80 protein-coding genes, 2 pseudogenes and 1 riboswitch (1 of these 83 only partly in view) are annotated in these 80747 nt (G+C 70.8%); of the genes and pseudogenes, 19 read left to right on the top strand and 63 right to left on the bottom strand.

Annotation, left to right across the window (positions count from 1 at the left end; genetic code table 11):
- From G5C66_RS17985 to G5C66_RS17935, 11 genes and pseudogenes are all read right to left on the bottom strand, one after another.
- A pseudogene (locus G5C66_RS17985) lies at positions 1–258 on the bottom strand (threonine--tRNA ligase); the annotation flags it as partial.
- A 199-nt stretch (positions 259–457) separates the two neighbouring features.
- Positions 458–1225, bottom strand: coding sequence for a pseudouridine synthase (locus tag G5C66_RS17980; protein ID WP_165112322.1), 768 nt, complete (start codon positions 1223–1225; stop codon positions 458–460).
- On the bottom strand, positions 1222–1887 hold the full coding sequence (gene scpB, locus G5C66_RS17975; RefSeq protein WP_165112321.1) for an SMC-Scp complex subunit ScpB: 666 nt from the start codon (positions 1885–1887) through the stop codon (positions 1222–1224). Before scpB ends, G5C66_RS17980 begins: the two co-directional genes overlap by 4 nt.
- Positions 1880–2785, bottom strand: coding sequence for a segregation and condensation protein A (locus tag G5C66_RS17970; protein WP_165112320.1), 906 nt, complete (start codon positions 2783–2785; stop codon positions 1880–1882). The genes scpB and G5C66_RS17970 overlap by 8 nt, the downstream gene beginning before the upstream one ends.
- An 11-nt stretch (positions 2786–2796) precedes the next feature.
- Positions 2797–3162, bottom strand: a complete 366-nt coding sequence (locus tag G5C66_RS25600; protein ID WP_206444244.1) for a hypothetical protein — start codon at positions 3160–3162, stop codon at positions 2797–2799.
- A complete protein-coding gene (locus G5C66_RS17960) occupies positions 3144–4088 on the bottom strand; it encodes a ParA family protein (RefSeq protein ID WP_478354322.1) in 945 nt (314 codons plus the stop codon). Before G5C66_RS17960 ends, G5C66_RS25600 begins: the two co-directional genes overlap by 19 nt.
- 303 nt (positions 4089–4391) lie before the next feature.
- On the bottom strand, positions 4392–4538 hold the full coding sequence (locus G5C66_RS17955; protein WP_165112214.1) for a hypothetical protein: 147 nt from the start codon (positions 4536–4538) through the stop codon (positions 4392–4394).
- A gap of 30 nt (positions 4539–4568) precedes the next feature.
- A complete protein-coding gene (locus tag G5C66_RS17950) occupies positions 4569–7175 on the bottom strand; it encodes a DUF3516 domain-containing protein (RefSeq protein WP_165112318.1) in 2607 nt (868 codons plus the stop codon).
- Positions 7172–8068: a site-specific tyrosine recombinase XerD gene (xerD, locus tag G5C66_RS17945; RefSeq protein ID WP_165112340.1), complete on the bottom strand. Its 897-nt coding sequence runs from the start codon at positions 8066–8068 to the stop codon at positions 7172–7174. The genes G5C66_RS17950 and xerD overlap by 4 nt, the downstream gene beginning before the upstream one ends.
- Positions 8069–8258: 190 nt before the next feature.
- Positions 8259–9374 (bottom strand): alanine dehydrogenase, encoded by a 1116-nt coding sequence (gene ald / locus G5C66_RS17940; protein ID WP_165112317.1) that lies wholly within the window; start codon positions 9372–9374, stop codon positions 8259–8261.
- A 151-nt stretch (positions 9375–9525) separates the two neighbouring features.
- Positions 9526–10167 (bottom strand): NUDIX domain-containing protein, encoded by a 642-nt coding sequence (locus G5C66_RS17935; protein ID WP_165112316.1) that lies wholly within the window; start codon positions 10165–10167, stop codon positions 9526–9528.
- Between the two features lie 22 nt (positions 10168–10189).
- Between G5C66_RS17935 and pepN the strand changes: the two genes are divergently transcribed.
- A complete protein-coding gene (gene pepN / locus G5C66_RS17930; RefSeq protein ID WP_165112315.1) occupies positions 10190–12628 on the top strand; it encodes an aminopeptidase N in 2439 nt (812 codons plus the stop codon).
- A gap of 92 nt (positions 12629–12720) precedes the next feature.
- Entirely contained in the window at positions 12721–13194 is a 474-nt protein-coding gene (locus tag G5C66_RS17925; protein ID WP_165112314.1) for an SRPBCC family protein, read from the top strand.
- A gap of 67 nt (positions 13195–13261) precedes the next feature.
- Here the strand turns inward: G5C66_RS17925 and G5C66_RS17920 are convergent, their stop codons facing one another.
- The 7 genes from G5C66_RS17920 to G5C66_RS17890 form a co-directional block, all read right to left on the bottom strand.
- A complete protein-coding gene (locus G5C66_RS17920) occupies positions 13262–14974 on the bottom strand; it encodes a CTP synthase (protein WP_165112313.1) in 1713 nt (570 codons plus the stop codon).
- 14 nt (positions 14975–14988) lie between these two features.
- A complete protein-coding gene (steA, locus tag G5C66_RS17915; protein ID WP_165112312.1) occupies positions 14989–16920 on the bottom strand; it encodes a putative cytokinetic ring protein SteA in 1932 nt (643 codons plus the stop codon).
- A gap of 168 nt (positions 16921–17088) precedes the next feature.
- Positions 17089–18852: a DNA repair protein RecN gene (recN, locus tag G5C66_RS17910; RefSeq protein ID WP_165112311.1), complete on the bottom strand. Its 1764-nt coding sequence runs from the start codon at positions 18850–18852 to the stop codon at positions 17089–17091.
- A complete protein-coding gene (locus tag G5C66_RS17905) occupies positions 18845–19816 on the bottom strand; it encodes an NAD kinase (protein WP_165112339.1) in 972 nt (323 codons plus the stop codon). The genes recN and G5C66_RS17905 overlap by 8 nt, the downstream gene beginning before the upstream one ends.
- 103 nt (positions 19817–19919) lie before the next feature.
- Positions 19920–20783, bottom strand: coding sequence for a TlyA family RNA methyltransferase (locus G5C66_RS17900; RefSeq protein WP_165112310.1), 864 nt, complete (start codon positions 20781–20783; stop codon positions 19920–19922).
- 11 nt (positions 20784–20794) lie between these two features.
- Positions 20795–21061: a hypothetical protein gene (locus G5C66_RS17895; RefSeq protein WP_165112309.1), complete on the bottom strand. Its 267-nt coding sequence runs from the start codon at positions 21059–21061 to the stop codon at positions 20795–20797.
- Positions 21058–22107, bottom strand: coding sequence for an HAD-IIA family hydrolase (locus tag G5C66_RS17890; RefSeq protein WP_338144217.1), 1050 nt, complete (start codon positions 22105–22107; stop codon positions 21058–21060). The genes G5C66_RS17895 and G5C66_RS17890 overlap by 4 nt, the downstream gene beginning before the upstream one ends.
- A 64-nt stretch (positions 22108–22171) precedes the next feature.
- Here G5C66_RS17890 and G5C66_RS17885 point away from each other — a divergent pair, with 64 nt between their 5' ends.
- Positions 22172–23332, top strand: coding sequence for a DUF1015 family protein (locus tag G5C66_RS17885; RefSeq protein WP_165112308.1), 1161 nt, complete (start codon positions 22172–22174; stop codon positions 23330–23332).
- On the opposite strand, the gene G5C66_RS17880 is transcribed toward G5C66_RS17885, so the two are convergent.
- The 9 genes from G5C66_RS17880 to argC form a co-directional block, all read right to left on the bottom strand.
- A complete protein-coding gene (locus G5C66_RS17880; RefSeq protein ID WP_165112307.1) occupies positions 23329–23751 on the bottom strand; it encodes a single-stranded DNA-binding protein in 423 nt (140 codons plus the stop codon). The two genes, G5C66_RS17885 and G5C66_RS17880, sit on opposite strands and share 4 nt — an antisense overlap.
- Before the next feature lie 134 nt (positions 23752–23885).
- On the bottom strand, positions 23886–24455 hold the full coding sequence (locus G5C66_RS17875) for a DNA-3-methyladenine glycosylase (RefSeq protein ID WP_165112306.1): 570 nt from the start codon (positions 24453–24455) through the stop codon (positions 23886–23888).
- A complete protein-coding gene (argH, locus tag G5C66_RS17870) occupies positions 24455–25879 on the bottom strand; it encodes an argininosuccinate lyase (protein WP_165112305.1) in 1425 nt (474 codons plus the stop codon). The genes G5C66_RS17875 and argH overlap by 1 nt, the downstream gene beginning before the upstream one ends.
- Positions 25879–27336, bottom strand: coding sequence for an argininosuccinate synthase (gene argG / locus G5C66_RS17865; protein ID WP_165112304.1), 1458 nt, complete (start codon positions 27334–27336; stop codon positions 25879–25881). The genes argH and argG overlap by 1 nt, the downstream gene beginning before the upstream one ends.
- Positions 27337–27363: 27 nt before the next feature.
- Positions 27364–27891, bottom strand: coding sequence for an arginine repressor (locus G5C66_RS17860; protein ID WP_165112303.1), 528 nt, complete (start codon positions 27889–27891; stop codon positions 27364–27366).
- Positions 27888–28811, bottom strand: coding sequence for an ornithine carbamoyltransferase (argF, locus tag G5C66_RS17855; protein WP_165112302.1), 924 nt, complete (start codon positions 28809–28811; stop codon positions 27888–27890). Before argF ends, G5C66_RS17860 begins: the two co-directional genes overlap by 4 nt.
- Positions 28808–29983: an acetylornithine transaminase gene (locus G5C66_RS17850; RefSeq protein ID WP_165112301.1), complete on the bottom strand. Its 1176-nt coding sequence runs from the start codon at positions 29981–29983 to the stop codon at positions 28808–28810. Before G5C66_RS17850 ends, argF begins: the two co-directional genes overlap by 4 nt.
- On the bottom strand, positions 29980–30921 hold the full coding sequence (gene argB, locus G5C66_RS17845) for an acetylglutamate kinase (RefSeq protein WP_420901745.1): 942 nt from the start codon (positions 30919–30921) through the stop codon (positions 29980–29982). The genes G5C66_RS17850 and argB overlap by 4 nt, the downstream gene beginning before the upstream one ends.
- On the bottom strand, positions 30918–31955 hold the full coding sequence (argC, locus tag G5C66_RS17840) for an N-acetyl-gamma-glutamyl-phosphate reductase (protein ID WP_165112300.1): 1038 nt from the start codon (positions 31953–31955) through the stop codon (positions 30918–30920). Before argC ends, argB begins: the two co-directional genes overlap by 4 nt.
- 109 nt (positions 31956–32064) lie before the next feature.
- Between argC and G5C66_RS17835 the strand changes: the two genes are divergently transcribed.
- The 4 genes from G5C66_RS17835 (at position 32065) to G5C66_RS17820 (ending at position 35357) form a co-directional block, all read left to right on the top strand.
- Positions 32065–32892 carry a maleylpyruvate isomerase family mycothiol-dependent enzyme gene (locus G5C66_RS17835; RefSeq protein ID WP_165112299.1) on the top strand — a complete coding sequence of 276 codons (828 nt, stop codon included), beginning with the start codon at positions 32065–32067 and terminating at the stop codon, positions 32890–32892.
- Between the two features lie 9 nt (positions 32893–32901).
- Positions 32902–33456, top strand: a complete 555-nt coding sequence (locus G5C66_RS17830) for an LOG family protein (RefSeq protein WP_165112298.1) — start codon at positions 32902–32904, stop codon at positions 33454–33456.
- A 67-nt stretch (positions 33457–33523) separates the two neighbouring features.
- Positions 33524–34537, top strand: a complete 1014-nt coding sequence (locus tag G5C66_RS17825; protein ID WP_165112297.1) for an ATP-binding cassette domain-containing protein — start codon at positions 33524–33526, stop codon at positions 34535–34537.
- Position 34538: 1 nt separating this feature from the next.
- Entirely contained in the window at positions 34539–35357 is an 819-nt protein-coding gene (locus G5C66_RS17820) for an ABC transporter permease (RefSeq protein WP_165112296.1), read from the top strand.
- On the opposite strand, the gene G5C66_RS17815 is transcribed toward G5C66_RS17820, so the two are convergent.
- A complete protein-coding gene (locus G5C66_RS17815) occupies positions 35339–38338 on the bottom strand; it encodes a BTAD domain-containing putative transcriptional regulator (RefSeq protein ID WP_206444241.1) in 3000 nt (999 codons plus the stop codon). The genes G5C66_RS17820 and G5C66_RS17815 overlap by 19 nt on opposite strands.
- A 91-nt stretch (positions 38339–38429) precedes the next feature.
- Here G5C66_RS17815 and G5C66_RS17810 point away from each other — a divergent pair, with 91 nt between their 5' ends.
- Together G5C66_RS17810 and G5C66_RS17805 are read left to right on the top strand one after the other, a co-directional pair.
- Positions 38430–39452 (top strand): beta-eliminating lyase-related protein, encoded by a 1023-nt coding sequence (locus G5C66_RS17810; protein ID WP_165112294.1) that lies wholly within the window; start codon positions 38430–38432, stop codon positions 39450–39452.
- 51 nt (positions 39453–39503) lie between these two features.
- Positions 39504–41696 (top strand): acyltransferase family protein, encoded by a 2193-nt coding sequence (locus G5C66_RS17805; RefSeq protein WP_165112293.1) that lies wholly within the window; start codon positions 39504–39506, stop codon positions 41694–41696.
- An 80-nt stretch (positions 41697–41776) separates the two neighbouring features.
- Here the strand turns inward: G5C66_RS17805 and pheT are convergent, their stop codons facing one another.
- Both pheT and pheS read right to left on the bottom strand, forming a co-directional pair.
- Complete coding sequence (pheT, locus tag G5C66_RS17800) at positions 41777–44272, bottom strand: phenylalanine--tRNA ligase subunit beta (RefSeq protein WP_165112292.1); 2496 nt, start codon at positions 44270–44272, stop codon at positions 41777–41779.
- Positions 44269–45375, bottom strand: coding sequence for a phenylalanine--tRNA ligase subunit alpha (gene pheS, locus G5C66_RS17795; RefSeq protein WP_165112291.1), 1107 nt, complete (start codon positions 45373–45375; stop codon positions 44269–44271). Before pheS ends, pheT begins: the two co-directional genes overlap by 4 nt.
- A 119-nt stretch (positions 45376–45494) precedes the next feature.
- Between pheS and G5C66_RS17790 the strand changes: the two genes are divergently transcribed.
- Genes G5C66_RS17790 through G5C66_RS17780 form a run of 3 tightly spaced genes read left to right on the top strand, consistent with a single transcriptional unit; the run spans position 45495 to position 49433 of the window.
- On the top strand, positions 45495–46292 hold the full coding sequence (locus tag G5C66_RS17790) for an ABC transporter ATP-binding protein (protein ID WP_165112290.1): 798 nt from the start codon (positions 45495–45497) through the stop codon (positions 46290–46292).
- Positions 46293–46317: 25 nt separating this feature from the next.
- Positions 46318–47337, top strand: a complete 1020-nt coding sequence (locus G5C66_RS17785; protein ID WP_165112289.1) for an iron-siderophore ABC transporter substrate-binding protein — start codon at positions 46318–46320, stop codon at positions 47335–47337.
- Positions 47334–49433: a Fe(3+)-hydroxamate ABC transporter permease FhuB gene (locus tag G5C66_RS17780; RefSeq protein WP_165112288.1), complete on the top strand. Its 2100-nt coding sequence runs from the start codon at positions 47334–47336 to the stop codon at positions 49431–49433. Before G5C66_RS17785 ends, G5C66_RS17780 begins: the two co-directional genes overlap by 4 nt.
- A 14-nt stretch (positions 49434–49447) precedes the next feature.
- On the opposite strand, the gene G5C66_RS26910 is transcribed toward G5C66_RS17780, so the two are convergent.
- The 9 genes from G5C66_RS26910 to G5C66_RS17735 form a co-directional block, all read right to left on the bottom strand.
- A complete protein-coding gene (locus G5C66_RS26910) occupies positions 49448–50491 on the bottom strand; it encodes an ATP-binding protein (protein WP_165112287.1) in 1044 nt (347 codons plus the stop codon).
- 38 nt (positions 50492–50529) lie between these two features.
- A complete protein-coding gene (locus G5C66_RS17770) occupies positions 50530–51732 on the bottom strand; it encodes an oxygenase MpaB family protein (protein ID WP_165112286.1) in 1203 nt (400 codons plus the stop codon).
- A 33-nt stretch (positions 51733–51765) separates the two neighbouring features.
- Positions 51766–52953 (bottom strand): MFS transporter, encoded by a 1188-nt coding sequence (locus G5C66_RS17765; protein ID WP_165112285.1) that lies wholly within the window; start codon positions 52951–52953, stop codon positions 51766–51768.
- Positions 52954–52955: 2 nt separating this feature from the next.
- Complete coding sequence (locus G5C66_RS17760) at positions 52956–53999, bottom strand: MerR family transcriptional regulator (protein WP_165112284.1); 1044 nt, start codon at positions 53997–53999, stop codon at positions 52956–52958.
- Positions 54000–54082: 83 nt separating this feature from the next.
- Positions 54083–54856 (bottom strand): TrmH family RNA methyltransferase, encoded by a 774-nt coding sequence (locus G5C66_RS17755; protein ID WP_165112283.1) that lies wholly within the window; start codon positions 54854–54856, stop codon positions 54083–54085.
- Between the two features lie 5 nt (positions 54857–54861).
- Positions 54862–55245, bottom strand: coding sequence for a 50S ribosomal protein L20 (gene rplT / locus G5C66_RS17750; protein ID WP_008359372.1), 384 nt, complete (start codon positions 55243–55245; stop codon positions 54862–54864).
- A 45-nt stretch (positions 55246–55290) separates the two neighbouring features.
- Positions 55291–55503 carry a large ribosomal subunit protein bL35 gene (locus G5C66_RS17745; protein ID WP_008359371.1) on the bottom strand — a complete coding sequence of 71 codons (213 nt, stop codon included), beginning with the start codon at positions 55501–55503 and terminating at the stop codon, positions 55291–55293.
- Positions 55504–55573: 70 nt separating this feature from the next.
- Positions 55574–56239 carry a translation initiation factor IF-3 gene (infC, locus tag G5C66_RS17740; protein ID WP_338144219.1) on the bottom strand — a complete coding sequence of 222 codons (666 nt, stop codon included), beginning with the start codon at positions 56237–56239 and terminating at the stop codon, positions 55574–55576.
- A gap of 372 nt (positions 56240–56611) precedes the next feature.
- A complete protein-coding gene (locus G5C66_RS17735; protein ID WP_165112282.1) occupies positions 56612–57106 on the bottom strand; it encodes an SseB family protein in 495 nt (164 codons plus the stop codon).
- A gap of 100 nt (positions 57107–57206) precedes the next feature.
- Between G5C66_RS17735 and G5C66_RS17730 the strand changes: the two genes are divergently transcribed.
- On the top strand, positions 57207–57656 hold the full coding sequence (locus G5C66_RS17730) for a cellulose synthase (protein WP_165112281.1): 450 nt from the start codon (positions 57207–57209) through the stop codon (positions 57654–57656).
- 1 nt (position 57657) lies between these two features.
- The gene (locus tag G5C66_RS17725; protein WP_241248627.1) at positions 57658–58206 is read left to right on the top strand and encodes a nucleoside/nucleotide kinase family protein; all 549 of its coding nucleotides are present in this window, start codon (positions 57658–57660) and stop codon (positions 58204–58206) included.
- 133 nt (positions 58207–58339) lie between these two features.
- Here the strand turns inward: G5C66_RS17725 and G5C66_RS17720 are convergent, their stop codons facing one another.
- The 5 genes and pseudogenes from G5C66_RS17720 to G5C66_RS17700 all read right to left on the bottom strand — a co-directional run bounded on the left by G5C66_RS17720 (position 58340) and on the right by G5C66_RS17700 (position 63119).
- A complete protein-coding gene (locus tag G5C66_RS17720) occupies positions 58340–59287 on the bottom strand; it encodes a TauD/TfdA dioxygenase family protein (protein WP_338144216.1) in 948 nt (315 codons plus the stop codon).
- A 26-nt stretch (positions 59288–59313) separates the two neighbouring features.
- A pseudogene (locus G5C66_RS17715) lies at positions 59314–60217 on the bottom strand (ABC transporter permease).
- Complete coding sequence (locus tag G5C66_RS17710; RefSeq protein WP_165112280.1) at positions 60210–61439, bottom strand: quaternary amine ABC transporter ATP-binding protein; 1230 nt, start codon at positions 61437–61439, stop codon at positions 60210–60212. Before G5C66_RS17710 ends, G5C66_RS17715 begins: the two are co-directional and overlap by 8 nt.
- A complete protein-coding gene (locus tag G5C66_RS17705; RefSeq protein ID WP_165112279.1) occupies positions 61439–62026 on the bottom strand; it encodes a glycine betaine ABC transporter substrate-binding protein in 588 nt (195 codons plus the stop codon). The genes G5C66_RS17710 and G5C66_RS17705 overlap by 1 nt, the downstream gene beginning before the upstream one ends.
- Positions 62027–62255: 229 nt before the next feature.
- Positions 62256–63119 (bottom strand): LysR family transcriptional regulator, encoded by an 864-nt coding sequence (locus G5C66_RS17700; RefSeq protein WP_165112278.1) that lies wholly within the window; start codon positions 63117–63119, stop codon positions 62256–62258.
- A 60-nt stretch (positions 63120–63179) separates the two neighbouring features.
- Between G5C66_RS17700 and G5C66_RS17695 the strand changes: the two genes are divergently transcribed.
- Positions 63180–64082: an aldose epimerase family protein gene (locus G5C66_RS17695; protein ID WP_165112277.1), complete on the top strand. Its 903-nt coding sequence runs from the start codon at positions 63180–63182 to the stop codon at positions 64080–64082.
- 24 nt (positions 64083–64106) lie between these two features.
- Here G5C66_RS17695 and G5C66_RS17690 read toward each other — a convergent pair whose 3' ends face one another.
- The 4 genes from G5C66_RS17690 to G5C66_RS17675 all read right to left on the bottom strand — a co-directional run bounded on the left by G5C66_RS17690 (position 64107) and on the right by G5C66_RS17675 (position 66991).
- Positions 64107–65321, bottom strand: coding sequence for a GDSL-type esterase/lipase family protein (locus tag G5C66_RS17690; RefSeq protein WP_165112276.1), 1215 nt, complete (start codon positions 65319–65321; stop codon positions 64107–64109).
- A gap of 91 nt (positions 65322–65412) precedes the next feature.
- On the bottom strand, positions 65413–65865 hold the full coding sequence (locus tag G5C66_RS17685; RefSeq protein WP_165112275.1) for a PH domain-containing protein: 453 nt from the start codon (positions 65863–65865) through the stop codon (positions 65413–65415).
- Entirely contained in the window at positions 65849–66694 is an 846-nt protein-coding gene (gene hisG, locus G5C66_RS17680; protein ID WP_165112333.1) for an ATP phosphoribosyltransferase, read from the bottom strand. The genes G5C66_RS17685 and hisG overlap by 17 nt, the downstream gene beginning before the upstream one ends.
- Positions 66695–66727: 33 nt before the next feature.
- Positions 66728–66991, bottom strand: a complete 264-nt coding sequence (locus G5C66_RS17675) for a phosphoribosyl-ATP diphosphatase (protein WP_008359350.1) — start codon at positions 66989–66991, stop codon at positions 66728–66730.
- Between the two features lie 107 nt (positions 66992–67098).
- Between G5C66_RS17675 and G5C66_RS17670 the strand changes: the two genes are divergently transcribed.
- A complete protein-coding gene (locus G5C66_RS17670) occupies positions 67099–67353 on the top strand; it encodes a helix-turn-helix domain-containing protein (RefSeq protein ID WP_165112274.1) in 255 nt (84 codons plus the stop codon).
- A complete protein-coding gene (locus G5C66_RS17665) occupies positions 67350–67970 on the top strand; it encodes a hypothetical protein (RefSeq protein WP_165112273.1) in 621 nt (206 codons plus the stop codon). Before G5C66_RS17670 ends, G5C66_RS17665 begins: the two co-directional genes overlap by 4 nt.
- A gap of 15 nt (positions 67971–67985) precedes the next feature.
- On the opposite strand, the gene G5C66_RS17660 is transcribed toward G5C66_RS17665, so the two are convergent.
- The 4 genes from G5C66_RS17660 to G5C66_RS17645 all read right to left on the bottom strand — a co-directional run bounded on the left by G5C66_RS17660 (position 67986) and on the right by G5C66_RS17645 (position 71453).
- On the bottom strand, positions 67986–68519 hold the full coding sequence (locus G5C66_RS17660; RefSeq protein WP_165112272.1) for a gamma carbonic anhydrase family protein: 534 nt from the start codon (positions 68517–68519) through the stop codon (positions 67986–67988).
- Between the two features lie 24 nt (positions 68520–68543).
- Positions 68544–69581, bottom strand: a complete 1038-nt coding sequence (locus tag G5C66_RS17655) for a cation diffusion facilitator family transporter (protein WP_165112271.1) — start codon at positions 69579–69581, stop codon at positions 68544–68546.
- Entirely contained in the window at positions 69578–69934 is a 357-nt protein-coding gene (locus G5C66_RS17650) for an ArsR/SmtB family transcription factor (protein ID WP_165112270.1), read from the bottom strand. The genes G5C66_RS17655 and G5C66_RS17650 overlap by 4 nt, the downstream gene beginning before the upstream one ends.
- A gap of 277 nt (positions 69935–70211) precedes the next feature.
- Entirely contained in the window at positions 70212–71453 is a 1242-nt protein-coding gene (locus G5C66_RS17645) for an HNH endonuclease signature motif containing protein (protein ID WP_165112269.1), read from the bottom strand.
- 466 nt (positions 71454–71919) lie between these two features.
- On the opposite strand from G5C66_RS17645, the gene G5C66_RS17640 reads away from it, so the two are divergent.
- The gene (locus G5C66_RS17640) at positions 71920–72528 is read left to right on the top strand and encodes a class I SAM-dependent methyltransferase (RefSeq protein ID WP_165112268.1); all 609 of its coding nucleotides are present in this window, start codon (positions 71920–71922) and stop codon (positions 72526–72528) included.
- A gap of 130 nt (positions 72529–72658) precedes the next feature.
- Positions 72659–73015 (top strand): hypothetical protein, encoded by a 357-nt coding sequence (locus G5C66_RS17635; RefSeq protein ID WP_165112267.1) that lies wholly within the window; start codon positions 72659–72661, stop codon positions 73013–73015.
- 23 nt (positions 73016–73038) lie between these two features.
- On the opposite strand, the gene ribH is transcribed toward G5C66_RS17635, so the two are convergent.
- The 11 genes from ribH to G5C66_RS17580 all read right to left on the bottom strand — a co-directional run.
- Positions 73039–73521, bottom strand: coding sequence for a 6,7-dimethyl-8-ribityllumazine synthase (gene ribH, locus G5C66_RS17630; protein ID WP_165112266.1), 483 nt, complete (start codon positions 73519–73521; stop codon positions 73039–73041).
- Entirely contained in the window at positions 73518–74783 is a 1266-nt protein-coding gene (locus tag G5C66_RS17625) for a bifunctional 3,4-dihydroxy-2-butanone-4-phosphate synthase/GTP cyclohydrolase II (RefSeq protein ID WP_338144218.1), read from the bottom strand. Before G5C66_RS17625 ends, ribH begins: the two co-directional genes overlap by 4 nt.
- A 2-nt stretch (positions 74784–74785) precedes the next feature.
- The gene (locus G5C66_RS17620; protein ID WP_165112265.1) at positions 74786–75382 is read right to left on the bottom strand and encodes a riboflavin synthase; all 597 of its coding nucleotides are present in this window, start codon (positions 75380–75382) and stop codon (positions 74786–74788) included.
- On the bottom strand, positions 75382–76455 hold the full coding sequence (gene ribD / locus G5C66_RS17615) for a bifunctional diaminohydroxyphosphoribosylaminopyrimidine deaminase/5-amino-6-(5-phosphoribosylamino)uracil reductase RibD (protein WP_420901746.1): 1074 nt from the start codon (positions 76453–76455) through the stop codon (positions 75382–75384). Before ribD ends, G5C66_RS17620 begins: the two co-directional genes overlap by 1 nt.
- Positions 76456–76555: 100 nt before the next feature.
- Positions 76556–76702, bottom strand: a riboswitch (FMN riboswitch).
- Positions 76703–76752: 50 nt separating this feature from the next.
- Positions 76753–77421 (bottom strand): ribulose-phosphate 3-epimerase, encoded by a 669-nt coding sequence (gene rpe, locus G5C66_RS17610; protein ID WP_338144215.1) that lies wholly within the window; start codon positions 77419–77421, stop codon positions 76753–76755.
- A gap of 28 nt (positions 77422–77449) precedes the next feature.
- Positions 77450–78106, bottom strand: coding sequence for an HAD family hydrolase (locus tag G5C66_RS17605; protein WP_165112264.1), 657 nt, complete (start codon positions 78104–78106; stop codon positions 77450–77452).
- A gap of 18 nt (positions 78107–78124) precedes the next feature.
- Positions 78125–78730 carry a cytochrome b/b6 domain-containing protein gene (locus tag G5C66_RS17600; RefSeq protein WP_165112263.1) on the bottom strand — a complete coding sequence of 202 codons (606 nt, stop codon included), beginning with the start codon at positions 78728–78730 and terminating at the stop codon, positions 78125–78127.
- Positions 78723–79436, bottom strand: a complete 714-nt coding sequence (locus G5C66_RS17595) for a molybdopterin-dependent oxidoreductase (protein WP_165112262.1) — start codon at positions 79434–79436, stop codon at positions 78723–78725. Before G5C66_RS17595 ends, G5C66_RS17600 begins: the two co-directional genes overlap by 8 nt.
- A gap of 7 nt (positions 79437–79443) precedes the next feature.
- Positions 79444–80475 carry an alpha/beta fold hydrolase gene (locus G5C66_RS17590; RefSeq protein ID WP_206444239.1) on the bottom strand — a complete coding sequence of 344 codons (1032 nt, stop codon included), beginning with the start codon at positions 80473–80475 and terminating at the stop codon, positions 79444–79446.
- Positions 80476–80510: 35 nt separating this feature from the next.
- Complete coding sequence (locus tag G5C66_RS17585) at positions 80511–80660, bottom strand: hypothetical protein (protein ID WP_165112260.1); 150 nt, start codon at positions 80658–80660, stop codon at positions 80511–80513.
- On the bottom strand, positions 80626–80747 hold the final stretch of the coding sequence (locus G5C66_RS17580; RefSeq protein WP_165112259.1) for an Ohr family peroxiredoxin. 313 nt of this gene lie beyond the right edge of the window; the window shows 122 of its 435 coding nt (coding positions 314–435); its start codon lies beyond the right edge, outside the window — the gene reads right to left on this strand; the stop codon is at positions 80626–80628. The genes G5C66_RS17585 and G5C66_RS17580 overlap by 35 nt, the downstream gene beginning before the upstream one ends.

Here is an 80747-nt window from a genome sequence, read left to right as displayed (position 1 = left end):
CCCCACAGCCATCGGCGGGAACATGTCGTCGGCGAACTTCGCCCAGTGCCCCGAGCGCTCGAAGAGCGCGCGCTTGCCGAGGACGGGGGTCTTGACCGGTACGCAGCCGTCGGCCGCGGCCAGCTCGGCGGCCAACCGCTCCAGCTCGGCGAAGACCACAGCGCCGTCGGGCAGCCACAGCGGCAGGCCAGGCCCGGCCAGCGGGTCGGTGGCGAAGATGTCGAGGTCGCGGTTGAGGTCTCGATGATCGAGGTTCATTGTGTGCTCCTGGGGTGATACCCGGAGCACCGCCGCCAGAGACGCGAGACCGCCCCGGAGCACTGCTCCGGGGCGGTCTGCGAAGGGTTGGACAGCAGGTCAGCGCCGGAGTGGGTCCGGCGTCGTCGTGCTCATCGCGCGCTGCTGCATGCCTTCACGATAGCGGGCCGCGATCGCGTACGCATCAGGGATTCGAGCCTCAGAGCTCGGTCGTGTCGAGGAGCTCGCCGAGCTCCTCGCGGGAGAGGTCGCGCATGTCGCCGGGCTTCATCGTGCCGAGGCGTACCGGGCCGATCCGGGTGCGGGTCAGCCGGGTGACCGGGTGGCCGACGTGGTCGAGGAGGCGGCGCACGATGCGGTTGCGGCCCTCGTGGATGACCACCTCGATGATCGACTTGTCCTTGCGGGTCTCCATGATCCGGGCCTTGGTCACCGTGACCGGGCCGTCGTCGAGGGTGACACCGGCGAGGAGCCGCTTGCGTACGTTGGGGAAGACCTCGCCCTTGACCTCGGCGACATAGGTCTTGTCGACCTCGTAGCTGGGGTGGGCCAGCCGATGGGCGAAGTCACCGTCGTTGGTGAGGATGATCAGGCCCTCGGTGTCGGTGTCGAGACGGCCGACGTGGAAGAGCCGCTCCGGCCGGTCGGCGACCAGGTCGGACAGGTTGCGCCGGCCCTCGGGGTCGCTCATCGTCGAGACCACGCCGCGCGGCTTGTTGAGGACGAGGTAGACCTTGCCGGAGATCGGCGGGAGGCGCTTGCCGTCGACGCGTACGACGTCCTTGCTGGGGTCGACCTTGGTGCCGAGGCGGGTGACGACCTCGCCGTTGACCTCGACGTCGCCGTTGAGCATCAGGATCTCGCTGCCGCGGCGCGACGCGACGCCCGCCAGGGCCAGCAGCTTCTGGAGCCGGATCAGGCCCTCGTCGTCCAGCGGCAGATCGTCTCGCTCAGGAAGGTCGCTCACGGTGTCGATTCTCCCGCATCCTCAGAGCCGGACCCATTCGCCGCAGCCTCCTCGGGCTGCGCGGCCAGCGCCTCCTGGCTGACCTGCTCGGTCAGCTCCTCCTCCATGTCGGCGAGGTCGGGCAGGTAGGGAGCCAGCTCGGGCAGCTCGCCGAGGTCGGTGATGCCGATCCGCTCGAGGAAGTAGCCGGTGGTGCGGTAGAGGTTGGCGCCGGTCTCGTGGTCCTGGCCGGCCTCCTCGACGAGACCGCGGGTGAGCAGGGTGCGCATCACGCCGTCGACGTTGACGCCACGGATCGCGGAGACCCGGGCACGCGAGACGGGCTGCTTGTAGGCCACCACGGCCAGCGTCTCCAGGGCCGCCTGGGTGAGCCGGGCCTGCTGGCCTTCGAGCACGAAGCCCTCGACGACGCCGGCGTACTCCTCGCGGGTGTAGAACCGCCAGCCGCCGGCGACGTTGCGCAGGTCGAAGCCGCGGCCCTGATCGGTGTATTCGGCCGACAGGCCCTCCAGTGCCTCGACGACGGCAGCGGTCGGGTGGGCCACGGCCGATGCCAGGGCGGCCGCCTCGAGCGGCTCGTCGGCGACCATCAGCACCGCCTCGAGCGCCGGGCGCAGGTCGGCAAGCTCGATCGCCAGCGTCTCCTCGGAGGCCTCAGTCATCGTCCTTCTCCCCATCTTCGGCGCCGCCCTCGGCGGGCGGCTGCCCCTCGAACTCATCCTGGATCAGCTCGTCGACGTCGAGCGCCTCGTCGCCGGTCCACCGTACGGTCAGCTCGCCCAGCGCGGTGACCTGGTCGAAGGCGACAGCACCCTCACGGAACAGCTCCAGCAGCGAGAGGAACCGGGCCACCGTGGTCAGCGTGTCGGGCGAGTCCGAGCACAGTCCCCGGAACGTCACCTGCCCCGCCGCACGCAGCCGCTCGATGACCAGCGCTGCCTGCTCCTTGACCGACACCTTGGAGCCGTGGATGTGGGCGAGCCCGATCTCGGGCGGCCCCGGCTTCGGCGCCATCGCGGCCGCGGCGAGCTGGGCGAACTGCTCCAGGCCGATCCCGATGAGCACCTCGGGCAGCAGACCGGCGTAGCGCGGCTCGAGCTGCACCGAGCGCGGGTGTCGCTTGGACTCCTTGGCCAGCCGCTCCTCGAAGACGCCGGCGACCTGCTTGAACGCCTTGTACTGCAGCAGCCGCGCGAAGAGCAGGTCGCGCGCCTCCAGCAGCGCCAGATCCTCCTCGTCCTCGACGTCGCCCTGCGGCAGCAGCCGGGCCGCCTTCAGGTCGAGCAGGGTGCTCGCGACCAGCAGGAAGTTGGAGGTCTGGTCGAGATCCCAGGCGCCTTTGCCCCCGCCCTCAGAGGACCTGTCTGCGGCGCCCTTCTTGACGTACGCGATGAACTCGTCGGTCACCGTGGCCAGGGAGACCTCGGTGATGTCGAGCTTGTGCTTGGCGATCAGGCTGAGCAGCAGGTCGAAGGGACCCTCGAAGTTCTCGAGGCGCACCTCGAAACCCCCGGCGCCGCTCGACTCCTGCTCCTCGGCCCCCGCAGGGGCGTCTGGCATCTGTGTGACCGTCACTCGGCGAGGCGGTGCACGAGGGCGCTGTCGTCCCCGTACTCCTCCAGGTCGGCCAGCACGATCGCGAGCGCCTCACGCACCAGCCGGCCGCGGTCGACAGCGATGCTGTGCTTGGCCCGCAGGTTGAGCCGGGCGTGCTCGAGGTCGAGCAGCTCCTCGGAGGTGATGTAGACTGTCATCTTCTCGTCATGACGTACGCGGCCGCTGGACCGCTTCTTCGCGGCCGGAGCCTCCGTGGCCGGCTCGGGCACGGCGTGCACCGGGCGGGCCTTCGCCTCGGCGCCCGCCGGCGTGGCAGCAGTGTCTGCCGTACGCCGGAAGAGGTCGTCAGCGGCGGGAACCCTCACGCGTCGCGTTGCCATCGGGCGAGCACCTCCTTGGCGAGCATCCGGTAGGAGTCGGCGCCGGTGGAGCTGGACGCGTACTCGGTGATCGGCTCGCCGACGACGGTGGAGTCGGCGAACTTGACGGTGCGCCGGATGACGCTGTGGAAGACGCGGTCGCCCCAGCCGTTGACCAGGGTCTCCATGACCTCGCGGCTGTGCATCGTGCGGCTGTCGTACATCGTGCCCAGTATTCCGTCGATCTGCAGGCGCGGGTTGAGCCGCTCCTGCACCTTGTCGATGGTGTCCTTGAGCAGGGCGACGCCACGCAGCGCGAAGTATTCGCACTCAAGCGGCACGACCACCGAGTCGGAGGCGGTCAGCGCGTTGACGGTCAGCAGGCCGAGGCTCGGCTGGCAGTCGATCAGGATCACGTCGTAGTTCGCGACCGCCGGGGCCAGCGCACGGGCCAGCGTCTGCTCGCGGGCGACCTCCTGGACGAGCTGCACCTCGGCGGCGGAGAGGTCGATGTTGGCCGGGAGCAGGTCGACGTTGTCGATGCCGGAGGGGACGACGACGTCCTGGAGCGTGATGTCGCGCTCCATCAGCAGGTTGTAGACGGTCAGCTCGATCTCGTTGGGCTGCAGCCCCAGGCCCACGGAGAGCGACCCCTGCGGATCGAAGTCGACGAGGAGGACCTTGCGACCGTGCTCGGCCAGCGCCGCACCCAGGTTGATCGTCGTGGTGGTCTTGCCGACGCCACCCTTCTGGTTGACCATCGCGACCGTACGCGCCGGGCCGCCGGTGGCAGGGCCGGGCTCGGGGAGGTTGGGCCAGGGACGACCGGTCGGACCCATCTTGTTCTTGCCCGGGGCGTCGTCGGAGCCCGCGTCGGGCTCAGGGGCGTTGGCGCGCAGCCGGGCAGAGGGCGGATAGGCCGGCGGTGCCGGCGTCTGCGGAGGCATCTGCGGCGCTGTCGCGCCACCTGCTCCGAAATAGCTGTCTTCCATTCCTCCACCCCCGGTTCAGTTGCCGCGGCCCTGGGACGATCACGGCGAGCGGGTCAATATGTCGACACGGCGACTCTAAGACCCAGATCTGCGCGACTCTAGGAGCCGCGCCGGGCGTGTCACAAGGCAAATCCGGCTGATTCTGCTACGTGATCCGAATCTGTTGATGACCTGTGCACTTGGCGCCCCGCCAGTCCCACAAGCAGGGCCTGCGATGTGGAGAAACCTGTGGACGGATCTCCGTTCGAGCGGCCGTTCTCAGTGCGACCGACGGCGCTTCTGGAACTGGTCGTACGCCTTGCTCGCCGCGTCCTTGATCTTCTTCTGGTTCTCGGGCTTGCGAGCCTCGTTGGCGATCTTGGCGATGGCCGCGGCGACGACAGGGTTCTTCAGTAGCTTGCGCACGACGCAACGCTATCGGACGCCCACAACCGGTCACAGCCGGCGCATCGCCACCGTCGCCAGGACCAGCTCACCGGCCTCGTCGCTCGCGTCCAGGTCGGCCACCGCCTCGATGACCCAGTCGTGGTCGCCTGCGGGGTCGTCGATGGTCTGGGTGATCCGCCAGACCCGGGTGTCGTCGTAGGCCTCGTCCTCCTCGTCGACCCCCGCCGGGGCGCCCCGCTCCGCAGTCCAGGTGAGCAGCTTGGGGGACCGCGAGTCGGCGGAGATGCCGACGTCGTCGTGCTCGGCGAAGTAGGCCTCCAGGGCGTCGTCCCAGCAGGACCGGGTCATCACCACCTCTCGCGGAGGCTCGAATCGGTCGGCGGCCGCCCGTTCGAGGCGCATCAGGCCGTCGAGGTCGTCGCGGGAGACCGCGTCGACCCGGGCCCACATCGCGTTGCGGACCATGATCTCGAACGCGCGGGTCTGCTGCGACAAGGACCGCGGCGGCGGTGGCGCCTCGTGGTGGGCGACCGCTGCCGGGATGTGCTCTGGATCTGAGAGCGCCTCCCACTCGTCGAGCAGGCTCGAGTCGGTCTGCCGGATGGTCTCCCCCAGCCACTCGATCAGGTCCTCGATCTCGGGGCTCTTGTGGGTCTCGGGGACGGTGTGGCGGAAGGTGCGGTAGGCGTCGGTCAGGTAGCGCAGCACCAGGCCCTCGGAGCGGGCGAGCTGGTAGCGGCGTACGACGTCGGTGAAGGTCATCCCCTGCTCGTACATCTCACGCAGGATCGACTTCGGGTCGAGCGCGTCCTCGGGCAGCCACGGGTGGGTGCCGCGGTAGACCTCGAAGAGCGCCTCGAGCCGCTCGGCCATCGGCTTGGGCCAGGTGATCTCCTCGATGAGCGCCATCCGCTCGTCGTACTCGACGCCGTCGGCCTTCAGGTTCTCGATCGCCTTGCCGCGGGCCTCGTGCTGCTGGGCGAAGAGGATCTGGCGCGGGGGCTCGAGGACGGACTCGATCACCGAGACGATCTCGAGGGTGTGCTCCGGAGACTCGGGGTCGAGGGTGTCCAGGGCCGCCAGGGCGAAGTGGGCCAGCGGCTGGTTGAGCGCGAAGTCGGCCGGAAGGTCCTCGGTGAGGACGTACCGGCGCCCGTACGCATCGGGTGTCTCCAGCCGGGCGAGGACCCCGCTGTGGACCAGGGAGCGGGTCAGTCGCAGTGCCCGCCTGGCGAGCTTGAGCTGGGTGCGGCGGTCCTCGTGGTTGTCCATGGTGATCCGGCGCATCACCGCGAACGCGTCCTCGTCGCGGGCGACGACGTTGAGGATCATCGAGTTGTCGACCTTCATCCGGCTCTGCAGCGGCTCGGGGGCGCCGTCGACGAGCTTGGTGAAGGTGGCCTCGGTCCACACGACCGTGCCCTCGGGCGGCTTCTTGAGCTGGGCCTTGGAGTTCTTCTTGCCGGCCTTGCGGCGCTCCTCCGACTTCGCCTTGGCCTTCTCGTTCTCGATGATGTGCTCGGGGGCCTGGACGACGACGTACCCCTGGGTGTCGAAGCCGGCCCGGCCGGCCCGCCCGGCGATCTGCAGGAACTCGCGGGTGCGCAGGATGCGCTGGCGGCGGCCGTCGAACTTGGCCAGGCCGGTGAACAGCACGGTGCGGATCGGGACGTTGATGCCGACGCCGAGGGTGTCGGTGCCGGCGATGACCTTGAGCAGCCCGGCCTGGGCCAACTGCTCCACGAGCCGCCGGTAACGGGGCAGCATGCCGGCGTGGTGGACGCCGATGCCCTTCCTGAGGAGCTTCGCCAGGGTCTTGCCGAAACCGGCGGCGAACCGGACCGGCTCGAGCCGCCTGGCGATCTGGTCCTTCTCCTCGGTGGTGAGCTTGAGCCAGCCGGCGTTGAGCAGCGAGGTGCCGTGGGTGACGGCGTCCTTCTGGGTGAAGTGGACGACGTAGACGGGCGCCTGCCCGGTGGTGACGAGCTCCTCGAGGGTCTCCTGGAGCGGTGTCAGGCGCCAGTCGAAGGTGAGCGGAACGGGTCGTTCCGCCTGGTCCACGAGGACGGTGTCGCGGCCGTTGCGCCTGGTCAGGTCCTTGGCGAGGGCGCTGGTGTCGCCCAGGGTCGCGCTCAGCAGCAGGAACTGAGCCTGCGGGAGCTCGAGCAGCGGCACCTGCCAGGCCCAGCCGCGGTCGGGCTCGCCGTAGTAGTGGAACTCGTCCATGATCACGAGCCCGACGTCGGCGTGGCTGCCTTCCCGGAGCGCGAGGTTGGCGAGCACCTCGGCGGTGCAGCAGATGATCGGGGCGTCGGCGTTGACCGACGCGTCACCGGTGAGCATGCCGACGTTCTCGGCACCGAAGGTCTCGACGAGGTCGAAGAACTTCTCGCTCACCAGCGCCTTGATCGGCGCGGTGTAGAACGAGACCTTGTCCTCGGCCAGTGCGGCCGCGTGGGCACCCGCCGCGACCAGCGACTTACCCGAGCCGGTCGGCGTCGCCAGGATGACGTTGTCACCGGCGAGGAGGGACATGATCGCCTCGTCCTGGTGGGGGTAGAGGCTGCGGCCACTCCCCTCCGCCCACGTCACGACCGCCTCGTAGACCTCGTCGGGGCTCGCGCCGACCTTGGGGATCCAGCTGGTGTCGGTCACAGGGCCCTCGGGTGTGCGGTCGCGAAGACCTCTCGGAGATTGTCCACGGTGACAAGAGTGTAGATCTGCGTCGTCGTCACCGATGCATGGCCCAGCAGCTCCTGCACGACACGTACGTCGGCACCACCGTCCAGCAGGTGGGTGGCGAAGGAGTGGCGCAGGGTGTGCGGCGAGACGTCCTTGTCGATCCCCGCGCGCTCGGCCGCGCGGGTCAGCACCGTCCAGGCCGACTGGCGGGAGAGCCGGCCGCCGCGGGCATTGAGGAAGAGCGCGCCTCCGGAGCGGGCGGCGACGAGATCGGGACGGGCCCGGGTGAGATAGGCCTCGACGGCCTCGATCGCGTAGGAGCCGACCGGGACGATCCGCTCCTTGCCGCCCTTCCCCCTCAGCAGAGCGACATGGTCGACCCGGTCGAGGTCGTCGACGTCGAGGCCGACGGCCTCGGAGATACGGGCACCGGTGCCGTACAGCACCTCGAGGAGCGCACGGTCGCGCAATGCCAGCGGGGTGCCGGGTGCGCCGGCCGCCTCCAGGATCGCCTCGACGTCGGCCAGCGGGAGCGCCTTCGGCAGCCGCTTCTCCGCACGCGGCGGCTTCACGTGGCCGGCCGGGTTGGCCTCGACCATGCCGTCGGCCACCGCGAACTTGTGGAACCCGCGCACCGCCACGACCGTCCGCGCCGCCGAGGTCGCGCTGAGCGCTGGATGGTCCTCGCTGCCTTCGCGCAGGTGTGCCAGGAACGCCGACACCGTCGCCTCCGAGACGCCGGAGAGGCTGTCCACGTCGTTCTGCGCCAGGAACTCGGCGTACCGTCTCAGGTCGCGCCGGTAGGACGAGAGCGTGTTCGCCGCGAGGCCTCGCTCGACCGTGAGGTGGTCGAGGTAGGTGCGCATCGCGTGCTCCACTGCCGTGGAGGCCGAGGCGTTCGGTGCGGCGGTCACGGGTCCATCCAACCAGGGGTGGTGGATGCCGACGGGTAGGAATACCCGGTTAACCGGGTATTCCTGCACTTCTCGGGCATTGCAACACCCGAGAAGTGCAGGAAACACCTGAGCGCTGTGACTCCTGTGACCCCTGAGGCGATCAGCCGAGAACCGTCTCCAGCGCGACCGAGTCGATGCCGACGGCCTCGCCGACGGGAGCGTTGGTCAGCTCACCGGCGTGGGTGTTCAGGCCCTTGGCGAGCGCGGCGTCGTCACGCAGCGCCTGCTGCCAGCCCTTGTTGGCCAGCGCGACGGCGTACGGCATCGTCGCGTTGGTGAGCGCGTAGGTCGAGGTGTTGGGGACCGCGCCGGGCATGTTGGCCACGCAGTAGAACGTCGAGTTGTGGACCTGGTAGGTCGGGTCGGCGTGGGTGGTGGCGTGGGAGTCCTCGAAGCAGCCGCCCTGGTCGATGGCGATGTCGACGAGCACCGAGCCGGGCTTCATCCGGGAGACCAGGTCGTTGGAGACCAGCTTCGGCGCTGCCGCGCCCGGGATCAGCACGGCGCCGATGACGAGGTCTGCCTGGAGCACCTGCTCCTCGAGCACGAGCTTGTTGGAGGCGAGGCCGTGGACCTGGTTGGAGTAGCGCCAGAAGGACATTCGCAGCTTCTCCAGGTCGGTGTCGAGCAGGGTGACGTCAGCCCCCATGCCGAGCGCGATGTTGGCAGCGTTCTGCCCGGAGACGCCAGCGCCGATGATCACGACCTTGGCGTTGGCGACACCACCGACACCGCCCATCAGCACACCGCGACCGCCCTGGGCCTTCATCAGGTTGTACGCCCCCACCTGCGGCGCCAGACAGCCGGCGACCTCCGACATCGGGTAGAGCAGCGGGAGCGCCCGGTTGGGCAGCTCGACCGTCTCGTACGCGATCGCGGTGACCTTCTTCGCCAGCAGCTCCTCGGTCAGCGGCTTGTCGGCGGCCAGGTGAAGGTAGGTGAACAGGGTCAGGCCCTCGCGCAGGCGGTGGTACTCCTCCGCGACCGGCTCCTTGACCTTCAGGACCATGTCGGCGTTGCCCCAGGTCTCGTCGGCGTCACCGAGGATCTTGGCGCCGACCGCGGCGTACTCGCCGTCAGGGATCGAGGAGCCGACACCGGCACCGGCCTGGACGAAGACCTCGTGACCGTTGGCCACCAGCTCGTGGACGCCCGAGGGGGTGATCGCCACCCGGTACTCGTGGTTCTTGACTTCCTTGGGTACGCCGATTCTCATTGCCCTGCCTTCATGTCATGGCCCCAGAATGTGGTGGTCCGTGGGTTTGGGTTTGGGTCAGCCGGATGTTCGCCGCCTGATGCGGCATGTCTAACCCCGTGTGGCGCAAGTCACCAAAACCACGTCCTTCGGTCCTCGACCAGGCGCCTGATCAGACTCTGCCACGCGACTTGAGCGCTGCGTACGCAAGCACGGCCTGGACGAGCGGCGAGTCGGTCGCCTTGCCGGTGAGCACGGCCTCCAGGAGCTCGTCGAACGGCACCCAGTGGATGCTCATCTCGGCCTCCTCGTGCTCGAGCTCGAAGCCGTCGCGGTCGGTGGCGGTCAGGCCGCGGGCGAGGAAGAAGTGGTGGATCTCCTCGGAGATCCCGGGCGAGGTGTAGGTCGAGAGCAGCGGCGTCCACTCGGCGGCCTCGTGGGCCACCTCCTCGCGCAGCTCGCGCACGGCCACGTCGAGCGGGTCCTCGCCGGGATAGTCGATCAGGCCGGCCGGGAGCTCGATGAAGCGACGCTTGGCGGGGTGGCGGTACTGGCTGATGACCAGGGCACGCTCGTCCTCGTCGAGGGCCAGCGCCACCGCTGCCCCGGGGTGCTCGACGACGAGGCGCCGGAACGGCTCCTCGTCCTCGTGACCTGGCCGGTTGATCCGGTCCGCACGCAGCGCGACGACCCAGGCGTCGCGGTGGAGATCCTCGCTGGAGGCGACCGGCCAGCTCTCGGGGGCATCCCACTCGGTGAGGGGCCTCGGGTCCAGCGGCGCGGCCGCGTCGGAAATTCGTGCGTCCGAAGTCATGGCCCGAGGCTACCCTCGGCGCATGTCTGACAACTCCCCCGCCGCCCCTGCCTCGCTCACCCAGGAGGAGGCGGCCGCGCGGGCCGCCGCCGTCACCGTCGAGCGCTACGACATCACGCTCGACCTGACCGGCCTGCTGGAGGGCGAGACGCTCGCCAGCGTCTCCACGATCACCTTCACCGCCAGCCCCGGGTCGAGCACCTTCGTCGACTGCGTCGCCGAGGTGTCGACCGCCACCCTGAACGGGACCGAGATCGACCTCGCGACGATCAGTGCTGGCCGCATCCCGCTCGAGGGTCTCGCCGAGACCAACACCCTCGTCGTCAGCGCCTCCCAGTCCAACACCGCCTCCTCCGAGGGCGTGCTCCGCACCGTCGACCCCTCCGACGGCAACGTCTACGTGTGGACCTCCTTCGAGCCCGACGACGCCCGCCGGCTGTGGGCCTGCTTCGACCAGCCCGACCTCAAGGCGGTGCACGCGTTCACCGTGACCGCGCCCGAGCAGTGGACCGTGCTGTCCAACTCGGCACCTGCCGATGTCTCGGACCCTGCGGCCGGCGCGAGGACCTGGGTCTTCGAGGACACTCCCCCGCTCTCGACGTACGTCGTGGTGGTCAACGCCGGCCCGTTCGTCGAGGTCCGTGCCGAGCGCGGCGGCTACGACCTGGGGCTCTATGCCCGTCAGTCGCTGGCGAGCCAGCTGGAGCGGGACCGTGAGGAGATCCTCGACATCACCGAGCACGGCTTGGCCTGGTTCGGTGCCAAGTTCGCGATGCCGTTCCCGCAGCGGCGCTACGACCAGATCTTCGTGCCCGACATGGGCGGCGCGATGGAGAACTGGGGCGCGGTCACGCACAGCGACGTCTTCCTCTTCCGTACGCCGCCGGCCCAGGCCGACCGCACCGAGCGCACCAACGTGATCCTGCACGAGATGGCTCACATGTGGTTCGGCGACCTGGTCACGATGCGCTGGTGGGACGACCTGTGGCTCAACGAGGCCTTCGCCTCGTGGGCGGCCGTGTGGGCCTCTGCCGCGCTCCCCGGCTACGCCGACGTATGGGCCTCGATCGCGCTGACCGAGAAGAAGACGGCGTACGACACCGACCTGACCCCCGCCACCCACCCGATCCGCGGCGTGGTGCCGAGCGTGGAGGTCGCGATGGCCAACTTCGACGCGATCACCTATATGAAGGGCCAGGCCGTGCTGCAGCAGCTGTACGCCTACATCGGCGAGGAGGCCTACCTCGCCGGGCTGCAGGCCTACTTCGCCGAGCACGCCTACGGCAACACCGTCCTCGACGACCTGATGAGCGCCTTCGGGGCAGCCGCGGGCAAGGACCTCTCCGCCTGGACCACCGCCTGGCTCGACCACGCCGGCACCGACGTGATCACCCTCTCCGACGGCAAGGTCTCCGTGACCAGCGCCGACGGGACCGTACGTCCCCACCGGCTCGACATCGCCTCGTACGACGACTCCGGGGCGCTGCTCGCCACCACCCCGGTCACCGTCGAGGGCGAGCCGGTCGCGGTAACGCTCCCGGAGGCCGCCGCGCACCTCGTGAACGCGACCGATGTGACCTTCGCGGCCGTACGTTCCGACGAGGCCAGCGAGGTCTGGCTCGGCCGGAACGCCGGTGTCCTGCCCGACGCGGTCGCGCGGGCGGTCGCGGTCAACAGCGCCTGGTCGGCGCTGTTCCGCGGCGAGATCGGTGGCCCCGAGGTCGTCTCCCGGGTCGTCTCGGTGCTCGAGCGCGAGCGGAACCCGCAGGTCACCGGCGAGTTCTTGCGCATGGCCGTGACCGCCGCCGAGCTCTGGACGGCGCCCGATCGGGTCGCCGAGCAGCGCGCCCTGGTGGCCGGTGCCGCGGCGGCTGTCGCCGAGGACCCGGCCAACCGCGACACCGCGCTTCGTGTCGTCGCCTCGCACGCCTCCACCCCCGAGCAGGTCGCGCTGGCCGAGGCGGGCGCCGCCGAGGACATCCAGGTCGCCTGGCGTCTGCTCGGGCGGCGCGCCGAGCTCGGAGACTACGACGCGGAGGCGGTGGCCGCTCTGGAGGCGCGTGACCCGGATCCTGAGTCCTGGGTCAGCGCCCTGGCCGTACGCACCGCCCAGCCTCTCACCGAGGCCAAGGAGGAGGCCTGGCAGGTGACCATGGTCGAGCGCCGGCTGCCGCGCACCGACAGCGCCTACACGCTGAGCTCGGCGTTCTGGCGGCCCGGCCAGGACGAGGTGCTGGCGCCGTACGCCCAGCGCTATCTCGACGCCGTCGCCGCCATCCGGGGCGGCGGGCTGCTCGCCTTCGGGCTCCAGCTCCGGTTCTACCCTGCCCAGGCCGGGGAGGACGTCGCCGCGGCCGCGCGGACCGCCTGCGAGGGCGACACGCTGGTCCCGTTCGTACGCCAGACGGTCATCCGTCTCGCCGACGTGCACTCCCGGCAGGTGGCGGCTCGGGCGCTGTGACCCCGGCCTGATCGAGCCAGATCGAGAAGGTATGGCTCGCCGGGCCGTCGGGTACCCGCTGTGTCGTACGCAATCGAGAGGAGACGCGAGACATGAGCACCATCCAGAAGAGCGTGCAGGTCGGCGTTCCGGTCAGCACAGCGTATGACCAGTGGACCCAGTTCGAGTCGTTCCCTCAGTTCATGGAGGGCGTCGAGTCGGTACGACAGGTCGACGACAAGCATCTGCACTGGAAGGCCGAGATCGGCGGTGTCACGCGTGAGTGGGACGCCGAGATCGTCGACCAGGTTCCCGACGACCGCATCACCTGGCGTGCCGTGGAGGGCGCGAAGAACCAGGGCACCGTGTCGTTCACCGAGGATCAGATGAGCAAGACGACGAACGTCACCCTGCGCCTCGAGTACGAGCCCGAGGGCGTGGTCGAGAAGGCCGGTGACCTTCTCAAGATCGTCGACAAGCGGGCCGAGGGCGACCTGGAGCGGTTCAAGGAGTTCATCGAGCACCGCGGCACCGAGACCGGCGCGTGGCGCGGCGAGGTCAAGCCGACCGGCGAGGTACGCGAGTAGCGCACACAGACCCGAGCCCCCTGGGTCCGGCATCAGCCGGCCCCAGGGGGCTCGTCATGTCAGCTGCTCAGGCCTCGGCGGGCTCGGGGAGCTCGACCTCGCTGACCTCGCGGCGCAGGTTGGTCTCGTCGATCGGGAACCGCTGCTCCTTCTGCCGGTCGAGGGCCGCCTTCACCAGCCCGGCGAAGAGCGGGTGGGGGCGGGTCGGCCGCGAGCGGAGCTCGGGGTGGGCCTGGGTGGAGACGTAGTAGGGGTGTACGTCACGGGGCAGCTCGACGAACTCGACGAGCTGGTTGTCGGGCGAGAGGCCGGAGAAGACCAGGCCGGCGTCCTCGAGCTGGTCGCGGTAGGCGTTGTTGACCTCGTAGCGGTGGCGGTGGCGCTCCTCGATGGAGGTCTCGCCGTAGACCTCGGCCGCGATCGAGCCCTTCTTGAGCTCGGCCGGGTAGAGGCCGAGGCGCATGGTGCCGCCCAGGTCGCCGGCGCCCTCGACGTACGCCTTCTGCTCCTCCATCGTCGCGATGACGGGCTCGGGGGTCTCGGCGTCGAACTCGGTGGAGTCGGCCTTCTCCAGGCCGAGCACGTTGCGGGCGTACTCGATGACCATGCACTGCAGGCCCAGACACAGGCCGAGCGTCGGGATCTGGTGGGTGCGGGTGTAGGTCAGCGCGCCGAGCTTGCCCTCGAGGCCACGGATGCCGAAGCCGCCGGGGACGCAGACGGCGTCGACGTCGTGGAGGTTCTTGGCGGCGCCCTCGGGGGTCTCGCACTCGTCGGAGGGGATCCAGCGGATGTTGACCTTCGCCTCGTTGGCGAAGCCGCCGGCGCGCAGCGCCTCGCCGACGCTGAGGTAGGCGTCGGGGAGGTCGATGTACTTGCCGACCAGGCCGATGGTGAGCTCTTCCTTCGGGTGGTGGACCCGGCGGAGCAGGTCCTCCCACAGCGCCCAGTCGACGTCGCGGAAGGGCAGGTCGAGCTTGCGGACGACGTAGGCGTCCAAGCCCTCGCGGTGGAGCACCTTCGGGATGTCGTAGATGCTCGGGGCGTCGGCGGCGGTCACCACGGCGTCCTCGTCGACGTCGCACATGAGCGCGATCTTGCGCTTGATGCCCTCGGGCAGCTCGCGGTCGGCGCGGCACACGATGGCGTCGGGCTGGATGCCGATCTGGCGCAGCGCCATCACCGAGTGCTGGGTCGGCTTCGTCTTGAGCTCCTTGGACGGGCCGATGTAGGGCACCAGAGAGACGTGGACGAAGAAGACGTTGTCGCGGCCGAGGCGCTGGCGCACCTGGCGGGCGGCCTCGAGGAACGGCAGCGACTCGATGTCGCCGACGGTGCCGCCGATCTCGGTGATCACCACGTCGACGTCGGGGCCGTGCATGGCCAGGATCCGCTCGGAGATCTCGTCGGTGATGTGCGGGATCACCTGGACGGTCTCGCCGAGGTAGTCGCCGCGGCGCTCCTTGGCGATCACGTTGGAGTAGACCTGCCCGGTGGTCACGTTGGCGTGGCCGACCAGGTCGGTGTCGAGGAACCGCTCGTAGTGGCCGATGTCGAGGTCCGTCTCGGCACCGTCGTTGGTCACGAAGACCTCACCGTGCTGGAACGGGTTCATCGTGCCGGGATCCACGTTGAGGTACGGGTCCAGCTTCTGCATGGTCACGCTCAGACCACGCGACCGGAGAAGGCGGCCGAGGCTGGAGGCGCTCAGGCCCTTTCCCAATGAGGAGGCGACGCCCCCGGTGACAAAAATGTGCTTGGTCAAGCTCGCCGACTTCATGGACCTCAATCCTATCAATCGTTGAGCAGGCCACCGAAACCTGACGCTCCGAAATCGCCACCTTGTCGGCTGGTCTGTCGCGCCAGCACCAGCGGCGCGGCCACCTGGCCGGTGGCGGTGTCGATGCCGTCGACCGATGCGAACCAGCCGGGCCAGTCGTTGGCGCGGAGCGTCTCGAGGTCATGGGAGTCGGCGGTCGCGCCTACGACCAGGCCTTTCGTCGTCGCCCCGAGCCCCTCGACCAGCCCCTCCACCGCCGTGGTGTCGTCGCTGTCCTCGCCGAGGACGACCAGGACGAGGTCGGCCGGACCGGTCGGCCGTCCTTGGGCCTTGACCAGGTCGCCGGTGAGCAACGCCACAGCGGCGGTCTTGGCGGGCTGGTCGAACTCGGCCGGCGGCTTCGCGCCCGCGTAGGTCTCGCCGATCACCTGCCCCATCCGCTGGTAGGTGGCCTGGCCGGCGTCGCCCCGGCCGAGCTGCTTGACCAGCTGGGTGGCCAGGCTGTCCACATACTGCTTGCGGTCCGGGTCCAGCAGGTTCGGTCGTACGTCGAGCACCCCTGTCGTCGCACCGCCGGCCTTCTCGATGTTGCCGGTGAGCGCGTCGACCGTCTTCGGGTCCGCGCCGGGAAGGGTCAGGACCGCGACCTTCTGCCCGGTGAGCTTGCCCGGCAGGAGCGTGTCGCCGGCCTCGGCGACGAACTTCGCCTCGGCCGACTGTCTTGGCTTCGTCGCCTTCGTGGAGCCGCTCTGGCTGGTGGTGGCGCTCGCGGCCGCTTCGTCGCCGGCCTGACGTCCCACTCCCCAGCCGATCTCGGGGAGGTCGTGGTCGGCGGCCCAGAAGCCGGCAGGTACGCCGATCGCCAGCGCGGTCACCGCGGCGAGGACCGGCAGCACCATCCGCCGGCTCCGCCGCTCCTTGCGGCGCACCGCCGGGACGGCGGAGGCGTCCACCAGCGTCGGGCCGAGGGCGAGCCTGGTCAGGTAGGTGCCGGCCAGGCCCGGGCGCTGGTCCTCGAGGAAGTCGGTCAGCGTGGTGCTCAGTCCGGCGCCGACGACCAGCGACGGGTGCTGGGTGTAGGCGACCAGGAGGGCCGCGTCCTCCGGGGCGAGCGAGGACTCGAACCGCTTCGGCTGCACCCCGACCCGGTCGAGGAGCTCGGCGGCGTTCTCGCTCGCGGAGCCTCCGGGGGCGAGCACGACCTCGGCGGCGCTGGTGAGCACCTTCGGTTCGGGGTAGGTGTCGGTGTCCGGGCCCAGGACGAGCACGGCGTGGCGTACTTGCTTCTTGGTCAGTCGCTTCGCCGCCGAGCCGACCGCGATGATCGCGGGGCGCTGCTCGCGCAGGAAGCTCTTGAGATCGCCGAGGAGGCGGCCGAGATCGGGATGGTCCGCGACCACGACGACGGGACGGCCGGCCAGCGGAGTGTCGAGGGGAGGTACGCCGTTGCCGTGCAGCAGCACCTCCTCCTCCCGCTTGAGCAGCTCGCTGCTGTTGTGGGTGAAGAGCTCCAGGTGGGAGCTCAGGCCACGCTTCGCCTTCTCGAGGTCGGCCTCCAGCGACTCCTGGTCGAGCGCCCGACCCGAGGTCAGCAGCTGCTCGCCGTCGAAGATGTCGCCGTCGAGGATCCGGGCCTTGCGCCCGTCGACCAGCTTCTCCAGACCGGCCTCGCCGATCTTGTCGATCAGCACGATCCCGGCGTCGGCGAGCGTCTGCGGGCCGCGGTTCGGGTAGCGGCCCGACACCATCGGCTGGGCGTTCACCACGGCGATCACGCCCTTGGCTGCGATCGCCAGCGCGGTGCTCCGGTCGAGGTCGACATGGTCGATGACCGCGATGTCACCCTCTTTGAGCCGCGGGATCAGCGCCCTGGTCGGCCGCCCCGAACGGAGCGTGCCGCGGATGCCCGGAAGTACGGAAGGAATCTGGCGAGTAGGCAGTCTCATGGCCCGCCAATCCTCCCCCGGCACCGATGCCTCCCTCCGGATCTCCCATCCGGCGAGTCGGTCGTCGTGGCGGCCGAATGCGCACGTTTGGCGGCCGAATCAGCAGTTGTGGCGTGTGTCGTTCGCCACAACTGCGGACTCGGCCGCCAGAACTGAGGTTTCGGCGGGTCAGGCCTTCGCCGCTCGGGCGACCTCGAGGAGCTCGCGGGCGTGTGCGATGGCGGTGTCGGAGGCCGTCAGCCCGGCCAGCATGCGGGAGAGCTCGCGCTCGCGGGACTCGTCGTCGAGGACGGTGAGGCCGGAGCTGGTGACCACCCCGTCGCTGGTCTTCTCGACGGCGACATGGTGGTCGGCGAAGGCGGCGACCTGCGGCAGGTGAGTGACGACCAGGACCTGGGCCGTGCGGGCCAGGTGGGCGAGGCGGCGGCCGATCTCGACCGCAGCGGTGCCGCCGACGCCGGCGTCGACCTCGTCGAAGACAAACGTCGGGACCGGGCTGGTGGCGGCCAGGACCACCTCGATCGCCAGCATCACCCGAGACAGCTCACCGCCGGAAGCGCCCTTGTGGAGTGGCCGGGGCTCGGAGCCGGTGTTGGCGGCCAGCAGCAGCTCGACCTCGTCGAGGCCGTTGGAGCCGTAGCGCAGCCAGCGCACGTTCTTGCCCGATCCGACCTTCAGCGGCGCGTGCGGCTCGTCCTCTGAGGCGGGGGCGTCGGTCTCCTTCTGGCGTACGTCGACCACCAGTCGGGCATGGGGCATGGCCAGTCCGGTGAGCTCGTCGCTGACCGCCTCGGCCAGGGCGCCGGCGGCGTCGGCGCGGGCGGCCGACAGCGCGAGACCGGCCTCGGCGAGGGCGGCCCGCAGGCGCGTACGCTCCTCACGGAGCTCCTCGATGCGGTCGTCGTCGGAGTCGAGCTCGAGCAGGCGCTTGGCGCCGGTCTCGGCCCAGGCGAGCACCTCGTCGATGGTCTCGCCGTACTTCCTCGTCAGCGCGGTCAGCGCCGCACGGCGCTCGGAGACGACCGCCAGCCGAGCCGGGTCGGTCTCGATCGCGGTCGCGTAGGAGGCGACGTCGGCGGCGAGGTCGGAGAGCAGGTAGGAGACCTCCGCGAGGCGGTCTGCCAGGGACGCGGCGTCGGGGTCGTGGTCGCGCACGCCGTCGAGCGCCTGGCGCGCGGCCGAGATCGCGCCCAGCGCGTCGGGGGCGTCGACCTCGGAGGAGAGCGCCTCGCGCGCCTGCTCGGCGGCGGTGCGCAGGGTGTCGGCGTAGCCGAGCTTCTCCTCCTCCTGGGCGAGGGTGACGTCCTCTCCGGGCTCCGGGGTGACCGCCTCCACCTCGCCGAGGCCGAAGCGGAGGAGGTCGGCCTCCTGGGCCCGCTCGCGGGCGTGGGTGGTGACCTCGTCGAGCTCGCGCTCGACCTTCTGGAGCTGGCTGTGGACGTCGCCGTAGGCGGCGAGCAGCTTGGCGATCATCTCGCCGCCGAAGCGGTCCAGCGAGTCGCGCTGGGCGCGCGGCTGCAGCAGCCGGTGCTGGTCGGACTGGCCGTGGACCGCGACCAGCGGCGAGGTCACCGAGCCGAGCGTGGCGACCGGGACCGTCGCTCCCCCGACGTACGCCCGCGCTCGTCCTTCGGCGGCGACGGTGCGGGCCACGAGGACGCGGCCCTCCTCGACCTCTCCCCCGGCCTCCTCGGTCGCGTCGACGACCGCGGGCAGCGACCGGGCGTCGATCACGCCCTCGACCCGGGCGGCCTTCTTGCCCTTGCGGACCGCGCCGGCGTCGCCACGACCGCCGAGCAGCAGCCCGAGCGCGGTCACGATCATCGTCTTGCCGGCGCCGGTCTCACCGGTCACCACGGTCAGACCCGGTCCGAGCTCCAGGGTCGAGGACTCGATGATCCCGAGTCCGGAGATCCTGATCTCCTCAAGCATGCTCGCCTCCGTTCATCCTGAACGGACGCCGTTCCGCGGCGCCTCGCCATCCCTCCACAGACAGTCCGAACTTCCGCACCAGACGGTCCGTGAACGGCGCCTGGTGCAGGCGGACGAGTCTGACAGGCTCCACCCCCCGGGTGACCTCGATCCGAGCGCCGGGGCCCAGGTCGTAGGAGCGCCGGCCGTCGCACCAGAGCACGCCCGCGCCGTCGGCCCGGGTGATCACCTCGACCGCCAGCACCGAGGTCGGCGCGACGACCATCGGGCGAGCGAACAGCGCGTGGGCGCTGATCGGAGTCAGCAGCAGCGCCTCGACCCCCGGCCACACGACCGGACCGCCGGCGGAGAAGTTGTAGGCCGTCGAGCCGGTCGGGGTCGCACAGACGACGCCGTCGCAGCCCCACCTCGACAGCGGTCGGCCGTCGATCTCGACGACGACCTCGAGCATCCGCTCGCGGGAGGCCTTCTCGACGCTGGCCTCATTGACCGCGAACGTACGGAACACCTTCTCGCCGTCCTCGAAGACACTCACCTCGAGCGCGAGGCGGTCCTCGGAGGAGTAGCGACGCTGCACGATCGCCTCGATCGTCGACTCGACGTCGTCGTACTCCGCCTCCGCCAGGAACCCGACGTGACCCAGGTTGACCCCGAGCACCGGGGTGCGGTGGGGCTGGACGATCTCGGCGGCGCGCAGGATGGTGCCGTCGCCACCGATGACCAGCGCGAGCTCGCAGTCGCGGCTGGCGTCGTCCTCGTCGGCGGCCAGCTCGAGCCTCGGCTCGTAGGCGGCCGGGTCGATGCCCAGGTCGGCGGCCTCGCTGGCGAGCACCCTCACCACGATGCCGTGGACCGCGAGCGACTTGGCACAGGCGAGACCGACCTCGCGGGCCTCCTCGCGCCCGGTGTGGATGAGCATGAGGACGCGCCGAACCTCGGCTGAGTCCTCAGGCTCTGGGGCCACAGCGGGCGTATCGGCGTCAGTCACGTCGCCACCTCCGTAGCGCAAGCGCCAGAGTACGGAGGCGGCGACGTGTTGACCCGTTGGTTCACTCGCTGACGCTCGCTCACGGATCAACCTTCTCAGACGGCACCGACACTTCCCGGGCCGCCTGGGTCTCGAGGCCACGCTGCTCGCGCACGGCTTCCTCGATCTCCGCCTCGCTGATGGTGGCCTCGCCTCGACGCAGCCAGAGGAAGAACTCCACGTTGCCCGAGGGGCCCGGGAGCGGGCTGGTCGTGACCGCGCGGGCACCCCAGCCACGCTTCGCCGCGGCCGCGGCGACGGCGTTGACGGCCTCGGCCCGCAGCGCCGGCTCCCGGACCACGCCGCCCTTGCCGACCCGGTCCTTGCCGACCTCGAACTGCGGCTTGACCATCAGCGCCAGGTCGCCGTCGGGGCTGGTGACGCGGATCAGCGCGTCCAGGACGAGCTCGAGGGAGATGAAGGAGAGGTCGCCGACGACGACGTCGACGGGTTCGCCGACGATGTCGAGGGAGAGGTCGCGGATGTTGGTGCGGTCGTGGACGACGACCCGCTCGTCCTGCTGCAGCCGCCAGGCCAACTGGCCATAGCCCACATCGACGGCGACGACCTGGCGGGCGTCGTTGCGCAGCAGTACGTCGGTGAACCCGCCTGTCGAGGCGCCGGCGTCGAGACAGCGGCGGCCCTCGACCGAGAGCCCGAGCGGCTTGAACGCGGCGAGGGCCCCGGCGAGCTTGTGGCCGCCGCGGGAGACGAAGTCGGGGCGGTCGGGGTCCTCGGTCACCACGATGGCGACGTCGGTGGTGACGCCCGTGGCCGGCTTGGTGGCGCGGTTTCCGGAGACGGTGACGCGGCCGGCGGCGATCAGCTCGCTGGCGTGCTCGCGGGACCGGGCCAGCTTGCGCCGGACCAGCTCGGCGTCGAGGCGCAGGCGGCGAGGGGGCATGCGCTGGCCTCTCAGGGCTGGTCGGTCGGCTGGGGCTCGCCGGACGCCGCGGCGATCCGGGCCATCGCGTCGTGGGCCCCGGTGTCGGGGTCCAGGGCGCGGCGCAGCTCGGTGTGGGCGGCCTCGAAGACGCCGACGTGCTCGGCAAGCGGCAGCTCGTCGAGCCGGTCGAGCGACTCGAGGATCGCGTCGACGCGGGCGACACCGGTGTGTGGCGCCGCGCTGGCGCCACCCATCCCGGCCGGGGCCGGAGTCTCGTCGAAATGCTGCTCGCTCATGAGGCTGAGACTACCGTCCCGCCGTCGGCATCCGGGCGAGGCGGCACGGCCTGTGCACCGATCGTGACCACCGTCCCGGTGGCATCCAGGTGGGCCCAGGAACTGGTCGCGGCGGCCCGCCACCAGTCGTCGGCGGTCCCCTCGCCGGTGACGCGCAGCTCGCCGTCGCGTACCTCTGCCGTCCAGCCGCCGACCCGCGCCGCGGTGCCGTCGGTCTCCGGCGCCGGGTGTGCCTCCAGCAGCCCGCCGAGGTCGGCGGAGACGTACGTCGGCCGCCGGTGCGGCTCGGCCGCGACCAGATCCTCGAGACCTGTCACCCCGGTCAGCACCAGCAGCGTGTCGATGCCGGTGTTGTGGCCGCCCTCGATGTCGGTGTCGAGGCGGTCGCCGACCATCAGCGGTCGCTCGGCCTCGGTGCGGCGGATGGTCTCCTCGAGAAGCGGTCGTGACGGCTTGCCCGCCACGACCGGCTCGACGCCCGAGAAGCGGCGCAGCGTGTCGACGAGCACGCCGTGGCCCGGCGCGATCCCGTAGGCGGCCGGAAAGGTCATGTCGGTGTTGCTGGCAACCCAGAAGAGGCCGTCCTTGATCCGCACCGCGGCGCGGAGGATGTCCTTCCACAGCAGCTCGGGGTTGTAGCCGGTGACGATCGCCTCGGCGTCCTCGTCGACGGCCACCGGAATCAGACCGGCTGCATCGAGCGGCTCCCGCAGGCCGGCCGCGCCCAGGTTGACCACCTTCGCGCCCGGGGCGAGGCGGTCGGCCAGGACGCGCGCGGCGGCCTGTGCTGAGGTGACCACGTCCTCGGCGGTCGCCTCGATTCCCAGGTTGCGGATGTTCTCGGCGACCTTCGCCGGGGGCCTGGCGGCGTTGTTGGTGATGAAGGCCAGGCGCAGGCCTGCCTCCCGTGCGGCGGCCAGCGCCTCGGGGGCGCGCGGCACCGCCGAGCCGCCGATGTAGACGACGCCGTCGAGGTCGAGCATCGCCACGTCGTGGACGGTGGCGAGCGCCTGGTCCGAGCCCTTCAACTGATGGCCGTTGAGCACACGAAGTTCCTTGTCTGAGTCGGCGGTTCGGCGAATGGCACCAGTGTGACCCTACGATGTGCGGATGGACGATACGGGTGTGGTCAGGGCGCCGTACCTCGGGCGTCCGCTGCGCCTGGAGCCATTTCGGGCGCTCTCGCTGGCGCCGTCACGGATCGGCGACCCGACCTCGGCACGGCTCTACTCGCGGCCGTATCGCGGCGTCGCATCGCGGATCAGCTCGTGGTTGGCGCGTGGTGATCTGCGCGAGCACCGCACCCTTGCGCTCTACCTCCACGAGTACACCGCGGCCGGGATCACCGTGCGTGGCGTCGTCGGGATCCTCGACGTCTCGCACCGCACCGACGAGCCCGGTGAGGCCGCCGTGCTCCCCCACGAGGGCGTACGCACCGCGCAGGCCGAGCAGCTCGCCTCCCGGATGCGGCAGATGCGGGTGCACCCGGCGCCGATCCTGCTCACCTACCACGCTCCCGACGGCGTCGCCGAGCTGCTCGACCGGGTGCAGAGCGGCCCGCCCGAGGAGCAGTACGACGACCACGGCGGGCAGCACCATCGGGTTTGGGCGATCACCGACGAGTCGCTGATCGGGCGGCTGCGCGAGGCCTGGGCGTCGCAGCAGGCGCTGATCGCCGACGGCCATCACCGCTACGCGGCGTACGCCGAGCTCCAGGGACACGCCGAGCCCGGCGACACGACCGCGACCGACTTCGGTCTGGCGATGCTCATCGACCAGGACGACACGCCGTTGCAGCTCGGAGCGATCCATCGGGTGCTCGCCGGCGTCAACCTCCGCGACCTACGGGCCGCGGCCGAGGCCGTCGGCGCCGAGTGGACCGCGGGCAGCCGTGACGCAGCTCTGGGCAGGCTCGGGCCCGGCGTCATGGTGGTCAGCGACGGCCGCGGTTGGGCCACGCTCGACGTCGACACCACCGACAGCCCGATCACCGGAGACGTCGGCTACCTGCACGACCGGGTGCTCCCCGAGCTGCGCCGGCAGCCGTCGCGGGTGATGCACGCCCACCAGGTCGACGCTGCGTTGAAGCGGGCCCGCCCGGGCCGCGACATCGCGGTGCTGCTGGCGGCGCCGACGTTCGACACCATCCTCTCCTCCGCCTCGATCGGCCAGCTGCTCCCGGAGAAGGCGACCTCCTTCCAGCCCAAGCCGCATCCCGGTGTGCTCATCCGGCTTCTCGATGCCGCTCGGCTCGAGAAGTCGCGGCACTAGCTCGCCTGCCGGGCTGCGGCGGCTGCCCGGCTCACGCGTCTGGCGGTCAGCACCTCGACCTCGGTCATCGACTGCAGCCGTCCGCCGGTCTTGAAGAACCGGCGGCGCAGCGAGCCGTTGACCTCGATCACGTCTCCGACCTGCCAGGTCATCGCCGCGCGGCGGACCCGGGCGACCCAGGTGTGGCACTCGAGCGCGTCGATCTGCACCCGGCTGCTCCCCCGGCGCTTGTCGCGTGGCCGGTTCACGACGACCCGGAACGCGGTGAGCTGGTCGCCGCTCGGCAGCTCCTTCTCCTCCGCGGCCAGCGAGAGCCGGCCGATCAGCCGCACTTCGTTGACCGTCGCCAGCCCGCCGGCCGGCCCCATCCGCTCGCCATCGTCCGGTGATGGCTCCTTCGCTACCCTTGCGACCGTCATCTCGATCACCTCCGACGACCATCCTGGTCAGGGGCGCCGACAGTTCTGCCGGGGTCCGTGAGGCCTGTGGACAACCCCGGTCCGAAGCGTGCCTGTGGATGGTGATCGGCCCGCGAGGGCGGTCGGACGAGCGTTCAGAGTGCCTTCGCCGGCCGGTAGCGCGAAACCGTCGGATCACCAGAGACCCAGAACCGCCACGGACGCTCGGGAGCGAGACGCAGCCCGACCCTCGGACCGGTGGCCACCTCGATCCCCGCCCACGTCTCCGCCGGTGCCAGATCGAGCTCGAAGTCGGCCGTCCCGTTCATGGTGAGGTCGATCCCGAGCGCCGAGGCGAGCCGGGCCGGTCCCCGGGCGAGGTCCACGTCGCGTACGGGCCCGCGTCGCTGCCGAGCGACCTCGATCCCGTCGACCACCTCGCCCGCGCGCAGCAGGATCGCACCGGGCTCGCCCTCCGGGTGGCAGACGAGGTTGGCGCAGTGGTGCATCCCGTAGGTGAAGTAGACGTACAGCCGCCCCGGCGGACCGAACATCACCCGGTTGCGGTTCGTCTCGCCACGGAAGGCGTGCGAGCCGGGGTCGTCGGCCGCGTACGCCTCCACCTCGGTGAGCCGCACCTTCACCCCGTCGAACGACAGCGTCGCCCCGAGGAGCCGCGGAGCGGTCACCTCGGGGCGCTGGTCGAGCAGGTCCGCGAGCACCACTAGGAAGGACGGAACCCGTCGGCCTTGGACCGGAGCTCGGCGAGCTGCTCGGCGACCCGCTCGGGGGCGGTGCCGCCACGGCCGTTGCGCGAGGCGACCGAACCCTCGACCGTCAGCACCAGGCGTGCGTCAGGGGTCAACGCAGGCGAGATCGTCGCGAACTCCTCGTCGGTGAGCGCGTCCAGCTCGACGCCACGCTTCTCCGCCGCCTGCACGCAGGCGCCTGCGAGCTCGTGCGCGATCCGGAACGGGGTGCCCTGCCGGACCAGCCACTCGGCGATGTCGGTGGCCAGCGAGAAACCCTGTGGGGCGAGCTCGGCCATCCGGTCGGTGTTGTAGACCAGCGTCGCGACCTGGCCGGTGAAGGCCGGGAGCAGCACCTCGAGGGTGTCCAGGGAGTCGAAGACCGGCTCCTTGTCCTCCTGCAGGTCGCGGTTGTAGGCCAGCGGCAGCGCCTTCAGCGTGGTCAGCAGACCGGTCAGGTTGCCGACCAGACGTCCGGCCTTGCCCCGGGCGAGCTCGGAGATGTCGGGGTTCTTCTTCTGCGGCATGATGCTCGACCCCGTCGACCAGGAGTCGTGCAGCGTGACGAAGTCGAACTCCTTCGTCGCCCACAGGATGATCTCCTCGGCGATCCGGCTGATGTCCACCCCGATCTGGGCGCACACGTAGGCGAACTCGGCGACGAAGTCGCGCGAGGCGGTCCCGTCGATCGAGTTGGCGCTCGACCCGGTGAAGCCGAGCTCCGCGGCGACCAGCTCGGGATCGAGCCCGAGCGACTGTCCCGCGAGGGCCCCGGAGCCGTACGGCGAGTCGCAGACCACCCGTTCCCGCCAGTCGTCGAGCCGCGAGACGTCGCGCAGCAGCGACCACGCGTGGGCCATCAGGTGGTGCGAGAGCAGCACCGGCTGCGCATGCTGAAGATGCGTACGTCCCGGCATGATCGCGCCCATGTTCTCGTCCGCCTGCGTGGCGAGAGCATCGATCAGGTCGAGCACCAGCCCACGCAGCACCCGCTCGTGGTCGAGCAGATAGCTCCGGAACAGGGTCGCGATCTGGTCGTTGCGCGAGCGCCCGGCGCGCAGCTTGCCGCCGACCTCGGGACCGATCTCCTCGATGAGCAGCCGCTCCAAGGCGCCGTGCACGTCCTCGTCGGACGCGGCCGGCAGCAGCCGGCCGGCGGTGAACCGGTCGGCGAGCACGTCCAGACCGCGGTGGATCTCGTTCTCCTCGTCACCGGTGAGCAGCCCGGCCGCGCCCAGCGCCTTGGCGTGGGCGTGCGACCCGGCGATGTCGTAGAGCGCCAGCCGCCAGTCGAACTGCGTCGAGCGTGAGAGCGCCTCGAGCTCCGGCGAGGGCCCTCCGGCGAACCGGCCGCCCCAGAGCTTGCCCTCGTTGGTGGTGTTGGCAGGTGTGTTCGACATCAGTCGTTCCCCGACTCCAGAGCCACCTCGTCGAGGACGGTCTCGTCGAGGACGGTCTCCTCGACCGGGAGCGCGGCGGCAGGCTTGCCGTTGGTCGCCGCGATGCGGTCGAAGCCGCCGGCGGGAAGCTCACCGAAGAGGGTGCCGTTCTCGACCAGGACCGTGCCCTGGTCCAGAGGATGCCCGGCGTAGATCTCCAGCTTGGAGCGCGAGTCGGCGATGTCGAGGTTGCGCATGGTGAGCTGGCCGATGCGGTCGACGGGGCCGAAGGCGGCGTTCTCGACGCGCTCCATGGAGAGCTTCTCCGGGTGGTAGGAGAAGTGGGAGCCCTCGGTGTTGAGGATCGTGTAGTCCTCACCCCGGCGCAGCCGCAGGGTGACGGTGCCGGAGACCAGGGAGGCGATCCAGCGCTGGATCGACTCGCGCAGCATCAGCGCCTGCGGGTCGAGCCAGCGGCCCTCGTAGAGCAGCCGACCGAGCTTGCGGCCCTCGTTGTAGTAGTTGGACATGGTGTCCTCGTTGTGCACGGCGTTGAGCAGCCGCTCGTAGGCCGCCCACAGGAGCGCCATGCCGGGCGCCTCGTAGATGCCGCGCGACTTCGCCTCGATGATCCGGTTCTCGATCTGGTCGGACATGCCGAGGCCGTGGCGGCCGCCGATCGCGTTGGCCTCGTAGACGAGCGCGACAGGGTCGGAGTAGGTCTTTCCGTTGATCGCGACCGGACGACCCTCGACGAACGAGATCGAGACGTCCTCGGTCTCGATGGCGACCGAGGGGTCCCAGAACTTCACGCCCATGATCGGCTCGACGGTCTCCAGGGAGACGTCGAGGTGCTCCAGGGTCTTCGCCTCGTGGGTGGCGCCCCAGATGTTGGCGTCGGTGGAGTAGGCCTTCTCGGTGGAGTCGCGGTAGGGCAGGTTGTGGGCGAGCAGCCACTCCGACATCTCGTGCCGCCCACCGAGCTCGTGGACGAAGTCGGCGTCGAGCCAAGGCTTGTAGATCCGCAGCTCGGGGTTGGCCATCAGGCCGTAGCGGTAGAACCGCTCGATGTCGTTGCCCTTGAAGGTCGACCCGTCGCCCCAGATGTTGACGTCGTCGGCCTGCATGGCCCGCACCAGCATGGTGCCGGTCACCGCGCGGCCCAGCGGCGTGGTGTTGAAGTAGGCGCGACCGCCGGATCGGATGTGGAAGGCGCCGCAGGCGAGCGCGGCGAGGCCCTCTTCGACCAGCTGCGGCTTGATGTCGATGGCGCGCGCGATCTCCGCACCGTAGGCCATCGCACGGTCCGGGACCCCGGAGATGTCAGGCTCGTCGTACTGCCCGATGTCGGCGGTGTAGGTGCACGGGACCGCGCCCTTGTCGCGCATCCAGGCCACCGCCACGGAGGTGTCGAGACCTCCGGAGAAGGCGATGCCGACGCGCTCACCCTTGGGAAGGGAGGTCAGGACCTTGCTCACGAGATGTTGCTCCTTGCTCTGAAAGCTCTACTGAATGTCTGTCGTCTTGCCGGCGAGGCTGAGAAAACGCTCGACGAGCGCCGCTCCGCCCTTCGGCTCGCGGCCGATGACGAGCACGGTGTCGTCGCCGGCGATGGTGCCGAGGATGTCGGGATACTCGGCCCGGTCGATCGCGGAAGCGAAGTACTGGGCTCCGCCCGCAGGGGTACGCAGCACCACCAGGTTGGCACTCCCGTCGGCGCTCACCAGCAGCTCCCGGGCGAGTCGGCCGAGCTTGCTGCGCCCGCTCGCGGACTCCCCCGGCGCCACCGCGGTGCGGTCGCCGCCCTCACCGGGGACCGCGTAGACCAGCGCCCCGGAGGGCGCTCGCACCTTGACCGCGTCGAGCTCGTCCAGGTCGCGCGAGAGCGTCGCCTGGGTGACGTTGACCCCGTGGGCCAGCAGCGCCTCGGAGAGCTCGGTCTGAGACCGGATCTCCCGGCTCCAGATGATGTCGACGATCAAGGACTGCCGGGCGCCCTTCGTCGCGGGCCGGTGGGTCTCGTTGGTCGTCATCGTCGCTCCCAGAGGAAGGCCAGGATCGCCTTCTGGGCGTGGCGGCGGTTCTCGGCCTCGTCCCACACCAGGCTCCGCGGCCCGTCCAGCACCTCGGCCTCGATCTCCTTGCCGCGGTAGGCAGGCAGGCAGTGGAGCACGACCGCCTCGGGGTCGGCGTGGCCGAGCAGCTCGGTGGTGAGCGCGTAGGGCGAGAACACCTCGACCCGGGCGGCCGCCTCGCTCTCCTTGCCCATCGAGACCCAGGTGTCGGTGATGAGTACGTCGGCACCCGTTGCCGCCGCGACCGGGTCAGAGGTCACCGAGACCGAGCCGCCGGTCTCCTCGGCGATCTCCTTGGCCCGGACCAGGACGTCCGCGTCGGGGGCGTAGCCCTCCGGCGCGCCGAACCGGACGTGCATCCCGGCGGTGGCCCCGGCCAGGGCCCAGGAGTTGCCCATGTTGCAGGCCGCGTCGCCGAGGAACGCCGCGGTCAGCCCGGACAGCGCCCCCTTGTGCTCCCGCAGCGTCTGCAGATCGGCGAGCAGCTGGCAGGGGTGGAACTCGTCGGTGAGCGCGTTGACGACCGGCACCCCGGAGTGGGCGGCCATCTCCTCGAGGTCGCTCTGCGCGAACGTACGCCACACGATCTCGCCCGCCTGCCGGCCGAGCACCCGGGCGACGTCGGCCACGGACTCCCGCTCACCGATCCCGGCCAGGCGGCCGTCGACGAGCATCGAGTGGCCGCCGAGCTCGGCGATCCCGGAGGAGAAGGATGCCTGCGTACGCAGCGTCGGCTTGTCGTAGATCGTGGCCACGGTCACCGGGCCGGCGAGCGGCTTGGCGGCGTACGGGTCCTGCTTCATCGCCGCTGCGAGCGCCAGCACCACGCCCTGCTCGGTCGGGGTGAGGTCGTCGTCGCGAAGGAAGTGTCTGGTCACTTCGCCCCCTCCGCCTGGTCGAGGATGGCGGGCCAGGCGGCCAGCAGCGCCTCGGCGTCGTCCTCGGTGAGCACGAGCGGCGGCACGAGCCGGATCCGCTCGGGCGTGGCGTTGTTGAGGATGAAGCCCGCCTCGAGGGCGGCCGCGGCGACGGCACCCGAGTCGAGACCGGCGAGCACGACGCCGATGAACAGCCCCTCGCCGTCGACCCGCGCGACCCGCGGGTCGGCGGCGAGCCCGTCGCGCAGCTTCTGGCCGAGCACGGTGACGTGCTCGAGGAGTCCCTCGGACTCGATCGTCTCGATCACCGCGAGACCGGCGGCGCAGGCGACCGGGTTGCCACCGAAGGTGGTGCCGTGGTTGCCGGGCTCGAAGAGCGTGGCCGCGCGGCCGAGGCCGATGCAGGCGCCGATCGGGAAGCCGCCGCCGAGGCCCTTGGCCAGGGTGACGATGTCCGCGGTCACGCCGGAGGTCTCGTGGGCGAACCAGCGGCCGGTGCGGCCGAGACCCGACTGCACCTCGTCGAGCCACAGCAGCGCGCCGTGCTCGTCGGCGACCGCTCGCGCGGCCGCCAGGTAGTCGGCGGGCGGCACGATGACGCCGGCCTCACCCTGGATCGGCTCCAGGATGATCGCGGCGGTCTCGTCGGTCACCGCGGCCGCCAACGCGGACGCGTCGCCGTAGGGGACGAAGGTGACCTCGCCCGGCAGCGGCTCGAACGGCGCCCGGTAGGCCTCCTTGGCAGTCAGCGCGAGCGCACCCATCGAGCGGCCGTGGAAGGCGCCCTGAGCAGCCACGATGTGGGTGCGGCCGGTGCGCCGGGTCAGCTTGAAGCCGGCCTCGTTGGCCTCGGTGCCGGAGTTGGCGAAGAACACCCGCCCGGTCTCCCCGCCGGGGACCCGGGCGAGCAGCGCCTCGGCCAGCTCGACCTGCGGGTGGGAGGTGAAGAAGTTGGAGACGTGACCCAGCGACTGCATCTGGGAGGTCACCGCGGAGACCAGGGCCGGGTGGGCGTGGCCGAGGGCGTTGACCGCGATGCCGGCCAGCAGGTCGACGTACTCCTTGCCGTTCTCGTCCCACACGTGGGCGCCCTCGCCTCGGGTGAGGACCAGCTTGGGAGCGCCGAAGGTGTTCATCAGGGAGGCGGCGTAGCGCTCTCCGTACGTGCTCATCTGTCCAGCTCCCTTGCCTTGCGGGTCTTGGTGGTGACGCCGGGGAGCACCTGGGTGCCGACTCCCTCGGCGGTGAACAGCTCCAGCAGCACGGCGTGCTGCTCGCGGCCGTCGACGACGGTGGCGCGCTTGACGCCGCCCTTGACCGCCTCGAGGCAGGCGCTCATCTTCGGGATCATCCCGCTGGCGAGGTCGGGGAGGATGCTCTCGAGGGCCTCGGGGCTGATCTCGCCGATGACCTCCTCGGGGTCGGGCCAGTCGAGGTAGAGACCCTCGACGTCGGTGAGGACCAGCAGCTTCTCGGCCTCCAGTGCGACGGCGAGGGCCGAGGCGGCGCGGTCGGCGTTGACGTTGTAGATCACGCCGTCGGCGTCGGGAGCGACGCTGGAGACGACCGGGATCCGGCCGGCCTCGATGATGTCGAGGACCGAGGCGGGAAGCACGTCGACGACCTCGCCGACCTGGCCGAGGTCGACCTCCTCGCCGTCGACGACCGTGCTGGCCGGCTCGGCGGTGAAGAGCCCGGCGTCCTCGCCGGAGAGCCCGACGGCCAGCGGGCCGTGCTCGTTGATCAGGCCGACGAGCTCGCGCTGCACCTGGCCGACCAGGACCATCCGGACCACGTCCATGGCCTCGGGGGTGGTCACCCGCAGCCCGCCGCGGAACTCCGACTCGATGCCGAGCCGGTCGAGCATGCTGGAGATCTGCGGGCCGCCGCCGTGGACGACGACCGGCTTGAAGCCGGCGAACCGCATGAAGGCGATGTCCTCGGCGAAGGCGCGCTTGAGGGTGTCGTCGGTCATGGCGTTGCCGCCGTACTTCACCACCACGATCTTGCCGTGATACTCCTTCAGCCACGGCAGGGCGCCGGCGAGGGTGCGGGCCTTGGCGGGGTCGGGGCGACCGGGTTCGTGCGAGACGGTCTCCAGATCGATCACGGGGCCACCCCTACGGTCGACAGGCCGGCGGCCTCCTCGAGACCGAGGGCGAGGTTCATGCACTGGATCGCTCCGCCGGCGGTGCCCTTGGCGAGGTTGTCCTCCGCCCCGACCACGACCAGCCGCCCGGCGGCCTCGTCGACGGCCACCTGCAGGTGGACCGCGTTGGAGCCGAGCACGGCCTGGGTCTGGGGCCACTGGCCCTCGGGGAGCAGGTGGACGAACGGCTCGTCCCCGTACGCCTTCTCGTAGACGCCGCGGGCATCCGCCGCCGTCACGCCGGACGCGAGCTTGGCCGAGCAGGTGGCCAGGATGCCCCGCGGCATCGGCACCAGGACCGGGGTGAAGGAGACCGACACCTCGCCGTCGACCAGCCCGGCGAGGTTCTGGACGATCTCGGGGGTGTGGCGGTGGACGCCGCCGACGCCGTAGGCGCTCACGTTGCCCATGACCTCGGCGCCGATCAGGTGGGGCTTGGAGGACTTGCCCGCGCCGCTGGTGCCGGTGGCGGCGACCACGACGACCTCGGGCTCGACGATGCCCGACTCGACGGCAGGGGCCAGGGCGAGGGTGGAGACCGTCGGGAAGCAGCCGGGCACCGCGATCCGGTTGGCCCCGGACAGGGTCTCCCGCTGTCCGGGAAGCTCGGGAAGCCCGTAGGGCCAGGTGCCGGCGTGGTCGGTGCCGTAGAACTTCGCCCACGTCTCGGCGTCGGCGAGCCGGTAGTCGGCGCCGCAGTCGATCACGACCACGTCGTCGGGCAGGCTCGCGGCGATCGGACCGGACTCCCCGTGCGGCAGCGCCAGGAAGACGACGTCGTGACCGGCGAGGGTCTCGGCGTTGGTGGGCTCCAGCACTCGGTCTGCCAACGGGAGCAGGTGGGGCTGGAGGCTCCCCAGGGTCTTGCCCGCGCTGGAGGCGGCGGTCAGGGCGCCGATCTCCACCTCGGGGTGGGCCAGCAGCAGCCTGAGCAGCTCACCTCCGGCATATCCACTGGCACCGGCGACGGCGACGCGCTTCTTCGTCATATGCATGAACATACGTCACCCTGCATGCATCTCGCAAAGCGTGTTCGCCCCCTGAGACAGCCGGAGAAGAAAACCCAGAGGCAGAGGAGGGGCTGTGACACCTATGGTTCGCTGCATGTCCCGTCTCACCCCCGCCGCCTACCTCGACCACATCCGGTCCGAGTCGGCCCGTTTCCGTGCCGTGCTGGCAGACACCGACCCCACGGCCCCGGTCCCCACCGCCCCGGACTGGACCGCCGCCGACCTGCTGTGGCACGTCGCCGCGGAGGTGCAGCACTTCTGGACGTACGTCCTGGAGAGCCGTCCCGCGGAGCCGACCGAGGAGACCTTCACCGAGCTCGAGCGCCCGCAAGACGCGAGCTACCAGGACCTCCTCGCCCGCTTCGACGAGCTCAACGCCAGGTTCATCAAGACCCTCGAGGAGACCGCGCCCGAGGAGCCCGCCTGGTCGTGGTCGAACGACCAGACCGCTGGCTTCACCTATCGCAGGCAGGCCCACGAGATCCTCATCCACCGCCTCGACGCCGAGCTCACCGCCGGCGCGGTGACGCCGCTCGACCCCGCGCTCGCCGCGGACGGGATCGACGAGCTCCTCGACGTGTTCTACGGCGGGAAGCCCGACTGGGCGACCTTCGCGGGCAGCGACGACCACGTGCGCGTCGACGCCGTCGACACCGACACCCGGACCTGGGTGCAACTCGGCCTCGTCTCCGGCACCCGCCCCAACGGCGACCGCCTCGAGAACGAGCCCGACATCAGCGTCGTCCCCGCCGAGGACGTCCCCGCCGGCACCGAGCCGGCCGTCGTCATCGAGGGGCCGGCCGCAGACCTCGACGCCTGGCTGTGGCGCCGGCGCGACGACGAGGGCATCCAGGTGACCGGCGACAGGGACATCTACGAGCGCTTCCGGGCGTTGACGAACCAGGCGATCACGGACGACTAATCTCTCCGCATGATCAAGCACCTGGCGGTCTTTCTCGGTTCCCGCGACGGCAACGACCCGACGCTCGCAGGAAAGACCTATGCGGTCGGAAAGGGGCTCGCCGAGCGCGGGATCGAGCTGGTCTACGGCGCGGGCGGCGGTGGCCTGATGGGCCAGATCTCGCAGGGCGCCATCGACGGCGGCGGCAAGGTCTTCGGCGTGATCCCGCGGTTCATGGTCGAACGCGAGTGGGGTCGCGTCGAAGGCGCGCCGGGGATGCAGACGATCGTGGTCGACACCATGCACGAGCGCAAGGCGATGATGGCCGAGCGGGCCGAGGCGTTCCTCGCCCTCCCCGGCGGGATCGGCACCCTCGAGGAGCTCTTCGAGGTCTGGACCTGGCAGACCCTGTCGCTGCACGGCAAGCCGGTCGGCCTGCTCAACATCGACGGCTTCTGGGACCCGCTCGTGGAGATGATGGAGCGCATCGCCGAGGCGGGGTTCCTGCACGGCTCCCCCGCCGAGTCGCTGGTGGTCGGCGACGACCTCGACGACGTGCTGGCGCGCCTGGACGCGGCCCGCTGAAACCCGCCGCAGCGTCGTGAAACCACGGTGAAGGCGCCCTGAAACCGGGGCCCTTCACCGTGGGAGCATGACAACCACCGAACTGGCCGTATCGGCCTCGGGTCTGGTCAAGACCTTCGGAGACTTCACTGCGGTCGACGGGATCGATCTCGAGATCCGCCGCGGCGAGGTCTTCGGCGTGCTGGGTCCCAACGGCGCCGGCAAGACCACCACCCTCAAGATGCTCGCGACCCTGCTCCCGATCGACGCCGGCAAGGCGGAGATCTTCGGGGTCGACGTCAAGGCGAACCCCCACCAGGTGCGCCAGCTCGTCGGCGTCACCGGCCAGTACGCCTCGGTCGACGAGAACCTCACCGCCACCGAGAACCTGGTCCTCTTCGGCCGGCTGCTCGGCATGTCGGGCAAGGCCGCCCGGGCCGCCTCCGAGGAGCTGCTGGAGTCCTTCGGCCTCCAGGAGGCCGCCAAGCGGCAGATCTCGAAGTTCTCCGGGGGCATGCGCCGCCGCCTCGACCTCGCGGCCTCGCTCCTGTCCCGTCCCCCGCTCATCTTCCTCGACGAGCCGACCACCGGCCTGGACCCGCGCACCCGCGGCCAGATGTGGGACACCATCCGTACGCTGGTCGCCGGCGGCTCCACCGTCCTGCTGACCACGCAGTACCTCGACGAGGCCGACCAGCTGGCCGACCGGATCGCGGTCATCGATCGCGGCGCCAAGGTCGCCGAAGGCACCTCGGAGCAGCTGAAGACCTCGGTCGGCAGCTCCACGCTCCACCTGCGACTGAGCGACAAGCACCAAGTGGCCGCCGCCGCTGCCGTGGCCGAGAAGGTCACCGGCGAGCGCCCGGTGCTGACTCCCGAGGCCGGCGGCGTCAACGTACCGCTGGCGGATGCCGACCGGGCCGCCGACGTGCTCATCGGCCTCCGCCACGCAGGCATCTCCATCACGACCGCCAACGTGCAGCAGCCGACGCTCGACGAGGTCTTCCTCGCCCTGACCGGCCACGGCACCGAGAGCGCCGAGAACCCGGACGGCCCCGCCCACGCCGCGAACCACACCGACATCCCCGAGGAGGTGGCCTGAGATGGCTGCACTGATCTCCACGTACGCCGTGGCCGACCGACCGCTCAAGGCCCACCCGGGTGTGGGTGAGACGATCAGCCAGACGCTGACCATGGCCCACCGGGCGTACCTCAAGATGATGCGCAACCCGGAGCAGTTCTTCGACGTGACGATCCAGCCGCTGCTGTTCACGGCGATGTTCGCCTACATCTTCGGCGGCGCGATCTCCGGGGACGTGAAGGCGTACCTACCGACCATCATCACGGGCATCCTCGCCCAGACGGCGCTGACCGCCTCGATGTCCCGCGGCACCCAGCTGCGCGAGGACATGGACAAGGGCGTCTTCGACCGGTTCAAGGCGCTCCCGATCGCGCGGATCGCGCCGCTGGCGGGTCCGGCGGTCGCCGACCTGCTGCGCTACGGGATAGCGGCGACGCTGACGATCGCGGTCGGCCTGGCGATGGGCTACCGTCCGGGCGGCGGGGTCGGCGGGGTGCTCGCCGGCTGGGCGCTGACGATCTTCGCGGGCTGGTCGCTGAGCTGGATCTTCACCTGGCTCGGCACGATCATGAAGTCCGCCGGGGGCGTCCAGGGCACCGGGATGATGATCATGTTCCCGCTGACCTTCCTCTCCCCCGCGTTCGTGCCGAAGGAGACCATGCCGGGCTGGCTGCAGGCCTTCGTCGACGTCAACCCGGTCACCCTGGTCATCAACGCCACCCGCGACCTGATGAACGCCGGCGACGTCACCCTGAGCGTCGTATGGGCTCTCGTGGGCTGCGCGGCGGTGGTCGCGGTCTTCGCGCCCATCTCGGTCAGGAGCTACAGCAAGTTCCTCTGAGCCACGCGCTCCACGACGTCGCGGGCCTCGTCCATCAGGGCGGGCCCGCGGCGCTCGCCGTACTCCGCCGAGATCCGCTCGAGCATGCCGGGCGCGAGCCGCTCGGCGTCGGCGACGGCGAGCTCCCAGCGCATGTCGAGGAACGATCGGGAGTAGCCGAACCGCTCGGCCAAGGCCACCAGCCGCACCGACTCGTCGCGCGGCAGCGCGTCCCGCAGCAGGCCCCACAGGCCCAGCGCGAGCAGCAGCATGCCGGTCACCGGGTAGTCCTGGCTGTGGCGCTCTTTGGAGACCAGGCGCGGCGCCTTCGCCATCAGTACGTCGAAGATGTCCGAGCCGTCGGCGCCCTCGCCGTGGCGCGCGCAGGCGACCACGGTGACCGCCTCGGCCGCCACCCGCCACGGCACCAGGTCGGGGTCGTCGGCATAACCCGGGAACGGCAGCTCGCCCATCGTCGCCACCACCTGACGGAACAGCGCCAGGCCTTCGCGAACCCGTCCCTCGGCCAGGAGGAGCTGCGCCCGGGCGCCGTGGACGGCACCACGGGAGCCGAAGCCGCCGCGCGGCTGCTCGTCGGAGAGCTCGGCGAGGATGTCGGCGGCCTCCTCGAGCCTCCCCTGCTCCACGGCGTACGTCACCAGGACCGCGTGGGTCTGGACGAGGTCGTCGTCGGCACCGAGACGGCGCAGGACCGGGACGGCCTCCTGGGCGTGATGGGCGGCCTCGCCGAGGCGGCCGAGCTGGGCGTAGAGGCCGCTGAGCTGAGCATGCAGCATCGCCCGCGGCCACGGCCCACCAGCGGTGCCGGTGAGGCGCAACGCCTCCGTCCCCGCGGCGATCGCGCCCTCGGGGTCACCGAGGTTCTCCCGCTCGTGGCTGAGGAAGGTGTAGGCGCGGGCGCGCACCTCGGGGTCGGGGTCGGCGACCAGGTTGGTCAGCTCCTCCGCCAGCGGCCGGCCGGGATCGCCGGACCCCGCGCGGGCGATGGTGGTGGCCATCGCCTGCATGACCTGGAGCATCACCCTCAGCTGCGGGTCGGCGGCATCGGCGCCGACCCGGTCGAGGATGGCCATCAGCCGCTCCAGGCCGGTCCCGCCGGTGACCGCGGCGCCGAAGAGCAGCAGCGCCAGGACCAGCCGGGTCTTCTCCAGGAGGTCGGCGGGCGGCTCCCACTCGGCGAGCAAGTCGGCGACCGGCCCGGCCAGCATGATCACGCGCTGGTGCTCGCCCGCGATGGTCCAGAAGACGCCGAGCGCGCAGAACAGCCGGATGACGTTCTCGGCCTCGTCGTCGGCGAGGACCTGGCGCAGGATGTCGGCCAGGTTGCTCTCCTCGGCGCGCAGCTCGTCCATGGCGTCGAACTGCTCCGGGGAGTAGATCCGACCCGCTCCGGCATCGGCGTACGCCGCGGCCCAGGCCCGCTGCGCCGCCCGGGCGGCGCCGTCCTCGCCGGCGTCGATCAGCTGCATCCGGCCGAACTCGCGCACGGTCTCGAGCATCCGGTAGCGGAAGCCCGTCGGCGCCTCGACGACGGTGAGCAGGGACTGGTCGACGAGCTCCTCGATCGCGGCGAACGCGTCGGCGCCGAGCATCGCCTCGGCGGCGGCGAGGGTGAACCCGTCGTGGAAGACCGAGAGCCAGCGCATCGCCCGCCGGTCGCGTTCGGAGAGGAGGTTCCAGGACCAGTCGATCACCGCGACCAGGGTCTGGTGGCGGTCGGGCGCGCTGCGGTCGCCGCCGCGGAGCAGCTCGAACCTGTTCTCCAGCCGCCGGGCGATGTCGTCGACCGACATCGCCCGCACCTTGACCGCGGCCAGCTCGATCGCCAGCGGCAGGCCGTCGAGACGGGTGACGATCTCGTCGACCCGGTCCTCGTCGAGATGGACGCCAGGTCGCGCGGCGACGGCTCGGCGCCGGAACAGCTCGCTGCCGTCGTACGTCCCGAGCCGGCCGAGCGGGTAGACCCGCTCCGCGCCGATGGCGAGCGGGCTCCGCGAGGTGGTCAGGACGGTCAGGTCGCGCACCGTCGCGACCAGGAACGCGACCAGGTCGGCGACGGCCGCCACGATGTGCTCGCAGTTGTCGAGCACGAGCAGCGTGGGCGGGCCGTCCAGCTGCTGCGCGATCCGGGAGCGTACGTCGGCCCGCTGCTCGGGAGTGAGCCGGTCGCGATGGGCGACCGAGTCACGGACGCCCAGGGCCGATCCGACCTCGCTGACCAGGTCGTCGGGAGCGGTCACGCCGACCAGCTCGACGACGTGGACCACCGGCTGCTCGGCGCCGTGGGCGATCACCTGGGCCAGGCTGGTCTTGCCCAGCCCGCCGGGCCCGAGGATCGTGACGACCCGCGAACCCTTGAGCAGCGCGGAGACTTCAGCGGTGTCCTGCTCGCGGCCGATCAGCACGTCGGTGTCGTGGCGCAGCCCCGAGCGCACCGGACGGTCGCGCGCGAGCAGCTCGGCATGGACCGCCCGCAGGCGCGGGCTCGGGTCGACGCCGAGCCCGTCGGCCAGCCCGGACCGGTACGTCTCGAACCGCTCCAGCGCCGCCGGAGCGCCGTGCACCGCGGCGAGCGCCCGCAGCATCGCCTCGGTGACCTCCTCGTCGGGATCGCTCCGGTCGAGTCGTTCGAGGAGCGGCAGCGCTTCGGCGTAGCGCTTCTCGGCGGCCAGCCGCAGCGCCTGCGGGCGTAGCGACCAGGCGTCGACCTCGTCCGTGTCGAGGCCGAGGCGGTAGCCCCGCGGCGTACGCTCGATCGCGCCGGCCGCGGTCGCGGTCCGGGCGCGGGAGACGACGACCTGGAGCGCCTTCGACGGGTTGGCCGGGACGTCGTCACGCCCCCAGATCTCCTCGACCAGAGCAGCCTCGGAAGCACCTCGCGGGCCGGCCTCCACCAACGCACGCAGCAGCGCCCGGGTCCGCTCGCCGGCCACAGGCTCACCTGCCCAGGTGACCTCGTCCAGCACACTCAGCGTCGTCACAGCCGCCATTCTGTCATAGCGATATATCGCGTACGTACGGGATTTCGGCCCTCCCTCGAACGAGTGGAGCCGTCATGGCGAGAATAGGACCGTGACCGTCGAACTGCGCTCTGACAACGCCGCCGCCGTCTCCCCCGCGATACTGGAGGCGATGGGCGCCGTCAACTCCGGCTCCGCGCTGGCCTACGGAGGTGACGAGGTGACCGCCGCGCTCCAGGACCGGGTCCGCGATCTCTTCGAGCACCCGACCGCGCGCGTCTTCCCCGTGCTGAGCGGCACCGCCGCCAACGCCCTCTCGCTCTCCGCGCTGACCCCGCCCTGGGGCTCGGTGGTGTGCCACGAGACCGCCCACATCCTCGGTTCCGAAGGCGGCGCGACGTCGTTCCTCAGCGGCGGCGCGGTGATGACGGGCATCGCCGGCGAGAACTACAAGTTGGCGCCCGAGGCCCTGCAGGCCCATCTCGACGGCGTACGTTGGGGCGACCCGCACCACTCCCAGCCGGCCGTCCTCTCGCTGACCTCGCCGTCCGACTACGGCACGGTCTATTCCGTCGCGGAGATCGCCGAGCTCACCGCGATCGCCAAGACCCGCGACCTGCGGGTGCACCTCGACGGGGCCCGCTTCGCCAACGCCGTCGTGGCCACCGGGGCCACCCCGGCCGACCTCACCTGGCGGGCCGGGGTCGACGTACTCTCCCTGGGCGCGACCAAGAACGGCGCCCTCTCGGCCGAGGCCATCGTCTGCTTCACCGACGCTCCCGCCGACGAGCTGGTCTACCGCACCAAGCGCAGCGGCCACGTCACCTCGAAGATGCGCTACCAGTCGGCCCAGCTGCTCGCCTACCTCACCGACGACCTCTGGCTCCGCAACGCCCGCAACGCCAACGAGAGGATGGCGGAGCTCGCCGAGGGCCTCCGGAAGGCCGGCGTACGCATCACCAACTCGGTCGACGCCAACCTGGCCTGGGTGGACCTCCCAGAGGAGACCGCCGACCGCCTGGAGGCTGCCGGCGTGCTGTTCCACCGCCTCGACGGCCAGGTGCGGTTCGTGACGTCGTGGCAGACCACGAGCGACGACGTCCTCACGGTTCTCGGGCTGCTGGGCAGCGCCTGATACCCGCGGGGGCCCACCCGTCGTGGCGAGGGTTGCTAGCCTCGCCCGCCTATGTCTTCTGACATCTCGGTCCCCTCGTCAGTCCCCACAGCTCCCCCGAAGACCCACGCACGACAACTGCGTGGCGACGTCCAAGGCCTTCGCGCCGTCGCCATCCTCACCGTCCTCGCCGCCCATGCGGGAGTCTCCTGGTTCGCCGGCGGCTTCGTCGGCGTCGACCTCTTCTTCGTGATCTCCGGCTTCCTGATCACCCAGCAGCTCGTCGGTGAGCTCGGCCGCACGGGCTGGATATCGCTGAGACGCTTCTACGCACGCCGGGCCCGGCGGATCCTCCCGGCCGCCACCCTCACTCTCGCGGCAACTGTGGTCGGTGCCGTTCTCCTGCTGGGACCGGCCCAGGTCGCCCCGCTCGCTGTCGACGCGGTCTGGGCCGCGGCGTTCGCCGCCAACATCCGGATGGCCGTCTCCGGGACCGACTACTTCCAGGCTGAGCTGCCGCCGTCGCCGGTCCAGCACTTCTGGTCGCTGGCGGTCGAGGAGCAGTTCTACCTGGTCTGGCCGCTCGTCGCGGTGATCTGCATCGTGCTGGCGGGCAGGATCGGCGCCTCCCGGCGCGGCGAGGGTGACGGACCGCAGGGCTCGGCGCGGGCGCGCCGGTTCCTCCTCGCCGCGATCGCGCTGATCACCCTGGCGAGCCTCGCCTGGTCGGTCGTCCACACGCCCGGCGAGGCCACCGCGGCGTACTTCTCCTCGCTCACCCGCGCCTGGGAGCTCGGGATCGGTGCGGGCCTGGCGATCCTGGTCACCAGCGGCCGGGTGATGCAGCGGCTCGCCGGCGCCCCCTGGGCCCGCGAGACCCTCGTCCTGGGCGGGCTCGCTGCGATCGTCCTCGCCTGCCTCGCCTACGACGAGGCCACCCCGTTCCCCGGTTACCAGGCGGCGCTCCCCGTGCTCGGCTCCGCAGCCGTCATCCTCGCCGGCGCGCTGCCCTCGGGAGAGACGACGCTCGGCGCCCGGCTGCTGTCGGTCCCGCCGATGCGGGCGATCGGCGACTGGTCCTTCTCGCTCTACCTGTGGCACTGGCCGCTCCTGGTCATGCCCGAGATCATCCTGCAGCGCGACCTCACCTGGCCCGAGCGCGGCCTGGCCGTCGCGGCCGCGTTCGTGCTGGCGTACGTCTCGTTCCGGCTCGTCGAGGCACCCTTCCGTGAGGGCGCCGTCTGGCGGCCGACCCGGCGAGCGCTGACGTTCTACCCGGTCAGCATCGCGCTGGTGGTGGTGATCGCGTTCGGTGGCACCGCCTACGCCGACTTCCAGGCGACCCGTGGCTCCTACCAGCCGGCGGTCACCCTCGCGGACGCGCCCGCGGCCGATCCCTCGCTGGATGAGCAGGAGGCGCTGGTGCGAGCCTCGGTGCTGGCCGCCCGCGACGACACGCCCGTCCCGACCGAGCTCCGGCCCGCGCTCACCGAGCTCGACTCCCTCAAGCCGCGCCGCACCCGGTGCGACTACACCGACGACACCGAGCGTGACCTGTGCGTCGACGGCGATCCCGACGGCAACCGGACGATGGTGGTCTTCGGCAACTCCCACGCCCTGCACTGGATCCCGACGTTGAACCGGATCGCGAAGAAGCACGGTTTCAAGACCTACTTCCTGGTCAAGAACCGGTGCGTCTCCGCCTCGATCACGACCGACCGTGGGGGCGAGAAGGACCCCTACACCGAGTGCGACGACTTCAACCGCTGGGCGTTCAAGCAGTACAAGCGCCTCGACGCCGACCTGACCGTCGTCTCCACCGCCCCGCCGATCCAGGGCGTCTACGACGAGGACGGCAGCTGGGTCGGTGAGCGCACCCGGATCGACGAGCTGATGCACCCGGCCTACACCGACTTCCTGCGCCGCGTGGACAAGCACACCGGACGTACGGTGCTGATCCGCGACATCCAGGGGTTCGACGCCAACGCCGGCACCTGCCTGTCCCGGCCCGGCGCCACCCTGGGCGACTGCCTGATGGGTGCGGTGGAGTCGCGGGAGACCTCGATCGACGTCCAGGTCCGGGCAGCGAAGCAGGTCGGCGTCGACGTGGTCGACATGAACTCCTACTTCTGCTGGGGCGGCTCCTGCCCCGCCGTCGTCGGTGACACCATCACCCACTACGACGGCACCCACATGTCCCGTCAGTACGCACCCCGGCTCGCCGAGCCGCTGGCCCGCCGGATGGGGCTCCGCACCCACGGCTAGCGGCCTTCCGACGACTCCGACAACGCAGAGAGGGCCGCTCGCGACGACTCGCGAGCGGCCCTTCTCGGTTCAGGCGATCCTCAGCGCTGGACGGCGCCGGTGAGCTCGGCCGCCCTCGCAACCGCGGCATCGCGGGCAGCCGCGGTCTCCTCGGCCTTGAGGGTGCGATCGGGAGCGCGGAAGCGGAGCGCGAAGGCGAGCGACTTCTTGCCCTCGCCGACCTGGTCGCCCTCGTAGACGTCGAAGAGCCGCACGGTCTCCAGCAGCGGGCCGGCGCCCTCGCGCAGCGCCGCCTCGACGGCCGCCACGGTGACGTCGGTCGACACGGTCAGCGCGACGTCCTCCTTGGCCACCGGCATGGTCGAGAAGACCGGGCCGGCAGCGGTGGCGGGCACCTTCGAGATCAGGAAGTCGAGGTCGATCTCGACCGCCGCGGAGCGGGCCGGCAGCCCGAACGCCTTGCAGACGTTGGGGTGCAGCTCGCCGGCGTGGCCGAACTCGACCCCGTCGACCGAGACGACCGCGCAGCGACCCGGGTGCCAGGGCGCCCGCGACGCCGAGGCGACCTCGACCGGGACACCGAGCTCGGTGCCCAGGCGGCGGACGACGTCGATGGCGTCGGCCCACGAGGCAGTCTCGGCGGAGCCCCACCAGCCACCCCGCGTACGCTCCCCGGCGAGGACGACGGCGAGGTGCAGCGGCTGGCGCGGGATCGCGGCGAGCAGCTTCTCCAGCTCCTCCTCGGACGGACGCCGGTCGACACCGTAGATCGGCGCAGCCTGGTCGACCGGGAACGCGACGGTCGCGGTCTCGAACAGGGCGACCCCGTCCTGACCTCGGGAGACGTTGCGGGCGGCGACCTTCAGCAGCCCCGGCAGGAGCGTCGTGGTGTAGCCCGGCTCCTCGCTGCTGAGCGGGTTGGCCAGCTTGACGGTGTGGCGCAGGACATCGTCGGCGGGCAGCCCGAGACGGTCGAAGTCAGCCTCGCCCACGAACGGGAAGTCGACGACCTCGACCAGCCCGGCGCCGGCCAGCGTGCGGCCGATCCGCCGACGCAGCTGCTGGGCGCGGGTCAGGCCGCGACCGGTCGCTCGGCGCGGCAGCACCGAGGGAACCTTGTCGTAGCCGACGATGCGGGCGACCTCCTCGACCAGGTCGTAGGGGTCGACCAGGTCGGTCCGGTAGGTCGGGACCTTCGCGGTCAACGAGTCACCCGAGACGCTCACCTGGCAGCCGACGAGCTCCAGCGACTTCACCACCGTCTCGACGGACACGTCGATGCCGATGATCCGGGCCGGCAGGTCGGTGGCGATGGTGATCTCGGTCAGCGGGGCGCGCGTCTGCGGCGAGGCGGTCGGGCCGACCTCGGTCACGCCCTCCTCGACCACGCCGCCGCCGTACTCCACGAGCAACTCGACCACGCGCTGGGCGGAGACCGGCGGCAGCAGCCGGTCGGTGCCGCGCTCGTTGCGCTTGCCGGCCTCGGAGGTCAGCTTGTGGCGACGCCCGGTGCGGAACATCGAGCGCGGCTCCCAGTGAGCCACCTCGACCAGGACGTCGGTGGTGGACTCGGAGACCTCGGTCGAGGCACCACCCATGACCCCACCCATGCCGATCGGGCCGGAGTCGTCGCAGACGACCAGGTCCTCCGGGTCGAGGGCGCGGACGGTCCCGTCGAGGGTCTCGAGCTTCTCCCCCGCGTTCGCGCGCCGGACCACGATCGGGCCCTGCAGCTTGGCGCGGTCGTAGGCGTGGATCGGCTGGCCGAGCTCGAACATCACGTAGTTGGTGACGTCGACGGCCAGGGAGATCGAGCGTACGCCGACGGCCTCGAGCCGCTTCTTGATGAAGTCGGGCGTCGGGGCGGTGGGGTCGAAGCCGGTGACGGTGCGCGCGACGAAGTAGTCGCACCCGTCGGTGTCCTCGATCTGGACCGGATAGCCGGTGTCGTTGGCCACCGGCGTGTCCCGCTGCGCCGGGTCGTGGAACGGTACGTCGAACCCGAGCGCCGCGTCGCGCGCGATGCCACGCATCGAGAGCGCGTACGCCCGGTCGGGGTTGATCTCGAACTCGATGATCTCCTCGCCGAGCCCGAGCACCTCGCGGGCGTCGGTGCCGGGCGCCGGAGCATCGGCCGGGAGCACGATGATGCCGTCGGCCTCCTCCCCCAGCCCGAGCTCACGGGCGGAGCAGATCATGCCGGCCGACATGTGGCCGTAGGTCTTGCGCGCGGAGATCTGGAAGTTCCCCGGCAGCACGCCGCCAGGCAGGATCACGACGACCTTGTCACCAGGCACGAAGTTGTGCGCACCGCAGACGATCCCCTGCGGCTCGCCGGTGCCGTTGGCGTCACCGACGTCGACGGAGCACCAGTTGATGACCTTGCCGTTCTTCTGCGGCTCTTTCTCGGCGGTGAGCACCTGGCCCACCACGAGCGGACCCTCGATGCCGGCACCGGATGTCTCGATGGCCTCCAGCTTGAGGCCGAGCGCGGTCAGCCGGTCGGTGATCTCCTCGATGCCGAGATCGGCCGGCAGGTCGACGTACTCCTTGATCCAGGAGAGGGGCGCCTTCACAGTTCACTCCCGAAAGCAGTAGTAAGCCGGACGTCACCCTCGAACAGGGTGCGCAGGTCGGACAGGCCGGTGCGGAACATCAGCGTGCGGTCGATGCCCATGCCGAACGCGAAGCCGCTGTACTTCTCCGGGTCGACGCCGCACGCGACCAGGACGCGCGGGTTCACGATCCCGCAGCCGCCCCACTCGATCCAGCCCTCGCCCTTGCAGGTGCGGCACGTGACGCCATCGATCACCTGCGCGCCACGGCAGACGAAGCAGGTCAGGTCGACCTCGGCCGACGGCTCGGTGAAGGGGAAGTACGACGGCCGGAACCGGGTCACGATGCCCTCGCCGAACATCTGGGTGGCGAAATGGTCCAGGGTGCCCTTCAGGTTGGCCATCGAGATGCCCTCGTCGATGGCCAGCCCCTCGACCTGGTGGAACATCGGCGAGTGGGTCGCGTCGTACTCATCGGTGCGGAAGACGCGTCCCGGGCACACGACGTAGATCGGTGCCTCGCGGGTCAGCATCGTGCGCGCCTGGACGGGGCTGGTGTGGGTCCGGAGGACGACGTGGTTCTCCGCAGGCTCGGTCCAGAAGGTGTCCTGCATCGTGCGAGCCGGGTGGTCCGGGCCCAGGTTGAGGGCGTCGAAGTTGAGCCACTCGGCCTCGATGAGCGGACCCTCGGCGACCTCCCAGCCCATCGCCACGAAGATGTCGGCGATGTATTCGGCTCCGGTGGTGAGCGGGTGCCGCCCGCCGGCCGGGACGCGGTCGGTCGGGAGCGTCACGTCGACGGTCTCCTCGACCAGCATCCGCGCCTCGTGCTCGGCCTCGAGCACCTTCTGCCGCGCCGCGAGCGCCTGGTTGACCGCGCCGCGGGCCTTGCCGACACGCTGGCCGGCCTCCTTGCGCGCGGCCGGGGGCAGCGCGCCGATCTCACGGTTGGCCAGGGCCAGCGGCGAACGGTCGCCGGCGTGGTCGAGCCGTGTCTGCTTGAGCTCCTCGAGACTGTTCGCGGCGTCGATGGCCTTCAGCGCAGCGTCGCGCGCAGCCTCGACCTCTTCAGCCTTCAAGGGAGTGACCTCTACCGGGTCATAGTCGGTGTTGGGACCGGACATCACTGGCTTTCGTCGCATCGAGTGTGTGAGCGACAGTCTAGGAATCCGGCGGCCCGGGACGCGAACCGGTAGTCGGTCCCCCTGGACAGCGCCGGATGTTCTTAGGATAGCCTCACCTCATGCCTGCTGCGCTCTCCGGACACGAGCTGGTCCTCGGCTATGCCCGTGCCACCGTCGTCCATGGGGTCTCCATCGGCCTCGAGGCGGGGCGGGTCACCGCTCTCATCGGCCCGAACGGCTCAGGAAAGTCGACCGTGCTCCGCTCCCTCGCGCGGTTGCACCGGGTCTCGTCCGGGTCGGTCTCCCTCGACGGCGACGACAGCGCTCCGCTGGGCGCGCGCGAGTTCGCGCGCCGGGTGACGCTGTTGTCCCAGTCGCGGCCGCACCCCTCCGGCCTGACCGTCCGCGACATCGTCGGGTTCGGGCGCCACCCCCACCGCCGGCGCTTCGCCGCCCTCACCGAGGACGACCTGGCCAGCATCGACCGCGCGATGGAGCTGACCGGCACCGCGCGGATGGCGGACCGGCCGGTCGACCAGCTCTCCGGTGGCGAGCTGCAGCGCGTGTGGCTGGCCAGCTGCCTGGCCCAGGACACCGGCGTGCTGCTGCTCGACGAGCCCACCAACCACCTCGACCTGCGCTACCAGGTCGAGATCTTGGACCTGGTCCGTGACCTTGCGGACCATCATGGGACGGCCATCGGCGTCGTCCTGCACGACCTGAACCAGACCGCCGCCGTGGCGGACCAGGTCGTACTGCTGCACCAAGGCGTTGTGCACGCCACCGGCGAACCCGCTGACGTGCTCACCGCCGAACACCTCTCCAAGGTGTACGGGCTCCCGATCGAGGTGACCTCCGATCTGGAGACCGGGCGCGTCCGGGTCGAGCCACGCGGCAGGCATCACGCCCGGCGCTGACGCCGGCGGACACGAAGAGGAAGACATGATTCGACGTACGACGACGGCTGCCCTGGCGACGGCTTGCGCAGCCCTGCTGCTCACCGCGTGCGGCCAGACCACGACCGCCGCCGAGACGGACACGTCCGAGAAGAAGGCCTCCGCGGGCTGCGAGGGTGTCGAGACCTCGACCGGCCCGGTCAGCCTGACCGACTCCTTCGGCAACAAGGTCGAGCTCGACAAGCCCGCCGAGCGGGTCGCGGTGCTCGAGTGGCAGCAGACCGAGGACCTGCTCACCCTGTGCGTGGACCCGGTCGCGGTGGCCGACGGCAAGGGCTTCCGCACCTGGGACACCGCCGAGGAGCTCCCCGAGAGCGCGACCGAGGTCGGCACCCGGGGCGAGCCGAACCTGGAGACGCTCTTCGGCACCAACCCCGACCTGATCGTCGTCGAGGCCTACACCGCCGAGGACGAGATCCTCAAGCAGCTCGCCAAGTACGACGTCCCGGTCCTCGCCACCAAGGGCGCCGACGCCAAGGACCCGGTGGCCAACATGATCACCACCTTCGAGATGATCGCCGAGGCCACCGGTCGCGAGCAGCAGGCAGAGAAGGTCGTCGGCGAGTTCGAGGACAAGCTCGCCGCGTCGAAGAAGGCCGTCGCGGACTCCGACGCCGCCGGCACCGAGTTCGTCTACTTCGACGGCTGGATCGACGGCGCCAACGTGGCGATCCGCCCGTTCGGCCAGGGCTCGCTGATCGGTGAGCTCGGCGAGGAGATCGGGCTGAAGAACGCCTGGAAGGGCGAGGTCGACCCCGCGTACGGCCTCGGGCAGACCGACATCGAGGGCATGACCACCCTCGGCGACGCCACCTTCTTCCACACCGGCACCGTCGACCCCGCCGGCGACATCAACGCCGAGCTGGCCAAGAACGACGTCTGGAAGTCGATCCCCGCCGTCAGCGAGGGTCGCACCCACGCCTTCCCTGAGGGCATCTGGACCTTCGGCGGCCCCCGTTCGGCCGAGCAGGTCCTGGACGCGTACGTCAGCCTGCTGGCGAAGTGACCGATGCCGTCAAGGCTCCGCGGGCAGGCACGGGAAGCGCCTCTGTCGTCCTCCTGTGCCTGCTCGCCGGGCTGCTGCTGACCGCCTGCTGGCACCTCACCCAGGGCACTTCCGGCGTCGGTCCCGCAGACTTCCTCGATGCTCTGCTCGGACGTGACCAGGCGCACGGCGCCACCGCGTCGACGATGGAGATCATCACCGGATCGCGCATCCCCCGTCTCGCCGCGGGCATCGCGGTCGGCTTCGCCCTCGGCGTCGCCGGGGCGCTCCTGCAGTCGCTCGCGCGCAACGCCATGGCGGCCCCGGACACCCTCGCGGTGACCGGCGGCGCCTACTTCGCGGTCACCCTGGTGGCGGCGCTCGGCCTGTCAGTCCCGCTGTGGGCCTCCGGCATCACGGCCTTCCTCGGCGGTCTGGTGGCCGCCGGCCTCGTGCTCGCGCTCGCCGGCGGGGCGGGTACGTCGACGACCCGGCTGATCCTGGCCGGGTCGGCCGTCGCGCTCGCCCTCCAGGCCGCGACCTCGACGCTGCTGATCCTCTACTCCGAGGAGACCACGAGCCTGTTCGCCTGGGGCAGCGGCTCGCTGAGCCAGCTCGGGCTGCGGGCGTTCTGGCAGGTGGCCCCGGTCGTCCTGGTGGCGACCGTGTGCGGCCTGCTGCTGGCCCGCCGGCTCGACCTGCTCTCCGCCGGCGACGACGCCGCCTCGGTCCTCGGGGTCCCGGTGCGCTCGACCCGGGCGGTCGGGACCGTGCTCGCGGTGCTGCTCACCTCCGCGTCGGTGACGCTGGCGGGGCCGATCGGCTTCGTCGGGCTGTGCGCGCCGGTCCTCGTCCGCCTGCTCGGCCGCCTCGTCCCGACGCTCAACCGCCACGTCGTGCTGCTGCCGGCCGCGGGTCTCGTGGGCGCCCTCGTGGTCGTGGTGGCCGACGTCGTCGTCCGCGCCGCCCTCGGCGCGGACGCGGCCATGTCCGTTCCCACCGGGGTGACGACGACGATCGCCGGCGCGGTCGTGATGGTGCTCCTCGCCCGTGGTGGGCGCGACTCCGGACCGACGCGCCGCCCGCCCGGCGCGACCGTCACCATCCGCAGCAGGCTCCGGTTCCTGGTGGTGCTCGTCCTCCTGCTGGCTCTCACCGTCGGAGCGACCGTGGTCGGCCTGCTCGCCGGCCACCAGTGGCTCTACACCGGCGACATCGTCGCCTGGCTGCAGAACCAGGGCATCCCGCTGGTCCAGTTCGCCCTCGACGAGCGGGCGCCGCGCGTCGGTGCCGCCGTGCTCGCCGGTGGCGCTCTCGCCCTGGCCGGCACGTTCGTCCAGGCGACCTGTCGCAACCCGCTGGCCGAGCCGGGGATCCTCGGCATCACCGGCGGCGCCGGTGTCGGCGCGGTCATCGTGGTGACCGGGCTGTCGGCGGGCTGGAGCGGCGGCACCTCGGCCGCCGCCTCGACGACCACCATGCTCATCGCCGCGACGATCGGCTCGCTGGTCGCCTTCGGCCTGGTCTACGGCCTGGCCTGGCGGCACGGGATCGACACCGACCGGCTGGTGCTCATCGGCATCGGCGTCTGGTACGGGTCGGTCTCCCTCAGCACCTTCCTCCTGGTGCGCTCCAACCCCTGGGACACGCCGCGGATCTACACCTGGCTGTCCGGCTCGACCTACGGCCGCAGCTGGGAGCAGGTCGTCCCGGTCGCGGTCGCCCTGGCCGTCGCGATCCCGATCGCGTTCATGGTGCGTCGCGAGCTCGACCTGCTCACCCTGGACGAGGACACTCCACGACTGGTCGGGGTCTCCTCGGAGCGGGTGCGGCTGCTGATCCTGCTGACCGCCGCGGTGCTCACCGCGATGGCGGTCTCGGCGGTCGGTGTCGTCGGCTTCGTCGGCCTGGTCGCGCCGCACATCGCGCGTGCCCTCGTCGGCGGACGGGCCGTACGCGTCGTCCCGGTCGCCATCCTGGTCGGGGCGCTGCTCCTCGTGGTCGCCGACGCCATCGGACGCGCCGCGATCAGCCCCGCCCAGATCCCGGCGGGTCTCGTCGTCGCGCTCATCGGCGCGCCGTACTTCATCTTCCTGCTCGCCCGGTCCAGGCCGTGAGCGGGGAGTGAGCGTCAGGCCGACGGCGGGTTCCGGGGCCAGCCCACCTCGATGCGGGCCCCGCCGCCGTCGGCGTCGGCGATCCTGACCGACCCGCCGTGAGCCTTGGTCAGGCCACCGACGATGTAGAGCCCCAGGCCCGAGCCGCCGCGGGCGCCGTGCTTCCAGAACTTGGTGAACACACGCTGGCGCAGCTCCACCGGGATGCCCTCGCCGCGGTCCTCGACCACCAGGAGGACCTGGTCGGGGTCATCGGGCCATGCGCCCAGGCTCACGGTGACGACACCGTCGCCGTGGCGTACGGCGTTCTCGACGAGGTTGGTGACGACCTGGGTGAACTTGTCCGGGTCGGCGTGGATCTCGAGGTCGGCGGGGTCGGCGGAGATCTCGAGCTCGATCGGCCGCGAGGTCGCCGAGCGCACCGACTCGACCACGCGGGTGACCAGCACGGTCGCGTCGCTGGCGCGCGGGTAGAGCTGGAGCCGGCCGGTGTCGATCCGGGCAACGTCGAGGAGCTCGGCGATCAGCCGGGAGAGCCGGTCGGAGTCGGAGGCGACGGTGCGGAGCATGAGCTTCTTCTGGTCGTCGTTGAGTCGGTCCCACCGGTTCAGGAGCGCCTGCACGAACCCCTTCACGCCGGTCAGCGGCGAGCGCAGCTCGTGGGCGACCGTGGCGACCAGGTCGGAGCGCTCCCGGTCCAGGCGCTTGCGGCCCCGCCCCGAGCGCAGCGAGATCGACACCTGGTCGACCGCGGCGTCCAGCGCCGGGCGCCGGATCGTCGAGACGACGAGCACCTCGGTGCCGTCGGGCAGCAGCCAGGCCTGCTCGGGGGTTCCGGTGACGGTCGGCAGAGTCTCGTAGGGCCGGTTGACCTTGGTCCAGCTGTGTCCTTCGGTGTTGCTGAGCGTGAGTACGTCGCTCAGCGGACGCCCGAGGCTCGCATCGGGGTCGACGCCGAGCATCCGACCGGCCAGGGCGGAGACCAGGACGACCATGCCGTCCCCGTCGGCGACGACGACACCGTCGGGCAGGGCATCGGCGAGTTCTCGGGCGTCCACGCCCGCCACCCTAGACCGACCCGGCGGATCCGGGGCGGCTACTCCGGCCGATTGCTCAGCGGCAGCGTGATCGGCGCCGGGTCGCCGGGCGAGAAGTAGATCTTGATGAACGTGTGCACGGCCTCGGGGAGCAGGTTGGAGACGAGCGGGATGTTCGGCACGGTGCTCTGGTAAGAGGTGACCAGCAGCGGCACGGAGGTCGCCCACACCGGCGCGAGCACCGGGTCCTTGTCGAAGGCGATCATGTCGGCGTACGCGTCCCCGATGACGTAGCGCCCCAGCGACTCCAGCTCGTGGCGGAGCACCGGGTTGCCCTCGCCGATCACCGAGTCGAGCAGCGCCTGGGCGAGCTCGACGCCCTCCCGGGTGCCGCCGGTCGCCGGACCCATCACCTGGTCGTACTGCGCGTACGCCGCGGCCCAGTCCTTCGGCAGGTACTGCTCCTGCACACCGAGCAGGTGGAGGTCGACGTTCCAGGCGTGCAGGAACGCGTCGGCGAGCTCCGTGCTCGGGGCGATGTCCCACTCGGTGAACTTCCGCATCACCCAGGTGCCGAGGCTGTGGAAGGTGACCAGGATGTCGGCCTGGCTGATCGGGATCTCCTGGCCGGCGCCGACGCTCGCCCAGTGGGGAGACTGCGGCAGCAGGTGGCGTACGGCGGCGTGGACCATCCGGGTCTTGACGGAGTTGACCATCAGACTGCCGGTGGCGGTCCAGCCCTGGGCGTCCATGACGTCGTAGCCGAGCACCGTCGTCTTGGCGATCCGGTCGCGCATGTCCGAGCCGCCGTAGGAGTAGTAGACCGACCACGCCTCGCGCTTGATCGCGCAGCTGATCAGGCCGCTGCCGAGTGTGTAGAGGAGGGCGAGGAAGAAGCCGTACCTCTCCTCGTTGAACGAGCCGGCCAGCTTCAGCTTGCCCTGGTCGGCCCAGGCCGGCAGGGCTCTCGCCTCCTCGATGAAGTCCTCGAGGTAGGTCGGGAGCCCGTCGGGAAGGGGCTGGTCGTTCCTGGTCCAGCCCTTCAGGATCTCGTTGACCTCGGCGACCTTGGCGATGCCCTCTCCGTAGAGGCGCTCGATCACCGGGTCGGCGCGGACGTCCCACACGTACTCGGGATCCAGCCCGTCCCCGGTGCCTGCGATCGACGCGCTCGGCGCCCACGTCCACAGCGGGAGCGTCGCGCCCGCTGCGGCCGCCGCGCCGCCCGAGGCCAGCAGTCGTCGTCTGCTCAGGTTCGTCATACCATCGAGTGAAACAGATTTACCTTTCGTGTATCAGACCCTCTGGGGTATCGGGTTCGGCAGCTTCGCCACTCGGATCGCGGCCGGGACCGTCGCCAGGAGCAGAGCCCCGATGACCACCAGCGCGAGCCGTACGTCGACCCCGGCCGCCGCGCCGAGAAGCGGTGTCGCAATCAGGACCGGACCGGTCTGAGCCAACTGGATCAGGCTCGAGAACCGGGCGAGCATCTCCGGCGGGGTGCGGGTGACGTAGACCGGGAAGAGGTAGGTGGTCAGCATCGTCGTGCCGGCGCCGACGAGGCCGATCGCGAGCACCCCCGCCCAGACCTCCGTAAACAGCGCCAGCACGCCCACACCAGCGGCCGCGACCACCGGGCCGGCGACGGCGACCGGCGCGCGTGGCGCACCTCGGCGGGCGACGATCAGCGTCATCACCAGTCCCCCGGCCACCCAGGCGCCCGAGACGAGGCCGGTCTCCGCCGCGGTCCAGCCGCGCTCGCGCCCGGCGAGAGGCAGCGTGAGCATGACCAGCGGAAGCACGGTCACCGCGAGACCGGTGACCGCGACCAGGACCGGGACGACGCCTGCTGTGTGCCGAGCGGCCCGGGCGGCATCGACCAGGCTGCGCCAGACCGAGCCCTCGCTGGGCTTCGGGGCCGGCTCGTGCGGCGGCCGGACGAGAAGGAGAGCGGTGAGCACGAGGGCGAACGTCGCCGCGTCCAGGCCGGCGGTCAGCGGCAGTCCGCCGAGGCCGATCAGGAAACCGCCCGCAGCGGGGCCGGCGGTACGGGCGATCTGGTGGGCCGACGCGACCAGGGCCATCCGCCGGTCGAGGTCGCCGGTCCCGAACAACCGCGGGAAGACCCCTTCGGCCGGGCGCCGCAGTGCCTGGAGAGTGCCCGAGAGGGCACCGACGGCGACCAGCATCCACAGCTCCGCGCCGCCGATCGCGCCGACCGCGAACGCGGCCATCACCAGCACCATCGCGGCGTCGCACGCGGCCATCGTGCGGCGGATCCCGATCCGGTCGGCCAGCACTCCCCCGGCGAGCACCAGCACGGCGAGCGGGATGCCTTCGACGGTCAGCACCAGGCTGGCCGCATCGGCGCCGAAGCCCGCCGCGGCCCAGCCGATCGCGAAGAAGGTCAGCGAGTCGCCGAAGACCGAAACGGTCGACGCAGCCAGCCAGGGGCGGAACCCCCGGCCTTCGATCAGGCTCACCCTCAGCTCGCCGTGTCGTGGCGCACCGGCATGACCAGTGCGGTGAAACCTGGCAGGTAGGGCGAGGTGAGGACCAACGGCCGGTCCGGGGCGGTCACCGCCAGCTGGATCTCCTCGCCCAGGCACGCGGCCAGGGCGCGGCCGAACAGGGCCGTCCCCAGCCGGAGCCGGACCGGCGGGCCGGTCACCACGCCGCGTACGTCGCTCTGCTCGGCGGTGTGCGGCGAGCGGAGCAGGGCATGGTCGCCGAGGAAGAGGTCGACCTCGGCGTAGGCGGCCGCGTCGAGACCGGCGATCAGGTCGGCCTTGCCGAGCACGGCATGGGTGACGCCCGGCTCGAGGCCGGCGAGCACGAGGCGATGAGCCGGGTAGGTGGCGTCGCGGCCGAGCGACCGGCCGGCGAGGGTGAGGGTGCCGTCGGCGATCCGCAGCCCGGCGGTCGTCATCGCGTCCAGCCGGTCGGCCAGCGCGGCGGCGTCGGGCAGGGACAGGACCGCCCGGCCGCCGTCCCCCTCGGCCGACGCCGGCAGCTCCCGCACCGCCATCCAGTAGCGGTTGGTCGCGACCACGTCCACACCGTTCTCGTCGACGTCGACGAGGACCGAGGCGAGCTCGGAGGCCGGGTCCGACTCCGCCGCGTGCCGCACCTGCCGGATCGCCGCGGCCAGCATGGGACCGGGCAGCTCGACCAGCGCGGGTTTGGCGGCAGGGCCGGCGTCGACGACGGCCAGCACGCCGCGTACGGCCTCCTCGGCGCGCCCCGTCCGCGCCGTCTGCTCCTCCAGGAACGCCGCCAGCGCGGCCCGCGCGTCGGCCGCCGACGAGTCGAGCACCACCCGCATCGTCTCGATCGGCACCCCGGCCTCCCGCATGCCCACGATCAGGCGGGCCCGATCGGCCAGATCGGGGGTGTAGTAGCGATATCCGGTCGCAGCGTCGACCTCGGCCGGCACCAACAGCCCGCACTCGTCGTAGTGACGCAAGGCGCTCGCGGTCAGGCCCACGGCCCGCGCGAACGCACCGATCGTCAGCAGTGGCTCATCCATGTGCCAACCATCGTCCTTCACGCGAGTTGAAGGTCAAGCCGACCGCCGAGGCGGGATGCTCACCGAGATACCTCGGTGAACATTCACCCCCGCTGCGCCCGCGCCGAGGCGTAGAGGCAGAGCGCGGCGGCGGTGGAGAGGTTGAGCGACTCGGCCTTCCCGAAGATCGGGATGCTCACGATCTCGTCGGCCTCGGCGGCCAGCTCGGACGGGAGACCCCAGGCCTCGTTGCCCATCAGCCAGGCGGTCGGCCGGGCGAGGAGATCATCCGCCGAGAACAGGTCGGCGGTGCCGTGCATGTCGGCGGCCAGGACCGTCAGCCCTGCGGCCTTGGCGGCCTTGACCGCGGCCACCGGGTCGCGCTCGACCGTGATCGGGAGATGGAACGCCGAGCCGACCGAGGCCCGGATCGTCTTGGGGTTGTAGAGGTCGACCGAGTCGCCGGCCAGGATCACCCCTGACGCACCGGCGGCGTCGGCACAGCGGATGACGGTGCCGGCGTTGCCGGGATCGCGTACGTCGGCGCAGATCACCACCAGCGGACCGGCGATGTCGGCGAGGGGGACGTCGTGGAACCGGCACAGCGCCACCACACCGGCCGGAGTGACCGAGTCTGACAGACCGGCCATCGCCCGGTCGTCGACGAGCGTCACCTGCTGATCGGCGAGCAGCGAGGCGTACGTCTCGGCTCCCGCCTCCGTCGCGAAGATCTCCTCGACGCACCCGGGCACGCCGAGAGCGCCCTCGACCGCCTTCGGCCCGTCCGCAAGGAAGAACCGCCGCTCGGCACGGGCCGAGCGGCGGCTCAACTTGCGAGCCTCCTTGACGCGAGCGTTACCCGCGGAGAGAGGCGTCATATTTCTCAGGCGTTCGCCGGGGCGTTGACGTCCTCCGGCAGAGCAGCCTTGGCCTGGGCGACGAGCGCGTTGAACGCGGCCACGTCGTTGACGGCGAGGTCGGCGAGGATCTTGCGGTCGACCTCGATGCCGGCCAGGTTGAGACCCTGGATGAAGCGGTTGTAGGTCATGCCCTCGGCGCGCGCCGCAGCGTTGATGCGCTGGATCCACAGGCGACGGAAGTTGCCCTTGTTCTTGCGGCGGTCGTTGTAGGAGTAGACCAGCGAGTGGGTGACCTGCTCCTTCGCCTTGCGGTAGAGGCGCGAGCGCTGGCCCCGGTAACCGGAGGCCCGCTCGAGGGTGGTGCGACGCTTCTTCGCAGCGTTCACTGCGCGCTTGACGCGTGCCATTTCAGTGCTCCTTGAATGCTAGGGAAAGTTTCGGGTGATCGGCGCTCAGCGGCCGAGAAGCTTCTTCGCGCGCTTGACGTCGGCGGGGGCGAGCTCCACCAGACCAGCGTTGCGACGGTGCTTCTTGCGGGAGCCGGTGGTCGGCGCGGAGGCGAACGCAGCGCCGGACTTGCGGCCGGCCTGCAGGCGCTGGATCTTCCCGGAACCGGTCACCTTGAAGCGCTTCTTGGAACCGGAGTGGGTCTTGTTCTTCGGCATAGTTCTTCTCTCTTTCGTCGTCCGGCCGGTCACGGGGCGCCGCGGCGGCGGAAGTCAGTGGATCGACCGGTCAGAGGTCGATGTCAGGGTCGAGGTTCTCCGAGCGGCGCTTGACCTTGGGCGTCGAGGCCGGTCGCGCGGCGTTCGCAGCCGTACGCTCCGCCTTCTCGGCGGCCTCGTCGGCGGCACGCTCGGCGGCCTTCTCCTCCTTGGCCGTCTTCGCCTCCACCTTGGCGTCGGCCTTCTTCTTGTGAGGGCCGAGCACCATGATCATGTTGCGGCCGTCCTGCTTCGGCGCGGACTCGACGAAGCCCAGCTCCTGGACGTCGTCGGCCAGCTGCTGCAGCAGGCGGAAGCCGAGCTCGGGACGGTGCTGCTCACGACCGCGGAACATGATCGTGATCTTGACCTTGTCCCCAGCGTTGAGGAACCGCACGACGTGACCCTTCTTGGTCTCGTAGTCGTGCTTGTCGATCTTCGGACGAAGCTTCATCTCCTTGATGATCACGTTCGTCTGGTTTCGACGGGCTTCACGGGCCTTCTGGGCGTTCTCGTACTTGAACTTCCCGTAGTCCATGAGCTTGCAGACCGGCGGCTTGCCCTGCGGGGCGATCTCGACCAGGTCGAGGTCGGCCTCCTGGGCCAGGCGCAGCGCGTCAGGGGTCGGCACGATGCCGACCGTCTCTCCGTTGGGACCAACGAGGCGGACCTCGGGAACCCGGATCCGGTCGTTGATACGAAGCTCAGTGCTGATGTGTCCTCCAGTTGTTGTGGCTGCGGAGGCTCTGGATCAGGTTTCCGGGCCGCGTGCACGGGCGGTCCGGAAATGAAGAAGGCTTCCGCTGGAATTGTCACAAGCGGAAGCCAGTCATAACGCTCACCCGTGCACGGGCTCGCACCACCGAAACCCTCGCACACGGCACTGTTTCGGGACCGGACCCGACGACCTTTGTTGCGTGCGGTCGATGCGGGTGGGAGAACATTTTCGTGATCTCCGCTTGTTGGATCAACCGACGGCGTACGTCGGCTGATCGGTCAACACGGAACACTACTGCAACATTCCCCGGCGTCCCAATCCCCAGGGCGCCGCGGCGTCAGGCGCAGCCGGTCAGGGCCGCACCCAGGCCGTACGCGGCCCGACGGTCGCCAGCTGCCAGCCCTCGGCCAGCTTGTGCAGGTCGTCGCCCTCGATCGCGAACGGCACCGGACCGGCGAGGTCGAGCACGAGCGCGTCGGCACCGTCGTGGACGGCGGCGCGCGCGGCGTCGCGCAGCGAGACCGGAACGGGGCGGGCGTCGGCCTGCCACGCCTGCAGGGGTGCGGTGCCGGTGAAGCCGAGCAGCGCCTGCCGCCCGTCGGCGCCGGTGAGCAGCACGGTGGCCATGTCGGAGGTCTTGTCGTGGGCCAGACCGGCCTCGTCGACCTCGACCTCGCCCAGGACCGCGACGACCGGGACGAGCACCCGCGCGGCGGCGAGCGTGCTGAGCACGTCGGCTTGGGAGACCTGGCCCGCGGCGTACGACCTCATCACGGCCGCGACCTCGGGACTGGTCTCGCCGGTGTCGCCGGGAAACGAGGTGCCGAGGAGTCGCTTGTCGTTCATCGACCCCATTGAACCTCAGCCGGAGTCCCAGCCGAAGATCAGGGCCGATATCGGGGTGAGTCCGGGTGTCGCGTCACCGTCGCTGTGGGAGTCTGGAGGTATGGACCAAGGCGCCTACCTCGCACTAGCCGCCGCGCTCACCGTGCTGGGCGCGATCTGGACCTGGATCGCGTTCCGACGGCGCGGTCTGGGCGCCGGCGTGAAGGGCCTGGGGTGGACGCTGCTCGCCCCGGCCGCCTACCTGACCGGGCTGCTGCGTGCCGGTGGGCGGATCGTGGACGCGATCGCCGACTGGGCCGCGCGGCTGGTCTTCAGCCCGACCGTCTGGATCGGGTTCGGCATCGCCGCGCTGGCGATCGTGCTGATCTTCCTGGCCCGGGTGCTGCCCACCAAGGAGAAGCCGAGCCGCGCAGCCCGGAAGGAGGCCGGCGCTGCCCCCAGCCCCGCCTCGGTATCCGCACCGAAGACCGCCCAGGGCCCGGTGCTCGATGACGATGACGACGACATGGCCGACGTCAACGACATCTTGAAGAAGTACGGCATCTCCTGACTTGACCGACCCGAGCGTCCAGCCCGCCGTCGATCTGCTGACGATCGCGATGAGCCGCCCGGCCACCCTCGGCCCCGGGCGGCTGATCTGCGTCGACGGCCCCGCCGGCTCCGGGAAGACCACGCTCGCCGCCGCCCTTGCCGAGATGACCCAGGCCCCGGTGATCCACATGGACGACCTGTACGACGGGTGGGACGGTCTCGCCGCCGGCATCGCCCAGCTCGAGACGATCCTGCTCCCCCTCGTCGAGGGCGCCCCGGGTTCCTACCGCCGCTACGACTGGCACCGGGGCACCTACGCCGAGACCGTCATGGTCCCGCCGTGCCCGCTGCTCGTCATCGAGGGCGTGGGCAGCGGAGCGGCGGCCTATGACGGCTTCCGCACCGCCCTGGCATGGGTCGACGCCCCGGTCGAGGTGCGCAAGCGTCGCGGCATCGACCGCGACGGCGACACCTTCGCGCCCCACTGGGACGCCTGGGCCGCCGCCGAGACCGCGCACTTCGCGGAGAGCCTGACCGCGGCCCGCGCCGACGTCGTCGTCAACACCTAGCCCCCGCTGGTCGAGCCGCCGGAGCCGCTAGGCGGAGGCGTGTCGAGACCAACACAGTCCCCTCTGCGCTCGATGGGGCCGTGTTGGTCTCGACTCGCTCGGCCGCAGCGGCCTCGCGGCTCGACCAGCGGTGTCAGGAGATCAGCTCGTCGAGCCGGCTGTAGGCCCGTGCGTCGCCCTGGAGCACGACGGAACGGCGCCCGTCGACCGAGACCGGTACGTCGCCCGCGACCGTGACGCGGCGCATCTCGCGCGGGTGGTGGTCGAAGTCGGCGACCGCGTAGTGCTGGGTGGCGCGGTTGTCCCACATCGCCACGTCGCCGGGCTGCCAGGCCCAGCGGATGGTGTTCTCGAGCTTGGTGACCCGGTCCTGGAGCAGGTTGAAGAGGTGGATCGACTCGGTGGAGGTGAGGCCGTCGAACTCCTTCACGAACGAGCCGAGCACGAGGGTCCGCTCCCCCGTCTCCGGGTGGACACGGACGACCGGGTGCCGGGTCTCGAAGTGGATCGAGGCGAAGTCGTCGCGGGAGTAGTTGGCGTCGGGCTGCTCGTGCTCCTCGTCGCGCTGGGCGTAGTCGTAGGAGTTGGTGTGCACCGCCCAGAGCTCGTCGGCCAGCGCCTTCAGCGGCGCCGGGAGCCGGTCGTAGGCGGCCGCGGTGTTCGCCCAGATCGTGGTGCCGCCGTAGGGCGGCAGGGTCACCGCGCGAAGCACCGAGATCGCCGGGACCCGGTCGACGAAGGTGACGTCGGTGTGCCAGGCGTTGGCCGCCATCCCGGCGTTGGCGGTGACCCGCAGCACCCGGCCGGACCCGGTGTTGACCGTCGGGTGCGCGGTGGTCAGCTCGCCGAACCTGGCCGCGAAGTCGCTCTGCTCCTCGTCGGTGAGCCCGTCCTGGCCCCGGAAGAAGAGCACCTTGTGGCGCAGCAGGGCGCTGCGTACGTCCTGGATCTGGGCGTCGTCGGCGTCGGCGAGGCGCAGCCCCTCGATGACGGCGCCGATCCGGGCGCCGGCGCGGCGGACCCGCAGTCCCGAGGGGGTCTCGACGACGTCGACGGGGCGGTGCAGCTCGGTGATGGTCACGTTCGTTCTCCGATCGGGGATGAGGTTCAGGCTGGGACGAGCTCGGGCTCGGCGGTCTTAGCGGAAGCACCGCCGAGCCGCTTGGGCCACCAAGACGGTGCCAGGCCGCGCTGGCCGCCGAGTGCGGCCGAGACCCGGTCGAGGTAGATCGCGATGACGACGACGGCCAGGCCGCCCTCGATCGAGGCGCCGATCTGCAGGCCCTGGACGGCGTTGACGACCACACCGCCGAGGCCCGATCCCGCCGACCAGGCCGGCGACGACGACCATCGAGAGGGCGAGCATGATCACCTGGTTGACGCCGGTCATGATCGACTCCTTGGCCAGCGGGAGCTGCACCTCGCGCAGGATCTCCCAGCGGCCCGCGCCGAAGGCGGTGGCCGCCTCGACGGTCTCGGCGTCGACCTGGTTGATCCCGAGCTGGGTGAGCCGGACGGCGGGCGGGAGCGCGAAGACGATCGTGGCCACCAGGCCGGGGGCGTCGCCGACGCCGAAGAAGAGGATCGTCGGCAGCAGGTAGACGAAGACCGGCAGGGTCTGCATCAGGTCGAGCACCGGCCGCAGCGCCGCCCGCAGTGGTGTCGAGAAGGCGGACCAGATGCCCAGCGGGATGCCGATCACCAGCGCGACGGACGTCGCGACCAGGACCGAGGTGGTGGTCTGCATCGTCTCGTACCACAGGTCCATCGACTCGATCAGGAGCAGGCCGGCGGTCAGCACCAGGGTGAGCACGACCTTCCTGGTGACCAGGAGCGCGATCACGGCGAGCACGACGATCATCGCGACCGGCGGGAGGCCGCCGAGCACGTTGTAGACCATCCGGAGCAGGAAGTTGAGCGCCTCCTTGATGCCGTCGAAGAACGGGCCGAGGTTGTCGGTGAGGACGTTGATGACGCCCTCGCCGATCTCGCCGATGTGAAGGTCAGGCATGGGCCACCTCCTTGGTCTCGGTGCCGGCGGAGTCGCCGTTCGCGGTGGACAGGGCGGAGAGGATCGCCGCCCGCGGCACCACCCCGACGATCCGGCCGTCGTCGTCGAGCACGGTCACGGGCACCACCTGTCGCCCGGCGAGCTGCATGAAGTCGCCGACGACGTCGTCGGGCCCGACCTGCTCGTAGGGCTCCCCCAACGCCTCGCGCAGACTCTCGTCGCTGCTCAGGTCGGCGACCCGGTCGGCGGTCACCACACCGAGCAGCCGGTCCTCGGCGTCGGTCACGAAGGCCCCGGTGACCTCGTTCTCGCCGAGCTTGGTGAGCGCGTCCGCCCGGCTGGTCTCCTCACCGAGCACGAGGCGCGGCGGCCGCACCAGGTCGCCGGCGCTGAGGACGCGGGCCCGGTCGACGTCGGAGACGAACTCGCTGACGTACTCGTCGGCCGGGTGGGCGACGATCTCGGCCCCCGGGGCCAGCTGGACCACCCGGCCGTCGCGCATCACCATCACCCGGTCGCCGATCCGCATCGCCTCGTTGAGGTCGTGGGTGACGAAGACCGTGGTGCGCTGGTCCTGGGCCTGGAGCTCGACGAGCAGATCCTGCATGTCGCGGCGGATCAGCGGGTCCAAGGCCGAGAACGGCTCGTCCATCAGCAGGATCGGCGGGTCGACGGCCAGCGCACGCGCCAGGCCGACCCGCTGCCGCATGCCTCCGGAGAGCTCGTGCGGAAGCCGGTCGCCGCGCCCGCCCAGGCCGACCCGCTCGAGGGCGGCGTCGGCCTTCTCCAGACGCTCGGACTTCGTGGTGCCGCGTACCTTCAGGCCGTACGCCGCGTTCTCCCGCACCGTCCGGTGCGGGAAGAGCGAGAAGTGCTGGAAGACCATCCCGATGCCGTTGTTGCGCAGCTCGCGCAGCCTCTGGTCGGAGACCTTGGTGATGTCCTCGCCGTCGATCAGCAGCTCGCCGGCGCTGGGCTCGTTGAGGCGGTTGATCATCCGCAGCACGGTCGACTTGCCCGAGCCGGACAGCCCCATGACGACGAACATCTCGCCCTTGGCGATCTCGAAGTCGATCTCGTGGGCGCCCAGGTAGCCGCCGGCTGCCGCTGCCGCCCGGCGGGGGTCCTCGGCGGTCAGTGCCTTCTGGGCCTGTCTCCGGCCGAGGCCGTACACCTTGCTCAAGCCTCGCCCGACGATCGCGGGCTGGGTAGTCTCGCTCATCAGATCTCAGCCTTCTCTCCGTCGGCGTCCTCGACCCCGTCGAGGAACCTGGCGACCTTCTCGGGGTCGTCGACGATCCACGCCTTCGCGATGTCGGCGAGCTCCTTCCCGGACTTGTCGTGGTCGTAGTAGAACTGCCCGGCCTCGTCGGTGGTGAAGCTCAGGTTGGACAGGAACTCGGCGATCTCGGGGTTCTCGTCCTCGAACCCCTTGCGGGTGACGGTGCGGATCTCGCCGGCGCCGCCCCAGACCTTGTCGGGGTCCTCGAGGAAGGCCGCGTCGAACTGCACGGTCATCCAGTGCGGGCTCCAGCCGAGGAACACGATCGGCTGCCCCGCCTTCTGCGACTTCTCGACCTGGGCGAGCATCGCCGGGGTGCCGCTGGCGACCAGCTTCCAGTCGCCCAGGCCGTACGCGTCCTCGTCGATTGCCTTCTGGATGGTCTCGTTGCCCGGGGAGCCGGCCTCGATCCCGTAGATCTTCCGGCCGAACCTCGCGCCGTTGGCGTCGAGGTCGGCGAGCGACTCGATGCCGAGCTTCTCGGCGACGTCGCCGGGGACGGCCGGGGCGTACTCGGTGCCCTTCACGATCGTGGAGAGCCTGCACCACAGCGAGCGAGCGTGACAGCTTCGCCCAGAGCGACTCCGGTGGAGCAGAGAACTCGGTGGTCCTCGCCGAGCAACCCTGGGTCGACCTCCAGGTCGAGAACGAGATCGCCGTCCAGATCCTCCAGGAGCTCGGCTACGACGCCAGCATCAAGAAGAACCTCTCCGTCTAGAACGCCGCGACCGCGGTCTCCTCGGGCCAGATCGACGCCTACCTCGGCAACTGGTGGCCCTCCCAGGAGCCCAGCTTCGGCGATCCCATCGAGCAGGGCGACGTCGAGACGCTCACCCGCGTCACCGGCGTCAACGGCACCACCTGTGCGCCGGCCCGCGCCGCCGCACCGGCCATGCCCTCGGTCAGCACCGCCACCCCGGCGCGAGCCAGCACCAGCGGGATGATCGAGGCGACGTGGGCCGTCTCGATGGCGACCTCCATGGGCAGGCCGGCGGTCTCGAGGCGGGCGTCCAGGAACGTACGCAGCGCGGTGCCCGCCGGCGTCGCGATCAGCCCGGCCTCGGCGAGCTCCTCGATCCGGATCTCCTCCGGCGCCTCACGGGAGGGCGGCAGCACCGCCACCAGCTCGTGCTCGGCCAGCCGGTGCGAGCCGAACGGGCCGTGCGGCGGCGCACCGTCGATCAGGCCGACGTCCGCCTCACCCTTGCGCACCTGGTCGAGCACGTCGGAGCGGTGCTGCGGGTCGGTGACGACGACCTGGGCGGCGGGCTGGATCCGCCGGAACTCGGCGAGCACCGGCACCAGCGGCTCGACCGCCCACACCGTGCTGGACGTGATCCGCAGCCTGCCGAACCCCGTGTCGGAGACCGACCGGACCGCGCCCGCAGCGAGCTCGAAGCCGCGTACGACCCGGCGGGCGGGACCGAGCAGCGCCGAGCCTGCCGGGGTGAGCCGCACTCCCCTGCCATGCCGTTCGAACAGCGGGCCACCCCGCTCGCGTTCGAGCCCGCGCACGGCGTACGACAACGACGGCTGGGCCACGTGGAGCCGGGCCGCGGCGCTGGTGAAGCTGCCGGCCTCGGCGATCGCGAGGAAGAACTCCAGCTGTCGTCGCTCCATGGCCCGAGGCTAACCCGACCAGCCCGCCGGACGGTTCGGGCGGCTGGATAGCCTGTGCGCGTGCTGAGACCGAGTGGAGAGCAGTTCACGATCGACGGCGGCGGCTACACCGCGACGGTGACAGAGAGCGGCGGCGCGCTGCGGCTGCTGTCCTACGACGGCCGCGACCTCGTCGCCCCCTTCGGCGACGAGGAGCAGTCCAGCGGCGGCAAGGGGCAGCTGCTGGCGCCCTGGCCCAACCGGATCCGCGACGGCCGCTACGAGTTCGGTGGCAAGAGCTACCAGCTCGGGCTCACCGAGGTCGCCCGCAACAACGCCTCCCACGGCCTGGTGCGGTGGGCGCAGTGGCTGCCCATCGAGGAGGCCAAGAGCTCGATCACCCTCGCCACCCGGCTGATGGCGCAGAGCGGCTACCCGTGGACGCTCGACCTCGAGGTGAAGTACGCCGTGGGTCCCGACGGGCTCACCGTGACCCAGTCCGCCACCAACCACGCCGACTCCCCCGCGCCCTACGCCGTGGGCGCCCACCCCTATCTCACCGTCGGCGACGGCCCGGTCGACGGCTGGACGCTCACCCTGCCGGCGCGCACCCGCCTGCTCTCCGACCCGGACCGCAAGCTGCCGACCGGCAGCGAGCCGACCGCAGGGACGGCCTACGACTTCACCACCGCCAAGCCGATCGGCGACGTCGTGCTCGACCACGCCTTCACCGACCTGGACCGCGGCGAGGACGGCCGAGCGACGGTCACCCTGCAGGGTCCCGACGGCGGCGTCGCGCTCTGGGTCGACGAGCGCCACCCGTGGCTGATGGTCTACAGCGCCGACGAGCAGTCGCCCGTCCGCGGCAGCCTCGCCGTCGAGCCGATGACGGCTCCCCCGGACGCGTTCAACTCCGGCACCGACCTGATCGAGCTCGCCCCCGACGAGCGCGTCGAGGTCACCTGGGGAATCACGGCGATCTGATCGCCGCGATCGAATCCGGGTGCTCTAGCGGTCACACTCCAGCATCGACAGGTCGAACGCCTCCGCCATCGCCGCGTAGCCGGCGTCGCCCGGGTGGAGATGATCACCCGAGTCGTACGCAGGAAGGAACCGCGTCGGCCGCTCGGGGTCGCGCGTGGCGGCGTCGAAATCGACGACGCCGTCGAACTCGCCGGAGGTGCGGATCCAATCGTTGACCGCGACCCGGACACGGTCGCGCTCGGGGGTGTAGCGGCTGCCGCCCTCGTACGGCGTCAGGGTGGCGCCGACGACGCACACGTCTTCGGCGTGCGCCTGGTCGATCAGGTCGCGGTAGCCCGCGATCAGGTCGGCGGGCTCATCGGCGAAGTCCCAGCGGATGTCGTTGATCCCGGCGAGCAGCACCACCGTGGTGACGCCGGGCTGGTCGAGGACGTCGCGCCGGAAGCGGTCCAGGCCCCGCTGGCCGCCGGCGCCGTCGGCGAGGACCCGGTTGGCGGAGATGCCCTCGTTCATCACGCCGAACCTCCCGGCGAACCGGCTCGTCGCGATCCGGTCGGCCAGCACGTCCGGCCAGCGCCGGTTGGCGCCGACGGTCGAGCCGTTGCCGTCGGTGATGGAGTCGCCGAAGAGCACCGCGGTCTTCACCTGGCGCGGCTTCTCGACGACGACGCTCTCGACCCAGTACCAGCTCGAGATCTGCGTCGTGAAGGCCGCGCCCGACTCCTCGGCGGCCACGTCCGCGCCCGCGGTCGCGGCGAGGTAAGACGTCTGCATGGCGACGTTGTGTCCGGTGATCGGGCCACTCTCGCCCACGACGTGGAAGCTGACCGCGAGGGTCGTGTCGGCCGGCACCGTGGCGTCGACCGGGTCGCTGAGCACCTCGGTCCCGGGGGCGACGGTCACCTCGTCCGCGCCGGAGAAGGTCAGCGGCCGGTTGGTGCCGGGCACCACCGCGGCCCCCTCACCGGCCACCCCGACGTGCACCGACGTGAACGTCACCGGACGGTCACCGAAGGCGTTGGAGAGGCTGACGCGTACGCCGGAGCCACCCAGCGAGGTGTGCACCAGGTTGCGCACCGACCTGTCCACCAGGCCGGTCGCACCGGCTTCGCCCGCCACCTTGTCGGCCGAGGCGCCCCAGGTGCCGACGGGGTGCACCGGCGCCGCCTGCGCCGGCATGGTCGAGGCCAGGGTGAGCGCGGCCGCGAACGCCGCGAATGCACGAGTCCAGGAGATCACGCCGACACGCTAGGGCGCTGCGCGCGCCGCGATCAGCAGTCGGCGAGAGGATTCCCCGAAGCGTAGTACGGGGTTCGCCGAGCGGTCGCTGCTAGGACAGCTCCTCGACCAGGGTGCGCAGCGTGCGCACCGCCTTGCGGGACGCTAGCCCGTCGGAGGCCTGGATGCCGAGGGCGGAGATGTTGTGACCGGATGACAGGTCGATGTTGGGCCACGGCGCACCGCGCGGGAAGTTGATCGCGAGGATCTCGGCCCACTCCAGGTCGCGGCGCTTGTAGCCGTTGACCACGGTCAGGCCGTCCTCACGGGCGACGACCCGCGACCGGGTCAGCGCGTGCACGCAGACCACGATCCCGAGCCCCACGGCACCGAAGGTGAGCCGCTCGAACATGGTGACCTGGGCCTTGATCTCGGGCGTGAACCCGACCCAGACCATGGTGCACATGATCCCGAGCGCAGCCACCAGGAACCAGCCCATCACACGGGCACCGAGCGGACGCCAGGTGTGCGGCAGCTTCACCGGAAGGTCAGATCCGGCAGGCATTGATCTCGGTCAGCAGGATCGCGCGGGCACCCACGGCGTACAGGTCGTCCATCAGCTTCTGCGAGCCCTTGCGCGGCACCATCGCCCGGACCGCGACCCAGCCCTCGCGGTGCAGCGGGCTGACCGTCGGCCCCTCGAGCCCGGGCGTCATCGCGGACGCCTCGGCGAGGAACTCGGCCTTGATGTCGTAGTCCATCATCACGTAGCTGCGGGCGATCAGGACGCCGTCGAGGCGCCGCCGGAAGGTCTCGTACGCCGGCGGGAGCTGCGCGCCCGAGCGGGTGATCACCACGGCCTCGGAGTGCATGATCGGCTCGCCGAAGATCTCCAGGCCGGCCTGGCGCATCGTGGAGCCGGTCTCGACCACGTCGGCGATCGCGTCGGCGACACCGAGCTGGATCGAGGTCTCCACGGCGCCGTCGAGGCGGGTGACGCTGGCGTCGATCCCCTCGCGCTCCAGGAACGCGGAGACGACCCCGACGTAGGACGTGGCGATCCGCTTGCCGCGCAGCTCCTCGACCGAGGTGAAGTCGCCGGCGCGGCCGGCGAAGTGGAAGCGGGAGCGGCCGAAGCCGAGCCCGACGACCTCGTCGGCCTTGGCGCCGGAGTCGAGGAGCAGGTCGCGGCCGGTGATGCCGATGTCGAGGGTGCCCTCGCCGACGTAGAGCGCGATGTCGCGCGGGCGCAGGTAGAAGAACTCGACGCCGTTCTCCTCGTCGATGAGGGTCAGGCGCTTGGAGTCGTCGCGCTGGCGGTAGCCCGCCTCGCGCAGCAGGTCGGAGGCGGCGACGGACAGCGAGCCCTTGTTGGGGACGGCGATCCGGAGCATGCCCTCTGCGGAGGTTTCAGTCATGTGTGATCCCTACAGGTGTGAGTAGACGTCGTCGATCGAGATTCCGCTGGCCAGCATGAGCACCTGGGCGTGGTAGAGCAGCTGGGAGATCTCCTCCGCGGTCGCTTCCTTGCCCTCGTACTCGGCCGCCATCCAGGACTCGGCGGCCTCCTCGACCAGCTTCTTCCCGATCGCATGGACCCCGGCGTCGAGCTGTGCCACGGTGCCGGATCCTTCAGGTCGGGTCCGGGCCTTCTCACTCAGCTCGGCCCAGAGCTCGTCGAACGTCTTCACGAGCGTCAAGCCTATGCCGTCGGCGACCCCGCCCCCGAATCGTCTCACCCCGGCGATAGCAGTCCTGCTATGGACATCCATAGCAGGACTGCGATACCGTCGATCTCATGAGCACCAGCGACGAGGACACCGCGTTCTACGTCGGGATCGCCGCCCAGGTCACCGAGCACCGGGTCGCGCGGGGGCTGTCCCAGCGCGAGCTCGCCGAGCTCTGCGGGACCACTCAGTCGGCGATCGCACGGCTGGAGTCGGGGTCCCGCCCACCCAAGATCGACACCCTCCTCCGGGTGGCGGCCGCTCTCGACTGCCGCCTCGAGGTCGGCTTCCGCGCCCGCACCCGAGCCCACAGGAGCACGCCATGAAGACCCCGATTGCCGCCGACGAGGTCGAGTCGACCCGCAGCGAGCGGTTCCTGGCGGTCGCGCTGACCGCCTTCCTGCTCGTCGGCACCGTCTGGTTCTACGTCAAGGTGGGCGGCTGGTGGCCGCTCTACCGCGACTGGGACCAGTGCAACGACGGCGTGATGCCGTGCAAGGTCCCCGGCCACGAGGCGATCCAGATCGGCGTACGCATCGGCTTCATCATCCTGCTCTGCCTGATCGGCTTCGGGGTCCTCTACCGGCTGCGCCGCAGCGGCTCCCGCTTCCTCCCGCTCGGCTTCGCACTCGCCGCGACCGGGGTGATCATGGCCCTGGTCTTCGCGTTCCACTACACCTTCGAGTACGCCGACTTCGGCCCGCTCATCCTGTCGCTGTTCGGGGCCGCGGCCACGGTCGGCGTGTTCATCGCCGTCCAGCGGCTGCTCGCCAGGCGGATCCCCGCCATGCGCGTACGCAAGGGCGACTGCCCCTACTGCGGCTACCCGGCCCGCGGCGAGCACTGTGAGGGCTGCGGCCGGGAGACCATCGCCCCGTGCGCGACCTGCGATGCCGACCGCAGGGTCGGCTCGCTGCACTGCGTGGCCTGCGGAGCCGAGTAACCCTCAACCTGAAGGTCAGGGTTTGACCGGGCGAACGGTCGATCGATGGAGCTTCATGAACTCCACATAACCCGGCGCGTTGAGCTCCAGGATCGCCGCCGGGTTGGTGCCAGGCTCGATCGTGCCGCGGATCTTGGCCGGCACGCCCATCACCAGGCTGCGGTCGGGCACCTCGGTCCCCTCGACCACCATCGCCCCGGCCGCGATGAGGCAGCCGTCGCCGATCACCACACCGTCGGAGACGACCGCGCCGTTGCCGATCAGCGAGCCGGTGCCGATGCGGTCGCCGTGCACCACGCAGCCATGGGCGATCGTGCTGTGCGCTCCCATCTCGAGGGAGGACCCGGGGCGGACGTGCAGCACCGAGTTGTCCTGCACGTTCGATCCCTCGCCGATGATGATCGGTCCGATGTCGGCGCGCAGCACGGCGCCGTACCAGACGCTGGCGTTCGGCCCCAGGCGTACGTCACCGATCAGCGTCGCCGTGGGCGCGACCCAGGCCTCGGGATGGATCTGCGGACTCTTGCCGTCGAACTCGAAGATGTTCATCGGAGCAGAGCCTAGGACCAGCCGTCAGTGCGTGCCCTCGGGGCTGACGTGGAGCACGACGCTGGTCAGGCGCGGCAGCGCCTCCAGGAGGTGCTCCTCGGCGTGGTGAGCGATGTCGTGCGCGGCGGAGACCGCGAGGTCGGCGGGCACGATGATGTCGCCGTCGGCGTGGAGCGTGTGCCCGATCCACCGCAGTCTCAGGCTGCGCACCTCGAGCACGCCGTCCACGGTGCCGACCGCTTCCCGGGCCCGGCGGACGTCCTCGGGGGTGACGGCGTCCATCAGCCGGGCGCCGACCTGCTTGAGCGCCGAGCGCAGCACGCCCAGGATCGCGACCGCGATCAGCAGCCCGATCAGCGGGTCGGCCCACGGCACCCCGAGCGCCACGCCGGCCGCCCCTGCCACCACGGCCAGCGAGGTGAAGCCGTCCGTACGCGCGTGGAGACCGTCTGCGACCAGGGCGGCCGAGCCGATCTGGCGGCCGACACGGATCCGGTAGCGCGCGACGATCTCGTTGCCGAGGAAGCCGACCACTCCGGCCGCGGCGACGGCCCAGACGTGCTCCACCTCGCGGGGATGGAAGAGCCGGTCGACCGCCTCCCAGCCGGCCAGGATGCTGGACAGCGCGATCATGGCGACGACGAACAGGCCGGCGAGGTCCTCGGCCCGGCCGTAGCCGTAGGTGAAGCGGTCGTTGGCCGGCCGCCGCGCGAGCCAGAACGCCACCAGCAGCGGCACCGCCGTCAGCGCGTCCGCGACGTTGTGGAGCGTGTCCCCCAGCAGGGCCACCGACCCGGTCAGGCTCACCACGACCGCCTGGATCCCGGCCGTCACCGCGAGGACGCCGAGGCTGATCCACAACGCCCGCCGGCCGCGTACGTCGGCTTCGAGGGCCTCGTCGACCTGGTCCGCGGCGTCGTGGGAGTGGGCCCCGAAGACGTCCGAGACCGCGTGCCGGACCCGCGCCCACCGGCCGTCGTGCGCGTGTCCATGACCGTGGCCATGACCGTGCTCATGACTGTGCGCGTGGTCGCGGCGGTGGTCGTGCAGCGTATGGGTCATGCCGACTCCTCCCCGGATCGGTGGTGCGCCGGGACTTGGTCCAGGAGATGCTGCACGTGGCCGATCGTGTCGAGGACCAGCTGGCGCACGTGGCCGTTCTCGACCCGGTAGAGCACCGAGGTGCCCTCCTTACGCGTGGTCACCAACCGCGCCATCCGCATCTTCGCCAGATGCTGGGAGACGCCCGGCACCGGCTTCTCCAGCAGCCCGGCGAGCTCCGAGACGGACCGCTCCTCATCGAGCAGCAGCCCCGCCATCTGCAGGCGCGTCGGATCGGCCAGCATCCGCAGCACCTCGACGGCGAGGGTGACCACGTCGTCACCCCACACCGGAGGTTGCGTATTTGCATGCATGCGCAAATTATAACGCTACGACGGCAGGAACCCTCCCCACCAACGCCGAGTCGGCGCATCTGTCCCGAACCACACCCCCGAGTCGGCGCATGTGCCTCGGCCTACGGCCCCGAGTCGGCGCAACTGCCGCACGCAACGGGAGCGGCCAGGACACGCTTCCACGCACGCGGGACAGACGCGCCGACTCGATGCCGTGGCGCGGGGCAGCCGCGCCGACTCGGCAGCGCACGCGGGTCTCGTGCGCTCGACCGTGACGTGGATCGTTGTGATCGGTGGTCTAGGTGCGCCGGGTGAAGCGGATGTCGCCGTTGGGTAGTCGTTCGTGAGTAAAGGCGGGGTCGTGGGCGCGGTGGTGGTGATGGCTGCAGAGGAGGGCGGCGTTGTCGGGGTCGGTCGCACCTCCTCGCGTCCATTCGATCCAGTGGTGGGCTTCGGACCAGGTCCCGGGGATGTCGCAGCCTTCGGCCTCGCAGGTCGCTGAGCGAAGGAGCATCGCTCGGCGTTGGGCTGCGGTGAAGAGGCGTTGTTTGCGGCCGAGGTCGAGCACCTCGGAATCGCCGCCGAGGACGGCCGGGAGGATGTTGGCGGTGCAGGCCAAGCGCCGGACTTCGGACGCAGTCAGAGCAGTGCCGCCGATGGTCTGGGCGATGCCGGCCTCTTTGCGGAGCTGGTCGAGGTCGATGGTCACGATCACCGTGGTCGCGTCCCCGCCATGGATGGGCAACCTGGCCGGGTCGAGGGTTTCGAGCAGCTGGCACAACGCACGCCCGAGGCGTCGGTCGTAGGGCAGGAACTCGCCGGTCTCGGTGCGGGTGCCGTCCTCGCGCCTGGGTGAGGCGAAGGCTTCCAGGTTGGTCGCGAGCCGGTCCGCGGCCGCGTCCGGGACCACGGCCGTGATCCGGGTGGTGCCGTCCCCGAGACGCCGCATGCTCAGTCGGGTCTTCTTCCGGGCGTGGGCTTCCTCGGCGGCGAGGCGTCGGGCTTCTTCGGCTTCGGCGATCTCGGGGGCGATGACATCCAGGATCCGGCGCCCGAGGCGGCGTAGCCGGGCGGGGTCGAACTCGGTCGCGTAGGCGACCAAGGTCTGTTCGGCTCTGATCCGGACCTCGGGGTCGAGATCGGCTGGGAGCTCATCGAGGGCGTTCACGATGACGTGGGCTTGGGCGAGGTTGCAGGCACCGGTTCGCATCGCAGCGGCGACCAGGCCATAGGTGCGGTCCAGGGCGGACGCGAGCCGGAGGTCGGCCCGCAGGGTCTCGGGGCGCTGGTGGGTGTGGTGATGCAACCAGGCCGCCACATCCCGAGCGGCAGCCTCCGCTGCGACATCGGCAGCGGTCGCGATCACCCGCAGTTCCAGCTCGGCCAGCTGGGCTTTCGCTCGGGCGATCTCGACCAGAGCGGTCGCCTTCTGGTCGGTGGCCATGAACGACGGGTTCGCATCCGCCACACCGTCCAGGACGCCGGTGATCGCGACCACGGCCCCCAGCACGGGGTGTTGGGGCTGTTGCAGCGTGGTCATCGAACCGGTCACCTCCCGACGTACGAACTCGTCACGCCCGCTGGTGCGGGTGTGTTCTGGTTCGCTGGTCTTGGAGACCCGGCAGTACGGGCTATTACTTACCCTCGCAGCTCAGCGTTCACGCCCCTGGTTCCCCTGGATTACCCCACATCGAAGGGTGGGGCACGCCTCGTTTGAGGTGGTCGGCCTTCACGTTTACGCCTGCGCCGAGTCTACCACACCAAGCAAAATCAAGCCAACCCGATCAGGGACAGGTATCCCAAACCAAACCCAGACCGCTGCTGGAAGCCGGCAAGACAGGCAAATGGCACCCAACCCAGACACCCAGGCCTCTAAATCCCCCAAGCCAGACAACGTATTGGCCCCACCCGCGCTGGCACCCGGACACGCGACCAACGGACACACATCCACACTCCCCACAACAAGGCGGCCTGCGAACCCCCGAAGCCATTACCCTCGGTCCCCCATGACCACGACCGAGATAGGCGCCGCCTACGACAGCCGCGCCGCTGAGTACATCGACCTCTTCGGCACGATCGAGCAGCTGGCCGCCCAGGATCGCGACACGATCGACACCTGGCGCACCGGCGTCCGCGGCCGGTTCCTCGACGCAGGCTGCGGCCCCGGACTCTGGAGCGGGTTCCTGGCGGCCGGCGGGACCCGGGACGTGGTCGGCATCGACGCGTCCGCGGAGTTCGTGACCGCGGCCCGGGGACGCTTCCCGGAGATCGCCGTCCACCAGGCCGACCTGACCGCGCTCCCGCTCGCCGATCGGTCGGTCGGAGGCATCCTGGCGTGGTACTCGATCATCCACACCCCACCCGCCGAGCTCCCCGCGATCCTGGGCGAGTTCGCTCGCGTGCTCTCCCCCGGCGGGTCGGCGCTGATCGGCTTCTTCGACGGCGAACCCGGCGAGGCGTTCGACCACGCGGTGCACACCGCCTACTACTGGTCCGCGGAGGCACTCGCCGACCTGCTCGCCCCGCACGGGTTCACCGTCGAGCGGGCCTCCGCACGACAGGACCCGGGCGCACGCCGCCGCCTGGGCGACCTGGTGGCGATGCTCACGGCGTGAGCCGCCGCCAACGCAAAAGCTGGGTCCGGTTACGTCGGTTCGTGACCGGATACCCCAGTCTGGTCATGACGGTCCGCGATCTTCGTGCGGAGACTGAGAAGGTCCTCGATCCGTCCGTCAGGAGTTCATCATGCTGCTTCGCCGTATCACCACGGTGGCCGTCGCCACCACCGCCGCCATCGCTATGTCGACCGGTGCCGCCAACGCGCACTTCTGCTTCAACAAGCACGCTGTCCAGCAGGGTGCCCAGGGCATGGCCGACTCCCAGGGGTTCGTCAGCTTCCACGACCTCGCCGCCGAGTTCACCGGCCTGTGCGACGCCGGTATCGAGGTGCTCGCCGATGCCGCCGGCATCGAGTCCTGGACCGCGATCAACGTACGCACGGTGATGGCGCAGGGCGCCGGCGGGAAGAGCCAGGGCATCGGCCACCTCGACTTCGAGGCGATCGACGCCGCGTTCCCGGACGCCGTGGCCGCCTGCAGCTGACCACGATCGCCCGGGCGGGCGACTCAGTAGTGGCGTACGCAGTCGCGCAGAGTGAGCGCGGTCTCCATCGCTGCCGCGGCGGCCTCGTAGCCCTTGTCCTCGCTGGACCCCTCGAGGCCGGCGCGGTCGAGCGCCTGCTCCTCGTTGTCACAGGTCAGCAGGCCGAACCCGACCGGGATCGTGTGGTCGATCGCGATCCGGTTCAGCCCGTCGGTGGCAGCCGAGCAGACGTAGTCGAAGTGAGGGGTGCCGCCGCGGATGACGACACCCAGCGCGACGATGGCGTCGTAGCCCGACTTGGCGAGCGCGGCTGCGGCGACCGGGAGCTCGAAGGCGCCCGGGACCCGGACGACCGTCAGGCCGCCGACGGAGGCCTCCTTCAGCGCCCGCTCCGCGCCGTTCAGCAGGCCGGCCATGACCTCGTCGTGCCAGCGCGCGGCCACCACGGCGACCCGCAGGTCGCTCGCGTCGACGACCTCGGGGGTCGGGGCTCCCTTGCCACTCATCGGTTCTCCTCAGACAGGTCGGGCAGCGCGTGACCCATCCGGTCACGCTTGGTCAGCAGGTAGGCGAGGTTGTGCTCGTTGGGTCGAGGGGTGAGCGGGACCCGCTCGGCGACCTCGACGCCGTACGCCTCCAGGTGGCTCACCTTCTCAGGGTTGTTGGTCAGCAGGCGCACCGAGTCGACCTTGAGGTCGCGCAGGATCTGCGAGGCGGCGCCGTAGTGGCGGGCGTCGGCCGGCAGGCCGAGGTCGAGGTTGGCGTCGACGGTGTCGCGACCGCCGTCCTGGAGCTGGTAGGCCTGCAGCTTGGCGAGCAGCCCGATCCCACGGCCCTCGTGCCCACGCAGGTAGACCACCACACCGCAGCCCTCCGTCGCGATCCGCTCGAGCGCCTCGCGCAGCTGGGGCCCGCAGTCGCAACGGCGCGATCCGAACACGTCGCCGGTCAGGCACTCCGAGTGCACCCGGGCGAGCACCGGGTCGCACCCGGACACGTCGCCGTGGACCAGCGCGACGTGCTCGACGCCGTCGTCGATGGTGCGGTAGCCGTAGGCTGTGAAGTCGCCGAACTCGGTGGGCAGCCGGGTCACCGCCTTGCGCTCGACCAGCACCTCCGTACGCCGCCGGTAGGTGACCAGGTCGGCGATCGAGATCATCGCGAGACCGTGCTCGTCGGCGAACTCCCGCAGCTGCGGCGCGCGCTGCATGGTGCCGTCGTCGTTGACCAGCTCGACCAGCGCACCGGCGGGCTCCAGACCGGCCAGCCGGGTCAGGTCGACGGCGGCCTCGGTGTGGCCGACCCGCACCAGCACTCCCCCGTCGCGTGCCCGCAGCGGGAAGACGTGGCCCGGTCGGGTCAGGTCGCCGGCCACCGACGCCGGGCCGGCCAGCAGCCGGGTGGTGAGCGCCCGGTCGGCCGCCGAGATGCCGGTCGTGACGCCCTCGCGGGCGTCGACGGAGACTGCGTACGCGGTCTGCTTGCGGTCCTCGTTGACACGAGTCATCGGGGGCAGGTCGAGCGCGTCGAGCCGATCCCCGGGCAGCGCCACGCAGATCACGCCGGAGGACCAGCGGATCGCGAAGGCCATCACCTCCGGCGTGGCCAGCTCGGCGGAGAAGATCAGGTCGCCCTCGTTCTCCCGGTCCTCGTCGTCGACGACCACGACCGGCTTCCCGGCCGCCAGGTCGGCGATCGCGTTCTCGACCGGATCCAGCCGGATCCCGGCGTACTGCTCGCTGCCCGATGAATTCAATCCAGTCTCGATACTCACGGCCTGACCCCTCCCAGAAGCTTCTCGACGTGCTTGGCGATGATGTCGGTCTCGAGATTGACCTCGTCGCCGACGGCCCGGAACCCCAGCGACGTACGCGCCAGAGTCTCGGGGATGAGGCTGACCGTGAACGAGTCGTCGGTCACCGAGACGACGGTGAGGCTGATCCCGTCCACCGCGATCGAGCCCTTCTCCACGACGTAGCGGACGAGGTCCTCGGGCAACGAGATCGTGACGACCTCCCAGTGCTCGCTGGGCTCGCGGGAGACGATGCGTCCGACGCCGTCGACGTGCCCCTGGACGATGTGGCCGCCGAGCCGGGTGGCCGGGGTGACCGCGCGCTCGAGGTTGACCTGGTCGCCGACCGAGACGGCGTGCAGGCTGGTCCGCTTGAGCGTCTCCAGCATCACGTCGGCGGTCCACTCGTTCTCCCCCAGCGTGGCGACGGTCAGGCAGCAGCCGTTGACCGCGATCGAGGCGCCGAGCTCGGCGTCCGACAGCACGGTCGCCGCGGAGATGGTCAGGCGTACGGCGTCGCCCTGGTCCTCGATCCCGGCGACGGTGCCGAGCTCCTCAACAATCCCGGTGAACATCACTGCTCCCCTCTGTATTGATTTTCTTGGGGTGGTTCCAGAATGAACCGAACGTTCGGCTCCTCGCCCGGCGCGGCTGGCGCGAGCACGTCGACAGAGCGCACTCGCGGCCGGAAGGCGTCGGAGATGGTGGTGATCCCGAGGTCGGCGACGGCCGAGCGGCCGGCGCCGAGCAGGAACGGGGCGACGTAGACGACGATCTCGTCCACGAGGCCCGCCTCCAGGAAGGCCGCGGCCAGCGTCGGCCCGCCCTCGAGAAAGACATGGCGGCGCTCCCGCTCCCACAAGGCGGCCAGCGCGGAGCGCGGGTCGCGGGTGCGCAGATGCAGGGACGGCGCCTGGTCGTCGAAGATCCGGCGGTCGTCAGGGAGGTCGCGCTCCCCCATGACGACCCGCAGCGGCTGTACGCCGACCACCCGGTCCTCGAGGTCGCGCACCGTCAGCGCGGGGTCGTCGACGGCGACCGTGTTGGTCCCGACGAGCATGGTGTCGCTCAGCGCACGCAGCTTGTGGGTGTCGAGGCGCGCGGCACGTGAGGAGACCCAGCGCGAGGTGCCGTCGGCGGCGGCGCTGCGGCCGTCGAGAGTGGTGGCGAACTTCCAGGTGACGTAGGGGCGCTGCAGCTCGGCCGCCCGGGTCCAGACCCGGTTGAGCTCACGGGACTCGGCGGCGTACAGGCCCTGCTCGACCTCGATCCCCGCCTGCTTCAGCGTGGCGGCACCACCGGCGGCGACCGGGTTGGGGTCGGACTGGGCGTAGACGACGCGGGCGACCCCGGCCTCGATCAGCGCCTGGGAGCAGGGGCCGGTGCGGCCGGTGTGGTTGCACGGCTCGAGCGTCACCACCGCGGTCGCCCCACGTGCGGCCTCGCCAGCCTTCGCCAGGGCGTCGACCTCGGCGTGCGGCGTGCCGGGCCCGCGGTGGTAGCCCTCCGCGATCATCGACCCGTCCGGCCCCAGGAGTACGCAGCCCACCCGTGGGTTCGGATAGGTCGCAGGCCCCGGGGCGCCGATCGCAGCGGCCAGGTCCAGGGCGCGACGCATCGCCCCCGGCTCCGGGTCACGCTGGTCCAAGCACTTCATCTGATCCCCTCTGGTCCGTCTCACGGACTCCGGGGGTCAGGCCGAGACATCGCGCCGCGCCCTGGTCTCAGGACGGTCACGACGAATCGGGCTGCGTGCGTCTTCCCATCCGGACTTTGACCGTCGGTGCAGGAGTTTCACCTGCTCAACCGATGACTGGCTGCCATCGGGTCGCGGACTTCTGGACCTTGATCCAGTCACCGCCGGCTCGGAATTTCACCGACCCCAGAGCACGCGAGCACAAGCTCGTCTACGACCAGTGTGCCACACGGGTGGCGCGAGGCCCGATCAGGCGTCGACGGCTGAGACGGCCTTGTCCCGCAGCGCGTTCACCATCGCGTCCGGGTCATCGGCCGAGTAGACCGCGGAGCCGGCGACGAAGACGTCGGCCCCGGCCTCGGCGCAGCGCTCGATCGTCTCCAGCGACACGCCGCCGTCGACCTGCAGCCAGGTCTCGACGCCGGCCTTGTCCATCATCGCCCGCGCCCGGCGGATCTTCGGCAGCACCAGGTCGAGGAACTTCTGCCCGCCGAAGCCGGGCTCGACGGTCATCAGCAGCACCATGTCGAGCTCGGCCAGCATGTCCTCGTAGGGCTCGATCGGGGTGGCCGGCTTGAGCGCCATCGACGCACGGGCGCCCTTGGCCCGGATCTCGCGGGCCAGCCGCACCGGAGCCTTGGTCGCCTCGACGTGGAAGGTCACCGAGCCGCAGCCGGCCTCGACGTAGGCCGGGGCCTCACGGTCAGCGTTCTCGATCATCAGGTGGGCGTCCAGCGGCACCGACGTGGACCGCGCGATCGCCTCGACCATCGTCGGTCCGAAGGTCAGGTTGGGCACGAAGTGGTTGTCCATCACGTCGACATGGATCCAGTCGGCGCTGGGGATCCTGGCGACCTCGGCCCCGAGGGCGGCGAAGTCGGCGTTGAGGATGGACGGAGTGATCTGGATGTGGCCCACGGAAGGCACCCTAGATGAACTCCGGCGGTCAGAGGGCAGCCAGGTCGGCGTAGGTCAGCCCCTCGAGCGTGTCCCGGAAGATCCGGCGCTCGCCGGGGGCCACGGGGACGTGGTTCTCGACGACCAGGACCGTGCAGCCGGCAGCCTCGGCGGAGCGTGCACCGGTGTTGGAGTCCTCCACCGCGATGGTGTCCTCGGCGGCGACGCCGAGCGCGGCGGCCGCGGTCAGGTAGGGCTCGGGGTGGGGCTTGCCGTTGCGGACCATGTCACCGGTGACGATCACCTTGAACGTGCCCTCGGGCAGCTGCTCGAGGATCGGGCCGACGAACCGGGCGTACGACATCGTGACCAGCGCGCATGGCACGCCCTGCTCCACCAGGTCGAGGAGAAGCTCGCGTGCTCCCGGGCGCCACGGGACCTCCTGCTCGACCTGCTCGACCACGCCGTCCAGGAGCATCTCCACGATCTCCTCCGGCTCGTGCGGAAGACCCATCCCCACCTTGACCAGCCGCGCCGACTCGATCAGCGCGTTGCCGACCAGCTCCATCGCCTGCTCCTCCGACCAGGTCGCCCCGAAGCGCTCCGCGATGGCGTACTCCGCGGCGATCCAGTAGGGCTCGGTGTCGACCAGGGTGCCGTCCATGTCCATCAGGACGGCCTTCGGCAGGCGCTGGCTCGAGTTCATACGCCGACTATTTCATGGTCACCGCCGCGGCTCTCGAGCGACCTCGGTGAACCACGCGCCGTGCTCGTCGCGCGCCCAGGTCCCCGACACCCTTCCCGTACGCATCCCGCGCCGTGCCTCGGGATCGGCGTACGCATGGCGCACATGTCCGGCGACCGCCAGGACGACCGAGAAGGCGCCGAGATCGTGGACGAAGAGCACGCTGGCACGCGGGATCGACGGCAGCGCGAACCTGAACCACAGCAGCAGCCCGGTGCCGACCATGACGACCACGGCACCGGCGATCCAGGCGGCGTACAGCTTCTGCCCGGCGTTGAACTTCCCGGCCTCTCGGCCGCGGTTCGGAGCGCGGCGGAGCCACCGGCGGTCGGCGGGGGTGAAGCGGTCGATGCGTCGCAGGTCCGCGCGCAGCGCCCGCGAGAGCAGACCCACGAGGAGCGGCACCGGGAGCAGGACACCCGCCCACTCATGCACCGTCGCCACCAGCGGGCGGCGACCGACGGCCTCCGCGAGCGGCCCGATGTAGAGGCACGCCGCCGCGGCCACGCAGACAACGAACAGCACTGCGGTCGTCTGGTGCACCACGCGTACGGAGAGCGCGAACCGGTGCAGGCGCTCATCCATCGACCGGCTCCTCTCCGGGCAGCCACCCGTCGACGGGGTAGCCACGCTCCTCCCAGTAACCCGGCCGCACGGCACTCGTGACCTCGATGCCGGAGAGCCACTTGGCGGACTTGTAGAAGTACATCGGCGCCACGTACAGCCGGACCGGGCCGCCGCTGACGTGAGCGATCGGCTCACCCTGCATCCGGGTGGCGACCAGGACGTCAGCGCGCCGCGCCTGCTCGAGGGTCAGGCTCTCCGAGTACGCCCCGTCGAAACAGGTGAACCGCACGGCCGCGCCCTCGTCCTGGACACCGGCGGCGTCGAGCAGGTCGGACAGCAGCACTCCCTCGAACGGCACCTGCTCGACCTGCCATCCGTCGGTGCAGACGACGTCGTGGGTCACGGTCGTCTGCGGGAGGGCCGCGAGCGCGTCGAGGGTGTAGGTCGAGGGGCGGTCCACCAGGCCGCCGACGTCCAACCGATAGCTGGTGGCGTCCTTCCGTGGCACCGAACCGACGACGCTGAAGTAGCGGAACCCGCCGGAGCTGGGGACCAGGCCGGAGAGGCTGGTCGGGTCGTTCTCGGCGACCGCGCTCAGGCCGGCGTCCCCTCCCCGACGCAGGGCCGGTGCGGCCGCGACCGCCGCCGCGCCCAGCCCGATCGTCGCCAGGAACACCCGCCGACCGACCGGCTTCTCGGGTCCGGGGTCGAGACCATCGGTCATGCCGGCCTCACATCCTGTCCGCGTCGAGGACCGCGCAGGCGAAGTCGGCCGCGGCCTCCTGCGGCACGTTGTGCCCGATCCCCGGGAAGGTGCGGTGCTCGTACGGCCCGGTGAAGTGGTGCCGGTAGCCCGCTCCGTCGCCGGGCGGCGTGAAGGGATCGGCCGCCGCGTCGATGGTGATCGTCGGCACCGTGATCGGAGGGGCCGCGGCGAGCTTGCGCTCGAGGGCGTCGTAACGGCGCGCGCCGTCGGCCAGGCCGAGGCGCCAGCGATAGTTGTGGAGCACGATGTCGACGTAGTCCGGGTTCTCGAACGCCACGGCCGTGCGAGCGAAGGTGGCCTCGTCGAACGCCCAGGTCGGGGAGTTGAACCGCCACACCAGTCGCGCCAGGTCGGTGCCGATCTTCGGGTCCGCGAGGCCCTTCGCGCCGCGCTCGGTGGAGAAGTAGTACTGGTACCACCAGGCCCACTCCGAGGCGGCGGCGATCGGCGAGCGCTGGGCCTCACGGTTGGTGATCAGGTAGCCGGTCACCGACACCAGCGCCTTCACGCGCCGGGGCCAGGTCGCGGCGATGATGTCGCCGGTCCGCGAACCCCAGTCGAAGCCCGCGATCACGGCGCGGTCGATCCCCAGAGCGTCCATGAAGTCGGTGATGTCGAGGGCGATCCGGGACTGCTGCGCGTTGCGGAAGGTGTCGGGTGAGCGGAAGGTCGTCGTGCCGAAGCCACGGAAGTACGGCACCAGGGCTCGATAGCCCCGGGCGGCCAGGATCGGCGCGACCTCGGCGTAGCTGTGGATGTCGTAGGGCCAGCCGTGCAGCAGGATCACCGGCTGACCGTCGCGCGGCCCGAGGTCGACGTACCCGACGCTGAGCTCGCCGGCATCGATCTGGAGGACATCGGCGAACGACGTGCTCGCTCGCCCGGGGCGTACCGGTCGGGCAGCCGCGCTCTCCGTCGACGCCGCCGCTGTCGCCGCCAGCCCGGCTGTCGTGGTCGCGGCCAGGCCGACCGCCTTGGCAAAGGTCCTGCGGTTCATCATCGTCTTCTCGCCTTTCGCTCGGGGTCCGGGGGTCACCCCAGGAACGGGTTCGGGCCGTCGAACCAGCCCAGGGCCGCGTACGTGTCGCGGAGGAGTGCCTGGGCGGCCCGGGCGAGCGCGTCGCTCGGCTCGGGCCGCCACTCGGCCTCAGGCGACGCGGGTGAAGAAGTCCACGTCGACATTGCCGGTGATCGCCTTCGAGTACGGGCAGATCTGGTGGGCGCGCTTGGCCAGCGTGCCGATGGTCTCCTCGTCGAGCCCGCCGACGA

The sequence above is a fragment of the Nocardioides turkmenicus genome (genome assembly GCF_011045035.1).
Taxonomy (GTDB): domain Bacteria; phylum Actinomycetota; class Actinomycetes; order Propionibacteriales; family Nocardioidaceae; genus Nocardioides; species Nocardioides turkmenicus.
This window is presented reverse-complemented; position numbering and strand designations above follow the sequence as displayed.

Coding starts and splice junctions, on each gene's coding strand:
- G5C66_RS17970 (WP_165112320.1), bottom strand. CDS start 2,785: ATGCCAGACGCCCCTGCGGGGGCCGAGGAGCAGGAGTCGAGCGGCGCC.
- G5C66_RS17595 (WP_165112262.1), bottom strand. CDS start 79,436: ATGACCGATGGTCTCGACCCCGGACCCGAGAAGCCGGTCGGTCGGCGG.
- G5C66_RS17885 (WP_165112308.1), top strand. CDS start 22,172: ATGGACGATACGGGTGTGGTCAGGGCGCCGTACCTCGGGCGTCCGCTG.
- G5C66_RS17790 (WP_165112290.1), top strand. CDS start 45,495: ATGCCTGCTGCGCTCTCCGGACACGAGCTGGTCCTCGGCTATGCCCGT.
- G5C66_RS17850 (WP_165112301.1), bottom strand. CDS start 29,983: ATGAGCACGTACGGAGAGCGCTACGCCGCCTCCCTGATGAACACCTTC.
- G5C66_RS17650 (WP_165112270.1), bottom strand. CDS start 69,934: ATGCATGCAAATACGCAACCTCCGGTGTGGGGTGACGACGTGGTCACC.
- G5C66_RS17620 (WP_165112265.1), bottom strand. CDS start 75,382: ATGTTCACCGGGATTGTTGAGGAGCTCGGCACCGTCGCCGGGATCGAG.
- G5C66_RS17960 (WP_478354322.1), bottom strand. CDS start 4,088: ATGCCTCCGCAGACGCCGGCACCGCCGGCCTATCCGCCCTCTGCCCGG.
- G5C66_RS17830 (WP_165112298.1), top strand. CDS start 32,902: ATGATCAAGCACCTGGCGGTCTTTCTCGGTTCCCGCGACGGCAACGAC.
- hisG (WP_165112333.1), bottom strand. CDS start 66,694: ATGCTCCGGATCGCCGTCCCCAACAAGGGCTCGCTGTCCGTCGCCGCC.
- G5C66_RS17770 (WP_165112286.1), bottom strand. CDS start 51,732: ATGACGAACCTGAGCAGACGACGACTGCTGGCCTCGGGCGGCGCGGCG.
- G5C66_RS17665 (WP_165112273.1), top strand. CDS start 67,350: ATGAAGACCCCGATTGCCGCCGACGAGGTCGAGTCGACCCGCAGCGAG.
- G5C66_RS17860 (WP_165112303.1), bottom strand. CDS start 27,891: ATGACGACCAACGAGACCCACCGGCCCGCGACGAAGGGCGCCCGGCAG.
- G5C66_RS17730 (WP_165112281.1), top strand. CDS start 57,207: ATGGACCAAGGCGCCTACCTCGCACTAGCCGCCGCGCTCACCGTGCTG.
- G5C66_RS17925 (WP_165112314.1), top strand. CDS start 12,721: ATGAGCACCATCCAGAAGAGCGTGCAGGTCGGCGTTCCGGTCAGCACA.
- argC (WP_165112300.1), bottom strand. CDS start 31,955: ATGCATATGACGAAGAAGCGCGTCGCCGTCGCCGGTGCCAGTGGATAT.
- G5C66_RS25600 (WP_206444244.1), bottom strand. CDS start 3,162: ATGGCAACGCGACGCGTGAGGGTTCCCGCCGCTGACGACCTCTTCCGG.
- pepN (WP_165112315.1), top strand. CDS start 10,190: ATGTCTGACAACTCCCCCGCCGCCCCTGCCTCGCTCACCCAGGAGGAG.
- G5C66_RS17685 (WP_165112275.1), bottom strand. CDS start 65,865: ATGCCTGCCGGATCTGACCTTCCGGTGAAGCTGCCGCACACCTGGCGT.
- rplT (WP_008359372.1), bottom strand. CDS start 55,245: ATGGCACGCGTCAAGCGCGCAGTGAACGCTGCGAAGAAGCGTCGCACC.
- G5C66_RS17660 (WP_165112272.1), bottom strand. CDS start 68,519: ATGAACATCTTCGAGTTCGACGGCAAGAGTCCGCAGATCCATCCCGAG.
- G5C66_RS17755 (WP_165112283.1), bottom strand. CDS start 54,856: ATGACGCCTCTCTCCGCGGGTAACGCTCGCGTCAAGGAGGCTCGCAAG.
- G5C66_RS17710 (WP_165112280.1), bottom strand. CDS start 61,439: ATGAGCGAGACTACCCAGCCCGCGATCGTCGGGCGAGGCTTGAGCAAG.
- ribH (WP_165112266.1), bottom strand. CDS start 73,521: ATGAGTGGCAAGGGAGCCCCGACCCCCGAGGTCGTCGACGCGAGCGAC.
- argH (WP_165112305.1), bottom strand. CDS start 25,879: ATGTCGAACACACCTGCCAACACCACCAACGAGGGCAAGCTCTGGGGC.
- recN (WP_165112311.1), bottom strand. CDS start 18,852: ATGCTTGAGGAGATCAGGATCTCCGGACTCGGGATCATCGAGTCCTCG.
- G5C66_RS17835 (WP_165112299.1), top strand. CDS start 32,065: ATGTCCCGTCTCACCCCCGCCGCCTACCTCGACCACATCCGGTCCGAG.
- G5C66_RS17920 (WP_165112313.1), bottom strand. CDS start 14,974: ATGAAGTCGGCGAGCTTGACCAAGCACATTTTTGTCACCGGGGGCGTC.
- G5C66_RS17640 (WP_165112268.1), top strand. CDS start 71,920: ATGACCACGACCGAGATAGGCGCCGCCTACGACAGCCGCGCCGCTGAG.
- G5C66_RS17605 (WP_165112264.1), bottom strand. CDS start 78,106: ATGAACTCGAGCCAGCGCCTGCCGAAGGCCGTCCTGATGGACATGGAC.
- G5C66_RS17880 (WP_165112307.1), bottom strand. CDS start 23,751: ATGACGGTCGCAAGGGTAGCGAAGGAGCCATCACCGGACGATGGCGAG.
- xerD (WP_165112340.1), bottom strand. CDS start 8,068: ATGCGCACCTACCTCGACCACCTCACGGTCGAGCGAGGCCTCGCGGCG.
- G5C66_RS17785 (WP_165112289.1), top strand. CDS start 46,318: ATGATTCGACGTACGACGACGGCTGCCCTGGCGACGGCTTGCGCAGCC.
- G5C66_RS17895 (WP_165112309.1), bottom strand. CDS start 21,061: ATGAGCGAGCAGCATTTCGACGAGACTCCGGCCCCGGCCGGGATGGGT.
- G5C66_RS17745 (WP_008359371.1), bottom strand. CDS start 55,503: ATGCCGAAGAACAAGACCCACTCCGGTTCCAAGAAGCGCTTCAAGGTG.
- G5C66_RS17700 (WP_165112278.1), bottom strand. CDS start 63,119: ATGGAGCGACGACAGCTGGAGTTCTTCCTCGCGATCGCCGAGGCCGGC.
- G5C66_RS17655 (WP_165112271.1), bottom strand. CDS start 69,581: ATGACCCATACGCTGCACGACCACCGCCGCGACCACGCGCACAGTCAT.
- scpB (WP_165112321.1), bottom strand. CDS start 1,887: ATGACTGAGGCCTCCGAGGAGACGCTGGCGATCGAGCTTGCCGACCTG.
- G5C66_RS17585 (WP_165112260.1), bottom strand. CDS start 80,660: ATGTCGACGTGGACTTCTTCACCCGCGTCGCCTGAGGCCGAGTGGCGG.
- G5C66_RS17670 (WP_165112274.1), top strand. CDS start 67,099: ATGAGCACCAGCGACGAGGACACCGCGTTCTACGTCGGGATCGCCGCC.
- G5C66_RS17645 (WP_165112269.1), bottom strand. CDS start 71,453: ATGACCACGCTGCAACAGCCCCAACACCCCGTGCTGGGGGCCGTGGTC.
- G5C66_RS17600 (WP_165112263.1), bottom strand. CDS start 78,730: ATGGATGAGCGCCTGCACCGGTTCGCGCTCTCCGTACGCGTGGTGCAC.
- G5C66_RS17825 (WP_165112297.1), top strand. CDS start 33,524: ATGACAACCACCGAACTGGCCGTATCGGCCTCGGGTCTGGTCAAGACC.
- G5C66_RS17900 (WP_165112310.1), bottom strand. CDS start 20,783: ATGCCCCCTCGCCGCCTGCGCCTCGACGCCGAGCTGGTCCGGCGCAAG.
- G5C66_RS17760 (WP_165112284.1), bottom strand. CDS start 53,999: ATGGATGAGCCACTGCTGACGATCGGTGCGTTCGCGCGGGCCGTGGGC.
- G5C66_RS17635 (WP_165112267.1), top strand. CDS start 72,659: ATGCTGCTTCGCCGTATCACCACGGTGGCCGTCGCCACCACCGCCGCC.
- G5C66_RS17590 (WP_206444239.1), bottom strand. CDS start 80,475: ATGAACCGCAGGACCTTTGCCAAGGCGGTCGGCCTGGCCGCGACCACG.
- G5C66_RS17805 (WP_165112293.1), top strand. CDS start 39,504: ATGTCTTCTGACATCTCGGTCCCCTCGTCAGTCCCCACAGCTCCCCCG.
- G5C66_RS17935 (WP_165112316.1), bottom strand. CDS start 10,167: ATGACTTCGGACGCACGAATTTCCGACGCGGCCGCGCCGCTGGACCCG.
- steA (WP_165112312.1), bottom strand. CDS start 16,920: ATGAGACTGCCTACTCGCCAGATTCCTTCCGTACTTCCGGGCATCCGC.
- G5C66_RS17735 (WP_165112282.1), bottom strand. CDS start 57,106: ATGAACGACAAGCGACTCCTCGGCACCTCGTTTCCCGGCGACACCGGC.
- pheS (WP_165112291.1), bottom strand. CDS start 45,375: ATGTCCGGTCCCAACACCGACTATGACCCGGTAGAGGTCACTCCCTTG.
- ald (WP_165112317.1), bottom strand. CDS start 9,374: ATGAGAATCGGCGTACCCAAGGAAGTCAAGAACCACGAGTACCGGGTG.
- G5C66_RS17820 (WP_165112296.1), top strand. CDS start 34,539: ATGGCTGCACTGATCTCCACGTACGCCGTGGCCGACCGACCGCTCAAG.